Here is a 95,967-nt window from a genome sequence, read left to right as displayed (position 1 = left end):
ACTTCCGCTCAACAGTAAAATCATTGGTGTTTATTGGCATAACAGAATCAATTTAATAATTATGATTCTGTTACCGAATTATATAACATCTACAATCCTGAGGGATAATTTATCTTATAAAAATCAATATGATTGACAGATAAAATTTAATTAGGTAATATCCATCAAGAATCGTCATTCCCAACTTGATCCGATGGCTCGGATGGGAATCTTAAAACGTGCGTTAAGATTAGCTTCGCTGAGCACTCCTATGTTTGTTCTCAAATCAAAAAAGAGATAAATTAGCAATACTTAAGTGAAAAAGAGTGAGAGTGGATCTGAGCCTAAACAGCTTCTATATAGCATGTTCTCACGAAGATAGCACCTCACTCTTTCTTGTCTTTTAGAGTCTGAACAGAATGTAAGGCGTACATATGTTGATGTACAGCCAGGATATCCGATCAGGAGAGAAGATGAAGGGAGACAGTTCACTTTTGCTAATTTAATTAAAAATTTATGGCAGAAATTGTAAAACAGGTTGTAGGCATTGATGTAGCACAAAATGAATTAGTGGTCTCCCTTGGCAGGATGAACCACGACACAGGCGTTGATATATATGCCTATAAAATATTTGCAAATACTGTAGCCGGTTTTGGCAGCCTTACCTCATGGGCTGAGAAAAAGACGGTAAAAGATATTAAGGTACGATATGTAATGGAGGCAACCGGGGTTTATCATGAACATCTGGCTTATTATCTTTCAGATCAGGGAAAACAGATCAGTATTGTACTTCCAAACAAGATCAGCAATTATTTTAGGACATTGGATGTAAGGACAATTACAGACAAGACCGCTTCGCAGGCGATATGTCAGTTTGGACTGGAACGGAAACTGGAAGACTGGTTACAACCCAAAAAAATATTCAGACACCTGAAACAGCTTACCCGTGAAAGAGACCAGCTGATTACAGACAGAACAGCCCTGAAAAATCAATTGCATGCCGAGATGGCGGAGAAATTCCCAAACCAGAGCAGTATAAAAAGGATATCCAAGCGTATCCAGCTCATCAATAAACAGGAACTGGAGATCGAAACCGACCTCTCCAAAACCGTAAAAGAGGATGCAGAACTGGCTAGAAAGATAGACCTTATCACGTCTATACCTGGGGTAGGTAAATTAACAGCCATAATTGCCCTTGCTGAAACAAATGGATTCGAACTGATAAAAAACAAAAAGCAATTGATAAGTTATAGTGGACTTGATGTAAGGGTAAAGGAATCCGGAACCTCTGTAAAAGGGAAACCAAAGATATCCAAAAGAGGTAACAGGCATTTAAGGAAAGCGATGCATATGCCGGCAATAACAGCCATAAGGCACAATGCAAACCATAAAGCAATATTTGTTCGTCTTGTATCCAAACACGGGATCAAAATGAAGGCAGTGGTGGCCGTACAAAAAAAAATTCTCGGACTTATATACACCATATACAAAACGGATAAACGCTTTGATATTGACTATAATAAGATCGCGATAGAGAGGTAACAAATGTTTAGAGCAGCCATTAAAAAATGAACTGCCCTAATGAAGCTAGCTTAGAGCTGCCTTTAAGAAATAAAGTTAAAAATTATTTGGAGATAAACACAGAATCTTCGTGGTTACCACATGCGCTAGAAGACGACCGAACTAGTGGATTCTGTCAATGGTAGCGCAGCGAGGGAACTTTTATATAAGGCGGTATTCAATAACCTGTAGTCTTCGCTTTCAGATGCTTCATTGCATTCAGCATGACAGCTTAGCAATAAAAAAATACCGCTCTTTTAAAACGGGATTTCATATCAATTACAGGATATTTTCAGTTAAGAAATCCCAAAAAAAGTTTTTCCTGGAACTGCCTTAACCATTAATAGAATAGCTACAATAATTAGAACCAGTGCCAATCCGAAGAAAATAGCAATAGTGCGGTGCTTCGCTATAGCATCTGTTACTTTTTTCGACTTTGCGTTACCAACTGTGATTAAAATAATTGCAATAAGCATCATCGAAGTATGCTCAGCTTTAAAATAGCGGCCAATGGCATCGCTCATCGGCAATTTGGTTAGCGGACTTAGAAAGAATAAGACCAAACCAATCAAAAATTGGATATGCGCACTAATCAGCGTGAACACATTCAATTTGCGGTTACCCTCTGTGTATGTTTTTTTTCCAAACCAGCCCGATAGCGCGTTGACTACCGCGATAACCAATAAAATCAATACGATGTAGCGCCATCCCGAGTGCGCAGATTTTAAGATATTATACATTTTTCTAAAATATGATTAATCAAAAGTAGGCATTAATTGTAAAAAAGAGGATATTCTGTAAAATGAACGCTTATTTATATTAGTTTTAAACAAATTAAACCTAAAGCTTATTATGAAGAAAATTTTACTTGCCTTTGGGCTGGTATTTTCTGCTACATTTCTGTTTGCACAGCAAACCTCTTTCCCTGTTAACGGCTCTTTTGATACCCGACCTGGAATGTTTGCCTTCACCAACGCAACGATAGTAGTAAATGCCAACCAAACTTTAACAAATGCAACCCTTTTAATTAAAGGACAAACCATTCAGGCTGTTGGAACCGGCTTAGCCGTGCCAAAAGGTTATGTGGTGATCGATTTAAAAGGAAAATTCATTTATCCATCACTGATTGATGCTTTTAGCAGCTACGGCCTCACCGAAGCGCCTGTGCAACAACGCAATTTTGGTGGTCAGCGTCAATCTATTTTTATCTCGACCAAAAAAGGTGCTTATGGATGGAATGAAGCCATCAGACCTGAAACTGATGTAAAAAGCATTTTTTCTACCGACAGTAAAAAGGCAGACGAATTACGTAAGGTTGGTTTTGGAAGTGTAAATGTAATCAATCGTGATGGCATTGCACGCGGTATTTCTGCCGCGGTAACCTTAAACGAGGGTGCCGACAACAGTGTGTTTTTAAAAGACCAAACCGCAGCAAACTATTCATTCAATAAAGGAAGTTCATCAAACGATTACCCTACTTCCTTAATGGGTTCTATTGCTTTATTGCGCCAAACCTATTACGATGCAGAATGGTATGGCAAACAAAAAGATGAATATAACATTTCGTTGGATGAATTTGGTAAGCAACAAAATATCCCGCAGATTTTTGAAGTTGATGGATGGCAGAACATCCTGCGTGCAGATAAAATCGCGAAAGAGTTTGGCAAGAAATACATCATTAAATCTACTGGTGATGAATACCAACGCATTAATGAAGTTAAAGCTACCGGGGCAAGTTTAATCATTCCGCTAACTTTCCCTAAAGCTTACGATGTGGACGATCCGGCAGAGGCCAGAAATGTAACCCTATCACAAATGAAAGGCTGGGAACTGGCACCAACCAATCCGGCAACATTAGAAAAAGCGGGAATTAAATTTGCTTTAACATCATTTGGTTTAGAAAACAGTCGCGATTTCTGGGCGAACATCCGCACAGCGATAGAAAATGGTCTGACTGAAAAACAGGCCCTACAATCGGTTACAGAAATCCCTGCTTCACTTTTGGGCATCACTGACAAAGTAGGATCGCTTGAAAAAGGAAAAATAGCCAACTTTTTGATCTCATCAGATAGCCTTTTCAAAAAAGAAAACATCATTTTTGAAAACTGGGTACAAGGCAAACGTTTCATTGTAAACAAGATAGATGTAAGCGACCTACGTGGTTCTTACAATTTAAATGTTGATGGCGTGGGTGCTTTAACTTTAAAAATAACCGGCACAGGAGGTGGATCTATAGCAGCAATTGAAAGGGTTGGCGTAGATAGCGCTAAAACCACAGCGACCTTTACCAGAAACGGTGATTGGATAAGCATCAATTTCAATTTAAAGAAAAATCCTAAGGGTGATGTCCGTTTGAGCGGTTACATTACCTCAGCAAACCCGGTTACGATAAAAGGCGAATCGGCACTGGCCGATGGTACCACAGGTAAATTTACAGCTACTTATAAAGAGGCGGTTACAGAAACTCCCAAAAAAGAAGAACCTAAACCAATATTGGCGGTTGGACCGGTTATTTATCCCTTTTCCGCTTTTGGTAGTGCTGAGCTCTCAAAACAAGAAACCGTACTGATTAAAAATGGTACCGTTTGGACGAATGAAAAAGATGGTATCCTTCAAAATGCTGATGTACTCTTAGAAAACGGGAAAATTAAAGCTGTTGGGAAAAACCTTTCAGCCAGCGGTGCAAAAGTAATCGATGCCACCGGAAAACATGTTACAGCAGGCATTATAGACGAACACTCGCACATTGCAGGCGCTGGAGGAATCAATGAAGGTGCGCAATCGGTCTCGGCTGAAGTACGTGTTGCCGACATCATCAACTCTGAAGATGTAAACATTTACCGTCAGCTGGCTGGTGGGGTAACCACTTCTCACATTTTACATGGCTCTGCTAATCCAATCGGTGGTCAGTCGCAATTAATCAAACTACGTTGGGGTAAATCTCCGGAAGAACTGAAATTTGCAGGTGCAGATGGTTTTATCAAATTTGCATTGGGGGAGAATGTGAAGCAAAGTAATTTTGGCACAGGCGCCCGTTTCCCGGTTACGCGGATGGGTGTTGAACAAACCTTTGTCGATGAATTTACCCGTGCAAAAGAATATGCCAAAGCGCGCTCCGTGAAAGGTAACGGCGTACGTAGAGATTTAGAATTGGATGCGATTGTAGAAATTCTAAACAACAAACGTTTTATCACCTGCCACTCTTACGTACAGAGCGAAATTAACATGCTCATCCATGTAGCGGATAGCTTAGGCTTTAAGATTAATACTTTTACACACATTTTAGAGGGGTACAAAGTGGCCGATAAAATGAAAGCGCATGGCATTGCCGGCTCAACCTTCTCCGATTGGTGGGCTTATAAAAATGAAGTGGCTGAAGCTATTCCTTACAACGGAAAAATAATGCATAATGTTGGCGTTACCACAGCTTTTAATTCGGATGATGCAGAAATGGCCCGTCACTTAAACCAGGAAGCAGGTAAATCAGTTTTATACGGTAACGTTCCTGAAGAAGATGCCTTTAAGTTTGTAACCCTAAACTCGGCAAAAATGCTGCACATTGATGATCAAGTGGGCAGTTTAAAAGCAGGCAAAGATGCCGATGTGGTGATCTGGACCGCCAATCCACTTTCTATTTATGCCAGGGCCGAGAAAACTTTTGTAGATGGCATTGCGTATTGGGATATCGAGAAAGATGCACAGGTAATTAAAGCCATGCAGACTGAAAAAGCCCGTTTGATCCAGAAAATGTTGGAGCGTAAAAGTAAAGGTAGCCGTACACAGCGCCCATTAGGCGATGCACCCCGCCTGTACAATTGCGAAACTTTAGAAAACTATTCAGCAGAATTAACCGAGAAAGAACATGCACACTAAACAATACTTATTCAGTCTGGCTTTATCGGCGACAAGCCTGATGTGTTTTGCGCAGGCAAACATTTCGCCAGCTAAAAAACAAAGCAAAACCATCGCCATTACAGGTGCAACTATACATGTTGGCAATGGAACGGTGATTGAAAACGGGACCATTCTTTTTGGTAATGGGAAAATTATTTCAGTTAGCGCCAATGGGCAGATACCTCAAGACGATGTTATGCGCATTGCAGCTATAGGCAAACACATTTACCCGGGCTTTATTGCCGCAACAACCAATTTAGGATTAACCGAAATTGAAGCTGTAAAAGCCACATTAGATTTCCAGGAAATCGGGGATTTTAATTCACACATACGTTCCATCGTTGCCTACAATACCGATTCGAAAGTTCCGGCAACTTTACGCAGCAATGGAATTTTAATGGCACAGCCAACACCGCAAGGCGGAATGGTTTCAGGTAGCTCATCAGTGGTTCAGCTTGATGCCTGGAACTGGGAAGACGCAGCGCTTAAAACTGACGATGCCATGCACATGACCTGGCCAGTTACACCACGTTTTAGAGGTGGTTTTGGTGGTTTCGGCCGCCCACAACAGTCGCCAGAAGCTTTAGCCGAAAGAACACAGGCGGCCATTGCGCAGTTAACGTCGTTTTTTGCTGAAGCAAAAGCCTATTCCGAAATGGGCAAACCAGAAGTAATTAACACCCGTTTCGAGGCGATGAAAAAAGTATTCTCAGGAAACGAGAAATTATTTATCGCGGCTGATAGTCAGAAGGATATTGTTGCAGCCGTTAATTTCGCCAGGAAATTCGGCATCACACCAGTAATCACCGGTGCAGATGAAGCGTATTTGATCATCGATTTCCTGAAAGACAACAACATTACGCTTGTGGTGAAACAACCTCATGCTTTACCCAACAACAATGATGATGATGTAAACATGCCTTATAAAAATGCTGCCGTATTGGCCAATGCAGGTTTAAACGTGGTATTGAGTATTGATGGTTACTGGCAACAACGCAACCTGCCTTTTATGGCCGGAACAGTTACAGCCTGGGGCCTGGATAAAGAAAAGGCGCTATCTACCATCACCTTAAATGCAGCAAAAGCGATGGGGGTTGATAAAACCACGGGTAGCATTGAAACAGGTAAAGATGCTACCTTCTTTATTTCTACCGGTGATGCTTTAGATATGCGAACCAATAAAGTAGAACAGGCTTTTATTCAAGGCAGGGATCTCAATCTTGATAACCTGCACAAACAATTGGATAAAAAGTTTAGCGATAAATATGCTGCTGAGAAGAAGTAGCTTTAATCCATTTTAATTTACCAAACCTCCATCGATTAATTTCGATAGAGGTTTTTTTATTATAGAATCTGTGGCTTAACCGAACTATACTATGGTATCAACTGGTATAAATTTCGGTTAAAGTATATTCAACATTATGACGGTTTTTAGTCGAGTACAATTGTCACAAGTCCGACCTAAGTCCGACTTAACCCCGTCGAAAGTCCGTCGCAACAGTTATGCTGCTATTGCTGTGTCCTATACTGGAATAAGTTTGTTCGATACAATATGTTCATTCATTTTTTGAAATTAAACTTATCTCAAAAACTGTAAACCTATAAATTTTCACACAAGCACAATACATTAAAAGACATTTATAAAATCTAAAAAAACGCACAAACAAACTGTTCAAATGCCGTTGATACTGTTTTCTTAACATCGACCACATTTCTAAACTATTTTATAATATAAAATCATCATCAGCTTAACACTACAATAACACCTTTGCGGTCAGATAACAAATCAAAAAACTGATCATGATTAAAAATTTACTAATTGCAGTGATCCTGTTTTTATGCTATGCCGCTAATTCGGCAATTGCACAAACCACACAGGCATCAATTTCCGGAATTGTGACGGATGAACAAAAGAAACCCATCCCTGGTGTTTCGGTACAGATCCGGAACAATTCTACTGGTTTTAGCACCAGAACATCAACTAACGCCCAGGGTGAGTATACCTTTAAAGAGCTTCCTTTGGGTGGGCCTTACACGGTTAAAGCCATCTACATCGGTTACGCCGAACAAAACAGAACAGGCTACATGCTAAACCAGGGCGATGCGGTAAAGGTTGCCATTAATATGCAGGAAACTGCTCAAAACCTCGGTGGGGTAGAGATCAACGGATCTTCGTTAAGAAATAAAGTGCAGCAGTTTGGTGCATCTACGGAGATTTCATCTAAAACGATGAACTTATTACCAGTAAACGGCCGTAATTTTTCGAGCTTAACAGATTTATCACCACTATCGGGAGCAAGTGGTATTGCGGGTCAGCTGGGCTCTTCTACCAACTTTACTATTGATGGTATGACCGCAAAAAACCCTACTTCAGCAGGAAGCACAAACAGCCGTAGCGGTGCGCCATATTCCATCTCAATCGAAAGTGTTCGGGAATTTAAAGTAGTTACTAATCAATATGATGTAAGTTTAGGCCGTGCTGGTGGCGGTACAATTAGTGCCGTAACCAAATCAGGTACTAATCAGGTTACAGGTAGTGCATTCGCTTATAACAGAGCTGATTTTTTAGCGAGCCAATACGACATCAGGGGCAACAAAAGGGTAAATGATTTCTCTACTTATCAATATGGATTTAGTTTAGGTGGCCCAATTATTAAGGATAAATTACATTATTTTGCAGCCTGGGATCACCAGAGAGATTCGCGTCCTTTAATTATTGCCGATATCAATTCATTAGCAGATGAGGCCCGTTTCAACGTTACTAATACAACATTAAAAGACTTTTTAACTGTTGCCAGAAATAAATATGGCGTGGCCAATACACCTCAATATGGCTCATTCGATAAGAAAAGAGGAACCGATGCTGGTTTCTTGCGTTTAGACTGGCAAATTGATGACAAGAACTTATTAACCGTTCGGGATAATTATACCAATGATAGAAACCCGCTTGGGCTTGCAGATAATACTGCGATCAATTTTTACGAAAGTTACGGGAACGATAAAAATGTTGACAACAGTTTGTTAGCAACACTTCGTTCTACAGTGAGTAGCAAGGTTACAAACGAGTTAAAAGTACAGCATTTATATACTTTCCAGGCCAGTACACAAAACGATGAATTGTCTTACGCCATACCAAGAGCAATTGTAAATAATGTTCCTTCAACTTTATCAAATGGCAGCAATGTAACTACTGCTATCCAGATTGGCGGTCACCGTTTCGGACAAGAAGGTTTTACCAATAATGTTTTTCAGTTGGTTGATAATATTTATTATAATACTGATAAAATTAAATACACCTTTGGTATCGATATTATGTACACCCATGCAAAATCATTGTATGGCAGCGAAGTAAACGGAAGGTTTGAATTTACTAACTCAGGTACAAAAGAAGCTGGAAACGTACAAAGTTCAGTGCAAAATTTTAATAATTTAATCCCTAACCGTTACTACAGGGAAGTGCCATTGGTAGCTGATCCTACTGTAACCGGTAAATTATTAAACTCGGCCATTTATGGCCAGATGCAAACCAAATTAGGTAAAGGTTTAGATTTTACGGGAGGTTTGCGTTTAGATTATAGCAAATACCCAACATCGCCACTTAACCAACAGTTATATGATGCTATTGGTGTGAGAACTGATAATGAATTAAAACAGTTTTTAATTCAGCCACGTATCCAGTTGGACTGGGATGTAAACGAAAAACATACCGATTATGTTCGTTTAGGAGCAGGAATTTTCGGATCAGATGTGAACAACTACGTAACCATTAACAACCTTACTTTTGATGGAAAACATTTTGGAACGGTTGATATAACTTCTGGGATTCCAACACCAGATTTTGCAGGCTACAGAAATGGTACAGTTACCGCACCTGCATTACCGGGTTCACAACTGGCAACTATAAACACTTATGCTGATGATGCAAAATTACCGGTAGTGTATAAAGCCAACTTATCGTACAACAAATTAATCAACGAGAAAATACGTATTGGCATTACCGGTTATGCCACATTGGCCCGCAATAACTACATGTATGTAGACAGAAACATGGCGGCCAATCCATACTTTACTTTAGCGAACGAGGGCAATAGAGGCGTTTTTGTTCCATCAATTCCATCAAATGGAGTAGCAGACTGGAAAACAGGCCGTTTAACAACTAACACCTTTGGCAGAGTGCTAGAATTAAACAGTAAGGGCAAAGTAAACCAATTTGCCATCGTTGTTGATGGTACGTGGAAATATTTTAAAGACGGGGAAATTACTGCAAGTTATACCTGGAATGATGCCAAAGACAATACTTCGTACAATGGTAACGTAGCCAACTCTGCAACTTTATCTTTGCCGGTAGTTGATGACCCAAGAAATTTAAGCAAAATGACCTATTCTAATGGTCAGTTCCGGAATAAGGTGATCATTTATGGTACATTACCATCATTCCATGGCATTAAAGCAGGTGTGCGTTATTCGGCCATTGGCGGTACAAGATATAGCTTGCTTTCGGGCAGCAATACCAACGGCGATTTCGTATCTACAAACGATCTGGCTTTCATTTTCGACAGAAATAACCCAAGTACACCAGCAAATGTTCGCAACGGATTACAAGCATTATTGGATAATCCACTTGCAAGCAAAAGTTTAAAAGATTATATCCTAAAATACGAAGGCACATTTGCAGAACGTAATGGTGGTATTAACGGTTTTTACGGTACGATTGATTTAAGATTGGCTTACCAGATTAAATTCGGACCAGGTAAAAAGCAAAGTGTTGAAATTTCTGGCGACTTGTTTAACGTGGCCAACTTATTTAAGAAAACCTGGGGTACTTCAGAAACCTTAGGCACACAGGCTATTTATGGTTTGGGAATTCCAGCAGTAAAAGACGCTGCAGGCACTGAAATAACTCCTGCAGTAGCCAATTACGATACGACTAAGCGTCAATTCAATTACCGGATCAATAATAGCGGTTTAGTGACACCATCAGGTAATCCTTGGCAGGCACAAATTGGTTTACGTTACGGATTTTAAACAAATGTTAGCTAAGTATCTTAGCTTAAAGTCATAAAAAAAGGGAATGGATTTTTATCCGTTCCCTTTTTTTATGTTTGTATTTAAAACAACAAAACTTTAATGGGATTATTATTAGACTACCTGAAACAACACAAGTGGGTTGTGGTTCTGGCGCTATTGCTTGCAGGTTTCAATATTGGCTTTTCACTTTTAGATCCATATATTACCGGTCGGATTTTAGACCGCTTTATCAATAAAAAAGATACGCTCACTTACACGCAATACCTTTGGGGTTCGCTGGGTTTAATTGGTCTTGCTATTGGTGCCGCCATGGTATCGCGGATTGCCAAAAACTTTCAGGATTACTTCACCAGCGTGATCGTACAAAAAGTCGGCGCAAAAATGTATGCTGATGGTTTGCAGCACTCGCTAAAATTACCTTATCAGGTTTTCGAAGATCAGCGCAGTGGTGAAACTTTGGGTATTTTACAAAAAGTACGCTTAGATTCTGAGAAGTTTATTACTTCCTTTATCAGTATTCTTTTTGTCAGTTTAATCGGAATGATTTTCGTTATCGTGTATTCGGTTTCGGTGAGCTACAAAGTTACGCTGGTTTATTTCTCCGCTATTCCGATCATCAGTTTTGTAAGCTGGTTTTTGAGCCGCAAAATTAAAACTATACAACGCTCTATAGTTGGTGAAACTACAGCTCTGGCAGGCTCTACCACAGAATCTTTAAGAAATATCGAACTGGTTAAAAGTTTAGGCCTGGCCGATCAGGAAATTGAAAGGTTGAACAAAACCACCTATAAAATACTTGGTTTGGAGCTTAAAAAAGTGAAATATGTACGCAGTATGAGTTTTGTTCAGGGCACTACCGTAAATTTGGTGCGTAGTACCATGGTGCTGGTGCTGCTCTTGCTTATTTTCGACAATACCATTTCGGCCGGACAATATTTTTCATTCCTTTTTTACTCCTTCTTCCTTTTTGGTCCGCTACAGGAGCTTGGCAACGTAATTTTAACCTGGCGTGAGGCTGAAGTTTCACTAGGCAACTTTAAAAAGATTTTAAGTACACCAATTGATAAAAAACCTGATAACCCAACTTCGATCGCAAAAATTAAAGATCTAACCTTTAGTAACGTTGGTTTCAAACACCTAACGGCCAATAGAAATGCTTTAGAAAATATTTCTTTTAAAACGCATCACGGCCAAACTATTGCATTTGTTGGTCCTTCAGGCTCTGGAAAAAGCACACTGGTAAAACTATTGGTGGGTTTATACCCGGCAAAAGAGGGTGAGATTTTATATAATGGCATTCCTAGTAATGATATCGATTTGGATGCCTTACGTGAGAAAATTGGTTTCGTAACGCAAGACACACAGTTATTTTCGGGGACGATAAGAGAAAACCTGTTATTTGTAAACCCTACAGCTACTGATGAGGAATGTTATAAGGTATTAAACCAGGCTGCTTGTCAAACTTTATTGGCCAGGGCTGATAAAGGTTTGGATTCGTTAATTGGCGAAGGTGGGGTAAAGGTTTCAGGTGGTGAGAAACAACGTTTATCGATCGCCAGGGCATTATTACGCCAGCCTGATATTCTGGTTTTTGATGAGGCAACTTCTTCGCTGGATTCAATTACAGAAGAGGAGATCACCAAAACCATTCGTTCAGTTTCCAATTTAACCGATCACATTACCATTTTAATTGCGCACCGTTTATCAACCATCAAACATGCTGATAAAATTTACGTGTTAGAAAAAGGGCATATTATTGAGCACGGCAATCACGAAGAGCTAATTGCACAAAACGGATTATACCAGGCCATGTGGCGCCAACAAATTGGCGAGCGGATTGTTGAAGCTTAAGAGTATTAAATCTTTTTAAATGTTATTAGCAGAAATCAATAGCAACCAGATAGCGCTGTTTGTGATTATACCCGCTATTTTATGGCTGGCCTTAATTTTGATAGCCCTTTATCATATCTCCAGAAATAGCTCAATGGGCTTCAGCGTAAAGGTTTTGTGGTTTATTATTATCCTGCTGGCGCCCTTTCTGGGTTCGATTATCTACCTTATATGGGGTAAGAATAAGAAGTTTTAAATTTTAATCCAACCGTTTACTCTGCATCTAGCCTGTCCAACCGTTAATAGTAGCAAAAACCTAATTGCACTAAACCTGACTGTACGGAAATACTTTTTGTTGCACGGAATAACAAGCCATACCACCGTTAACAAAAAGATTGGAGGAAAGGCAGGGCTAACGAAAAACCTTGCACACTATTGCTTTCCTATCTATAAATAAGCATCATTCTGCCTAGATCCAAACTATTAAGTTGATGATTCTTTATATTAAACAGCCTTAGCGGTCTGCTCGTTAATATCCTGTAAGCTTAATTTGGTTAAAGATCTTGTTTTCAACCAGGTAATACCAGCAATGGCAATCGTCATGCTTCCTCCAAAAACAACTGCAGGAACAAGCTTCATCAATTTAGCCGTTAAACCCGATTCAAACTCGCCGATTTCGTTAGATGAACCAATAAACATACTGTTTACTGCCGAAACCCTTCCACGCATCTCATCTGGAGTAAGCAATTGCATGATGGTTTGCCTGATGATTACACTTACACTATCAAACGACCCCTCCAGAAAAAGGAAGAATAATGTTAGATAGAAGTTTTTAGATAAACCATAGCAAATTATGCTGAGGCCGAAACCTGTTACTGCAATTAGCAGGTTACGCCAAGGTTTGCCCATTGGTGAAAAGCGTGTCATGGCCAACATAGTAATTACAGCCCCTGAAGATGCTGCACCGCGCATCATGCCCAATCCAAAAGACCCTAAATGAAAAACATCTTTGGCAAATATAGGCAACAGGGCTACCGCCCCACCAAAAAACACAGAAAACAGATCTAAGCTCATGGCCCAAACCATCATCTTGGTTTTAAAAACAAACTGTATTCCTTCTTTTAAACTATGGAAGATATTCTGCGTAGGCACATAGGTAGCTGGATGCTTTTTAAAGGTAGATATGCAAATTAATGAGATGGTAACAAGAACTACAATTACACTATATGCTGCTGTAATTCCCCATAACCAATTCACTAAACCACCAACTAACGGGCCAATAATAGTAGCCAGTTGCCAGCTGCTGCTGTTCCATGTACTGGAGTTCGGATACAGCTCTTTAGGTACAATTTTGGCCATTAAAGAAAATGTTGCCGGACCAAAAAACCCTCTGGCTAAGCCAATGCAGAAAACCAAACCATACATAATCAGCACAATCAGATTTTCTTGCAAGTTAAGATACTTACTGGTAATAATCAGCATTAAAACTGATGCAAGCCAAACACCTGAAAATATCTTGATTAACAACCCACGTTTTTCACTTTTATCGGCAATGTAACCACCATATAAAGCAATACCAATAGCTGGAATAGCCTCGCATAATCCAACCAAACCGAGTTTTAACGGATCGTGTGTTAAATCATAGATATGATAACCGATAACAACGGCCTGCATTTGATAAGCAAGCGTAAAAAAGAACCGCATGCCTAAGAATGATCGAAATTCTTTGTAACGTAAAGCTGCAAATGGGTCTGGTTTTACAATAACGGGGTTGGGGCCTGAATCTGCCATGTAGAAAAATTATTTGCAAAACTAAGCTTTGAAAATCAAATAAAGGAATAGAAAAATGCTCGACATTGCTTATTTTTCTATTTATAAGTAAAATAACAGGGGAATAACCTACACCTTAAAGCATAAAAAACCCGATGAATAATTATTCATCGGGTTATCAAGTATGGCTAGCTTAGTAACCAGGATTTTGTTCGAGTAAATTATTTTTGTTTACTTCATCGCGGCTAAATGGCCTAAAATAAAGCTTATTGTCCCAGGTTCTGTTTTCTTGTGCATTTTCCTCAACCGGATTATAAGTATAATCATATACGGTTGGGTCATAATGATAAGGAGCAGTCATGGTTTTTCCAGACTTAAATTTACCTGTTACTTTAATATAAGTAGTTTTACGGCCTAGTGTTTCCGCAGCAATTAACCACCTACGCGCATCATGATAACGTTGTTCTTCGTAAGCCATTTCGATACGGCGTTCGTGACGGTAAACTTCCCTAAGTCCAGCCTGGTCTGTAGCGGTTACGGCAGGCATACCTGCCCTGAAACGGATTTTGTTTAACCAGGTTGTAGCATTACTAAGTTCTCCTAACTCAATGCTTGCTTCAATATAATTAAATACCGCTTCTGTATATCTAAAGAAAGGCCATGGCACATTCTGCGACATAGAAGCATCTACAATGGTTGGATCCGGATCAATAAACTTATGGTAATAATAGCCTGTCCAGCTTCCGTTCCAGTTTTCGATAGAACTAGCTCTTGTATCCAATCCTCTAAAATCAAATCTATTGCCTTTATCATCTAACAAATCATAAATACCAGTTTGAATCTGGCTTGCCGGGTCTACATCTCCCGAAGCTTTATCACGTGGTTTCCAACCTGCTCCATCATATAAAATAGTAGCATAAAAACGAGGGTCCCTATCCTGATAAGGATTAGCTTTTTGTGTGGTATTTGTCCAGCTAAATTTACTGCCATCTTTCATCTCATAATCATCAACCAGCAAACCTATTGGGGTATTACCGGCCCAGTTATGATAACCATTAGGGCCATTTTGCTGCGCGTGTTTAATATTATTCTGGATAATAAAATATCGGGCAAAAATGAGTTCCGATGAAGCGGTAGCATCTATACCAGGGGCTTTACTTGCGCCACCCATGGCAATGCTTTTATAATTTAACTGGCCATCTGTAGCGGGAGCAGAAAGATTTAATTTATATCCTGTACCTAAATCCATAACTGCCTTAGCAGCAGTTTGTGCTAAACGATAACGGTCTGCCTGGGCGCCACTTGCATAACTTAAAAAATCTAATTTTTGGGCGGCAATGCCTGTAATTTTCGAAGTAAGTTTTGCCCTATCATGCAGGTCGCTTGCAGCATAAATTAATACCCTTGATTTTAGCGCTAAAGCAGCTAGCGCTGTGGTACGTCCTTTATCAAGTGTTTTACCTGTTAACAATCTATTGGCTTCATCGCAATCTTTAACAATGAAATTTACACACTCTTCGTACGTATTTCTTTTTACTTTATAGTCATCATCCAACACATAAATCTTTGTGATAAGCGGTACTGCGCCATAATAACGCAATAACTGCTGATAGTAGTAAGCTCTTAAAAAATAAGCTTCTCCCAATAGCTGATCTTTTAACGATTGGCTACTCAAACCATTATCGCCACTGGTTATTTTTTCGATGGTAATATTACAGGCCCTGATACGTGTGTACATTTGTTTGTATCCCCAGGTATCATCTACCCATCCCAATGTAGATGGATTAATAGTTGCATTATTAATCAGATCGATACCACGGGTAGGATGTGTAAATAATGCTTCATCAGAAACCGAAGCCAGCATTTGTTCGGAGAAACCACCATTACCCAATCCATTATAGATATCGTTAACGAAGGCCTGCGCAGTTGCAGGATCTTTCCATACTGACTCTGCCGGCACCTGGCTAGGGGAATCTACATCTAAAAAATCTTTCTTACAGGAGGCTGCAAAAAAGGTAGTAAGAATTAATATATAGAACTTGATATTTTTATTTATTGCTTTCATATTCTTGATTGTAACGGTTAAACTTAATTACATTTTAAAAAGCGGCCTTAATACCAAAATTGATTACCCTGGCCTGTGGATAATATTGCCCGCTTGAATTGGTTGATTCGGGATCCCAGATTTTGATTTTATCAAGGGTAGCCAGATTCAATCCATTTGTATAAACCCTTACACTGTTTAAACCGACTTTTTCAACCCATCCAGTCGGTAAAGTATAACCTAACTCCACATTTTTAAGCCTGATGTAATTATTGCTGCGCAACCAATAGGTATTGTTCAATGCATTGTTGCTATCGGTATAATAAGTAGCTCCACGGTTCGATAATCGTGGATCAACCGAACTTGGATTCTCAATGCTCCAACGATTTTTGTACGACCACTCTAAGAAATTACCAATATCCCCAGATTCGGTGATCCCTACAATCTGCATACCTCCAGTTGCGCCCTGAATCAAAACTGACAAGTCGAAACCTTTATATTGTAGGTTTAAGTTAAAGCCGCCAGTAAATGTTGGCGTACCGTTTTTATCCAAACGTATTTTATCATCAGCATTGATTTTACCATCGCCATTAATATCTTTAAACTTCATATCGCCAGGACGTAAATTGCTGGTGAGTGCACTATAATTAATTGTATTGGCATTAATTTCTGCCTGATCTTTAAAAACACCGTCGTAATCATACACCAACCATGAATTGGTAACCCTACCAGTAGAAAGTTGCCATTCTGGAGCGCCTGGGGTTTCATCCCAAAAAACAATATTGTTTTTGGCATAACCACCATTTACGCTTACACCAAAATCTAAATCGCCAACCCTATCGTTGTAACTCAATTTAAACTCGAAACCTTTATTGTTTACTTTCCCTAAATTAACTGGAGGTAAACGATCTGTAATGCCCGAACTTTCTGGTACAGAACTACCTCTGCTAATTAAAATATTAGTGCGTTTGTTATAGAAATAATCCAATTCAAGCGAAAGTTTGTTATTTAGAAATGATGCATCCAAACCTACGTTTGTATTATTGGCTACTTCCCATCCAAAGTTAAAGTTAGGCACTTTACCCTCTGTTAGCGTTTTGGTAACCAAATCATTAAAAGTATAAGTTCCAAAGTTCATCAAGCTTAAGTATTGATATTCCTGAAGCGCATCTCCGAAATAGGCTTCAGCACCCATCTGTCCGTATGATGCCCTTAGTTTTAAATTGTTTATGAACTTAACATTTTCTTTGAAAAAAGACTCTTCAGATAAACGCCAGCCCACTGATACCCCTGGGAAGAAACCAAAACGTCTGTTGGTTGGGAAAATATAAGATCCATCTACCCGCCACAAAAATTCCGCAAGGTATTTTTCTTTGTAATTATATGCAGCCCTTCCAAAATAACTTAAACGCGCCCTGTTAAATAAATTGTTCGGGTCGCCAGGATTATTCCCTAACGATTGTTCACGTTCATCACCAGCTAATAATTCCTGAACAGAGTTTGAAATAAAATATCTTCTAAAAGCAGTAAAACCATCGTTATCAACTTTTTCACGGGTTACACCAGCCATTAAACCAATATTGTGATCACCGATTTTTTTATCGTAATTGATCATACCAGTTAAATTGATGGCCAATTGCCCACCCGCTGTTTCCCTTAGTCTTGGATCGGTGTATTGCGACCTTACTGTACCAGTTAATACCGGTGTTACACCGTCAGCTTCAAAAGTTTTCTTGTCCCAATCGTAAAGTGTCCAGGGCAATTGCCAGTTTTTCTGCCTGCCCGAATATTTATCTATTGCCGCAGTTCCTGTTACTTTTAATCCTTCCAAACCAGGGATTTTAATTTCTACTTTACCTGTAGTCTGAAAGTAATCTCTGATATCTTTATTATAACCAGTCAAATCTGTAGTAGATACCACCGGATTATAACCATATTCAATATCTCTTCCAGGTTTACCATTTGGCCATATTGCAATTTCAGTTGGTCTTCCCCGCATTAAAAACCTGAAAATATCGCCAGCTCCCACCGTAGGAAAATTACGGTTTTCTTCTCTGGCCGTTACCCCCAAGGTTGTGGTAATATATTTATTCAACTTCGCTTCAAGATTAAAACGCATATCATATTGCTTGTATCCCGTTGCAGAATTTTTATAATAGCCATCCTGATCAAGATAGCCCAAAGAAACGAGGTATTTTACATTTTCACTTCCTCCATTGATCTGAACATTATGTCTTTGCTGAGGCGACCAGTTTTGAAAAGTAGTTTTAAACCAATCGGTATTAGGATATCTTAGCGGATCTGATCCGTCGCCGAACTTTCTGATCTCATCTGCCTTATAAGCAGCATTAATTGTTTTTCCTCCTGTAGAAGTATAGCTACCAGTAGATCTGAAACTATTCCATGCGGCTGCCCATTCATTGGGGTTAATGTCGGAACCAAAAATATTCAGCTCATTCAAAATTTCGGCATATTGTACCGAATTAGTCATTTTCGGTATCCTTGTAGGCTGTTGTAAACCGTAACTGAAATCATAAGAAAACTGAGGCTTACCAGATTTACCTAGTTTGGTGGTAATTAAGATTACCCCGTTGGCCGCTTGCGAACCATAGATCGCAGCAGACGCATCCTTCAATACCGATACACTTTCAATATCGTTCGGATTTAACCTTTCAATACCGCCCGCGCGGTTAGGTATCCCGTCAATTACAATCAGTGCGTTGTTGTTTCCAAGGGAGTTTGTACCACGAATCCTGATGGTCGATCCGTCGTAGCCAGGCTCTCCACTGCCCTGCAACGCTGTTACACCCGGCAATCTACCTGCTAATGAATTGGTTAAGTTTACCGAAGAAGATTTGGCAAGTTCGGTACCTTTAACAGAAGCAACTGCACCTGATACAACGGCTTTCTTTTGTGTACCATAACCTACTACAACCACTTCCGAAAGATTTTGGTTATTCTCTAATAACTTTACATTAATATTGGTTTGGTTTTTTACCTGAACTTCCTGATCTGCGTAACCGATATAGGTGAATATCAACGTGGCATCTTCAGGTACTTTGATGCTAAAATTTCCAGATCCATCGGTTACAGTTGTTGCAGTACCTCCTTTCAACTTCACACTTACACCTGGAATTGGGCCTTTGGCATCTGTAACCTTCCCTTTCACAATAATATCCTGGAAGGGAAAATTATAAAAATCAAAAGGTTCCTTTTCATACGATGATGCCCTGGCAGACATGCTTGCAAGTGGAGAAAAAACGAGGCAACCACCGCAAACAAGAAACATGCTACTTTTGGCAAAAGTCCTCAATAGAATTTTTTTCATAGTTTTTAATTTATTTTGGTTAGATATTGATTGTAATACAATTTAATATTCATGAGCTATTCATAAACTTCAGTATTAAGATGATTTAATTGATACCAACTTTCTAAATCAATTTCTTGAAAGAAACGATACCTACTGTCAAATTGATCAATAAATCAGGTAAACTTATGCTCCCCCTTATCTGATGCATAAAACAATTAATAATTGATATGCTACTATAGTATACCTGCTGATGCAGAGTTGTAGAATAAACAGTTTATAATTGGCATACGCAAGATAGGAATATTAGAAATCTAAAAAAGGGGGTAAAATAATAATTGTCAGGGGCTAAATCGTAAAAAAGCCATGACAAAAACAAGCTATGTAGAACAAACAATACAAGGTTAGATATTATTGTAAAAAGGCAAAAATTCCTTCGGCTACTGGTTAACTTATCTTATCAAAAGATATCCCTCTTTCCAATTTTTGTAGGTGTGCTCTTAAACCTGCATGCTCAGGTTTTCCTAACTGTGGATCGTCAGAAAAAAGTTCGATAACGGTATTGCGTGCTTCAGATAAAATAACCTGATCTTTAGCCAGGTCAGCAAGCTTTAAGTCCAGCACACCACTCTGCTGCGTTCCGGTAATATCGCCAGGTCCTCGAAGCTGCAGATCAATTTCTGATATTTCAAACCCATTATTAGTCCGCACCATCGTTTCTAAACGGATTTTGCCCTCTTTACTAAGTTTGTTACCGCTCATTAAGATACAGAAAGATTGTTCCGCCCCACGACCTACCCTACCGCGTAATTGGTGAAGCTGAGACAGACCAAAACGTTCGGCATTTTCAATTACCATTACTGAGGCATTAGGCACATTAACACCTACCTCAATTACGGTTGTAGCTACCATAATCTGAGTTTTACCATCAATAAACTGCTGCATCTCGAACTGTTTATCTGCATTTGGCATTTGCCCGTGCACAATACTCATCTGGTAGTCAGGGCGTGGAAATTGGTAACTCAACTGCTCAATCCCAGCTTCCAGATTTAACAGATCTAATTTTTCACTTTCTTTAATTAAAGGATAAACAATATAAACCTGTCTGCCTTTGGCTATTTCCTGCTTCATAAAACCAAACATCCTAAGCCGTTGGCTTTCAAAAAGGTGTTTTGTTTCTATAGGTTTTCTGCCGGCGGGTAATTCATCAATAATAGAAACATCAAGATCACCATATAAGGTCATTGCCAGCGTACGCGGAATTGGCGTAGCCGTCATGACTAGAATGTGTGGAGGGATGATATTTTTCCTCCATAGCTTAGCACGTTGTTCCACACCAAAACGATGTTGTTCATCAATCACAACCAGCCCCAGGTTTTTAAACTGAACCTTATCTTCAATCAATGCATGCGTTCCAATTAGAATATCGATCTCTCCACTCTCCAATCGCGCATGTAAAAGGGTACGCTCTTTCTTTTTAGTACTCCCGGTAAGAATGGCAACACGCGCCAGTTCATCGGTTACGAGTTCTGTAATAGAGGCATAATGCTGACGGGCCAAAATTTCTGTCGGTGCCATCATACAAGCCTGATAGCCATTATCATTTGCCAAAAGCATACTCATCAATGCAACCGCCGTTTTACCACTTCCTACATCGCCCTGAACAAGCCGGTTCATCTGTATACCCCGTTGTGTATCAATCCTGATTTCTTTAACTACACGTTTTTGAGCATTGGTTAACTCGAAAGGTAAAAAATCCTTATAAAAACGGTTTACCTTTTCACCAACTTTGTCGAAGGTTACACCTTTAAATTTTAACTGGCGTAAATGTTTATTATGTAAAAGCTGTAACTGGATGAAGAATAGCTCCTCAAACTTTAGCCTTCTTTCTGCCGCATTTAAATCCTGTTGATTTTTTGGAAAATGAATATTGAGTAAGGCCAATCTTTTATCCGGCAGCTGGTATTTATCTATAATGTATTGCGGTAAATTTTCTGGCACCTGAGGGATAATCTGATCGAGCAGCCCTGCAATTAAACGCTGTAGCCCCTTTGAATCGAGATTAAATTTTTTAAGCTTTTCTGTAGAGTTATAAACCGGCTGTAAGGTTAAATTTCCTCTGCCTACCTGCTTGCGCTGATACAGCTCCATTTCCGGATGTGAAATGCTGAATGTACCGTTAAAGATACTTGGTTTCCCAAAGGCTACATATGCTGTACCAACAGTAATATTTTCATCAACCCATTTCAGACTCTGAAACCAAACCAGTTCCATAATTCCGGTTTCATCCTTAAAAACAGCGACAATACGCTTTGCTCTTTTATCGCCGATTACCTTTTTACTAATTACCCGGCCGATAATCTGAATATACTGCGAGTCGGGATTGATCTGGTTGATTTTGAAATATTTTGTACGGTCAATATACCTGAAAGGGTAATGTGCAAGCATATCCTGATAGGTGAACAAGCCGAGATCTTTTTTTAAAACATCGGCACGGCTTGGCCCAACGCCTTTCAAAAACTCAACTGGTGTATCTAATACCGAATTAAACAAAATATTCTACCGTTTTTTGTAAATAACACTTTTTCGTATTGCTGCATTAAAAATAACAATCGATAGCACCAAAAGCAACAATTGGATTGATATAGATTAAAAGGAACCAGGGCAGATGAAGGCATTCCCGACTAAAATAATGGAAACGAATATCCTATAATATAAATTTCGTGTGGAAGAAAGCGTTTTTTGTTACGTAAAGGTATAGACATTGTTCCCGGATAATGTAAGGAACAATGCCTGATGTAAAGTATTTACTTTTATTTCTGTCAAAACTAGCCTACAATGGCAATTACAGAGATTTCTACATTAACGTTTTTAGGTAATACAGAAACCTGAACCGTTTCGCGGGCAGGAAAATCAGCTGTGAAGTATTGCCCGTAAACCTCATTTACCTGAGCAAAGGTGCCCATATCACTCAAGAAAATAGTAGACTTTATTACATGATCAAACGTTAAACCGGCCTCTAGCAAAACTGCTTTAAGGTTACGCATAACCTGATGCGTTTCTTCTTCAATATTGCCAATATTTAATTCTCCGCTTTCGGGATTAATAGCTATCTGGCCCGATACGAATAAAAAGTTTCCAGCTTGCACAGCCTGGCTATATGGTCCAATTGGAGCTGGCGCATTTGTTGTTTTAATAATTTGTTTCATAAAAATTTGGGGTTATTTAGCAAGCCACTGAATAAGCTTATAGATTATACCGGCAAGAAAGATTAAGATGGCCAATGCATTGATGAAATGCATAATTCTAAGATTGATATTATTTGGCCTGTTCGGATCTTTTTTTCTAAAGAAGTACATAAATACAAACTTAGCTAAAAAGCTTAACAGAGAAAACTAAAAGGCATAAAAAAAGTCCCGATTTGCATCGGGACTTTCTTAAACTTTATATTGAAATACTAGTTTCTAGCAGTTTCAACACGACGGTTCTGGATACGACCTTCTTCAGTATCGTTAGAAGCAATTGGGTTAGCTTCGCCATTACCTTTAGTAGCAACTTGACTAGCGTTAACGCCAGAGTTTACTAAGTAAGTTTTAACAGAGTTAGCTCTGTCTTTAGATAATTTCATGTTATATGCAGCAGTACCTTCGCTTGAAGCGTAACCGTTTACAGTTACTTTACCACCGTTTTCACGTAACACTGAAGATAATTTATCTAAAGTAGGGTAAGACTCAGTTTTTAAAACTGAAGAGTTGAAATCGAAACCGATTTTCTCGAAGCCTGATACGTTAGTGTTAGTTGAATCAGCAGTCATTTTAGGAAGTGGACATCCTGAACCATCAACAGCAGTACCAGCAGGAGTTCCTGGGCATTTATCGAATTGATCAGCAACACCGTCACCATCAGTATCTTTTTTCAAATCTTCAACAGATTTCTCAACAGCAGAAACACGGTTTTTCAATGCTTCAACTTCTTGACGTAAAGTTGGATCTTTTAACTCATCGTACATAGTAGCTAATGGGTTAGTCCACTCTAAACTTGGTTTAGCAGAAGAACCTAAAGAGAATTCTAAACCAGCGTAACCGTAAGAGAATTTATCTTTAGTTTGACCTTTTGCATAAACTCCGTCTAAGTTATCAGCGTCAACAAAGTTCATAGTGTAACCTAAGTTAAAGTTAACACGCTCAGAAACTTTGAATTTAACACCAGCACCAACTGGGATATAGAAACCTTTTACGTAATCTTTAGCCTCATGTCTGTCATCAGCAGGACCAACAGCATTACCTTTCCAGTCGATAACTTGACCAGCACCAGTAGTAATTTTTGGCGCATAAGCCAACATACCAGCACCAGCTGTTACGAAGAAACCTACAGCATTCTCACGACGTAAGAAATCGATAGAACCTACGTTTACAACACCACGTAAATCTACAGCATATTGTAATTGAGTTTCGAAATCTCTAACAGCAGGGTTAGTAATACCTTCGTTGTTACCTGAAAGTTTACCACGTGTTCCGTTTAATTCTAAACCGAAAGAGTGACCTAACTGTTTGCGGATGTTTAAACCATAACCTAAGTTAGCATCCCATTTGTTGAAGTCATTAGTACCACCGATAGCAGCAACTGGCATTAAAACACCACCGTGTACACCGATAGACCAAGTTCTGTACTGTCCTCTACCGCCAAACACTTTGACAGCAGAAGAGGTTGCAGGAGCATCCTGAGCGACAGCAAGAGAAGCAACTCCTGTTAATGCCACTAAAGAAAGCGCAACACTTTTCTTTAAAGTAGAATAATTCATTTTTTTTCTTTTTTAAGGGTTAAACAATTTAATTGATTAATTTTTCAGTAAAGGCAAAATTAATCAAAATTTTAAATTTTCAAACTTTTATACAAACTCCGTTCCAAACTTCGCTACTCATAAAGCATTTTATTACTTTTGGCCCTTGCCCACATAAAATACCGTTTCATGAAATATCCTACTATTGATCAGTCATTATTCATTTTAAATAGAAAAAAATTCACTAACAACCTAAAAAACAATTCAATAGCTATATTTAATGCTAGTGATGAGTTCCCTAGAAGTGGTGATCAAAACTTCATTTTTAAACAAAATCCCGATTTATTTTATTTATCTGGAATTGACCAGGAACAAACGATTTTACTGTTATATCCTGATTGTCCTAATCCTTTGTACAGAGAAGTCCTGTTTTTAAGACAGACAAACGACTATATCAAAGTTTGGGAAGGATATAAGTACACCAAAGAACAAGCGAAAGCTGCATCAGGTATTGAGGCTGTATACTGGCTCGAAGATTTTGACAACATTTTACATAGCATTGTTAATTATGCTGAACATATTTATTTAAACACCAATGAGAACGACAGGTACGCCCATGAAGTTCCTTATCGTGATATCCGTTTCATTGAGAAAATGAAATCAAAATATCCATTACATCATTATCAACGTTCTGCACCGATCATGCGAAATTTGCGTGCAGTTAAATCAGATGTTGAGATCGAACTGATCAAAAAGGCATCAGCGATAACGCGAGATGCTTTTATCAGGGTATTGAAGTTTACAAAACCTGGTGTTAAAGAATATGAAATTGAAGCGGAGATAATACACGAATTTATCCGCCAGGGCGGAACAGGCCATGCCTATACTCCTATTATTGCTTCCGGCCCTAATGCTAACATCTTACACTACAACGATAATAACCAGGTTTGTAAAGATGGCGACGTCATACTTTTTGATTTTGGAGCAGAGTACGCTAATTATAATGCAGATATGAGTAGGGCCATCCCTGCTAACGGTAGGTTTACACAAAGGCAAAAGGATGTCTATAATGCTGTACTGCAGGTAATGAGAGAGTCGATTAAATTAATTGGCGAAGGAACGATCTGGAATACCTACCACGAACAGGTTGGCGAAATCATGACCGCGCAACTGATCAATCTTGGGCTCATTTCAATGGCAGATGTAAAGAACCAAACCGCAGCATGGCCAGCTTATAAAAAATATTTTATGCATGGCAATTCGCATCATCTGGGCATTGATGTCCATGACTTTGCAGGAAGATACACCCCATTTGCCAACGGGAACATTCTTACAGTTGAGCCAGGCATCTATATACCAGAAGAAGGCTTGGGCATCCGTTTAGAAAACAATATTCTCATCACAGCTAATGGCAACATCGATTTAATGGCCGATATACCTTTAGAAGCAGACGAAATTGAGGAATTTATGAACAGTTGATAGTTAGCGGTTGGCAGTTGGCGGTTGGCAGTTAACAATTGGCATACTGTACTTACAATTAATCAGTTTAAACAGTTAACCGATTAACCATTGCCAAACTTATCCGCAAAACGATAAATATTAAAATTATCTTTTTTTAAGGCTGCCTGAATTTTTTCTCGCAGCCTTTTTTTATCGATATGCTGCATTTTCTGATGCTGTATCAGTTTCCATGCCTTTTCTGTAAATAAAAAAGCTTTTCGGTTATGGTCAAAAAGTTCGGGTTTGATGATCCATTTACACAATTCGTCTATACCTATATTTTTATCGGCAACAGTTTTTAAGATGGGAATAGTTTTTACGCCTTGATGAACGATTTTTTTGAGGTTATTGGCAAAAGTATCTGCTCCTTCCCTATCAGCTTTATTAATTACAAAACAACCGGCAATTTCCATCAAGCCAGATTTAATATGCTGAACTTCATCTCCAGATTCTGGCACCAATACAACAATGGTTTTATCTGCCAATCCCGCAATTTCTACTTCCGATTGCCCTACCCCAACAGTTTCAACAATAATTAAATCAAAATTAGCCGCCCTTAAAACATCAACCATTTCAATGGTCTTTGCCGAAATACCACCCAAAGCACCACGTGTAGCCAATGAACGGATAAAAACATTTGGATTGTTAAACTGACCAGCCATCCGGATACGATCGCCCAACAAAGAGCCAAAATTAAATGGAGAGGTTGGATCAATCGCTAATATGGCAATGCGTTTACCTTCAGCAGCAAAATGATTGGTTATCGCATTTACCAGCGTACTCTTACCAGCTCCCGGCGGCCCTGTGATACCCACAACCGGAACATCAGTTTTACTATCTAAACTTCTTAAAATCGAATCGGCCGGTTCAATACCATTTTCAACAAGCGTTAATGTTCTTGCCAAAACCCTATAATTGCCCGCTTTTACTTCGCTTAAAATGGATAGATGCGTATTCATCAATAAAACTATCTTTGTACAAATTAACAAAAATTATTAGCTATAAGACGCTACCATAATGAAAGTTACCGGTTTTACATTTTTAAGAAATGCTATTGTTAACGATTATCCTGCAAAGGAAGCGATACTTTCCGTGCTGCCATTGTGCGATGATTTTATTGTTGCATTGGGAAACTCTACGGATGAAACTTCCGAACTGGTTAAAAGCATCGATCCTAAAATCAGAACTATTGATACCATTTGGAATGAAAGCATCCGCGAAGGTGGGCGTGTTTTTGCCGATGAAACCAATAAGGCTTTAGCGGAAATAAGTAATGATACCGATTGGATGATTTATATCCAGGGCGATGAAGTCATACACGAAGATTATCTTCCACTGATCAAAAAGGAAATGGAAGCTGAACTTAATAATAGCGATGTTGAGGCCTTACTTTTAAAGTATAAACATTTTTATGCTTCTTATGATTACCTGGCCGAATCGAGGCGCTGGTATAGAAGAGAGGTTAGGATTATCAAAAACCTGCCTGGGGTTCACTCTTACCGGGATGCACAGGGTTTCAGAATTAACGACAGAAAACTTAAAGTTAAGCTGATTGATGCTTATATTTATCATTATGGCTGGGTAAAGCCACCGAAAGGATTACAGGGCAAAGTGCGTAATTTTAATCAATTTTATCAGACAGACGAGTGGATTGAAGAAAATTATCCGGTTCAAGATACTTATGATATGCACAATGCCGATCGACTGGTCCATTTTAAAGGCGCCCATCCAAAAGTAATGCAAGAGAGAATTGCGGCCGCAAACTGGAAATTTGATAAAGATCTGACTAAAGAAACGCCTAAAATGAATTTCCGCAGAAGCGTTTTACAAAAAATTGAAGACCTAAGCGGATGGAGGTTGTTTGAGTACCGGAATTATAAAATTGTAAAGTAGATGCAGAAAAGTGTTTCTATCATAATACCTAATTATAATGGCAAGCATCTGCTAGAAAAATACTTGCCTTCTGTTTTTACAGCCACAGAAAATGCAAATACCGAATTTGAGATCATCGTGATTGATGATGGCTCAAAGGATGATAGTATTTCGTTTATCAAAGAAAATTATCAACAGGTGAAATTATTGATTAATGATAAGAATAGGGGATTTTCTTATACCTGCAATCATGGTATCCGCGAGGCCAAATATGAATTAACTTTGCTCTTAAACTCTGATGTAAAACTTACACCAGATTATTTTGAACACCAGTGGAAATATTTTAATAGGCTAGATACATTTGGGGTAATGGCCCGCATCATGAGCTTTGATGAAAGCCGGATCGAAGATGCCGCCCGTTTTTTATACTATGGTGGCTGCCGCATTAAAGCAAACAAATTTTACTATAGCGAAAATACGCAAGATGAAAATGTATACACAGCGTATCTTTCTGGTGCAAACGCTTTGGTTGATACCAAAAAGTTAAAAGAATTAGGTGGTTTTGATGAGATTTATTCTCCTTTCTCATCAGAAGATTTTGATTTAAGTTTACGGGCATGGCAATTGGGATGGAAATGTTATTACGAACACCGTTCATCTTGTTTTCATCATGTAAGTGGCAGCACTAAAACCCAGATTAAATCTAATTTTATTAAAAAGATTTATTATCGGAACCGCTATATCCTTCAGGGCATCCATTTGCATGGATTAAGAAAGTTTCTTTACCCTCTTCAACAGATTTTCACAGAACTTCTTCCAAAATTACTTACAGGTAAAACCTGGGTACTGAAAAGCTATAAAGATTATTTAGCACATGAAGACCGTATTCGTACTAGTAGAGGACAGCTTAATGCCCTTAAGCAAAAATATAACTCAAGTATAAACATTTCGGATGTGATGGCAATTATCAATCAATCTGTTAGCACTAAGAAAATTAAACGATTGTAATTTATGTGTGCTTCTTCTAAAATCCGTAAGGTTGAATTGAAAACCGTACATTTGTCAAGTTTTAATTTAGATTTTTTTGGGTTGATCTTAATACATTCCCCATTTTATATATTCCATTTCACGTAAAATGAAGACATATTTTCGTTTATTATCTTTTGCAAAACCGATAGAAAAATTTGCAATACCATATGTTATTGCAACATTATTATCCATCCTATTTGGAACATTAAATCTTGCATTGTTATCTCCTTTATTTGAAACACTATTAAGCGACAAGAATGCGCCAAAATCCGATACACTAACCGACAAAGCCATGTCTTCATTTGATATTCTTGGCCAATTCAGGAGTTTTGTAAATGAATCAATCTCACTTCATGGCGAGGCAAAAACATTAGGTTATGTATGTATAGTTATTGTAATATCAGTTCTACTGTCAAATCTTTTTAAATATTTTTCTCAGCGTTATATGGAAGATTTAAGGGTTCATACCTTATTAAATCTACGTAAAACCGTATTCAATAATGTAATGAATATGCATGTTGGTTTTTTCAACAATGAACGCAAAGGAGATATCATTTCTAAAGTTGCTTCAGATGTCCAAGTAGTTCAATTTACAGTTACAAATACCTTACAAGTAGTTTTTAAAGAGCCGGTAACTTTAATTGTCTATATTATATTGCTTTTTAATATTTCTGCGAAACTAACATTCTTTTCCTTACTAGTCATTCCTGTATCTGCCTTTATTATTAGTAAAATAGTTAAACGCTTAAAACAACAGGCTAAAGAAGCTCATGAATCCTTTGCAAAAATGATAGGTTTTTTAGATGAAGCACTTAGCGGTGTCAAAATAATTAAAGCATTTAATTCTACAGAGCGTATAAAGCACAAGTTTGATCAAGAAAATATTTATTACTCCAATCTAAACAGAAAAATGGTTAGGCGTCAGCAACTTGGCTCTCCAGTATCAGAATTTTTGGGCGTACTAATGGTAGCAACAATTGTTTGGTATGGCGGCTCTTTAATTATTAACAAGGAAAGTAACGCGCTATCAGCTTCTGATTTTATTGCTTACATCGCAATCTTTTCACAGGTAATGCGCCCTGCCAAAGCCCTAACAGATTCATTCAGCGGAATCCATTCTGGCATTGCTGCAGGTGAGCGGGTATTAGATTTAATTGATACCAAACCATTATTAGTTAACGAACCAGATGCTACTGAGCTCAGTGGCTTTAAGGGCGCCATCAGCCTTAGCGATGTATCATTCAGTTATGGAGAAAAGCAAATTCTTAATTCAATAACATTCGACATTGAAAAAGGGAAAACTGTAGCCTTAGTTGGTCCTTCAGGTGGTGGAAAAAGCACATTGATGGATCTGCTTCCGCGTTTTCATGATCCAAAATCAGGAACGATTAAAATTGATGGTCACGATTACAGGGAGCTTACTGTTGAAAGCATCAGGGCACAAATGGGAACTGTTAACCAGGAATCTTTTCTGTTTAACGATACCATTTTTAACAATATTGCATTTGCCAAACCAGATGCCACAATGGATGAAGTTGTTGCTGCAGCAAAAATTGCCAATGCGCACGATTTTATAGAGAACACAGAGAACGGCTACCAATCTTTTGTTGGCGATCGGGGGAATAAGCTCTCAGGAGGACAGAAACAGCGCGTGTGTATTGCAAGGGCTGTATTGGCTAACCCACCAATCATGTTATTGGATGAGGCCACTTCTGCATTGGATACTGAATCTGAAAAATTAGTACAGGAAGCATTGAATAACCTGATGAAAAACCGTACATCTATTGTAATTGCCCACCGCCTAAGCACCATACAACATGCTGATAAAATTGTGGTGATTGATAAAGGAGAAGTAGTTGAAACTGGAAGTCATAGTGAGTTATTAAGCCATAATGGTCTCTACAAACGCTTAATTGATATGCAGGCTTTTAACGATTAAATCTCTTCCAGAATAGATTGCAGCTTTAAGGTTTGATTTATCGCATTAAATCGTCGTGCATATTGTTTAATATACTCCTTATCGTATGCCTCGTAGTTCTCTTCTATTTTCTCCATTGCCTTTGCCAAATCAGTAAACGAAAGCTGGTTTACCACTATGCCAATTTTATCATTTACGTATTCTTCAATGCCTCCAGAATTAAAACCAGCTATTGGTTTACCCAGGTGTGCAGCTTCTTGCATTACCAAAGGGAAAGAATCCTGACGTGATAATAATAAAAAAGCCTTACCCAAATTAAAGTAATCGTAATAGTCGGTAGATTTCCGACCGACAAAAAAGAGCCGATCTTTAAATGCAGCCTTTCCTGCTATCCGCGCATAAGCCGTTGTACCCGAATCTTCAATACCGCCAATCCAGATAATTTTATGATTGAGTTTTAATTGCTTTAATAAAGGTATTACAAAATCAACCCCCTTAATAGCATTAACACTACCCGCCATTATCCAGATAAAATCAATAGGAGAAAAATTAAATTGCTCGTTTACTTTAGCATGGCTAAGAGAAATAAATCGGTCATCGACAAAGCTGTTCAGTAATTTCACATTTTTATGCCCCATGTCTTCTAAGTTTTGACATACTATCTTAGAACATCCAATACATACATCTGATTTTAATAAGTTCTCTATGGTTTTTTCTTTAACCATATCATAATATAGTGGCATTTCATGAACATGGGATATAATCTTTACACCCAGCTTTACCGCAATTGCATAAGCGTCTCTGTTTACAATTGTATTTATGTACCAATAATCTACTTTAATCCTCTTCTGTATTTTTCGCAATTGAAACTCTACTGGATTTATATTAACAGCATATAACAATAGCCTAAACAACCTTAGCAAATAATTTCTGCTTTTCTTATAACCAACAAAGTACTTAATATATTTTGGAAGATCTTTAAGTAGGGATCCATCGTTACGGGTAAATAAGTAAGGTTCGAATTTTTCTACATTCAAATTTTCAAGGATGTAGAGTAATTGCATTTCTGAGCCAGTTCTTCCAAAAAACGGTGTTATGAACAATATTTTCTTAGGCACCGGCGCGCTTTCTGTTTTCGAAAAACCTGTAGTCATTTTATCTTTTTTTCAGGCTTTAAAGATGCAAAAATCTATGCTATCTTTTATAAGCTTATTAACGCTTAAATTATCTTATTTTTACCTCACCGAAACCCAGAACATGATTGACGAGCAAAAAAATCTTATCACGGTATTAATGCCTGTTTATAACAGCGAGCTTTTTGTTAGGGATGCTATTCAAAGCATACTTCATCAATCTTATCAAAACTTTGAATTTCTGATTATCAATGATGGAAGTACAGATCAATCACATACTATTATCAGCTCTTTTTCTGACAGCCGGATAAAATATATTAACAATATAGCGAATAAGGGTATAGTTGAAACTTTGAACGAGGGATTAAAGTTGAGTAAAGGCAGGTACATAGCGAGAATGGATGCTGATGATATTGCCTTGCCGGATCGATTAAGTAAACAAGTAAAGTTTCTAACTGCAAACCCAACATATAAATTATGTGGCAGCAGGGCTCTTACTATTGATATAACTGGAAAAGAAATAAATAAACTAAACCGGCCAAAGCATAGTGCTAAAATCAAAGTGTTCAACTTATTTCGCAATGCTTTTTTACATCCAACAATTATGGCGGATGCAGAAACAATAAAAAAATTTGCCTACAGCGAAGATTTTAAATATGCTGAAGACTATTTTTTATTTTCTCAAATTACAATGGCTTATCCTGTTGCTAACTTGAACGAGCGCTTGTTGCACTATCGCATTCATGAAGGAAGCATAACATCGAAAAAAAGGGAAGAAATGGTGCAAAGCGAGCTCAAAACAATTGCCTATTTACTATCTTTTTTATTCGATAAAGTAGATCAGCAAAGCTTGTTAATCCACCATTCAATTCTACGCCCTGAGGATGCCAGTTTTTCTACCCATGAAGTTGAGCACCACCTGATCAACATCTTAAAAGCGAATTATGAAAAGCACATATTTGAGCAAAAAGCATTAAAGAAACAACTTCAAAAAGATTGGTATAACTATCTACAAAAATCCAATAATAAATCTTCCCTGAATAAGTTTCTAAAGTCAGATTTGTTTACGTTTAGCAATTTAAATTTGAAACAGGTTATCAAACTCCTATTAAAGTAATCGATCATGGAGCCACTTATTTCTATAGCACTTTGTACCTATAATGGTGCTAATTTTTTACCGCAACAACTGGATAGTATTCTTAACCAAACTTATAAAAACATAGAATTAGTGATTGTTGATGATGGTTCTTCTGACGGCACAAAAGATATACTGAAGCAGTATGCCGTTAAACATGAACAGATCAAGCTATATTTTAATGAAAAGAATATTGGTTTTAATGCTAACTTTCAAAAAGCAATAGCTTATTGTTTAGGAGATTTTATAGCCATAAGCGATCAGGATGACATATGGCTGAAAAATAAATTAGAGCTGCTATACCAAAGCATAGGAAATAATTGGCTGATTTTTTCAAACTCATCATTTATTAACGAGCAGGGAGAAATTACAAGCGGACAGCTATTAAATGAAACCTTTTCATTGAAGGGCAAAACTTTCAAAAGCTTATTATTTTCAAATTTTGTAACTGGACATACAAGTTTGTTTTCTAAAAAATTTAAGCCGTTTTTATTCCCCATTCCAAAGGAGGGGTTTTACGATTGGTGGATGGGTTTTATAGCTATTTATCACCAGAAAATAACATACTTGGCCGAAAAACTGACCTTACATCGCATTCATAACAACTCTGTTATGTATAAATTGCAAGGTAGGGATGAGCGGTACAAGGAAATAATAGATAATTTAGCCATGACAAAAAACTATAAGAATCTTGATAAAAATGATGAAAGATTAATTTACAAGTTATTTAAAACATACAGCAGTTTAGGTTTTTTTGATAAGATATTTTTGGTCAAAATGTTCTTCACAAATTATCATTTGCTATTCCCTGATTTAAAGCCTAGACATGGCTTAAGCAGACTAAATTATGCTTTAAAACTAGTAAGAAAAACCTACTAATATTTATCGAATGAAAATTTATAAGTGGATTGATAAATTAAACCAAAATAACAACCGTAAAATTATTTCAAAATATAATCATGGGGTTATTTCTGGCAAATCAGCATATTTCTATCTAAATCCAAAGTTTTATCCAAAATATTTATTAAGGCTTTTGCTGGTTTTAGCATCAGCTATCACGTTTCATAAAAAAGCTTATAAGGCATTTTATACGCTTGTATTTAAAAAATATTCTCCCATTTACCCTTCTAAAGGTTTAAATATCGCACATAATAAACTATTTGATATATGCGGTACTCTTTTTGGTTATAGGTATTTCATTCCAGAAACGATATTACCACTTCTTCCCGAAGAAAAAATTCTAAAAAAACAGATTAAGTTTATTGCGAATGATATCCCCCGCATAAGTATTGTAATACCCGTTTTTAACAATTTATCATACACCTATAATTGTTTGCTTTCACTATCAAACAATGCTCCTTCTTCTTTATCTTATGAGGTAATTATTGTTGATGATTGCTCATCTGATGGGACAGAAAAGTTTTTTAAATCGAATTCATCTGGAATAAAATATATTCGTAACAAAGCGAACAGCGGTTTTCTCATATCATCAAACAATGGGGCAAGGCAGGCAAAAGGCGAATATGTATGTTTCCTGAACAATGATACACAGGTAAATATCAATTGGCTTGAAAATTTATTGATACCATTTAATGATGAGCAGATTGGAGTCGTGGGAAGTAAGCTTATCTATGCGAATGGATTCCTTCAAGAGGCTGGAGGGCTTGTTTTTTCGGATGCAAATGCGGCAAATTATGGCAATAATCAAGATCCAACACATCCAAGTTATAATTTCATTAGAGAAGTAGATTACTGCTCGGGTGCAAGCATATTGATTAGAAATGTAGATCTACAAAAATTAGATTATTTTGATCTACGCTACATTCCGGCATATTATGAAGATACTGATCTGTGTTTATCTGTTAAACATATCCTTGATAAAAAAGTAATCTATCAGCCATTATCGCAGCTGATCCATTTTGAAGGAATAAGTTCAGGCAGGGATATCGAGAAACATCCAATAAAAAGGTTTCAGGTAGTAAACAAAGAAAAGTTTGCTCAAAAATGGCATAATCAACTCCCTAATTATCCATATCAAAACAGTATATTATCATCTTTAACAAAGCATAAAAAAAATAAAACAATTCTTATCATTGATGACACCATACCAGAACCTGATAAAGATTCAGGATCGGTTAGACTTGTGCACATCATTAAAATACTCATATCCTTAAAGCATCATATAGTTTTCGTACCAAATGACGGACTTAAAAAAAATATGTACTTTGAACAGTTAACAAATATGGGGGTAGAAATCCTATACCGTTTCCCAAATCGGAAAAGCATGATTAAGCTTTTACTAAATAAGTTAGATACCATAGATGTTGCCTGGATTTGTAAACCACAGAACAACAAAGAATTTGAATTCTTATTTAATCATAATCCCAAAATTAAGTGGATTTATGATACCATTGATTTACATTTTTTGCGGGAAGAACGTGAAGCAGAATTACTTAATAATACTGAACTAAAACAAAGTGCAAATAAAACCAAAGAACAAGAACTGGCATTTGCCAAAGCTGCAGACATCACAATCGCCATTACAAATGATGAAAAAGAGCTATTGGAAAATTATGGAATAGCAAAAACAACAGTAATCCCAAATATCCATATCAGCCAAGAAAATAACAATGCTATTCCATTTGAAGAAAGGTCAGGTATAATTTTTATCGGTGGTTATGCGCATAAACCTAACATTGATGCTGTTAAGTATCTTTCAAGAGAAATCATGCCCTTAGTTTGGGCTAAAAATCCTACCATCAAGTTAACATTGCTCGGAAGCAACCCTAACAATGAAGTAATGGAATTAGCTTCTGAAAAAATTCATGTAACCGGATATTTGGAAGATGTATCTGATTACTTTAACAATAGCCGTGTATTTGCCGCTCCATTAAGGTTTGGAGCTGGCATGAAAGGAAAAATTGGTCAAAGCCTGAGCTACGCTTTGCCGGTAGTTACCTCATCAATAGGCGCTGAGGGTATTGGATTAATTTCCGAACAGGACTACTTGCTTGCTGCAACTGCGAATGAATTTGCAAACCAGATTTTAAAGCTTTACGAAAATAGGGCCCTTTGGGAGCGGATATCTAATAACGCTAAAAAACTTATAAAAAGTTATCACCCAGATCATATTCGACCTATTATAGATTCTATCTTGTCCTAACTAGCTTATATAAAAATTTTAAATACTTAAAAGCTCCTATTTGATTTTGTAGATAATAAGTCTTCAAAATATTTTTGCGTTCTTGCACCGTGAAATTTCTATTCTGTATGATTTCTCGTAAAAAACGTTTAAGGGATAATGATTCGCTTTTAGCCGCTTCCTCTTTTTCATAACCTTGATAATCAATTGGAAGAATTTCGCAGTATTTATGCTGAACTTTAATAAGTTGTTTTAACCATTCATCATTAAAATTTCCATCAGAGGCATGTGAGAGAAGGATATCATAACTAACTAATACCTCATAATGCTGTCCAACGGCCAGTGAGTAATCAATATCATACCCATGAAAACCAGACAATAAATGATTATCAAATTTAATTTCCTGGGCAATTTTCTTTGTTGTACAAAACCAAACGCCATCGATACAAGTTACTTTACTTATATTTTCTTTTCGTGGGTTAAAATATTCGTATTTTTCTGCTTTGATTTTATAACGGGAGCCTTGAATGATATTTAGCCTCCAGCTTGCAGTGCCAAATTCATGTGGAGGAAACCAACCAGAGGGTACAATAGATCTATAAGTGCTACCAGCAACGCCTAATAGTCCTACTTTATTTTCACGAAAAATATTTACAACAGTTTTACCCCAATCATGAGTTTTTAGCTTAATATCCTCGTGTAAAAAGCACAATAACGGGTATTTAGCCAGTTCTACGCCTTCATTATATACTTCGCAAATCCCTTTATTCGAGTTCAGATTATCAATTGCAATAATTTCATGTTCTACCCCAATGGTTGCTGTAATATTTTGACTAACAGCTTTAAGCAACATTTTATCAATAGAACAAATTATTACACTAATCATAAATTAACATTTTTTACACTTATGAAACAAGAAAGATATACAAATAAATATTTCAAATTTCGTAAAATTGCACCAAATGACTACAAAAAACACTGTTAAAAATTACGATTTTATCGATACGATGAGGTTTATAGCTATGATAGGAATTGTAATGGAACATAGTTCTCCTTTCTTAGGCTTAAAATTAAATACACTTCACGAGCAAATTATTCAAACAGTTTCTTTGCAGTTCATAAAATTCGGAACCATTGTATTTTTTATACTTGCAGGATTTCTAATCGGAGATAAATTTAATCAGTATACTACAAAGCAATATTTAGGCAGAAGATTGAACACAACCTTTAAGCCCTGGATATTTTGGGTAACCATTTTTATGGTACTCTTTTATATTGATCAGGGTGTACGTTATTTAAAACATTCTGATGCCTTGGGTTTTACACACCCACTGGAGTATATATTTGATAGAATCCATTTTATTATTGTTCAGACAAGCTTTTGGTTTATTATCAATTTTATGCTATGTATTACCATTTTACTGGTTTTTAGAAAATACATGTATAATTTAATGTTCGGTGCAATTCTAGGGTTGCTATCCCTTTTCTATTCCGTGAATCTGTACTATGATTGGATCCCAACAGGGCATACAACGGCTCTACTGGGGTTTGTATTTTATTTATGGCTGGGTGTTATTTTACATAAATATTTTGATCAATACAACGAATGGATAACTAAACAGCCCTTTTGGTTACTATTTGGCGCTACGCTGATAACCTTTATCATATCATGTGCCGAAACTATTAATCTGATCCATTTAGGATCTAATGATTCTGGAAATACTTTAAGATTTTCAAATATTATTTTTTCTCTAGTATCGTTCCTAGTTCTTTACAAATACTGCAACTTCGAGGCTATCGAAAAACTGAAACCAAGATCAATGACCTTTGGAATCCACTTACTTCACCATATCCTTATCATTATATTTCTTCCGATGATTTTGCGGCCCTTGAAAATTGTGTACGCCAATGAAAGCGTTTGGAACCTGTTCTTCCTACAATTTGCAATCTTTATTTTAATTTATGCTTCAACCTATACAATAGTTTATTACATAGGAAGATCTAAAAAATGGAAATGGACAGTAGGCCAATAATTCTTACATTCAACCCAATACAAAATTATAAACTATCAATTATTCGAAATTTATTATCATTCAGATATAATAAAAAGAGTATCGTAACTAAAATCGGAAAAATCATCATGATACATAATTTGTTTTCCTATTAAAAAAAGATTAAATGAAAAAGGGATAGATGTTCAAATTGAACATCTATCCCTTTTAGTTTAACGTAAAACTTCCTTAAAATTTAATTTCGCAAGTGTTTTGAAAAATAGACTTATGATAAAGTTTCTTCAAACAACTAAAAAGCAATGTTTTATTGTGCGGGAAAGGCATAAAAAGCCACTCCTTCATTTGTCCATTCATTCTGTGGATATGGCCTACCTGGATCTGGCCCTAAAAAATGTGACCTTCTTGACCTGTGATGATAATATCGATAAATTGGAACGGTACCTGGTTGTTGTGTCGCATAAGCATAAAATTTAATTCCACCGAAGTGCCAATATGGGTCACTAGACAAATTGGCATTCCGATCCCAAAGACAATCATTCGTTGTCGGAGCCCAATACTCGTAAACAGGAACTGTACCAGTCGCTTGCACTTTAAATGCAGAAAAATAAGTTTGCTTATATTGCCAGCTTCCGTCACGTAGATATGGAATATTATCAATATTAAATTCATACCTCCAGACATTTAAACCCTGACTATAATAAACCCCAACTGGAGAAGGAGTATATTTTTCAGGTACAAGAATCATCTGTCTATCAATAATATATTTTTCAACGGCAGCTTTTACCTCTTGTTTCTTAACCGGATCACTTACTAAATCTTCTAATGATAGTAAACCATCCTGCCCAATATTAATCAAAGCTGCGTTATCTCTAGTGCACGAACTTTGCCAATTAGCAATATTTATTTTGAGAGTACTATTATCTAATGCTATCTCCCCGATTAGACTTTTACTTCCATCACCTCCAACTGAATTATAATATAGTCTTTGGTTAAAATTAGAATTAGCATCCACACTATTTGTCGTAATATCTGCAGAGACGTTAAAAATTTTACCTACACTAAGACTTGCACCAGCTGTTGCTGCTTCTTCTCTTTTACTATTGTTCGTTTGAGCTTCGTAATTCATATCTAAGCGAGCTCCAAGTTCAATATCAGTTAATACATGTGTTCCATAACGTTCAACCAAAGCTGTAGCAGATAATGATACTAGATCAGATTTAAACTGATCGGTTAAATAATTATTTATAAGATTTTCTTTGGTAAAATATATCTTCATGCTTCTTTGTTTAATCATTTTTCGCACACTAGCGTAAACGTATTTGGCATAAGCACTGTCTTTCTTAGCAAAAGAGGCATTTAACTCCGTTTTAAATAATTTTGCCACTTTAAGAAAATTTAAATCTAAACCTAGGTGATATTTTTGAGTTAATTTTTTAGAATAACTCTCCACATTTTCACCATATGAATATTCAAAATAGTCGTTGACGTCGTCATTTAGACTAAAAAGTGCCGGATTTTCACTAATATATTTATCAATATTCAATACAGATAATTTGGCTGATTGTGCATTCGCTAATCTTCCTGTTACATCGTAACCATATCCCAAAACATGATAGATCGGATGTCCAGTAAAGGCAAAATTGTGGTGATTATTAGCTAACCCCTTTTCTTCTGCAAGTTCATTCTTCTTGCAACTGCTAAATGCAGCGGTAACCACGCACAGCAGGTAAATAATTTTTAATTTGTAATTGTTTTTCATTAGTATTTATTTGTTATTTTTTTACAAAACTACCGACAAGAAAAATTAATTATGACAAGGCAGGGTTATCAATTATGATAATAAATTGTAATAGAATTAAACAGATAAATTGATAATACAGTGCATAAAATATCCTGATTTATAACTAAAAGAATTTACGTTATTTCCCTAAAACGAAAAGCTTGTTAAAACATCCGGGTCTGGACCTTATGAATAAACAATTCACGATTTTTGCTTTGGTTTAAGAAAGAATAAAAGTGATGGGTAAAAAAAGGACCTCAACTAATTATTGAGACCCTTGTAATAATTTGACTGGTCAATAAAAAATCTGTGTTATGCTTTTCTAATGCACCAATTTGTCTTTTTAATAATGACATTTTAAGCTAATCTAGCTTTAGTTTGGAAAAGCATAAAATGCAATACCATCATTCGTCCAATCAGCATTAAAAGGCTTATTATTTGAACTATAATAATGATCGCGACCAACAAGAACGGAACGATTAAATGGTAGTTTTTGAAAGCGAGACTTTATAAATGAATATACAGGTACAGTTCCCGTTACATTTGTTGTATATGCATAAAATAATATCCCATCTTGGTTGTATCCTCCCCATCCTGGGTTCGGATCAGCCCAAAGTATACGGTCATTTAATTGTCCATTATAATGTTGATAAATAGGAACAGCATTATTATAAGGAGTTGAATAGGCTTTAAATGGCTGACCATTTGGGTGCCAAGCATCACTTATATATTGAAGGTGCATATTAGAATTTATGTTATACGCGTGCTTGTCTAAGCTAGGAGTATAAAACTCATAAATCTCCTGAGGAGCTAGCTTTATTTGCTTATCAGCGATATGTTTTTTAATTGCGATTTTAACCTGCTCTTTCTTCACCGGGTCGCTAATAAATTCATCAAGAGGTACAGATTTGTTAATATCAATTAATGATGCATTATTAACATTAATACTTTGCTGCCAACTAATAAGATTGATGTTTGTAGAAGTATTTCCTAATGCATCACCTGAAAAACTGGTTCCAGAATTATTACCACCGTAGAATGTACCTCTAAACAATTTCTCTGTCGTCTCATTTGAAATTGTTGTTTTTTCTTCTTTGTTTACATCTGCACTTAGATCAACACTGAATATTTTCGCTATGCCAATAGAGAATCCTGCTTTTATTGCGCGAACTTTTCGGTCAAATGTAGTTTCCTTAACGATAGCTCCTTTATAGTCATATCTCAAACGACCTCCTATGTCAATACCTAGGAGCACATGTGTTCCGTATCTATCAACCAATTGTTCTGGACTGTAATTAGCCAAATTAGCGAGAAATAATGGTGTTAAATAATTTCTTAATAAATCCACAGTAGCGTCCCCTGTAAAATCAATAGTTTTTATCCTATACCATGACTCATAAGTTGCATAGGAATATTTACCATTGTATGTATAGATATTTTGATTTTCGTTTGTTTTAGAAAAATTTGCCGTACCATAAAGTGAGTCTCCTTTCGAGTCTCCGCCTGTTCCGGTACCACCAAAAGTTCTCTTGTTATTAACATCTTTTATGTAATCATAGGCATTAGCACCATAATACACTTCGTAATCCCCTTTTGAATCTGTAGGTGTAACAATTCTACCTGGATAATCTATGTTAAATCTATCTATATCAATTATAGATACATCAGAAGCGCTCTCTCTTTCGAATAACTCGCCGGTCACATCATAACCATGCCCCAACAAATCCCACTTACCGTCGCCAGCAATTGCTAAATTTTTATGATTCCCTATAAGTCCTTTCTCTTCTGCAAGTCCATTTTTCTTGCAACTGCCAAATGCCGCTGTAATCACACACAGCAAGCAAATAGCCTTTAATTTGTAATTGTTTTTCATGTAAGTATTTGTTATTTTTTTACAAAACTACCGACAAGAAAAATTAATTATGGTAAGGCAGGGTTATCAATATAAATTTTTAAATACTTTTGTGTATTATTAATTCTAATAATATAATAATACTTACAGTTAATAATCAAAACAAGCTCATTTGAAACTAATGTTTCAACTTCAACCTATTTTCGATAATCCCAATAGAATCCATACTGTTAACTAATACAGGGGCTGTATTTGATCTCTGCTTTAAAACACTGCCGCTTTTTTTAGGTTGAACTTGAATCTTTCTATCAATTAAGGCGATTGTAGCCTTTAAACATGGTTCTTCTGGATCACCTAATATCGGATTGTCAGGCATAATAATATTCAAATCAGGTTCCATACCATTAAAGTAATCAGACCATCCTTGCGCATTTTTAATAAGGAAACTGCTCAGGTAAACACTATACTGATCAATATTAACAGCGAAGAAACCAACCGGTTTTCCATAAGTCTTTTCGCCTATTAACTTCACGTTGAAATAAGGTTTTAAACAGCTGATCAATAATTCGCTAGCCGATGCCGTCCGTGTAGATACGATTATATACACATCTTGTATTGATTCAAGATTTCCCTTTTTATTGAATTTATATGTATTCCCACTTTCTGTATAATCAACATCGGCCAGTGTTGCCAGGCGTCCATTATACATAATAGTTTTTCCATTCTCATCCAGGTAGGGCTGGTGACGCAGAATTGTTGCCCTACCATTTTGGAGCGTTGGATTAAATTGCTCTGAATACATTATTTTGCCATTTAATGTCCTGGGAGCGATTAGATTAGCAACATACTCTGCTGTTTCAACATAACCGCCGCCATTAGAACGTAAATCTAAAATCAGATATTTAGGTTTATCTATGGCTATTTCATCAAAAACCTGATTTAAGTTAGATTTAGTATTGCTTAAAGATGGGAATGAACCTAAGGCTACGTAAGCAATCACCTTGTCGTCTAAATGAATAAGGCGTTTAGCCAACACAGCTTCTCCGTTGATTTGCCCGGCCCGATTCCCTCCGTCGGTAGTCCTTCCTATCTGGAGGTAGGAGTACTTTGGTAAGTTATTGTAAGTTGAAAGCTCAAATGGCTTACCCGTTACCTGATTAAGTTTAAATTGGGAGATATCGAAAAGTTCATTTCTAAATGCACTTATTTCGGATTGGGCATTGCTGTATTTTTCTCTTGGTTTAAAAGTGCTGTAACCGGGCAAAACATCGTTCCACAAATAAATCTGTTTCGCATACAAAAAAATAGAATCAAGCGTAAATTCAATTCGTGTACCTGTAGTTGGTGAAACAACTTCTTCCTCATTCATGCCGATCGGCTTGTCTTTTTTACAGCCGGTATAAGCCACTATCAGAAATAAAAAGAGAATACCTTTTATGGATTTATCATACGTACAGCCTTTATTATAGATTTTCAATTTTTAAAGCTAAAGTTTAATTAAAATACACCGATACTTTTAGTTATTATTTGTTTTTGAACAATTTAAAACCTACGCAAATAAACTGATTTTATTTACTACTTTTGACAATTCCTTATTATCATTATTTACATTATTAAATTTACAATAAGTAAATAGTAAAAATACATAGCCGTTAACGTTTCTTGATATGTTAGATATAGGGGTTACCTTAAGAAGGTACAGAGATAAGTATAGCTATACACAGCAATACGCCGCTGATGTAATTGGGATAAGCAGGGTTGCTTATCGAAAATGGGAAAACAATGAGGTGGATTTTTCGCTTTCACAACTTGGTAAAATAGCCGACCTTTACGAAATTTCCATTCAGGATATTATCATGCAATCAGGCTTCAAAAAAGCTAAAGTAGTTTCCCAAAAACATAAAGCACGCCAATATTTTTGAGGCGGTATTTATTAACTTCTCATTACCAAGCTATAATCTAATTTAAGATATAAACTCAAAATTATTCGATAATTCTGAGATTAAAATTCATAGATATAAAAAAAGTGACCCTTTTGAGGTCACTTTAAATCATATTTCTTAAACTAATTAAAGTTTTCTTGCTACTTCAACCTGTTCATAAGCTTCTACAATATCGCCTACTTCGATGTTGTTAAAGTTCTGGATATTTAAACCACACTCGTAACCTTTCGATACTTCTTTCACATCATCCTTATAGCGTTTTAAAGATGCCAACTCACCTGTATATACTACAACACCATCTCTAACGATACGGATTTTGCTGTTACGGGTAATTTTACCATCCAATACCATACAACCTGCAATGGTACCCACTTTAGTGATTTTGAATGTTTCGCGGATCTCCACGTTAGCCACAATTTTTTCTTCAAATTCCGGATCCAACATACCTTCCATTGCTGATTTGATCTCGTTGATCGCATCGTAGATGATAGAATATAAGCGGATATCAATCTGCTCAGCTTCTGCCAGTTTACGTGCACCTGTTGATGGACGAACCTGGAAACCGATAATAATCGCATCTGAAGCCGAAGCCAGCAACACATCAGATTCAGAAATCTGACCAACACCTTTACTGATGATATTGATCTGGATCTGCTCTGTAGATAGTTTCAGTAATGAATCTGACAATGCCTCAATTGAACCATCCACATCACCTTTAACAATGATATTAAGCTCTTTAAAGTTACCGATGGCCAAACGACGACCAATCTCATCCAAAGTAATGTGTTTCTGTGTACGTAAGCCCTGCTCGCGTTGTAACTGCATCCGTTTGTTTGCAATATCACGTGCTTCGGGTTCACTTTCCAGAGCATTAAATCGATCACCTGCTGTAGGCGCACCCTGCATACCCAAAACCTGTACCGGCTGTGATGGACCAGCAGATTCTACTTTGGCACCACGCTCATTGGTTAATGCCTTAACACGTCCGCTGTAACTACCCGCCAAGATCGGATCACCAACTTTTAAGGTACCACCCTGAACCAATACTGTAGTTACAATACCACGTCCTTTATCTAATGCCGATTCGATTACTGTACCTGTAGCACGTTTATTCGGATTGGCTTTCAGTTCTAATAACTCAGCTTCTAATAATACTTTATCTAAAAGCAAATCAACATTTAAGCCGCTTTTGCTTGAGATTTCCTGTGATTGGTATTTACCACCCCAATCTTCAACCAGGATATTCATTACAGACAATTGCTCACGTACTTTATCTGCATTGGCCCCTGGTTTATCTACTTTAGTGAAAGCAAATACCAATGGTACGCCTGCTGCCTGTGCGTGATTAATGGCCTCTTTTGTTTGAGGCATCACTGCATCATCGGCCGCAATAACAATAATGGCAATATCTGCTGCTTTGGCACCACGTGCACGCATCGCCGTAAAGGCTTCGTGACCTGGAGTATCTAAGAAAGTTACTTTTTTACCAGTTGGCGTGGTTACCATGTAAGCACCAATGTGCTGGGTAATACCACCTGCCTCACCAGCTACCACATTTGCCTTACGAATATAATCCAGCAATGAAGTTTTACCGTGATCGACGTGACCCATAATCGTAACAACCGGAGCTCTTTCGATTAAATCTGCCTCGTTATCTTCCTCTTCAATTACGTTTTCCTCATCTTCATCAGGTTTAACGAATTGAATTTCGTAGCCAAACTCATCGGCAACGATGGTTAAGGTTTCAGCATCTAAACGTTGATTGATGGAAACAAACATACCCAGGCTCATACAGGTACCAATAATTTTGGTAACCGGTACGTCCATCATGTTTGCTAACTCATTTGCGGTAACAAATTCTGTTACTTTTAATATTTTCGATTGCGATTCAAGCTCATTTGCGGCTTCTTCTGCATTATAAGCAACATCATCACGTTTCTGACGACGTAATTTAGCACGTTGTGCAAATTTACCCGATTTACCTGCACCACTTAAACGGGCAAGTGTTGCCTTAATCTGATCTTGAATTTCTTTCTCAGTAGGTTCTTCTTTAGGTCCGCTTGGTGTAGCATTTCTGTTTTGGAAACCCGGTCTGTTATTGTTGTTATTTCTATTTCCTTGATAAGGAGTTCCACCTTGTCCGGCAGGCCTGTTACCTTGATATGGCGTGCCGCTAGCTGGCCTGTTACCCTGGTAAGGTTGACGAGGCTGACCTGGTGCACCGCCCTGACCTGCAGGATTGTGCTGACCCTGACCACCTTGCTGGCCTGGTTGACCAGGAGCTCCTGGAGTTTTCTTGCGTTTACGCTTACGTTTAGCAGCTTCGCTATCGCTAGATGACGCTACTGGACCATTTCTTCTGTCCGGTGTTGTTGGTAAAACAATTTTACCAATAATATTCGGACCTGTTAATTTAACGGTACGTGCTTTAATGACCTCAGGTTCGTTGCTTACCGGCTTTGTTTCAGCTGGTTTCTCTTCGGCCTTAGGCTGTTCAACTGGTTTTACAGGCTCTGGTGCTTTCACCACTGGTGTTTCTGCTACTGGCACTGGTGCAACAGGAGTTTCTTCCTTTTTAACCTCAACTGGTTTTTCTTCCGTTTTAGGCTGTTCCACTGCTTTTACAGGCTCTGGTGTTTTAACTACTGTTGGTTCTACAACAGGCGCTGGCGCAGCAGGAGTTTCTTCTTTTTTAGCTGGGCGCGTTTTCGGATTAAGATCATTTAAATCGATCTTGCCCACAACTTTAACCCCAGGTAATCCGGTTTCTTCAGCCTTATTTTCTTTTACTGGTTCTACTGCTGCCGCAGGTGCTGGTGTTGGCGCTTCTTCCTTAGGTGTTTCTACAGCCTTTGGTTTTTCTACCGGAGGGGTAAATGATTGAGTATTTTTAATTAAAATCTCTTCATTCTTCTCAAAATCGGCATTTTTCTTCGGCGCTTCTACTGGCTTTTCAGTTTCAGGCTCGTCGCGACGTATTTTACCAATCACTATTTGTTTGGCTTCTTCTCTTACGATCTTATCTCCCTGATACTCTTTTAATAAGGCATTATACATCTCTCCCGTAAGTTTAAACATAGGGCTTTTCTCGGCAGAGAATCCCTTTTTGTTTAAAAACTCAACGGCCGTACCCATGCCTATATTAAGTTCTTTAATAGCTTTAATTAAAATGATTGGTTTGTCGTCTGACATTTAGCTCCTGTTATTTTTATAATAATACAAAAGTAGTGTTTATTTGGCAATTACACCACTTATTCAAATTCTGACTGTAAAATCTGAACCACTTCTTTAATGGTCTCTTCTTCTAAGTCGGTGCGTTTTACCAAATCTTCCACTGTAAGTGCCAAAACACTCTTAGCAGTATCGCACCCGATAGCCTTTAATTCATCGATAATCCAGCTATCAATCTCATCTGAGAATTCTTCCAAATCCACATCCTCGTCGCTTTCTTCACCTGCTTCACGGTATACATCAATTTCGTAACCGGTTAATTTACCAGCTAGTTTAATGTTATGTCCGCCACGTCCAATGGCCAATGAAACCTGATCTGGTTTTAAGTAAACCGATGCGTGTTTAGTTTCATCATCCAATTTAATAGAAGTGATTTTAGCCGGGCTCAAAGCACGGGTAATATATAATGAGATATTATTAGTGAAGTTAATCACATCAATATTTTCGTTTTTCAACTCCCTAACGATTCCGTGAATACGTGATCCTTTCATACCCACACATGCTCCAACCGGATCTATACGGTCATCGTAAGATTCAACTGCAACTTTAGCACGTTCTCCTGGTTCACGAACAATTTTCTTAATGGTAATTAAACCGTCGAAAATTTCCGGAACTTCCTGTTCGAACAGGCGTTGTAAAAATTCTGGTGCCGTTCTCGAAATAATAATCTTCGGGTTAGCATTGATCATTTCTACTTTAGAGATTACTGCTCTTACAGAATCGCCTTTTTTGAAATAATCAGCAGGAATCTGCTCGGTTTTAGGCATTAAAAGTTCGTTACCTTCATCATCTAAAACCAAAGTTTCTTTCTTCCAAACCTGATAAACCTCGCCGGTTACAATTTCACCAACGCGATCTTTATATTTTTTGAAAATTTCATCCTTTTCTAATTCCAATACTTTAGAAACAAGTGTTTGGCGTGCGGCTAAAATCGCTCTGCGACCGAAGCTTTCCAGCGTGATCTGTTCAATATAGTCATCACCAACTTCTAAAGTTGGGTCAAGTTTGTGTACATCAGCAAGTTCGATCTCTAAATCATCATCCTCAGAAAATCCATCTTCCATCACTTTTCTCGTTCTCCAGATCTCCAAATCCCCATTATCAGGATTCACAATCACATCACAGTTTTCGTCTGTTCCGTATTTTTTACGCAACATGCTACGAAAAACTTCTTCCAGCACACTGATCACTGTTGGGCGATCTATATTTTTGAAATCTTTAAACTCTTGAAAAGAGTCGATCAAATTAATTGTTGTAGTACTCATTCTTACTTAAATGAAATTAACACACTTGTTTCTAATATATCATTAAACGGAACATCTGTTTGTTTTGCTACCGCTTTTTTCCCTTTTTCTTTAACCGATTCTTCAATCAGCAGATTATCCTCTGTAACCGCCAGCAGTTTTCCTTCCTTTTTTAATCCTTCTTTCAACTTAATGCTTACCGTACGACCAACATTTTTATTGTACTGACGGATTAATTTTAAAGGCTCGCCAACACCCGGCGAAGAAACTTCTAAATTATAAGCCTGTTCTATTGTATTTTCCTCTTCGAGATGAAAACCAACATGCCTGCTTATGGCTACACAATCCTGTATGCTAATACCTTCGTCGCCATCAACATGAATAATCAATTTATTGTTTGGCAACATTTTCACTTCAACCAAAAACAGTTCTGGCCGATCTGCAATTTTTTCCTCTACGAGGGCTGCAACTCTCTTTTCTACCTGCATATTTTAACCTGATTTCATAGAAAAAGGGGACATTGTCCCCTTCTCTTTTCTTCGATTACGATGCAAATGTAGTAATTTTTTATAAAAAATCAAACACCGGCACTAATTATTATGCTGATTATTACCGTTTAAGTGTTTGTTGCTGTGCTTTTAAATTCTGATTACCCTTACCCAGAATCAGATCTCCAACGGTTGCAAATTTTACGCCAATGTAACTTTCTACCAGATATTCTTTACCCCTTAGAAAAGGCTGATCGGGACTAAATACAAGTGAATCGCCTTTTATTTCAATCTTTCCAGGCACCTCCTGCTCATCCTGAATACTATCCTTATCACCTGGCTTTATCAAAACAGACATCATGTTAATTGTATCTGCTTTGTTGTGATAAGCATTTTTAACCTGCAAGAGACTTGCTTCATCAATATTTTTAATGATGATTGAAGTACTATCTCTTGAAAACTTAATGACAGGTTTATTGTTTCTATTCGAACATGAAAATGCGGATATGGAAACCCAAACGATAACCGAACATGTAAAATAGCGTTTAAACATTTACAAAAATAACAATTATGAGATTTATTATCGAAATCCTGTTAACAGGACTAGCATTTTTTATAGGCGCAAAACTGGTGCCGGGCGTCAGTATTGACGGCTTCGGAAATGCAATTATTGCTTCTGTGCTTATTGCGCTTGCAAATGCAACAATCGGATTCATCCTAAGGCTACTAACTTTCCCAATCAATTTTCTAACCTTAGGATTAGTATCATTTATCATCACCGTGTTAATGATTTTACTGGTTGATAATATGATGACTTCTTTTAACACTTCAGGCTTTATCGCTGCAGCATTTCTAGCGATAGTTGTTGCTTTGATTAAAGCGATATTTAGTGCGGTTGCCGGAGAGAAAGAATAAGTTGGAAGTTTTGAGTGGGGAGTTTGGACGAGTGACTCCAAACTCCCAAGCTCAAAACTAACGAATAACTTCTCTCGATATCACCATTTTCTGGATCTCAGACGTACCTTCATAAATCTGGGTAATTTTAGCGTCGCGCATTAATCTTTCTACGTGATATTCTTTAACGAAACCATAACCACCGTGAACCTGTACCGCTTCTACTGTTACATCCATAGCTACTTTCGAAGCAAACAGCTTAGCCATGGAGCCCGCCTGGGTATAAGGTAATCCCTGATCTTTTAGCCAGGCAGCCTTGTAAACCAACAGTCTTGCTGCTTCAATCTGCGTCGCCATATCTGCCAGTTTAAAAGCAATAGCCTGATGCTCAACAATCGGTTTCCCGAACGATTTACGTTCTTTAGCATACTGCGTTGCCAGCTCGAAAGCACCTTGTGCAATACCCAAAGCCTGGGCTGCAATACCAATCCTGCCCCCCTCTAACGTCTTCATTGCAAATTTGAACCCGAAACCATCTTCGCCAATCCTATTTTCTTTTGGCACTTTCACATCGTTAAACATTAACGAATGGGTATCGGAGCCACGGATGCCCAGTTTATTTTCTTTTGGCCCAACGGTAAAACCTTCCATTCCTTTTTCTACAATAAAAGCGTTTATGCCTTTGTGTTTTAACTCAGGATGGGTTTGTGCAATAACCAGGTAAGTTGATGCAGTACCTCCGTTGGTAATCCAGTTTTTGGTACCGTTAAGCAGATAGTAATCTCCTTTATCTTCAGCTGTGGTACGTTGCGAGGTAGCATCAGACCCTGCTTCGGGTTCTGACAAACAAAATGCACCTATTTTTTCTCCGGCAGCCAGTGGCTTTAAATATTTTTCCTTTTGGGCTTCACTGCCATAGGCTTCTAATCCGTAACAAACCAATGAGTTATTTACCGAAACCACTACAGATGCAGACGCATCTATTTTAGAAAGCTCTTCCATTACCAGAACGTAAGAAATGGCATCAAGTCCGCTTCCATTATATTTTTCGCTCACCATCATCCCCAGGAAACCAAGTTCTCCGAGTTTTTTTACCTGCTCGGCCGGAAATTTCTGGTGTTCGTCTCTTTCAATTACGCCAGGCTTTAATTCTTGCTGCGCAAAATCGCGGGCAGCTTGCTGAATCATTAATTGTTCTTCACTTAATTCAAAATGCATAACATTTATGTATAAAAGGTTAGTAAATCAAATGTAGCATTTCTGATTGATATTACTATGGCTGCATAGTAATTTATTTTTAAATCCGTTGGCTGTTGTAATGGTATATTTAGTGCAGCCTATTGCTTTAACCAGCTGTTTCGTTTATTTTTTTGGAAAGCAAGATCAGTAACTCTCGGGCTCCGATAGCCGCGCCCTTTGCTTTATCCGGCGAAACTTGTGAAACGAGCATGCACACAAAAAAAACAAAAGAATAGTGCATAAACCGGGATAAAGCTGTCGCTCTGGTTTATTAACAAACCACGAAGTGCTCATGAATGTTACTAAATAAAAAAACACCTATGAATAATCGTAATGCAGTAAGCCTTAAGATTCCCGCCTGCGCGGGAATGACGATCATTCTATGAAATCTGTAAACTGAGGCGGAGCCGAAGGAGAACCAAAAGATACAGCGGACAGCATGTTAAAACGCCAACAAAAAAAGAATTATTTAGTTTCTTTCTTAGTCAGGATCAAGAACAAACTTAAACTCCCTAAAACTAAAATTAATAAAACCTGTGAGGAGTGAATAATGGTTGAATAAGCCAAGCCATCTTTAAAGGAAATGGAATAAAGCAACAATGATTGGGCAACCATCCAGTGGAAAACGCCAATACCGCCCTGGACAGGGGCAGCCATGGCAAAACCAGAAAATACAATTGCTGTAAATGCAGCATTAAAATGTAATTCGGAAGTAGCCTGTATCGAAGAAAAAGCAAAATACATGGAAAGTAAATAGAAAAACCAAATACCCAGAGTATAGGCTAAAAACAATCCTTTTTGTTTCAGCTTACTGTACGAACCAAATCCCTGGCGGAGGTTTACAAAAATGCGCAGGAATTTTTTGCTGAATTTTTGACGGAGAAAATAGACTGCAATGGCAATGAACAGAAATATAACGACACTAAAACCAACTAACCACCAATAGTTAACCGCACTTAATTTTTTAGCGAGATTGAGATATACGGCTTGATAAAGAAAATCGGCTACAATATTATATTGAAAGATCAGCATTGCCAAACTGGTCAAAAAAAGCATTACTACATCAAACAGCCGCTCCGTAATTACGGTTCCAATAGAAGCAAACATGGGCACCTTTGCGGCTTTGTGAACAACTGAACAGCGACCAATTTCCCCAAAACGGGGCAAAGCAAGATTGGCGAGATACCCGATCATTACGGCGTGATACGCATGCCAAAAGCTCACATTGTAATGGATAGACCGATATAACATCTGCCAGCGCAAAGCGCGTAACACATGGGCAATTAAAACAGCAATGACAGAAATAATGACCCAACAGTAATTAGCTGTTTTAATTTCCTGCCAAATCTTTTCTAAATCCTGACCCCGAAAAGCTAAAAACAAGACGCCTATCCCTATTAAAAACAGGATGATAAATTTTAGCGCTGTTTTGAGGTCAAATGTCACAAGCGTTATTTTAGCAAATGATTATTATCGTCAGGAAAAACCAGTATTGGATTATATTTTTTGGCATCTTCTATTGGCAGTGAGCCGTATGACATGATGATCAGCACATCACCTAACTGAGCCAAACGGGCTGTGGCGCCATTTAAGCAAATGGTTCCGGTTCCGCGTTCGCCTTTAATTACATAGGTTTCGAAACGTGCACCATTATTATTATTTACAATCTGCACCTTTTCATTTGCAATAATGTTAGCTGCATCCATCAAATCCTCATCTATCGTAATACTGCCTACATAATTCAATTCGGCTTGTGTTACCCTAACACGGTGTATTTTCGATTTTAATATTGTGATAACCATTTGGCAAAGTTAGCAATCAGTTTGGAGTTTTAAATAATAGATAATGTAATATGGGAAATGGATGATGGTTTATAGCTGGTAAGCTTCGTGAGCTGTTCATTAACCATACAACTCTTCCATCTTACCTCCTCCGTTCTCCCTCACTTTATAATCATATTGTCAATCAATCTCGTTGATCCTACTTTTGCAGCAATCAGGGCAACTAAGTTATTTTCGTCTTTTGATTTAGCCGGCTCGAGTGTATCGCCGTTGGCAATGGTAAAATAATCAAGTTCTACACCATCTATATTCTCATAAAATGCTTTTGCGCGATCCACCAATTCCGCAAGTGAATAATCATCAAAATGATCCATAACGAACTGCAGCGATTTACTCAGCACGAGCGAATGTGCGCGTTCACTTTGTGATAAATGGATATTCCGACTGCTCATGGCTAAACCATCTTCCTCGCGGATAATGGGACAGGTGATAATGGTTATGGGCAATTTAAAATAAGCCAGCATATTTTTGATCATCAGTACCTGCTGAAAATCTTTCTGTCCGAACATAGCCACATCAGGTTCAACAGCATCAAATAGTTTTTTAACAATCTGCGTTACCCCCTGGTAATGGCCTTTTCTAAAGGCGCCTTCCAACAGAAATTCGGCATGACCTAAATCGATGTGCCATGCCTCATCAGCTCCCGTTGGATACATTTCCTCCACATTAGGCATAAACACAGCGTTACAACCGGCATCGGCCAGCATGGCCAGATCATGCTCAATAGGGCGTGGGTATTTTTCTAAATCTTTAGGATCGGTAAACTGAGTAGGGTTTACAAAAATACTGCAGATAATGATATCAGCATTTTGCTGGGCCAGTTTTATCAATGAGATATGGCCATTATGCAGAGCACCCATAGTGGGCACTAATGCTATTTTTTTAGCTGATGCTTTTAATGGCTTTAAAAAAGCCTTAAGCGCTGCTTTGGTTTTAAATATTTCCAATTTGGACAATCTAAATTAAAGCCGTAAAGGTGTAAATTAATCTAAATGAAACCAAACAAATGCTTGCTATATTGATAAATAGTATTATTATGCTTACCTTTGCAGCTCATTATCTTTTATTTAACTTAATATTTTCCTAAAATATGGAGATGGCAAAAACGAAGCTGCTGATTGTTACACACGAGATGTCGCCTTTCCTCGAGCTTACTAAAATTTCTGAAATTACACGCCAATTGCCACAGGCTATGCAAGAAAAAGGATTCGAAATCCGCATCTTGATGCCAAAATTCGGTAATATCAACGAAAGAAGAAATCGTTTACACGAAGTAATACGCTTATCGGGAATGAACATCATTATTGATGACAATGATAATCCCTTAATCATTAAAGTAGCCTCCATCCCAGCTGCACGCATGCAGGTTTATTTCTTAGACAACGAAGAATATTTCCAGCGTAAACAGGTATTTAGAGATGCCAGCGGAAAATTCTTTGATGACAACGATGAACGCACCATTTTCTTCTGCAAAGGTGCATTAGAAACGGTTAAAAAATTAGGTTGGGCACCAGATATCGTTCACTGCCACGGCTGGATGAGTGCTCTGGTTCCGGCTTATATTAAAACTACCTACAAAAACGATCCTACATTTAAAAATTCTAAAGTAGTGTATTCTGTTTATGAGGATGGCTTTACAGAGAAACTGAATGCCAGTTTTGCTGGTAAAGCTGTAATGGCTAACATGACTGAAGATGACACCAAAGCATTTTTGCCATCTGATTGCGACAGTATGCACATTGGCGCCATAACGCACTCAGACGCAGTGGTTTTAGGAGACGAGAACCTGAGCAAAGATGTGTTAAAATTTGTTAAAGATTCCAATAAGCCAACATTAGCTTTTAACTTAACCGAGAATTTTGAAAACTTCTATAGTTTTTATGAAGAAATTTCAAATGATGAATTGGTTTCAGTAGCTTAATCAGGTATTATTATTTTAAATATGAAATTTACAAAACAAGACTTATTAACCCTGTTGATAAGTCTTTTTCTTTTTGCATCGTGTAAAAACCCAGATGGTGTTGGTTTAGATGTGGATCCAAATACTGCTATTACCGGAACTTTGGTGGTATCTCCTGTTACCACGCAATTAGTAAAGGAAACGGCAGCGAATACTTCAGGATTAAACCGTTATCCTTTAGGTTATATGACTGATCCTGTTTTTGGTAAAACAGAGGCGGGTATAGCGATGACAGTTTACCCGGTAAGCAACAGTTATGATTTTGGAACCGCCCCCCAGCTTGATTCAGCCGTTTTAGTATTAAAATTCGATGAATCGAGCACGGTGACCAAATTTTATGGCGATACTACTAATTCTAAATATAGTATAGATGTATTTCAATTGGCTAATAAGGTAACCAGTTATCAAAGTTCTGATGTTCAAGCCATCAACAATACCTTATTAGGAAATTTTACAGGCAAACTGGCGCCGAATACCAAAACAAAGGTATATGATATCGTTACCGGCAAAGCCGATACTTTAAAAACAGTTCCTGCGCAGATTAGAATACCTTTAAACAAGGCATTTATACAAAACGCTATACTTAATCAGGGTACGGCAGGAACTTCAACCGATACTAAGTTTATAGAATCTTTTAAAGGTTTGTATGCACAGATCAGTAAAACTTCTTCTACAGGTGCTGGTGGGATTGCATTTTTTAACTTTTCGGGAACTGATTCTTACCTGCAACTGGTTTGGAAAAAAACGAATACTTCCAATGGCGTAGACACTGCAACTGTAAATTTCCCTATCGGAAAACTGGTTTCAAACGGTAACGGTGGTTCTGCAATTTCTGGAGTAGCGGCCAATATTAAACACGATTACACTGGTACAGAAGTACAAAAGCAAATTGATGTTCCTACTCCAGCTGATCCAACCCAACAATATAGTGTAACTTATTTACAAGGTTTAGCTGGTGTAAAAACAAAATTAAAGTTTCCTGAATTAACAAACTTTACCAGTACTTACGGAAAGGCAGTAATCAATAAAGCAGAGTTAGTTGTAGAGATTGGTGAGAGTGCGCCAGCATATCCTTTTAATGCTGCACAGCGACTTTCTTTATATCGCTGGGATATTGCGCAGCAACCTGCATATATACCTGATTATACAACATTTTCTGGCAATGCTTCTGGCGGTGCGGCACTTTTTGGCGGCTATTTCGATTCGTTAAAAAAACGCTATATCTTTATTGTAACCAGTTATGTGCAAAGTTTAATTGATAAAAACATGGAAGATTACGGCACTTTCCTGGCGCCTACATCTTATACTGATTTTCAGAATGTTCCAAGTGCCACATCTGCCGAACGATCGGTTATAGGTGCTGGCAGCACAACTGCAAATAAGATAAAACTAAATATTTACTACACTAAGATTAATTAATGATTTTAGTGAGGTCAATAAGAAACTCCTGCCCATAAACCGGCAGGAGTTTTTTGTTATAGATCAAAATAAACGCATAAAAAAAAGCCACCTCTCATCAGGCAGCTTTTTCAAAATTACTTTAAACGCTTAATTAAAACGGAAGATCGCCATTTTCATCTGATGGACCGATTGTAAATTCATCATCAATTTTAGTTTCAGTGTTTTGATGAGCCGGTGTTGTTGGACTTTGTTCAAAATCGCTTTTTCTGCCCAACATGGTAAAGTTCTCGGCCACAATTTCAGTTACGTACTTTTTAACCTTTTCTTTATCTTCAAAGGATCTTGTTCTTAGTTTGCCCTCTATGTAAACCAGTTTTCCTTTCTGTAGGTATTTGGAAGCTACCTCGGCCAATCCGCGCCATAATACAATATTGTGCCACTCTGTTTGCTCTACTCTCTTCCCGTCTTTGTTGTATGTTTCCGAAGTGGCTAATGGAAAGCTGGCAACTGTTACGCCACCATCTAAATGCCGCACTTCAGGGTCTTTGCCTAAGTGGCCTACTAAAATAACTTTGTTAATCCCAGACATAAATATTTTTTGGTTAGTTGTTTTCTTTTTGCAATGCACTGAATAAGATGGTTAGTTATTCCATTTTATCCTGGTAAAAATATTCCTGAACAAAATCATGGATTACTTTTGGTTGCGGTAACTCATCTAATTTACTTAAAGAAACCCAATTAAGTTCCTTTTGTTTATTAAAGTTAAATATATAATTTTTTAATGCAAAAAATTGTATATGGATTATTTGGTGAGTTAAAACATGCTTTTTAGCACTTATAAAGCTAAAATCAACCTCATTCCCAAATACAGATTTTACCTGGTCGATGAATGATGAATCGTTCCACTCATATTTCGCAGTTGTTTCTACACTCGGGAAATCATATAAATGCTGCCATATATCTCCTGCCTGCCGCTCCCTCATTAATACTTTCTCCTCTTCAAAACAAATAAAATAATTAATGTATCGATGTTTCTGTTCGGCTTTACGGATTTTAACAGGTAGCACATTCACCAGACTGTTGTTAAAGGCATAACAATGTTGATTGAGCGGACAAATAGCGCAATTCGGCGATTTTGGCTTACACTGCAAGGCCCCAAACTCCATAATGGCCTGATTGTATAGGGCAGGGTCTTCTTTATATAGCAAATCGTTGGCTAATGCATAAAACTCTTTTTTACCGGCAGGGCTATTTATTGGGGTCGCTAAACCATAAAACCTGGAGAGTACCCTAAATACATTTCCATCTACTACGGCCCGTGCTTCACCTGATGAAAATGAAGAGATTGCAGCAGCGGTATACTCACCAATTCCTTTCAGTTTTATGAGTTCATCATGCAGGTTTGGGAAGATTCCATCATAATCTTTCACCACAATCTGGGCAGTTGCATGCATATTCCTTCCTCTTGAATAATAACCCAGGCCCTGCCAAAGCTTCAAAACTTTGACCTCGGTAGCACTTGCAAAATCTGTAACTGTAGGGAAGTTTTCTAAAAACCGATTGAAGTACGGAAGACCCTGCTCTACTCTTGTTTGTTGTAAAATAACCTCTGATAACCAGATGGTATAAGCATCATTGGTGTGTCTCCAGGGTAAATCTCTTTTGTTGGTCAGGTACCAATTGATGAGTTCATTTTGAAATGTCATTACTGCAAATTACGGTCTATTTATCCAATTAAAAAAAAACTTGCAATTGCCTGATAAGTCTGCCGATAAAAAAATCATCTTTTATTTCCCTATCTCATTAAAAAGCAATACTTTTGCAACCCCAAAACAGTAGTAATATTAAAACATAATATATAATAAATAATAAAATATGACTAAGGCAGATATTATTTCAGAAATATCAACAAAAACCGGAATTGAGAAGGTTGATGTACAGGAAACAGTGGAGGCATTTTTCAAGGTTATCAAAACCAGCATGATCGGCGGTGAAAATGTATACGTTAGAGGCTTCGGGAGCTTTGTTGTTAAAAAGAGAGCGCAAAAAACTGCGAGAAATATCTCAAAAAACACTGCTATAATCATCCCAGAACACTTTGTTCCTAGCTTTAAACCAGCAAAAGTATTTGTTGATAAAGTAAAAAGTAACTCAAAAAAAATTAAAGTAGAAGCCTAAGTCTTAATATATGAATAGCAACATCAGATCAAAACAAACCATTGTTATTGGAGCGATTGTATTGCTTGTTGCGTTCTTATTTACAAGAGACATTAAGGGTTTAGTTAAACCAACTGAAGAAAATGGAAAAATGCCTTCGAGTGGCCCAATGGCCGGAGCAGCTTCTCCATCATCAACATCGGTATTAAACCTCGAAACTTCATCCACTGCTGCAAAAAATGTGATCAATAAGAATTTGGCTACAGACATTACAGCTTTGGAAAACAGCTACAAAGGCGCAAATGGCGCAGAAAAGATTCAACTTGCCAAACAACTGGCTCAGAAATGGGACGATGTTGAACAAATTACTCCATCTGCCTTATATTTAGAAGTTGTAGCCGAAGGCGAACCATCAACAAAATCGTGGTTAGCTGCCGGAAATCAATTTATAAAAGCTTTTGAAAGCACACAAGACAGCCTGGCACAGCCTGCTTTATTGCAGAAAGCCAATATGTCTTACAAAAATGCATTAGAGAAAGACTCTACAAACATTGAAGCTAAAACAGGCTTAGGTGTAACAATAGTAAATGGCTTGGGCGCACCAATGCAAGGTATTGCAATGTTGCTGGAAGTTGTGGCTAAAGAACCTAAAAATGTGAAGGCTAATATGAATTTAGGATTATTCTCGATAAAATCAGGTCAGTTTGACAAAGCAATTCCTCGTTTTAACACCGTAATTGCCGCATCACCTACACCTGAAGCCTATTTTTACTTAGGAACAGCTTTAGAAAATTTAGGCAGAAATAAAGAAGCAGTAAATGCTTACCTATCAAGCAAAAAATTAGCGGCTAACCCAACCTTATCTTCATTCATTGATAAGAAGGTGGCTGAACTAAAGAATAAAAATTAATTAACAGATTAATAAAAACATTTAAAACTTAAAACTATGCCAAGCGGTAAAAAAAGAAAGAGACATAAAATGGCTACCCACAAACGTAAAAAACGTTTAAGAAAAAACAGACATAAGAAAAAATAGTTTCTTATTTTGATTAAGCCAGTTAAACCTCATAGTAAACACTATGAGGTTTAAACAATTTATATGATTTTTTTAATTATATAGGTTTTTGGCTACGTCAGTGTTTTATTTACTATCCATTTGTTAATAGGCGAAAGCCTTAAATCTGTAGCTGTTGGTAAAAGAATTAATTATCAATTCGACTCCTGCCGGAGTTACCATAGCGTTGATTGAAGACAAACAACTTGTTGAGCTTCACAAAGAACAAATCAATATTAATTACGCCGTAGGCGATATTTATTTAGGCCGCATTAAAAAAATTATGCCCGGTCTGAATGCTGCTTTCGTGGATGTTGGTTATGAGAAAGATGCATTTTTGCATTACTTTGATTTGGGCCCTCAGGTGCAATCTTTAATTAAGCTAACGAAGATCAAGCGTAATGGCTCGGTTACAGGCACGTTATTAGATAATTTAAAGCTGGAAGCCGATATTAATAAGGCAGGCAAAATTTCTGACGTGCTCAGTAAAAACATGCTCCTACCTGTACAAATTGCCAAAGAACCAATTTCTACAAAAGGTCCGCGTTTAAGTTCCGACATTTCGATTGCCGGCAGGTATGTGGTACTGGTGCCATTCTCCAATACCATATCCGTATCAAAAAAAATTAAAAGTAATACCGAGCGTAATCGTTTAAAAAAGATTATCGAAAGTATTAAACCTCAAAATTTTGGGGTGATTATCAGAACCGTTTCTGAAGGCAGAGGAGTTGCCGAAATGCAAAAAGATCTTTTGGATTTGATTGCTAAATGGGAGAACTTCATTAAAAAAATGCCATCTACCGAACCCTCAAAAAGAGTTTGGGGTGAAATGGACAGATCATCAACGTTAATCCGTGATATTCTGAACCCTGATTTTACAAACGTTTACGTTAGTACGCCTGATCTGTACGATGATATCCGTTCTTATGTTCACGATATTTCTCCTGAAATGGAAAAAATCGTTAAACTTTACAAACAGAAAGAACCGATCTTCGATCATTTCGGTATAGAAAAGCAGATTAAAAATGCTTTCGGAAAAACTGTAAACTTACCAGGTGGTGCTTACCTTGTTGTTGAGCACACTGAAGCACTCCACGTAATAGACGTGAACAGTGGAAACCGTACTGCCAGTAAAGAAAATCAGGAAGAGAATGCTTTACAGGTAAACAAAGAGGCGGCTAAAGAAATTGCCCGTCAACTGCGCTTGCGCGATATGGGCGGTATTGTGGTCATCGATTTTATCGATATGCACAAACCAACAAACCGTAAAATACTATTCGATTATTTGCGTGAGCTGATGTTATTGGATAGAGCTAAACATACCATTTTGCCTCCAAGCAAATTTGGTTTGGTACAAATTACCAGACAACGTGTTCGTCCGGAAATGAATATTGTTACGGTAGAGAAATGCCCGGCCTGCGATGGGACCGGAGAAATTAAAGCGAGTATCGTTTTAATGGATGATATTGAGAACAACCTTAATTATATTTTAAGAGAGCAGAATGAAAAAGGCGTAACACTCTGTGTACATCCTTATATTGAAGCTTATATTACTAAAGGTATTTTCAACCTTCAACGCCGCTGGTTCTTTAAGTATGGCCAGTGGATTAAAGTGAAAGCGCAATCATCGTATCATTTAACTGAGTTTCACTTTATCTCTGCGAAAGACGAAGAGATTAAATTGTAGCTTAAAAAATTAACTGAAAGCCTGGATCCTAATCCGGGCTTTTTTGTTTAAATATTTTCGCTAGTCGGGATTTGTAATCCCGATTTTAGAACAAAAGATTCTAATTTTGGATTGCAAATCCATAAACTATACGTCCGAGATTATAAATCTCGGCCAGCGGTATCCAAACCTCAATGAGAAAGATTAAATTCGTAATCTAAAATTTTAATCAATTGGCAAAATCTAAAACCGCATATTTCTGTCAGAGCTGTGGCTACGAATCGGCAAAATGGCTGGGTAAATGCCCTTCCTGCAATCAATGGAATACCTTTGTAGAAGAAATTGTAGAAAAAAGTCCGGCATCGGTTCCTACCTGGAAAAGTGATACAGCCAGTCGCAAACTTAGCAAGCCTAGCAAGGTTAATGAAATACAATCATCAATTGAGCGTAGGATATTAACCGGTGATAAAGAATTGGATCGGGTATTGGGTGGCGGCCTGGTAGAAGGATCGTTGGTATTAATTGGTGGTGAACCAGGCATTGGCAAATCGACCCTGATGCTACAATTGGCCCTAAATTTAAAAGGCAAAAAACTACTTTATATTTCTGGCGAAGAGAGCGAACAACAGATAAAAATGCGGGCGGAAAGGATTCAGGAAAGTCCATCGTCCAACTGTTACATCTTAACAGAGACGTCAACGCAAAACATCTTTAAACAGATCGAGATTTTAGAACCTGAAATTTTAGTAGTCGATTCTATTCAAACGCTCCATTCGGCCCATATCGATTCTACCCCTGGCAGCGTATCGCAGGTAAGAGAATGTACTGCAGAACTATTACGTTTTGCAAAAGAAACGGGCGTACCAGTATTCCTGATTGGCCACATTACTAAAGATGGCGCTATAGCAGGACCTAAAATACTGGAACACATGGTGGATACTGTTTTGCAGTTTGAAGGCGACAGGCATCATGTTTATCGTATCCTGAGGTCGATTAAAAACCGATTTGGCGCGGCTGCAGAACTGGGCATTTACGAAATGCAGGGCAGTGGTTTAAGGGAAGTTTCCAATCCTTCTGAGATTTTATTATCGCAGCGCGATGAAGAGCTGAGTGGAATAGCCGTAGCAGCCACATTAGAAGGTGCCAGGCCGATGTTGATTGAAACACAGGCTTTGGTAAGTTCGGCAGCATATGGAACCCCACAACGCTCTGCAACCGGTTTTGACACCAAAAGGATGAATATGCTTTTAGCAGTTTTAGAAAAACGCTGTGGTTTTAGGTTAAGCACACAAGATGTTTTCCTGAATATTGCCGGAGGAATCAGGGTAGAAGATCCTGCCATTGACCTGGCGGTATTGATTGCCATTATATCGTCTCATCAGGATATTTCCATTTCGTCGAAAAATTGTTTTGCTGCAGAGGTAGGTCTATCAGGAGAAATTAGAGCGGTAAACAGAATCGAACAACGTATTGCGGAAGCAGACAAACTGGGTTTCGAAACCATTTACATCTCTAAATACAATTTGAAAGGTATTTCGTTAGAAAAATACAGCCTTGAGATTAAAGCTGTAAGTAAAATAGAAGAAGTATTCAGTCTTGTTTTTGGGTAAATATCAAGGTGTGGAAATAACGCAACAATATTCCTCAAAAAGGAGATAATTTTCCACATTCTATAATAATATTAACGACCAAGGGCTACAAATAAAAACAAAATAACAAATTGAATATAAGAATGTTAGCAGCAATTTAAATAAAAACTAAAGTTTTGGTTTTACGTTTGCCTAAAAAAATAAGATAAGTAAATCATAGCATTTGATTTACATAATATTAGGGATGATTTTCCTCGCTAACGGATGTTAGCGGGGCTTTTTTTTATTTTCCATATTTAGAAAAAATTTAGATAAATTTGATCAGACCATAACCAAATCAGTTATAAAATCATGAAAAAGATTATTCTAAGCTTAAGTTTTTGCCTATTTACAGCACTTTCATTTGCTCAAGCGGCATATAGTGGCCAAAAATTTGGAGAAGAAGTTCAACCAGGTGATGTAAAACCCGCTGCTAAGATGGAAGCTGCCATGGGCGACAAAAAAACAGTTGACATGAAAATTGAAGGCAAAGTTGTAGATGTGTGTAAGAAAAAAGGCTGCTGGATGACATTAGAAATGCCAAATGGTGATCCTATGCGGGTAACTTTTAAAGATTACGCTTTCTTTATGCCAATGGATATTGTAGGCAAAAAAGTGGTTTTGGATGGCTTAGCGAAGAAACAGACCATTTCTGTAGAAACTTTACGCCATTATGCTGAAGACGCTAAAAAATCTCCTGACGAAGTTGCTAAAATTACTGACCCTAAAAAGGAACTGGCTTTTGAAGCTAAAGGTGTAGTGATTTTGGATAAGTAAATCCCAGAATAAACATCGTAATATTCGTCATCCTGAACCGAGCCCTAGCGAGCGCACCGAAGATAATTTATGTCAGGGTATTAAAGATGCTGAAATAAATTCAGCATGACGGAACTGGAAAATGAAACAAAAAATAAACCCCGATGCAGATTCAGTATCGGGGTTTATCTTTTATTTCTTTCGGGCTATAAAACCCAGTTCCAGCCAAATTCATCAGGCGCTAAACCGTAACGGATATCGTTTAGTTTTTTAGCTATACCATTAGAAATATGTCTTGTTGATGGATCAGTCAGTTTATAGATCTGACCATTATACCCCATTTCGCCCACGTGTGTTACCGTAGCTGCAGTTCCGGCAGCAAAAGCTTCTGTTAAACTTCCGTTTTCTATCCCTTCAATTACTTCTTGAACAGAAACTCTGCGTTCTTCAACTTCTACTCCAGCCTCTTTAGCCAGTTTTATGATTGTATCACGTGTTACACCGTCTAAAACAGTACTGCGTACTGATGGTGTTACCAGTTTACCACTAATTACAAAAAGCAAGTTAGCTGTTCCAGCTTCTTCAATAAATTCATGGGTTACCGAATCGGTCCAGATCAATTGATCGTAACCTTCTTTTTTAGCTTGCTCGAAAGGGTATAACGAACGCGCATAATTTCCAGCTGTTTTGGCAAAGCCCACACCGCCTTCATCTGCACGTGTAAATTCAGTTTCGATTTTAACTTTTAATGCACTGCTGTAATATGGACCTGTTGGTGTAGTTAACAACACAAATTTATAGGTATCTGATGCTTTAACCCCCAAATAAGGATCCATTGCAAACATTACCGGACGGATATATAAAGCATAATCTTCCTGATCCGGCACCCACTTTTCATCAACATTGATCAGCGCAGCCAAACCCTGCATAAAAATTTCTTCAGGAACACCCGGCATCGACATCCTGGCTGCTGATTTGTTAAAACGTTCAAAGTTTTTATCTGCACGGAATACACTGATCTTTCCGCCAGGTTGACGATAAGCTTTTAATCCTTCAAAAATTGCCTGTCCGTAATGAAGTGCAGAAATTGCAGGACTTATTGGAATAGGGCCATAAGGGAGAATCTGTAAATTTTTCCATTCGCCATCTTCGTAATCAGCAGTAAACATGTGATCGGTAAAAACCTTTCCGAAAGGTAATTGGGAAAAATCAGTAACCGTTAATCGTGTTTGATCTGTTTTGGTGATTTTTATATCTAATGTCTCGGTCATAATATTGAATTTTGAATGAGTGATTTTTGAGTGAGTGAATGATATTGCATCATGCCATTCATTCATGCTGTCAATCTCCAATTCAATCATTAATTATTTTGCGCAAATTACGAAAAAACAGGCTTTTTTAATAGCTTTTTGCAATATTAATCTTTGTTTTTGAGTGTTTTAAGTACACTAAGCACCCACCCTTTACCCCATTCTTCCATCTGCTCATCTGTCCATAAAAATGGATAAAAGATTCGTTTCTGAAAACGCGGAGGCAGGTACTTTTGCCAGTTGGTTCCACCTGTTGCCGCAATATCAACCGGATCTTTCTCCAGATAACGTACAGCCGATTTATAATGCGATAAAGGCCATTCTACGTTAACATACAGATCAAGTTTACGTAATTCATCAGCAAGGGCAGAAACATCAGCTCCATTGGCTTGCAATTTATGGTAAAGCGCTGTAAAATTAGTTGAAGTGCGGTTTTTAGCCAATTGTAAAAACTGCGCTGCATATTTATTGATAAATTGCTTTAATGTTAAAGTTTGCTTACCTGAAGCCAGCTCGGTTGCACCGAATTTCCAATAAATGTTTTCGAATTGTTCATCTATGGTTGCATTCCTTAGCTCCTCACGTTTGGATTTGTCTACCAATCGGATAAAATCTGTAGCACAGATCTCGATCATCCGGTACTGGCCCGATTGAAATCCACTCGCAGGCAGTAACGACATACGGAATTTCAGGAATTGTTCTTTCTCCATACCATCAACCATCACCTCAAAAGAAGAGGTTAAGGCGTTGAAATAAGCATTGATCCGTTTAACCCTGGCAGTAAAGAATTCGACAGTTAAATTTTCATGCTCCGCAATCTGCCTGCATTCGTGCAATGCAAGCTTAAAATAAAGTTCGGTAATCTGGTGGTACATGATGAAAATCTCTTCATCAGGGATTGGTGTTTTAGGGCTCTGCAGGCTTAGCAAAGTATCTAAATGGATGTAATCCCAATAGGTCAGGAAATCAGCATACAAAAGCCCGTCAAGGTATGATGCCATATCCTGCCCCATTGCCGTATACTTTTCCTGCAACTGGTGTAGTTTGTCTTTTATTTCGGGTGTAAAATCCATGGTTTAAAGTTAGTTGCACAAAGGTGATAAAGATTTTGCAACAAATAACTAAATTTTATACATTTGAAACATGGCGATGGGGTACCGCCGAAACCGCCCAAACAGGCTGATGACTCCTACGATTTTTATCTAAAATTGAATTCAAATGCCTGTTAAAAAATTAACAGAAGGATTTCTTCTGTCTATCAAACACTTTATTAAACTCGACTTCGGATTACTCTTAATGAGTACTGGTAAGTGGCTGTTCATTTCTGCAATATTGGGTGGAATTATTGGCTCTGCCTCTGCCCTGTTTTTAGATACCCTAAACTGGGCAACAAATTATCGTGAACAACACCTTTGGATGATTGCCTTTTTGCCCATTGCAGGTATCATTATTGGTTTAGCCTACCATTATTGGGGTGCAAAGGTAGTTAAAGGAAACAACCTTTTGATCGAGGAATTACAATCGCCCAAAAATGTAATTCCGCTGATTATGGCTCCACTCATTTTTGCGGGTACGATTATTACCCATTTATTTGGCGGATCGGCTGGCAGAGAGGGCACAGCTGTACAAATAGGGGGAGCATTTGCTGACCAGTTTACAAAACTGTTCAAACTTAAAGCCAGAGACCGCAAAGTGATCCTCATCTGCGGGATTAGTGCCGGTTTTGCCTCTGTATTTGGCACACCTTTGGCAGGCGCCGTATTTGGATTGGAGGTTTTTGTGATTGGAAGTTTAACTTACAGTTCAATTCTTCCATCATTTATTACGGCAATAATTGCCGATTATGCCTGCAAGGCCTGGGGCGTTGGGCACACCCATTATTCGATAGCTGCCGTACCAGAAATAGATTCGATAAACCTATTGTTATCTGTAGGTGCGGGGATATTGTTTGGCCTTACCGCCAGAAGTTTTTCTACCTTAAATCACGCGTTATCCGGCCTTTTTGCCAAAATTAAATACCCACCACTACGACCGCTTATTGGCGGAGTAATTTTGGTCTCGATTATTTATCTGATGGGAAATACGCGATACATAGGTTTGGGGATTCCGGTTATTTCGGAAGCCTTTATCAAACAAGAAGCCTATTATACATTTGCAATTAAATTAGTTTTAACTGCCTTGACCCTGAGTGCAGGGTTTAAGGGCGGTGAGGTTACGCCGCTTTTTTTTATAGGGGCCACACTAGGTAGTTTTTTGAGTTTTTTTATTCCCTTACCGCTTAGCCTGTTGGCGGGCATGGGTTTCGTGGCAGTTTTTGCTGGGGCAGCGAATACCCCTTTGGCCTGTATTTTTATGGGAATAGAGTTATTTGGTGCGTCATCGGGAATTTATATTGCCCTGGCTTGCGTTACGGCGTACTTATTTTCTGGTCATACGGGGATTTATAAATCGCAGGCTATCGGTGCACCTAAGCATTTGTTGTTGAAGAGGCATCAGTTTTTGACATAGCGAAGAGTGTGGGGCTAGGGTGGCATCTTTGCCATTCTGAACGCAGTGAAGAATCTGTTACTCATATAGTACTAAAGTAAGATGCTTTATGAAGGCTCATAGAAGAAACGCAGAAATTCTTAGTTGCACTACCATGGACAGAATCCACTAGTTCGGTCGTCATTCTCGCGCATGCGGGAATCTTAATGCAACGTTTTAAGATTCCCAATCAAGTTGGGAATGACGATTTCTCGAGGGATATTACCTAATTTATTTTATCTGTCAATCATCTTGATTTTTAAACAATTTAATTATCCCTCAGAATGGCAGCATGCTATATGAAATTCTTTGAGACTAAGGGCAGTCTGAATGTTCATGAGAGAAATCTACAAATCAGATTTCTCGACTTCGTTCCATTCCGCTCGAAATGACGATATTTAGGTATCCCATCATCCCTTTTACATTTTACGTCTAGTACAAAACCCTAAACTTTATCGTTTGCTCGATCTTTTTAAGCGATTTAAACAACTGTTTATCGTACTGTGCATTGATATCCGTAATGGCATAGCCAATTTCTGGGTTGGTCATTAGAAACTGACTTACAATATTGATATCGTGTTTAGCAAAAACTGTATTGATTTTTGCCATAATACCCGGAACGTTTTTATGAATATGAATTAAACGGTGCGATTTATCAATTTTTGGCAATTGCAGATTTGGGAAATTGGCACTTAAATAGGTTGCACCAGTATTCATAAAATCAGCCACCCTTTTCGGGATAAAACTAATATTACGCGGGTTATTTTTGGGGTCATCAAAAACAACAATGCCCTGTGTGGTACATAAATTAAGATCTATTTTATTTTTGGCATTCCCTAAATAGCCAATAGTTTTTAGCTTAGCCGCATTTTTCAGCTGTTCTTTGCTTATTTTTTCACCATCGGCTAATACAATAATCCCTACGTCTTTTATGTATTTATCTTCAAATGAATCTTTATGCCTGATGGATAAGCCATCATTTTTAAGGATAGAAATCGCTAAAGGGTCAACATCCCCAATTACCAGGCAAAGAATTCTATTTTTAGGATAGGAAATGGCTCGTGGCAGATCATTTACATACAGAAACTCGTCGAAACTTGGTGTTACATGGTCTGCTTTGGAAACAATGCTTTCACGGGCAATATTCTCCGTAAATGCAAAAAACTTATTAATGATTCCGCTTTCACGCAGTTGGAAATCGGAATAACCATCACCTATACCAAATAACTCGCCTTCTAATTTTAAATGCTGCAGTAATTTTACTTTACCACCCTCTTCACTCAAAGGATTAGCATGATCATAATCTATAATTTTGCCATCGCCGGTGGTTACAAAAGTATTGGCGTAAATATTTTCCTTTTTAATATGGTACTGGCTTACAACCGGGGTAATAAATTCTTTAAAACCGCCTGAAACAATCAGTACTTCATCTGCATGTTTCTTAAAAAATTCGGCATTACGTGAAAAAGATGTAGATACCTTCTTTTTTAGATGTTTAATGAGCTGTTTTAAATGATCTTCATTCGCTTCGAGCAGTTTAACACGCTGTGCTAAACTTTCGGAGAAGGAAAGTTTTCCTTCCATGGCAAAATTGGTATAATCTTCAATTTTTTGGAAAATCGCTTCTTTATCTGGGTGGTTCTTTAGCGAAATCCGGGCAAGTTCATCAAGGGCTTCTACCTGTGTAAAGGTACTATCAAAATCAATGATGTAATAGGCTTTCTGTTTGGGCATTATTTTAAATGTTGGGTAATTTCTTTTATGCTTTCTGCAACTGGCTTAAAGGTAATGCCTGTTGCTGTTTTTACTTTATCATTATTGTAATAACTTAAGGTTAAACTGCTCTTTGCAGCATCCTTAGTGATGGAAGGCTGTTTACCGGTAAATATAGAAGCAAATTTAAGCGCCCTCCAGGCTATTCCAAGCATCCATGGTTTGGCTTCTTTTGTTGGCGCTTTAACACCAAAACCCTGAGCAATTTCGCTGAACAAATCTTTATAGTGATAATCATCAGCAGAAATGATATACCGCTCTCCTGAAACATCGGCATCCATTAAGAGGATCATCGCTTTGGCTACATCTTCAACATCCACAAAACCTGAAGCGCCATCAGTATAAAATGGAAAACCGCCTTTTACTAATTTAAAAATTGCCCCACTGCCTTCAAAACCCGCATTTTTACCAATAATTACCGATGGATTAACAATAATGGCATTTAATCCTTCAGTAATACCCCGCCAAACCTCCATCTCTCCTTCGTATTTAGATAAACCGTAAGCATGTGCTTTTGCATCATATTCCCAAAAATCTTTTTCGGTAATTTTATGACCCTTTTTTGCATTGCCCAGGGCAGCAACCGAACTAACGTGCAACAGCCTGCAATTATTTTCGGCACAAAGGTTAACAATGTTCGATGTACCTTCAATATTTACATGAAAAAGCTGTTTTTTATCTTTCGGGTTAAAGGATACAAATGCAGCACAATGGTAAACTTTAGTGATCCCGATAAAAGCATCTTCTAAAACAGCAGGTTCATTAATGTCTGCTTCAAACCATTCAATCAATGGAATATTTTCAATCAAAGCAGGAATTTTAGATTTTTCCCGCCTGAGCGCCCGAACAGCTAAACCCTTATCGGTTAACTGCTTAATTAATTCAGATCCTAAAAATCCAGTTCCTCCGGTTACCAGTATCATTTTATTTTTTTCGGGCTATATGTGGAAATACGCATTCAAAAATAGATATTTGAGCCGAGAGTTTTAAATATATGTCATTAACGGATTTCTTTTCCCCAATAAACCCAGATAGTTTTACGCCCAAACAAGGTTTTTTTACAAGTCAGTTAGGGCTAAAAGCGCAGATTTATACCGAATCGTTTCCCGATTTTGAGGAACACACCTACGATCTGGCGATTTTTGGGGTACTTGATGGAAGAGGCGCGGTTAACAACGAAGGTTGTGCCCTGGCCCCTGATTATTTCAGAGAGAAATTTTACAAACTGAATGAAGGTTCTTTTAACAGCAGGATTGTAGATTTAGGCAACATTAAACATGGTGCAACCATTGCAGATACTTACATCGCCATCAAAATGGTGGTTTCGGAACTCATTAAAAAAGACATTATCCCAGTTATTATTGGAGGCGGACAAGATCTAACCTACGGCCAATACCTGGGTTATGAAGATTTGGAGCAAAAAGTAGATCTGGTGATCATTGATAATCAATTTGATATTGGCGACGATGACCATGAAGGAATTGCCACCCGATCGGATTGTTATCTGAATAAGATTTTCTTACATCAACCCAACTACCTGTTCAATTTCAGCAATGTTGGTTATCAAACTTATTTCGTAAATCAAGAAAGTTTGAGCGTAATGGATAAATTATATTTTGATGTGCACCGTTTGGGTGAATTTGCCCAGGATATCACTTTAACAGAGCCGATAATCCGCAATGCCAACATGATCAGCTTTGATATTGGCGCTATCCGCTCTGCTGATGCCGCAGCAAATGCCAATACTACTCCAAACGGTTTTGATGGCGAAGAAGCCTGTCGTATTGCCCGATACGCGGGCATGAATGATAAGTTAACTTCAATAGGCTTTTACGAATTTAACCCGGCTTATGACAATAACGGACAAACGGCTTTCTTACTTGCCCAAATGGTATGGTATTTTGTAGATGGATATTACGCCCGTAAAAAGGATTTCCCGCTTACACCGAAATCGCAGTATATCATCTATAGAACCAGTTTAAAAGACGGTTCGGGAGAAATGACATTTGTTAAAAGTAAAAAATCAGACCGTTGGTGGATGCAGGTTCCTTATCCATCGGGCCAATCCAAAAACGAGCGTTATCATTTAGTACCCTGCCGATATGATGATTACCAGATTGCAGTAAATGGAGAAATGCCCGATTTATGGTGGAGAACCTATCAAAAGCTGAATTAGGCATTGTACAATTTCAAAGTTAAAACCGTGTAATTTCAAAGTGAAAGCTGTGTAATTTCAAAGTGGAATCCGTGTAATTTCAAAGTGGAATCCGTGTAATTTCAAAATTAAAGTCGTGTAATTTCAAAGTATCTGTTGTATGTACTCTCTTTTTTCGTAATTTTGAGCAAAATAACTTGCTATGCAACAATCAGTTAAAAGACATGTAAGAAAACATATTGATCAACAAAAAAGTAAATTTCCTATTATTGCACTTACCGGTCCAAGACAATCAGGAAAGACGACATTATTAAAGAATATATTTAGTAATTATAGGTATGTTTCACTTGAGAACCCGGACGTTAGGGCGTTTGCAACAGAAGACCCTAATGGCTTTTTAAGTGAATATAACGATAAGGTGATTTTTGACGAAGTGCAAAGAGTTCCATTACTTTTTTCTTACTTACAAGGCATAGTCGATGAATCTAAAATTATGGGGCAGTTTATTTTATCGGGCTCACAAAATTTCCATTTAATGCATGGCATCACACAAAGTCTAGCAGGTAGGGTAGCATTATTTAAACTTTTACCTTTTGATCTATCTGAACTTAAAGCAAACGACTTACTTCAATATTCATTTGCAGGGGCCTGTATTAAAGGTTGCTATCCTGCCATTTACGATCGTGACATAGAACCCAATGTATATTTCACCAATTATATACAAACCTATGTAGAAAAAGATGTAACCGAACTTTTAAATATTAAAGATCTACGCGCATTCAGAACTTTTATCGGTTTATGTGCCAACCAGGCCGGTCAGTTGCTTAATATAAGTGCACTAGCTAATGCCTGCAATATTTCACAGCCAACTGCAAAAAACTGGCTTTCTCTTTTAGAAAGCAGTTACATTATATACCTACTACAGCCATATCACGAAAACTTCAATAAACGTTTGATAAAAACACCAAAACTTTATTTTTACGATTCGGGGCTATTGTGCCATTTACTTAAAATTAAAACCAGCGAAGCGTTGTTAAGAAATAGGCTAAAAGGAAACATCTTTGAGAACATGGTAATTGCAGAATTCCAAAAACAAAATTATCATAACTACTTAAATAAAGAATATTACTTTTGGCAAGATAGCCATGCTAATGAAGTAGATCTGCTTCAACCAACAGATGAGGGCTTTAGTGTATTTGAAATTAAGGCTACGCAAACCGTTACTCCTGATCTTTTTAAAAATATAAATAAATTCGAGGTTACTGCAAGCCCTAAAAAAGTGGAAAAAACATTAATTTATGGAGGGTCAGAAAACCAAAAACGCAGCCAGTATAAAGTATTAAGCTGGCAATCGATAAAGTAGACACTTAGCCATTAAACAGTCTATCATAATTTTACACAGCTATTTACGTTTTAGCGATACAGATTTCTATATTTGAATAAGATTAAACTAATTCATGAAAAAAATATTATTATCAGCAATGGCTTTATTGCCACTTGCAGCATTAGCACAGAAGCCATTTACAGTTAGTGGCGACATAAAGGGCCTAAAAACCGGAGATAAAGTTTACCTGATTTATCAAACAGAAGGTAAAAGCATTACCGATTCAGCCATGGTAACAAAGGGTGCTTTTGCGTTTAAGGGAACGCTAGCAAGCCCTGCTCAAGGCGGTCTTTTTTTAAACAAAAATCCTTATGTAACCCGTCCGGCACAAGGTGAAAAATTAGATGGCTTATCACTTTATGTAGAGCCGGGAAATATAAAACTGGCTGCAGCAGATTCTTTAAAGAACGCAACAATTACAGGTTCTCCTGTTAATGATGATGCAAAGAAATTAAAAGCATTAACAAAACCGGTGGCAGATAAACTTGCCGCAATTAATGCGGAATATGCAGGTTATACACCGGAGCAAAAACAAGATAAGGCTGTTATGGAAGCTTTAGGTGCCCGTTATGAAAAAGAAGCTGCAGGAATGTCTCCATTATTGCTGCAATTTGCCAGCAACAACCCAAAATCATTTATAAGCTTAAATTCTATAAGCCAGGTGGCTTCAGATCCAGATCAGGCTAGCGCAGCAGAAAAAGTTTTTGAAACATTATCACCTGAGCTTAAAGTGAGTTACACCGGCAAAAAAATTGCTCAGATATTTGAAGCAGGAAGAAAAACCGCTGTAGGTGTAATGGCTATGGATTTTACACAGAATGATCCGGAAGGCAAACCCGTTAAATTATCTGATTTTAAAGGAAAGTACGTACTGGTAGATTTTTGGGCTTCGTGGTGTGGCCCATGCCGCCAGGAAAACCCAAATGTGGTAGCCGCTTACAACAAATTTAAAGATAAGGGTTTTACTGTTTTAGGCGTTTCTTTAGACCGTCCGGGTAAAAAAGATGCCTGGTTAAAAGCAATTGCTGATGACAAACTAACCTGGACACATGTTTCTGATCTAAAATTCTGGGATAACGAGGTTGCGCAAATGTATGGTATCCACTCCATTCCAGCTAATTTCTTGATTGATCCAACAGGCAAAATTGTCGCTAAAGACCTAAGAGAACAAACTTTACAAGATAAACTTCAAGAATTATTAGGGAGTAAATCAAAATAAAAAATCCGCATTAAAAGAGAAAGTCCCGGCTAAAAACCGGGACTTTCTCTTTAATAGCAAAATATTAACGTCAATTTGATTAAAATTTATCCATATATCTTTCAACTTAAATCAAATCGAACCCGATATCTTCTCTGAAATATTTACCATCGAAATAAATTCTGCCAGCATCAGCAGTTGCCGATTGTAAAGCAGTGAACAAATCTTTTTGTAAACTGGTAATGGCAATTACCCTTCCTCCATTTGTTTTCACCACATCATTTTCTAACAACGTACCAGCATGAAATGCATTAGAATGACGTAGGTTTTCGATTCCGGTAATGGCTTTACCTTTCAGGTAATCGCCCGGGTAACCACCGGCAACAATCATCACAGTAGCAGCTGTTTGTTCAGAAATAACCAGATTAACCTGGTTTAATTGTTTATTAGCAGTAGCTAAAAACAGTTCTACCAAGTCGTTTTCCACTCTAGGTATCACACTTTCTGTTTCAGGATCGCCCATACGTGCATTGTATTCGATTACAAACGGCTCTTCCCCTACTTTAATCAGTCCGAAAAAGATGAATCCAGTATAATCGATCTGATCTTTCTTTAACCCATCAACCGTTGGTTTAATAATGCGCTCTTCTACTTTAGCCAAAAATTCTGGTGTGGCAAACGGAACCGGAGAAACCGACCCCATACCCCCGGTATTCAGACCAGTATCGCCCTGTCCAATCCGTTTATAATCTTTAGCAGAAGGAAGTGTAATATAATTTTCACCATCAGTTAAAATAAACACCGAAAGTTCTATACCGCTTAAAAACTCTTCAATTACTACCGTTGCCCCGGCTGCACCAAATTTACCGCCAAGCATCTGTTTTAATTCTTCCTGGGCTTCGATGGTTTCAGTACAGATTAATACCCCTTTACCTGCTGCCAAACCATCAGCCTTTAAAACAACGGGTAAAGCATGGTTTTGAAGATAAGCCAGGCCGTCTTCCAAAGTTTCTGTTGTGAAAGATTTTGAAGCGGCAGTAGGAATACCATGGCGCTCCATAAACTGTTTAGAAAAATCTTTACTTCCTTCTAAAATAGCACCTTCTTTTTTAGGTCCGATAACGGGAATATGAGCAATGGCCTGATCGGCAAGGAAAAAATCATGAATACCATTTACCAAGGGCTCTTCTGGGCCTACAACAACAAGTCCGATGTTTTCAGTAAGCACTACTTTTTTGATGGCATCAAAATCGTTTACATTGATGTTGATATTTGTACCATAAGCCCCTGTACCACCGTTACCTGGAGCAATAATTAGTTTATCGCAGTGCGAAGACTGGCTCATTTTCCAAGCGAATGCGCTTTCTCTGCCGCCTGAACCTAAAAGTAAGATATTCATATCGGCAAAGATAAATAAAAATGTAAGATGGAAAAGGTACTATGGATGATGTACTGATCAGTCGCTCTATTCCCCGTCCGCATTATCCATTTCATATTTTAACTTACTTCGCGCCTCGCGTCATTTGCTCCAACATATCCCACATTTCATTCGGGATTGCTTCCAAACCATTCATCTGGCCTGCACCCTGCAACCACTCACCACCATCAATAGTAATGACTTCACCATTAATATAACCTGAAAAATCGCTCACCAGAAATGCAGCTAAGTTGGCCAGCTCCTGGTGATCGCCCACTCTTTTTAGCGGCACACGGTTTTTAAAGTCGAATTTTTTGGCTAAATCGCCAGGTAACAGACGCTCCCATGCGCCTTTAGTTGGAAATGGCCCAGGAGCAATTGCATTGGTACGAATACCATATTTACCCCACTCTACAGCCAAAGATCTTGTTAATGCTAACACACCACCTTTTGCACAGGCCGAGGGCACAACATAGGCCGAGCCTGTAAAAGCATAAGTGGTAACTATATTTAAAACTGTGGCAGCTTGTTTTTCCTTAATCCAATGTTTACCAAAGGTAAGTGTACAGTTAACCGTTCCTTTTAGAACGATATCGATAATGGACGAAAAGGCATTGGCTGATAATCGTTCTGTAGGTGAGATAAAATTACCTGCGGCATTGTTCAATAATACATCAACAGTGCCAAAGCGCGCTAACGTTTTCGCCAGTACGTTTTCTACCTGTTCAATTTCCCGTACATCGCAGGCTACCGCTAACACTTTGCCGCCTGTTTTTTCTTCCATTTCATCGGCAGTTTTTTGTAATACATCCTGCTTGCGACTGGTAATGACTAAATTAGCGCCTAACTTCAAAAAATAAACACCCATCGCTTTCCCAAGTCCTGTTCCTCCACCTGTAATTACAATTGTTTTTCCTTTTAAAGCATCTTCTCTGAGCATTGGTGAGTTATAACTGAACATAGTGGCGATTGATTAATTGGTTAAATGTTTAAACGGGTTAACTGGGCTGTAGCATTTGCTAAGTTATTTGAACCGAGTATCGACTCCAAAAGCTCAGCTCCGAACTCTAAACTTATTTTCTCTGCAGGTTAGCTAAAATGGTTTTTAAAATATGGCGCGTTGCAGGCGACCACCATTGTGCCAACATTTTTTCTAAAGTAGCAGATTGGTCGGCAGACACCGCAGCAATTAGCTCTTCGCGAATATTTACTTTACTTTCCGACCAGGTATTGCTTTCGAGTTCCATATATTTTTTAATATTGCGTTCGGCTGCTGTTAATAAACTCTCATTTTTAACCAATTCATCTACCAAGCCAACTTTTAGTGCCTCTTCAGGATTATACAATTTGCCTGAGAGCAAACTGCGGGTGGCTTCGGCTTTACCGATCCAAAAAGCATATAACTGAAAAATACTATTCGGTACGATAATACCTACCGGAACCTCATTTAAGCCAATAATGTACTGCCCTTCTGCCATTACCCGGTAATCACAGGCTAATGCCATTACGCAGCCACCTGCCGGGCTATGTCCGCTAATTGCTGCAACCATTGGTTTTTTAAACGAAACCATATTGGCTGTAAAATCTAAAAACAACTGCCAGAAAGATTTAGCTTCTTCCTCGTTATAGTTATAAAGTTCTACCAGATCCAATCCAGCAGAAAAGAAAGGTGCTGTTCCGGTTAATATTACACCACCAATGTTATCATCGGCAGTAATATTTTTAAGCATATCGTTTAGCTCGGTAATCAACTCCCGGTTTAAGGCATTCGACTTACCTCTATCTAATGTGATGGTTGCCAGGCGATCTTTAACACTTACTTTTATTGTATTCATATTTAAATAGTATCAAGATTTAAGAAATCTAGTATCAAGACAAATATACCGCAGCATAAACTATGCATGCATACTAATTCAAATTTATCTATTTTTCTCTATTTAACCTCATAAGTATAAACTTTTCTGGCCAAATGCCCCGCAGCGTCTATTCCTTCTATTACCATGCGGTAGGTACCAGGCTCATCTGCATTATAAAATTCGAATTGTGCTTTTCCGTCTTTATCTGTAACCACCTGTGGATTCCAATAGATGGTTGTTCTTAAATCGGGCCTGTTGCCAGAGCTTGCTGTATCATATTTCGGTGAATAAAATTCTCTTGAAACCGTAAATCCTTTAGGATTGAATGTTACAATTCCTGGCGCATATCTATCTACACTTCTGCCACCATCGCCACGTTTAGTGGTAATAATGATTAAACCTCCACCCCCTCGCGAACCGTAAATGGCGGTATTGCTAATACTCTTTAGCAACTCGATGGATTCTACATCCATAGGTGTAACGTTATCCAGAAAATCGGCTTCCATTTGCATCCCGTCAACGATAATACCCATCGGCGTATCTTGACTGCGCATCAGATATGGCACATTTCCCCTAAATATTACGCCTGGTAAACGCCCCTGCAAACATTGAGAAAGGGTAACACAAGTGGACAACTGGTCGGCTGTCATGATAAAATCAGCTCTACCAGCTCCATTGAGGTTAGATGAATTTTTAGCGGGATTTTTCTTTTCCGTAATGGTCACCTCCTCAAGTTTAATGGTTCGCTCCAACAAACCCAAACGGGTCATCTCATTGAAATAGTTATCACTTTCTTTAATGTACTTCATTAAAGAATTGTTCACATTGATATCAACATCGGCTCCGTTTTTATTCTTCGTTACAATCTGTCCGGGTACAACATCAAGATTAATGTCTACAAATTTCCGTTCCGTTTTAGTTCTTGCCTGAACGACAAACTTTGTACTGTCGCCAAAACTTAAATTATCGAACACAAATTTCCCTTCGGCATTGGTTACCGTATCCAAAATATACATCGTGCCTTTTGTGGCCATTAGCATTACCTTGCCACCAGGCACAGGCTTATTTCCTTTCATCACTGTTCCACTAATGCTAATAGACTGCTCGGGCTTATAGGTAATATTCGGACCAACATTATTGATAATATTTTTCCAAAGAAATCTTCTCCAACCCTGGGTTAGCATTAAATTATCGAGGTCTTTTTGCGTTTGAAGATCATCTTTTAAGAAATAATGGTTGGGCTGTTCTACATACCCTGTCAGATCAGAAGTAAGCAATAGTGAGGTAAGAATATTCGATTCATTATTTTCATCGGGAGCAACTTTTGTGGCATTGGTAACCGCTACCGAAAAACTACCTAAAACCGGTTTATTATCATTATTTGCATTGAAATTAAAAGCTGCTTTTCCTCTTTTTGAGGCTGATACACCAGAAGAATTAAGCGACACGTCAATTAATTCTGACTTGTTGTTTATAAAAGCTAAACGTTCAGCTAAAGGCTGATTGCTGCTCGAAAATAAAGTAAACTGAACAATTCCTGCTGGCAGGTTCTTTTTTGGAATATTGGCCATCAGTACTTGTTTATCCATTTTGGCTTTGGAGCCATAATATACATTGCCGCCTTGCTGGGCAACAACTTTTAGTTCGGCTCCATTCGCAAGGTCGGCACTGGCCATAATTTTAACCACTACTTTGCCTGTATCTAAAGCATTTACAGAAAGTGCATAACCGCTTTTAACTGCTACCGGAAGTTTAATCGTCTTTTCGGATCCGTCTTTGAACTTAACTTTTGCCGAATATAATCTACCTGCCTGACTATTAAACACGAAATTCCCCATACCCAGGTAATTGGTAGAAAAAGTGGTCACTTCATTTCCAGCTTCATCTATAATGCTACCTTGCACATCCTCACCACGGCCGTTGGAACCTACTGCTTTGATAGCCAACTTTTGTGGAAGCTCTTCAACAAGGGTACCTCCTTCGGGCATAAACTGCACATCTACATCATTGGAGGTTGAGGTAATCGGTATAGATTTGATCACCTTTTGTTTATTATCGAGCGTTATGGTTGCAATAATTTTTCCGGATTTATTTTGAAAAGGCTGGTTATTGGTGAAATTAATCACAGCATCGCCTGTTAAACTGGTTTTAACTTTCCCTTTGCTAACCGAGCGATAATCTAACTGCACATCATAATTTACTTCGTTTTGGCTATAAGCGACACCATTTTTATCTTCAAAGTGAATGGTTGCCGTAACTTTATCTGCATTGTTCTCTTTTGCAAAATGGTAAGCGGTTTTTGTAAAAACTTTGTTAGCCCAGCTATTTCCGATCTTAATGGTCTTATCGTAAAAGAATTCAGTACCGAAATTACGCATGTAGTTGGTATAGGCCCTGATTCTATAATTACCTTCAGGAAGTGAATCGGTTAGCTTAAAATCGCCCCAGGTAATTCCACCCATAATGGGCAATTTAACCTGTTTTTTTAGCGAATCTTTTTCATTGATCAGCTCTACATACAGAATTTTGCTGATGCCAGAGGGAGCCGAAGTTTTGGTATTTACCACATAGCCCTTGAACCAGATATCATCTCCAATGGCATAATAGGGCTTATCTAAATGAAGGTGGACTTTTTCCTGAGGGTATTTAGTAGTGTAGTTATCTAGCTTCTGTAAAAGCTGACTAAATGGATCATCATCCATTTTGAATGCGCCAAAAACTATAAGCAGAGATAGAAAACTAATGGTGAGAGTAATTTTGAGTTTCATGTGGTTTGGGTACAAATAAATATGCTTCAAGGTACAAAACCTAAGGCATACTTTTATGAAGTTAGCATGAAATTTAGTTGACTTCTAAATTTTTAGTTAACCTGAATAAATCTCGTTATTTATTAAATGGCAGGGTCACGAGGCAAATTATAATCTGCACTTCATTTCCCTGAAAAATATATGGCGCTAAGTGATTTGGAAATGAGCATACGGTGGTTCTTGGATGCATCAGTCCTGCTTTCGAATATAGTCCTCAGTGCACTCGGGGCTATTCCGCGTAATCCCTTAGGAACAACGTTCGGTGCACTAGAAACCCTCAAAATGAGATACAGCTTTAGCCAAATAGCCCCGGTAGCAGCGTTTAACCTGCAGCAACGAGGCACGAGGCAACGAAGCGTATAAGCGTATAAGCGGAAAACGGGAAGTTAAGCACCATTACAAACAGACTTCGAATCATAAACCCGACAGCAGCGGCGGCTCCCGATTCTTCTATCGGGACCACAGCGAATGGCGGGGCTACAGACCGCTACAGCGCACCGACTTCCATTTCCAGAAAAAAGAGAAAACGTGTAATCTGTCGGCTACAAATTGTTAAAACTTATTCTTCCACATCATGCTTTCTACGGGCCTGGTGGTTTTATTATTGTACTTTGCGTTACCTTTTGTATTGTACATGGTTTCTATTTTACCCTCAACAGCAAAATAAATCAATTGGCCAATAGGCATTCCGGCGTAAATTTTTACAGGTTGAGCTACCGATATTTCTAATGTCCAGGTATTACAAAAACCAACATCGCCTTTACCAGCAGTGGCATGGATATCGATACCCAGGCGCCCCGTGCTGCTTTTCCCTTCTAAAAAAGGTACATGCCCGTGCGTTTCGGTATATTCTACAGTAACACCAAGGTAAAGTGTGCCAGGGTGAAGCACGAAACCATCTTTTGGAATTTCGAAATGTTCGATTTCGTTATGCGCTTTCGCATCAAGTACGCGGCTTTTATAAGTAGCCAGATATTTACCTAAATGAACATCATACGAGTTGGTCCCTAAACATTCGCGTTTAAAAGGCTCAATGATGATTGTTCCCTTCTCAATTTCTTCCAATATCCTGCTATCAGATAATATCATTTTTTGTACGTATTTTTGGCCTAAATTATCATTTATTTAAGATAATTTTGCATGTAATCTCCAATTTAATCAATGCCAATAATTTACCACAAAAATATTGATCAGCATTCTGTTTTAGCCATTTGGAAAATTGAGGAAACGGAAGAAGAGTTGTTGGCCGGACTGCAGCTTAAGCAGCACGAACATGATATTATTTCGTCATTAAACAGTGGCAAAAGGCTATTGCACTGGTTAAGCACAAGGTTGCTTTTGAGAACCATGCTTAATACAACCGAATATATCGACTGCAAGTTTGATGAACATGGGAAACCTTATCTGGTTAATTTCGATTATCATATTTCGTTAAGCCATTCTTATGATTATGCTGCTGTAATGATTAGTAAAGATCATCCGGTGGGTGTTGATATTGAACTTATAAAGCACAAAATAAAAAGTATTAAACACAAGTTTTTAAGCGACTTAGAACTGGCCCAAAAACAGATTGGCGATAATACCGATGGCTTATATGTAGCCTGGTGTGCTAAAGAAGCTGTTTATAAGTGGCATGGAAAAAAGGGACTGGAATTTAAGCAGCATATCCATATTAAACCTTTTAAGCTAAAAAACGAAGGTTCATTAAATGCATTGGTAGAACTGCCTTCGGGTACACGGGAGCTTACCATTAATTACTTTAAAACAAAAGACGGTTACATGTTGGGTTATGTAGCGGGCAATTCTTAATATACATAGAGATGAACGAGACAGCGGATAAAGCAATTGCCAAGGACTTAAAACCAACCATTTTTGCAGATTGGGGCTTAACAGACTATCAGGAAGCCTGGGATCAACAGGAAGATCTGCTCAATAAAACGGTAGCCATTAAAACCGAAAACCGGGTTAATAACACGAATAAGCCTACGCCAAACCATCTTATATTTTGCGAGCATCCACATGTTTATACACTAGGCAAAAGCGGGCATCCCGAAAACTTATTATTAGATGAGCAGGGATTAAAAGATAAACAAGCCACCTACTATAAAATAAACCGGGGTGGCGATATTACTTATCATGGTCCAGGGCAGCTAGTAGGCTACCCTATCCTTGATCTTGATAACTTTTTTACAGATATCCATTTATATCTACGCACCCTGGAAGAAGCCGTTATCCTTACCTTAAAGGATTATGGAATAGCAGCAGGACGTTATCCGGGGTTTACCGGAGTTTGGCTAGATGCCGATAATGAAAAGGCACGTAAAATATGCGCCATGGGCGTACGCTGCAGTCGCTGGGTTACCATGCACGGCTTTGCCTTTAATGTAAATGTAGATTTAGATTATTTCAAAAATATTGTTCCCTGCGGCATTGATGATAAAGCAGTAACCTCTTTAGCGCACGAATTGGGCTATCAGCCAGATATGGAAGAAGTTAAAGAAAAACTAAAAAACCACATTGCCGAATTATTTCAAATGAAACTGGTTTAGTAAATGATAAAACCAGGCCTGAGGCTACTTCGTAGATCAGACTATGAAGATTTTATTAAGCACCATTTTATTTTCTTTCTTAACTTCGGGCTGTACTAAACAAGCACCTATGATTAGCGAGCCGGGAACCAATCAAGCTACAATCCCCTTAAACACAACGGGAAATTTCACTTATTTAGCCCTCGGCGATTCTTATACCATTGGCGAATCGGTTAAGCAAGCCGAATCTTTCCCTTATCAGCTTCAAGGTTTATTAAAAGCGCAAAATATCACTGTAGCCAATCCCAAAATTATTGCGGTTACAGGCTGGACAACCGACGAGCTCCAGGCGGCTATTAAAAGGGAAAATTTAAACGGCACTTTCAGTTTTGTTACGCTTTTAATTGGCGTGAACAATCAATACAGGGGTTACCCTTTAAGCACCTATAAAAAGGAATTCTCAGAATTGTTACAAACGGCAATTGCTTATGCAGGAGGTAATAAATCCAGGGTCTTTGTAGTTTCCATACCTGATTGGGCCGCTACTCCTTTTGGCAAAAACTCTGGAAAAAATTCTCAAACCATAGCACTCGAAATCGATAGTTTTAACAAGGCAAACCAGGAAATAACGCTGGCAGCAGGCGTGAGCTATACCAATATCACACCTGCATCGAGAAATGCATCAACCAACCTAGCGCTGGTAGCAGACGACGGATTACACCCAAGCGCTAAAATGTATGCCGAATGGGCCAGCGCTTTATCAAAACAAGTAAGCCCTGTGTTGAAATAATTAAATACTCTTTCTTTAGTTTTTAAATTAAAAAATTTACTTTAGTTCAACAATTTAAATTAATCACCTTTTAAAAACAGAAAGAATTATGAATGAGTATGAATCAAGCGGAGTAGCCGCGGGCATTGGAGGGGGTATTGCAATCGTATATCTTGCAATAATCGTAATAATGATTGTAGGCATGTGGAAAGTGTTCGAAAAAGCGGGCAAACCAGGCTGGGCAGCTATTATCCCTATCTACAATTTAATTATTTTATTAGAAATTGTTGGTAAACCAATGATCTGGATTTTATGGTTGATCATTCCTTGTGTTAACATTGTATTCGCAATCTGGCTTTACAATTTAGTAAGCAAAAGCTTTGGCAAATCTGAAGGTTTTACCGTTGGTATGGTTATTTTCCCGTACATCTTCTGGCCAATTTTAGGTTTTGGAGATGCTAAATACTTAGGCCCGTCAGCAGCAGAAGCACAAAATGGTGGTTTTGGAAATAATCCTTTTAATAATCCAAACAACCCATTTAACAGCCCAAACAATCCTTTTAACAAACCAACTGACAATCAAAACAGTCCTAATGATACTCCACCAGTAGTATAATTTAGAATGTTTATTATATTTATATTTTGCAGCTTAATCAACCTGGTTGATTGGCTGCAAAATCATTTAATCCCCTGTCCATTTAAAGCTTTAACGGGAATTGATTGTCCGGGTTGTGGCTTTCAAAGATCTTTTATCGCGCTTATTCAAGGCGAATTATCAAAAAGCTGGTCGCTTTACCCGCCTACCATTCCGCTGCTGTTTTTATTTATTTCAGCTGGCTTATTGTATAAATTTCAGTTCAAACAACGATCTTTTATCCTTAAAATATTGGTTATCCTTGTCGGTAATTTTGTAATGATCTGCTATTTACAAAAAATGTTCTTTAGCTAAACACCCATATTGGCCGTTAGGTGGTTATAATCCTTTAACACCGTTTCTAAAAACTGTAATTCGTTCATTCCTCCCGGAATGTTCACCAAAATATGTGCTTTGGTTTTAGCCGCCATGGCATAAATTAAATCGGCATTACCTGTTTGATAATAACTGGTTAACACTTCATGAATAAGTTCTATATCCCGATCATTTAAATGCAGTACTTCCTTAAACAGCGGCTCATATTCTTCAGGCAGATTAAAACCAAATGCTACATTCGCCAATTCTGTGCGGGGTTTGGTTTTAATTAAGGTTGTTTTAGCCAATAAATCTCCCAAACGCTGATGGTTTTTGGTTATCGCTACCGAAACCAGCGCAACAACACCCCAGCCAAAGGGAAAGCCAAAGTCAATCATTCTGAATAACCATCTAAAAATATATTGCCCAAAGGTTGGCTGGGTACCATCTATACTGATGACCTTGATCTTTAACACTTTTTTCCCAAAAGTTTGCCCATCCATCGTAATTTCGCAAACCAGATCGTAGAAAATAAAAATGGCCAGGAAAATAAATAAAATAACCATCGCAGCACTTCCAGACATTGCCATTTGAGCAGCTCCCATAACCACCATTGTAATTACAGCGAGCATGATAAATCCGGCCAAGTCAATACACCTTGCGGCTATACGTTCTCCCAGGCCGGCGATTTCATAATCAATATCAATATTCTGAGCGGTGCTAATTCTGATGCTATCCATATTATTCAAACATAATTTTTTTAAAGATAATAGCTGTAGTTAAATCTTTATTTATTTGAAACTAAAGTTTTATTATATTTTCAATTTAGCTGCTTCATCTATGTATATTTATTTTGACGAATTAAAACATCTGGGAATAATCTGGGTTTTATTTCCATGAAAATTTAACTATTTTAACCCACGATTTGGTAACGCCTTAAATGAGAGAAGCACTATTTGTTAAACAGAATTCGGAAAAGTGGCAGCATTACGATTCCATGCAACAGGCAAATCCTGATGAAGTGGCCAATCAGTTTATCGAGATCACCAACGATTTGGCCTACTCAAAAACGTTTTATCCAAATTCGAAAACAACAGCATATCTTAACGGCTTAGCTTCCAAATTACACCAAACAGTTTACAAAAACAAAAAGGAAAAATCGAACCGCTTTATTCATTTCTGGCAGACCGAGCTTCCTTTAATATTCTTGCAACACCGGAAACAGGTATTTTATGCGCTGGCATTTTTTTTGGTTTCCTGTGCCATTGGCACCTTATCTGCCAAATACGACGACACCTTTGTTCGTTTGATTATGGGCGATGCCTATGTAAATATGACGAACGAAAATATTGCAAAAGGCGATCCTTTTGGGGTTTATAAGCAAAGCAATGGATTTATGATGTTTTTGCAGATTGGCTCCAACAACATCTTCGTTGCTTTATATACTTTTGTTTCAGGTATCTTATTTTCATTTGGTTCTATTGTTTCGTTATTCAGGAACGGGATTATGCTCGGTTCCTTCCAATATTTCTTTTTCAGCAAAGGCCTGGGCTTTCAATCCGTTCTGGTGATCTGGATTCACGGAACATTGGAAATATCGGCGATTGTTTTAGCGGGTGCAGCAGGTTTAGTTTTGGGCAATAGCCTTTTATTCCCTAAAACTTATACCAGAATGGCCTCTGTATTAAAAGGCGCAAAAGATGGATTAAAAATAGTAATAGGTTTGATCCCAATTTTTATTGTGGCCGCAGTTTTTGAAAGCTTTGTTACCCGACATACGGAAATGCCCTTATGGCTGAGCGCGCTGATTTTATTATCTTCTGCTGCTTTTATCATCTGGTATGTATTTATTTACCCCATTAAAATCTATCATAACAAGCAACACGCACATGCTAGGGAAAATTGAATTTAAGAAAAGACGAGATTTCGGACAGGTAATCAATGATACATTTACTTTTGTGCGCCAAAATCTTAAGCCGCTAATTAAAATATATTTTACATTTTGTGGCTTATTTGTACTGGCCAGTATGTTAACCATGTTAATGCAACAATATAAAATGGTTAATATTATCAATACCATCGGTAATGGTAAAAACAGTAATGGCTTAGGCTTTTCTGCGTTATATGGATTAGAATATTTTCTGTCTATTTTATTCTCTTTGGCCTCTTATACGAGCATGAGTGTTGCCATACTTTCTTATATCGCTATTTACGTAAAAAAAGGCAACCAAACACCAACAACTGATGAGGTATGGGGATACTTTAAACATTACTTCTTCAGGATTTTTGGTAGTTCTATTCTACTGATCATCATGTTGGTTATCGCTTTTATGTTTTGCCTTGTGCCCGGTTTTTGGTTATTCCCCTATGTAACCATGATCTATCCTGTAATGGTGATTGAAAATGGCTCTTTTGGTTATTCCTTTAGTAGAAGTTTCAATATTATAAAAGATAATTTCTGGATTACCTTTGGCACGCTGATCGTGGTATGGATTATTGTTTATGCCTGTATGAGCATGATCATTCTACCTACCAGCCTATTTAATATGATTGGTATGTTTACCCATAAAAGCCCACACATGTCATTAACACTTACCATGATTACAACCGTTTTGCAATCGTTGTGCCAGGTGTTTACCATTATCCCCATCGTTACCATTTCATTAGCTTATTTTAGTTTAGTTGAACAAAAAGAAAGCACTGGCTTAATGGAAAGGATTTCTAATTTTGGCGATACCGAAAAACCTATTGATACCAGACCTGAAGAATATTAACATGCAGCGCGCACTATTCCGATATCTTCTTGCTTCACTTCTGTTTTTTATTCCGGTAATCAGCAAGGCACAGCATGTTAAGCCCAAGCCTATTATTAAGGAAATCAGGATAGACAGTGCTCAAATTGCCCCATTAAAATTCGACAAAGATTCTATTAGCAGTTATAAAGAGCAAAAGGAATTTCAATATGATGAAATTGGAGAGCAACAACTGTCGTGGTGGGATAAATTCTGGATGTGGTTCTGGCGTTTAATCGGCTCATTAATTCAGGGGGCAACCTCTAATTTAATTTCGAGGTATATTTTTATCGGACTAGGAGTAGCACTTATTTTGTTTATCGTAATCAAAACCATTGGAGCGGAGAACATATTCAGGAAAAAATCGAAAGCAACAATCCTTCCATATGATGTGATTACCGAAAACATCCATGAAATCGACTATGAACAGGAACTGCAAAGATTGGTTGCCGAAAGAAAATTCCGCCTGGCAGTTCGGCTTCTATATTTAAGGGCATTAAAAAAACTGAGTGATGCCGAAATCATCCATTGGCAGCCTGATAAAACCAATTACAATTATTTAATGGAAATCGATAAACCGGAACTCAGAGATGATTTTGGTAAGCTTACCCTGCAGTTCGATTACATTTGGTACGGCGATTTCCCCATTGATGAAGGAAAATTTGAGCCTATTAACCAATCGTTTAACCAGTTTAACAGCCAGATTAAATGAAAGGTTATAAAATATATTTGATTATTGGCGCCATCCTGATCCTCCTTTATTTGGTTGCCCAGTATAACAAACCCACCCCAACAAACTGGGCACCCACCTACGCAGTAAAGGATAAAATTCCTTATGGAACCTATATTTTGTACCATCGGATAAAGGATATTTTACCAGGGGCAAAGATAAGACAATCTAAAACGGCTATTTACAATACTTTAAAGGACAAAAAGTTTAACAAAGCAGCATATTTAATCGTTGCCCAACAGGCAGAAATCAGCAAAACAGACTTTGATGAGCTGGTTAAATTCATGCAGACCGGCAATGATGTTTTTATTGCCAGTTACGATCTGGGAAAAATAGAAAAAAGTCTTAAACTGCAAGCGCTTAGTTCCATGTCTGCCGAAGGGCGAACGCTGAATTTCACTAACCCAAATCTGAAAACCGACGCGAACTATGGTTTTGAAAGAGGGATTGGCAGTCAATATTACAACAAACTTGATACCAGTAAGGCTACTGTACTCGGCGTAAACGGAGACGGGAAACCTAACTTTGTGCGTTATAGCTATGGCAAAGGAAATCTATACTTAATTGCCGAGCCAGGTTTCTACACTAATTTTAATCTGCTGGATAAATATGGTGCAGAATATGCCGCTAAAACCTTAAGTTATTTACACGGAACTCAGCAGGTCATTTTTGATGAATATTTTTCCGCACAAAAAACCACTACTACCGATATGCTTAGGGTATTTTTCAAACACCCTGAACTGAAATATGCTTATTATCTGGCCATATTCAGCTTAATCATTTTTGTGTTGTACGATATGAAGCGCAGGCAAAGAATTATCCCTATTGCCGATCCGTTTACCAATTCTTCATTGGCATTTGTCCATGTAGTGGGCAGTGTTTATTACCACGAGCGCAACAACCTCGATATCGCCTTAAAAAAGATCAACTATTTTTTGGAATATTTAAGAACAAGATATTACCTAAAAACCCATGATATTGATGGCAATTTTGCCCAGTTACTGATGGAAAAAACAGGCATTAACGAAGCGCTGGCCAAAACGCTTACCAATCATTTTATGCAAACGCCAATCATGAACACCTTAAGTGATACCCAATTGATTTATTTAAACGCAAGTATAGAACAGTTTTATAAAAACACGCAAAGCAATGGAACAAGAACAGTTTAACCCACGTACCGATTTAAGCGCTTTAAATGAGGCGGTAAATCAGATCAGAAATGTACTTGGAAATATCATTATCGGCCAAAAACAGGTTATTGATTTCTTAATTGTTGGTTTGCTTGCCGATGGACACATCTTAATTGAGGGCGTACCAGGAGTAGCTAAAACGCTTAGTGCGAAACTGTTGGCCAAATCGATAGAAGCGCAATTTTCGAGGGTGCAGTTTACCCCCGATTTAATGCCCTCTGATGTTTTGGGAACCCCAATATTTAATACCAAAACGGGAGATTTTGAATTTAGAAAAGGTCCGATTTTCGGAAATATTATTTTGGTTGATGAGATTAACCGTGCACCGGCCAAAACCCAATCTGCACTTTTCGAGGTGATGGAAGAACGCCAGGTAACTATTGATGGGCAAACCTACATTATGGGTGAGCCTTTTATGGTGTTGGCCACTCAAAACCCGATTGAGCAGGAAGGCACATACCGCTTACCTGAAGCACAATTAGACCGGTTTTTATTTAAAATAGAGGTTAAATATCCTTCATTAGAGGAAGAAACTGCAATTTTAATGGCACAACATGGTCTGGTTAATAAAACATTGTTGAGCGATGTAAAACCCGTATTATCCATTCAACAGATACTAGAAGCCAGGGCTGTTATCCGTAATTTATTTGTGGAACCGAAATTATTGGAATTTATTGCCAAAATTGTAAGCGAAACCCGCAACAACCCTTCCCTATACCTAGGTGCGTCGCCAAGGGCATCACTAGCCATTGTACACAGTGCAAAAGCTTTTGCTGCCATCCAGGGCCGCGATTTTATTACACCGGATGATATCATTGCCGTTGCAAGCCCCGTATTGGCGCATAGGGTTTTGTTATCGCCTGAAAAAGAAATGGAAGGATTAACCACAAGTGATATTATCCATCAGATTATTAAAAAAATAGAAGTACCGAGGTAGGCCAGTTTGCAGTTGCCAGTTTACAGTTAACCGATTTAAACAATTAACCGACTAAACAACATTGAAAAAATTCTTTCAGCAATATTACAGCAACCTATTCCTGACCGACCGTTTGTTTGCGGCCTTAGGATGCTGCATTTTACTTTTTTTGTTGAAGTTCTTTTTTCCATGGCTGGGTGATATCCCCGAAATTGCAACAGGCGCGGTTATCCTGTTATTTTTTATCGATATTTTTATCCTATACCGAAATAGCAGTGGAATTGAAGCCAGAAGATTAACTTCTAAACGTTTAAGCAATGGTGATGAAAATCCCATACAGATCGAAATTAAAAATGATTACGGTTTTGGAGTAAATGCAAGGGTGATTGACGAAATACCTTTTCAGTTCCAGATCCGTGATAAAGACTTTAAGCTCCATGTAAAACCTGGGGAAAGAAAATCAATCTACTACAACCTGCGCCCAACAAAGCGTGGTGAATATGATTTCGGGTTCATTAGAACTTACATTAGCTCGCCTTTGGGCTTAATTAGTCGCATGTACAATTTTGATGGCGCCAGAATTCTACCTGTCTATCCATCGTTTATCAATCTCGGCCAATACGAATTAATGGCTGCTTCGCGCTATTTAACGGAGTTTGGGATTAAAAAGATCAGAAAGATAGGGCAAAGCAGTGAATTTGACCAGATTAAAAATTATGTAGGAGGCGACGATATCCGTACGATTAACTGGAAAGCCACGGCAAGAAAAGGCAGCTTAATGGTAAACACCTATATAGATGAGAAATCACAGCATATTTATTGTATCATCGATAAATCAAGGGTAATGCGCATGCCTTTTGAAGGATTGAGCTTACTTGACTACGCCATAAATGCTACCGTTGCGCTTTCGAAAGTAGCCATGCTGAAAGAAGATAAAGCCGGATTGATTACCTTATCCGAAACGATCGGATCGATAGTACCGGCCGACCGTAAAGCTTCGCAGCTGGGCAACATTATGAACGTGCTCTACAAAGAGAAAACACGCTATCTGGAAAGTAATCTCGAGGCCCTTTATACTACAGTCCGTTCTGTTATAAAACAACGCGGTCTTTTGGTTTTCTTTACCAATTTTGAGAGTTTATCGGCACTACAAAGACAGTTGCCATACTTAAAAAGAATTGCCAAATACCACTTATTATTGGTCGTGTTTTTCGAAAATACCGAATTAAAAGGATTAAGTACAGAACCGGCTAAAGACGTAGAGGGCATTTATCATAAAACCATTGCTGAGAAATTTATCTATGAGAAAAAGCTGATGGTTAAAGAATTGAACAAACATGGCATTTTAGCTATCCTTACCCCACCACAAAAGCTTACCTTAAATGTTATTAATCAGTATTTGGCATTGAAGGCACAGCAGCGGATTTAGTTTGGCGTTGAGAGTGGTGAGTTTGGAGATTATCTTATCCTTATTCTGTGTCATCGCAGACAAATAATTACTTACAATGAAATCTGTTTAAACGAAGATCTGTTTCGGTCTGTGGAGACAAAGACCGAGGAATCGGAACCCCTCGGAATTCTACGGACAGGTTGTGTTTGTTTCGGTAATGGAGTTAACAGTGGTGAATTTAGTGGTATTTTTTTTACACCATGCCCAACAACTCCAAGCTCCAAACACCCAACTCAAAACTCCCTACTCTTCTTCCCTAAAATACACCTTATAAAAATTCATCGATTTATCATCGTCATAACCTTTCTCGATCATGTCTTTATTGCCGTGGATATAAATGTGGAAGTTCTTATCCAGTTTTAATACACTTTTATAAGCTCTGGCCTGTTTTTTAACCGCAGATTCGGCGATCTCAAAATGGTCAGCTATCGGACTTTCGTACTCTTCTTCGTAGTTCTTCTTATAGTTTTTAAATGATTCTATCCCTTCAGCATTCCCGATTACTTCATTTCCAAATTCTTCCATATCAAAGGTTTCTTTTTCTTTGAAATACTTCATTGAACGGTTTAAGAGGTCTATTTTGTCTGCTTTGCTGATTTCGTAATCATCATCAAGCTTCTGCGTGACGAAGTTTTTATAAACCCCTAAAACATTATTGGTCTGGTTATAACTATCATTCCTGATTTTCAGTTTTAAGAATTCATCCTTCCAATAAACGGCAGAATCGTTGCTGCTTTTAGATTGATCCAATACCACCACTTTATAACCATCTTCTCTTTCTACATTAAAAATCAAACAACCTTTATCTAACTTATTAATGCTGATGGCCTCCTGCTCGTAGCTCATGTTAAAACCATCCAGTTCAGGGTAAACCTTTAAGTAAGTATCTTTGGTTTCAGATTTGAAAATCCCCAAAACATCCAGTTGTTCCCCTTCGATCTGCACTTTTTCGAAATAAGCAACATACAATTCACCCGATTTAATTTTTGGGTGGTTGGCTACATCGTATAAATATTTGGCCAGTTGCTGTGAGTCTTCATGAAAAAGCACATTATTCTCAAAAATCTCGTGCGCAAAGTGGAATACTTCATTCAGTTCTAAATTATCGTTTGGGTGATAAAAACGATAGACTTCGTTAACTTTTTCGAAAGGCTTTAAGAAATACTGCATTAGCAGGTTTCCTAATAGTTCATCTTCGATTTTTAAAGGGGCATCAGATAATTTGTAATACTCCTCAACCAGTTTATTACCGGTGTGGTGGATGGAAAGTTGCTTAAGGGAAGCCTCGAAAAATGAAATCATGGCAGCAAAAATAATAAAATGATTGGTTAACCTTCTTCAAAAACACAAAGGCATTCTATTATTCATCATTCTTTACGCCCCCAATTTGTCGTATCAACCTCAGTCTTATGCAGAAAATTTCTCTGTAAAGATTGCTTCAACCAGCTTATTCGTTTATGCTTTTTAATTGATTCAGGAAATCAATAATCTTTTGATCTGCATAGTTGGCCACACCTTCATGTTTGAAAGACAATCGGCCCTGCTTATCGAAAATGACTGTTGTAGGTAGAGCACCTGCAAATAGCTGCTCAGGAATATTACTTTCCACTTTATAAACCGGCAGGGTATATTTACGGTCGGCCATAAATCTGGTTGATTTTGCAAGGTCACCGTCAGCATCCGCAAAAATGAAAACTATATTTTTATCATTTTTAAATTGATTGTATAATTTGTTGATCGAAGGCATTTCTGCCCTACATGGCGGACACCAGGTTGCCCAAAAGTTGAGAAAAATAACTTTGCCTTTCAAATCGCCAAGATCAACCAGATTTCCGCTGACATCTTTAAACCGGATTCCGTTTAGCCCTGCAACTTTTTCTTTTGGTGTTTCAACATTAGGCTTATAAAAACCAATCTCGATTAATCCTTTAATAAGAAATGCTTTTGCATCGGGTACAAAAACAATTACCAATAGGAAAACGACAAATAAAGCATTGAATATATTTTTCCTGATGAACTTCATTAATTATTTTTTTCTATACCGCAAATCATAAAAATAGGTTTGCAATTGATATTGAATAATTTATTATAAGATTTATGTACCGCTTACGTTAAACTATCGATTAAATAAAGGGGTTATAATACAATGTTACTTTGTAAATATATATAATTGCTCAGGAATTACTACTTTTGGCCTGTTGAAAAAGCATAGACAAAACATTCAGAAATATCTATCGGCATTTATGCTGGTCGTATTTGCTATTGCTTTAACTCCATGGAGTGTACTTCACCACCACAATTCTATTCCGGTTGTAGAGAAGGAGGTCAACTGTAAGCATGTTAGCCATGTACAGGCCCGTGGCGATACCTGTTTAATCTGTAATGCGAGTTTTGAAAAAAACTATGTGCAAACGCATCACGTTTACAGGATTTTTTTATCAGCTAAAATTTTTAACCTTACCGAACCTACATTAAAAAATGCCTTTACCGAAATAAAGCGCACTTGTTTACGAGGTCCTCCTTTGGCTTAATTTCTTCTTCTCATAGCGCATCTGTGCTAATCAAATTATTTATCCGATAAATTAAAACCAGCTTTGTTTAAGCTATTGTTTTAGTATTTCGTTCATTTTACTTACACACAACACATGAAAAAATTACAGCTTATTGGCTTGGTAATTCTATATACATTATTAAGCAATACTGCTTTTGCTGCCCTACTAAAGGACATAAAAGGTAAGGTTATTGATGCCAGTACAAAACAAACATTACCTGGCGCTACCATTTTTATTCCCGACTTAAAAGTTTCGGCCATCACCAATAATGATGGAGAATTTACATTAAATAACCTTCCTTCGAGAGGAAGTTACCTGGTTGAAGTACATTACGTAGGCTACAAAACCGCTACACAAGTGGTCAATTTTGCCAGCGCAGCCGGATTAGAATTTTCTTTACAGCCTACTGCAATAGAAACAAAGGAGATCGTAATCACAGGAAGTTTAATCAGCAGTACGAGCAAGCGAAATAGTGCTTCTTCGGCCATAGTGGGCAAAGATCAGCTTTTGCAGCCTTCTACCAATTTAATTGATGCATTGACTAAAATCCCTGGTGTATCGCAGATCACAACCGGACCTTCTATTTCTAAACCTGTTATCAGGGGTTTAGGCTACAACAGGATTGTAACTTTAGATGACGGAATTAAACAACAGGGCCAGCAATGGGGCGACGAACATGGTATCGAAATCGATCAGTTTAAATCAGACCGTATCGAAGTTTTACGAGGTGCAGCATCATTAATGTACGGTTCGGACGCACTTGGGGGTGTAATTAACCTATTAGAGCCTAGTTCAGCACCAGAGGGACAGGTAAAAGGTGAATTTATTAGCAATTACTCTACCAACAATGGACTTACCGCTAACTCATTGATGTTAAACGGCAACGAAAACGGATTTGTTTGGAGAGCTCGCGGAACTTATAAAAATGCCTATTCTTTTAAAACACCTACAGGTTACTTCCCAAATTCAGGCTTTAACGAAACCGATTTAAGCGGTATGGTGGGTTTAAATAAAAGCTGGGGCTATACTCACTTAAATGTTTCAAATTTTCATAATAACATTGGTTTTTACGACCCTCATTTAGATGATAATGGAAATTTCGTGAGAGAAGATGGAAGCTCTTTCGCTAACGACGATAACAAAAACCGCACTTTAGAATATCCACGTCAGGATATCCGACACTTTAAAATTGCGTTGAACAACAATTTCATCATTGGTAATGGCAATTTAAAAGCCGATTTCGGTTATCAACAAAACCAACGTCGTGAATTGGAAGACGGTCCAGATCCATCACTATTCTTCGACCTCAAAACTTATAATGCCGATTTAAAATATTACATCCACGAAACCAACGGTTGGCAACCTGTATTTGGTGTAAGCGCTGATGCAGGTCACAGTGAAAACAAAGCAAATGATGAATTTTTGATACCAAATTATAATACTTATGGTATTGGTGTTTTTGCTTATGCCAAGAAAAACTGGGAGAATAGTACCTTTAGTATTGGTGCCCGTTACGATTATAGAAAGAATAATGGGAAACAATTATTCGTAGATAATGAAGAGCAATTTGCACCTTTTCAGAATAAATTTTCAAATGTGAGTGGTGCACTAGGCTTTACACATCAATTCAATGAAGAGTTTAACTTTAAAGCCAATGCAGGTTCAGCTTTCCGGGCACCAAATCCAGCTGAATTGGCATCAAACGGTGTACATGAAGGAACTTTCCGCTATGAAATAGGCAACTCCAATTTGATGCCCGAACGCAGTTATCAGGTGGATGCCGCTTTAGAATACGAAGGAAAAATTGTAAGTGCCAGTGCGAGCATCTATAATAATTACATTCACAACTTTATTTATGCTTCAACCAATGGAGAAAGAATAGATGCAGAAGGCAATAATTATCCAGTTTACCGCTACGGTCAGGTTAATGCTAATCTATATGGAGCTGAAGCAAGTTTAACCATCCACCCGGTTCCATTTATCCATTTTGAAAATACTTTTGGGTATGTTCATGCACGAAACAATAGCCTGGATAAGCCCCTAGCTTTCATACCGGCAGGAACATTGAGAAATGAGCTGCGTTTCGAGCCTAAACTTAAAGGCACAAATGATGCATACCTTTCTGTAGGCATTAACTCCGCATTTAAACAGACCCGTGTGGATGATGTTTTTGAAACACCAACAAGCGGATATACCTTATTAAATGCCGGAATAGGAGCAACTTTTAATTTGGGCAAACAACCAGTTAAACTTTCTGTTTCAGCAAATAACTTATTAGATCATAAATATTATGATGCATTGAGTAGGTTAAAACCTGGTCGTTTAGATTCAGAAAACCTGAATTTAGGGGTTTATAACCCAGGAAGAAACATCACTTTCGGATTGTATATTCCATTTACAGTGGTTAAATAGCATCATTAATTCCATTATAATAAAAAGCGGAGTGATCTCATCGATCAACTCCGCTTTTTATTTAAGCACTTGCATGATAAACTTAGATTAGTCGTCATCTCCTTTGGTTTATCAAACTGATTTTTCTTCTTTCAAATATCTTACAAGAAGAAAGCTTAGTAAGCGTTTAAATAAAAGGCAGGGTGA

General features: G+C 37.8%; 76 protein-coding genes and 1 riboswitch. Of the genes, 40 read left to right on the top strand and 36 right to left on the bottom strand.

What is annotated here, in order from left to right; genetic code table 11:
* Positions 1-495: 495 nt before the first annotated feature.
* Positions 496-1,521 carry an IS110 family RNA-guided transposase gene (locus BLR60_RS20710; RefSeq protein ID WP_090503405.1) on the top strand — a complete coding sequence of 342 codons (1,026 nt, stop codon included), beginning with the start codon at positions 496-498 and terminating at the stop codon, positions 1,519-1,521.
* 314 nt (positions 1,522-1,835) lie between these two features.
* Here BLR60_RS20710 and BLR60_RS20705 read toward each other — a convergent pair whose 3' ends face one another.
* Positions 1,836-2,279 carry a cytochrome B gene (locus BLR60_RS20705; RefSeq protein ID WP_090503402.1) on the bottom strand — a complete coding sequence of 148 codons (444 nt, stop codon included), beginning with the start codon at positions 2,277-2,279 and terminating at the stop codon, positions 1,836-1,838.
* 112 nt (positions 2,280-2,391) lie between these two features.
* Between BLR60_RS20705 and BLR60_RS20700 the strand changes: the two genes are divergently transcribed.
* The 5 genes from BLR60_RS20700 (at position 2,392) to BLR60_RS20680 (ending at position 12,547) form a co-directional block, all read left to right on the top strand.
* Positions 2,392-5,412 (top strand): amidohydrolase family protein, encoded by a 3,021-nt coding sequence (locus tag BLR60_RS20700; RefSeq protein WP_090503400.1) that lies wholly within the window; start codon positions 2,392-2,394, stop codon positions 5,410-5,412.
* Complete coding sequence (locus BLR60_RS20695; RefSeq protein WP_090503396.1) at positions 5,402-6,718, top strand: amidohydrolase family protein; 1,317 nt, start codon at positions 5,402-5,404, stop codon at positions 6,716-6,718. Before BLR60_RS20700 ends, BLR60_RS20695 begins: the two co-directional genes overlap by 11 nt.
* Before the next feature lie 515 nt (positions 6,719-7,233).
* Positions 7,234-10,458, top strand: coding sequence for a TonB-dependent receptor (locus BLR60_RS20690; RefSeq protein WP_090503393.1), 3,225 nt, complete (start codon positions 7,234-7,236; stop codon positions 10,456-10,458).
* A 102-nt stretch (positions 10,459-10,560) separates the two neighbouring features.
* On the top strand, positions 10,561-12,312 hold the full coding sequence (locus tag BLR60_RS20685) for an ABC transporter ATP-binding protein (RefSeq protein ID WP_090503391.1): 1,752 nt from the start codon (positions 10,561-10,563) through the stop codon (positions 12,310-12,312).
* Between the two features lie 19 nt (positions 12,313-12,331).
* A complete protein-coding gene (locus tag BLR60_RS20680; RefSeq protein WP_090503388.1) occupies positions 12,332-12,547 on the top strand; it encodes a PLDc N-terminal domain-containing protein in 216 nt (71 codons plus the stop codon).
* A 248-nt stretch (positions 12,548-12,795) separates the two neighbouring features.
* On the opposite strand, the gene BLR60_RS20675 is transcribed toward BLR60_RS20680, so the two are convergent.
* From BLR60_RS20675 to BLR60_RS20650, 7 genes are all read right to left on the bottom strand, one after another.
* The gene (locus BLR60_RS20675) at positions 12,796-14,082 is read right to left on the bottom strand and encodes an MFS transporter (RefSeq protein ID WP_090503387.1); all 1,287 of its coding nucleotides are present in this window, start codon (positions 14,080-14,082) and stop codon (positions 12,796-12,798) included.
* A 172-nt stretch (positions 14,083-14,254) separates the two neighbouring features.
* Positions 14,255-16,126, bottom strand: coding sequence for a RagB/SusD family nutrient uptake outer membrane protein (locus tag BLR60_RS20670; protein WP_090503384.1), 1,872 nt, complete (start codon positions 16,124-16,126; stop codon positions 14,255-14,257).
* 34 nt (positions 16,127-16,160) lie between these two features.
* Entirely contained in the window at positions 16,161-19,433 is a 3,273-nt protein-coding gene (locus BLR60_RS20665; RefSeq protein ID WP_208600690.1) for a SusC/RagA family TonB-linked outer membrane protein, read from the bottom strand.
* Between the two features lie 426 nt (positions 19,434-19,859).
* The gene (gene recG, locus BLR60_RS20660; RefSeq protein ID WP_090503379.1) at positions 19,860-21,965 is read right to left on the bottom strand and encodes an ATP-dependent DNA helicase RecG; all 2,106 of its coding nucleotides are present in this window, start codon (positions 21,963-21,965) and stop codon (positions 19,860-19,862) included.
* A gap of 275 nt (positions 21,966-22,240) precedes the next feature.
* Positions 22,241-22,621, bottom strand: coding sequence for a RidA family protein (locus BLR60_RS20655; protein ID WP_090503377.1), 381 nt, complete (start codon positions 22,619-22,621; stop codon positions 22,241-22,243).
* A gap of 12 nt (positions 22,622-22,633) precedes the next feature.
* On the bottom strand, positions 22,634-22,771 hold the full coding sequence (locus tag BLR60_RS25385) for a DUF6728 family protein (protein WP_317039670.1): 138 nt from the start codon (positions 22,769-22,771) through the stop codon (positions 22,634-22,636).
* Between the two features lie 98 nt (positions 22,772-22,869).
* Positions 22,870-24,213 carry an OmpA family protein gene (locus BLR60_RS20650; RefSeq protein WP_090503374.1) on the bottom strand — a complete coding sequence of 448 codons (1,344 nt, stop codon included), beginning with the start codon at positions 24,211-24,213 and terminating at the stop codon, positions 22,870-22,872.
* 168 nt (positions 24,214-24,381) lie between these two features.
* Here BLR60_RS20650 and BLR60_RS20645 point away from each other — a divergent pair, with 168 nt between their 5' ends.
* Entirely contained in the window at positions 24,382-25,671 is a 1,290-nt protein-coding gene (locus BLR60_RS20645) for an aminopeptidase P family protein (protein ID WP_090503371.1), read from the top strand.
* An 83-nt stretch (positions 25,672-25,754) separates the two neighbouring features.
* On the opposite strand, the gene meaB is transcribed toward BLR60_RS20645, so the two are convergent.
* On the bottom strand, positions 25,755-26,651 hold the full coding sequence (gene meaB, locus BLR60_RS20640) for a methylmalonyl Co-A mutase-associated GTPase MeaB (RefSeq protein WP_090503369.1): 897 nt from the start codon (positions 26,649-26,651) through the stop codon (positions 25,755-25,757).
* 58 nt (positions 26,652-26,709) lie between these two features.
* Between meaB and BLR60_RS20635 the strand changes: the two genes are divergently transcribed.
* The 3 genes from BLR60_RS20635 to BLR60_RS20625 all read left to right on the top strand — a co-directional run bounded on the left by BLR60_RS20635 (position 26,710) and on the right by BLR60_RS20625 (position 30,532).
* The gene (locus tag BLR60_RS20635; RefSeq protein WP_090503366.1) at positions 26,710-27,585 is read left to right on the top strand and encodes a glycosyl transferase; all 876 of its coding nucleotides are present in this window, start codon (positions 26,710-26,712) and stop codon (positions 27,583-27,585) included.
* A complete protein-coding gene (locus BLR60_RS20630) occupies positions 27,586-28,572 on the top strand; it encodes a glycosyltransferase family 2 protein (protein WP_090503365.1) in 987 nt (328 codons plus the stop codon).
* A 127-nt stretch (positions 28,573-28,699) separates the two neighbouring features.
* Positions 28,700-30,532 (top strand): ABC transporter ATP-binding protein, encoded by a 1,833-nt coding sequence (locus tag BLR60_RS20625; protein WP_090503361.1) that lies wholly within the window; start codon positions 28,700-28,702, stop codon positions 30,530-30,532.
* Here BLR60_RS20625 and BLR60_RS20620 read toward each other — a convergent pair.
* Positions 30,529-31,665, bottom strand: coding sequence for a glycosyltransferase (locus BLR60_RS20620; RefSeq protein WP_090503358.1), 1,137 nt, complete (start codon positions 31,663-31,665; stop codon positions 30,529-30,531). The two genes, BLR60_RS20625 and BLR60_RS20620, sit on opposite strands and share 4 nt — an antisense overlap.
* A 103-nt stretch (positions 31,666-31,768) precedes the next feature.
* Between BLR60_RS20620 and BLR60_RS20615 the strand changes: the two genes are divergently transcribed.
* The 3 genes from BLR60_RS20615 to BLR60_RS20605 are packed head-to-tail and all read left to right on the top strand — an operon-like array spanning position 31,769 to position 35,942.
* Positions 31,769-32,761 (top strand): glycosyltransferase family 2 protein, encoded by a 993-nt coding sequence (locus BLR60_RS20615; RefSeq protein ID WP_090503413.1) that lies wholly within the window; start codon positions 31,769-31,771, stop codon positions 32,759-32,761.
* Between the two features lie 6 nt (positions 32,762-32,767).
* Positions 32,768-33,658, top strand: a complete 891-nt coding sequence (locus BLR60_RS20610; RefSeq protein WP_090503355.1) for a glycosyltransferase — start codon at positions 32,768-32,770, stop codon at positions 33,656-33,658.
* A 10-nt stretch (positions 33,659-33,668) separates the two neighbouring features.
* A complete protein-coding gene (locus BLR60_RS20605; protein WP_090503353.1) occupies positions 33,669-35,942 on the top strand; it encodes a glycosyltransferase in 2,274 nt (757 codons plus the stop codon).
* Here BLR60_RS20605 and BLR60_RS20600 read toward each other — a convergent pair.
* A complete protein-coding gene (locus BLR60_RS20600) occupies positions 35,929-36,807 on the bottom strand; it encodes a glycosyltransferase (RefSeq protein WP_090503351.1) in 879 nt (292 codons plus the stop codon). The genes BLR60_RS20605 and BLR60_RS20600 overlap by 14 nt on opposite strands.
* A gap of 76 nt (positions 36,808-36,883) precedes the next feature.
* Between BLR60_RS20600 and BLR60_RS20595 the strand changes: the two genes are divergently transcribed.
* A complete protein-coding gene (locus BLR60_RS20595; RefSeq protein WP_090503348.1) occupies positions 36,884-37,954 on the top strand; it encodes an acyltransferase family protein in 1,071 nt (356 codons plus the stop codon).
* A gap of 283 nt (positions 37,955-38,237) precedes the next feature.
* Here BLR60_RS20595 and BLR60_RS20590 read toward each other — a convergent pair whose 3' ends face one another.
* From BLR60_RS20590 to BLR60_RS20580, 3 genes are all read right to left on the bottom strand, one after another.
* Positions 38,238-39,692 (bottom strand): MAC/perforin domain-containing protein, encoded by a 1,455-nt coding sequence (locus BLR60_RS20590; protein ID WP_090503345.1) that lies wholly within the window; start codon positions 39,690-39,692, stop codon positions 38,238-38,240.
* A gap of 394 nt (positions 39,693-40,086) precedes the next feature.
* Complete coding sequence (locus tag BLR60_RS20585; RefSeq protein ID WP_090503343.1) at positions 40,087-41,586, bottom strand: MAC/perforin domain-containing protein; 1,500 nt, start codon at positions 41,584-41,586, stop codon at positions 40,087-40,089.
* 157 nt (positions 41,587-41,743) lie between these two features.
* Positions 41,744-43,042, bottom strand: coding sequence for a S41 family peptidase (locus BLR60_RS20580; protein ID WP_090503341.1), 1,299 nt, complete (start codon positions 43,040-43,042; stop codon positions 41,744-41,746).
* A gap of 190 nt (positions 43,043-43,232) precedes the next feature.
* Between BLR60_RS20580 and BLR60_RS20575 the strand changes: the two genes are divergently transcribed.
* Complete coding sequence (locus BLR60_RS20575) at positions 43,233-43,487, top strand: helix-turn-helix transcriptional regulator (RefSeq protein WP_090503337.1); 255 nt, start codon at positions 43,233-43,235, stop codon at positions 43,485-43,487.
* A gap of 147 nt (positions 43,488-43,634) precedes the next feature.
* On the opposite strand, the gene infB is transcribed toward BLR60_RS20575, so the two are convergent.
* From infB to BLR60_RS20555, 4 genes are all read right to left on the bottom strand, one after another.
* A complete protein-coding gene (infB, locus tag BLR60_RS20570; RefSeq protein ID WP_090503334.1) occupies positions 43,635-46,700 on the bottom strand; it encodes a translation initiation factor IF-2 in 3,066 nt (1,021 codons plus the stop codon).
* Between the two features lie 59 nt (positions 46,701-46,759).
* Entirely contained in the window at positions 46,760-48,004 is a 1,245-nt protein-coding gene (gene nusA, locus BLR60_RS20565; RefSeq protein WP_090503332.1) for a transcription termination factor NusA, read from the bottom strand.
* Between the two features lie 2 nt (positions 48,005-48,006).
* Positions 48,007-48,471, bottom strand: coding sequence for a ribosome assembly cofactor RimP (gene rimP, locus BLR60_RS20560; protein ID WP_090503329.1), 465 nt, complete (start codon positions 48,469-48,471; stop codon positions 48,007-48,009).
* 121 nt (positions 48,472-48,592) lie between these two features.
* Positions 48,593-49,024, bottom strand: a complete 432-nt coding sequence (locus BLR60_RS20555) for a hypothetical protein (RefSeq protein WP_090503326.1) — start codon at positions 49,022-49,024, stop codon at positions 48,593-48,595.
* Positions 49,025-49,041: 17 nt separating this feature from the next.
* Between BLR60_RS20555 and BLR60_RS20550 the strand changes: the two genes are divergently transcribed.
* Positions 49,042-49,386 (top strand): phage holin family protein, encoded by a 345-nt coding sequence (locus tag BLR60_RS20550; RefSeq protein ID WP_090503323.1) that lies wholly within the window; start codon positions 49,042-49,044, stop codon positions 49,384-49,386.
* Positions 49,387-49,443: 57 nt separating this feature from the next.
* Here BLR60_RS20550 and BLR60_RS20545 read toward each other — a convergent pair whose 3' ends face one another.
* The 4 genes from BLR60_RS20545 to panC form a co-directional block, all read right to left on the bottom strand.
* Positions 49,444-50,583 (bottom strand): acyl-CoA dehydrogenase, encoded by a 1,140-nt coding sequence (locus BLR60_RS20545; RefSeq protein WP_090503321.1) that lies wholly within the window; start codon positions 50,581-50,583, stop codon positions 49,444-49,446.
* Between the two features lie 486 nt (positions 50,584-51,069).
* Complete coding sequence (locus BLR60_RS20540) at positions 51,070-52,050, bottom strand: lysylphosphatidylglycerol synthase transmembrane domain-containing protein (protein WP_167354793.1); 981 nt, start codon at positions 52,048-52,050, stop codon at positions 51,070-51,072.
* A gap of 5 nt (positions 52,051-52,055) precedes the next feature.
* Complete coding sequence (gene panD, locus BLR60_RS20535) at positions 52,056-52,406, bottom strand: aspartate 1-decarboxylase (RefSeq protein ID WP_090503313.1); 351 nt, start codon at positions 52,404-52,406, stop codon at positions 52,056-52,058.
* Between the two features lie 140 nt (positions 52,407-52,546).
* The gene (gene panC / locus BLR60_RS20530) at positions 52,547-53,392 is read right to left on the bottom strand and encodes a pantoate--beta-alanine ligase (protein WP_090503311.1); all 846 of its coding nucleotides are present in this window, start codon (positions 53,390-53,392) and stop codon (positions 52,547-52,549) included.
* 149 nt (positions 53,393-53,541) lie between these two features.
* Here panC and BLR60_RS20525 point away from each other — a divergent pair, with 149 nt between their 5' ends.
* On the top strand, positions 53,542-54,366 hold the full coding sequence (locus BLR60_RS20525) for a glycogen/starch synthase (RefSeq protein WP_244155714.1): 825 nt from the start codon (positions 53,542-53,544) through the stop codon (positions 54,364-54,366).
* 21 nt (positions 54,367-54,387) lie between these two features.
* Complete coding sequence (locus tag BLR60_RS20520; RefSeq protein WP_090503306.1) at positions 54,388-55,824, top strand: DUF4270 domain-containing protein; 1,437 nt, start codon at positions 54,388-54,390, stop codon at positions 55,822-55,824.
* A 133-nt stretch (positions 55,825-55,957) separates the two neighbouring features.
* On the opposite strand, the gene BLR60_RS20515 is transcribed toward BLR60_RS20520, so the two are convergent.
* A complete protein-coding gene (locus BLR60_RS20515) occupies positions 55,958-56,395 on the bottom strand; it encodes a single-stranded DNA-binding protein (RefSeq protein ID WP_090503303.1) in 438 nt (145 codons plus the stop codon).
* Between the two features lie 55 nt (positions 56,396-56,450).
* Entirely contained in the window at positions 56,451-57,512 is a 1,062-nt protein-coding gene (gene mutY, locus BLR60_RS20510; RefSeq protein WP_090503301.1) for an A/G-specific adenine glycosylase, read from the bottom strand.
* Positions 57,513-57,681: 169 nt separating this feature from the next.
* Here mutY and BLR60_RS20505 point away from each other — a divergent pair, with 169 nt between their 5' ends.
* The 5 genes from BLR60_RS20505 (at position 57,682) to BLR60_RS20485 (ending at position 63,088) form a co-directional block, all read left to right on the top strand.
* On the top strand, positions 57,682-57,984 hold the full coding sequence (locus tag BLR60_RS20505; protein ID WP_055909222.1) for an HU family DNA-binding protein: 303 nt from the start codon (positions 57,682-57,684) through the stop codon (positions 57,982-57,984).
* Positions 57,985-57,994: 10 nt separating this feature from the next.
* Complete coding sequence (locus BLR60_RS20500; RefSeq protein WP_090503298.1) at positions 57,995-58,873, top strand: tetratricopeptide repeat protein; 879 nt, start codon at positions 57,995-57,997, stop codon at positions 58,871-58,873.
* Between the two features lie 280 nt (positions 58,874-59,153).
* Positions 59,154-60,704 (top strand): Rne/Rng family ribonuclease, encoded by a 1,551-nt coding sequence (locus BLR60_RS20495; protein WP_090503295.1) that lies wholly within the window; start codon positions 59,154-59,156, stop codon positions 60,702-60,704.
* A 212-nt stretch (positions 60,705-60,916) separates the two neighbouring features.
* Complete coding sequence (radA, locus tag BLR60_RS20490) at positions 60,917-62,293, top strand: DNA repair protein RadA (RefSeq protein WP_090503293.1); 1,377 nt, start codon at positions 60,917-60,919, stop codon at positions 62,291-62,293.
* Positions 62,294-62,623: 330 nt separating this feature from the next.
* The gene (locus BLR60_RS20485; RefSeq protein WP_090503291.1) at positions 62,624-63,088 is read left to right on the top strand and encodes a DUF4920 domain-containing protein; all 465 of its coding nucleotides are present in this window, start codon (positions 62,624-62,626) and stop codon (positions 63,086-63,088) included.
* Between the two features lie 185 nt (positions 63,089-63,273).
* Here BLR60_RS20485 and BLR60_RS20480 read toward each other — a convergent pair whose 3' ends face one another.
* Together BLR60_RS20480 and BLR60_RS20475 are read right to left on the bottom strand one after the other, a co-directional pair.
* Positions 63,274-64,338 (bottom strand): branched-chain amino acid aminotransferase, encoded by a 1,065-nt coding sequence (locus BLR60_RS20480; protein ID WP_090503410.1) that lies wholly within the window; start codon positions 64,336-64,338, stop codon positions 63,274-63,276.
* Between the two features lie 146 nt (positions 64,339-64,484).
* The gene (locus BLR60_RS20475; protein WP_090503288.1) at positions 64,485-65,450 is read right to left on the bottom strand and encodes a tryptophan 2,3-dioxygenase family protein; all 966 of its coding nucleotides are present in this window, start codon (positions 65,448-65,450) and stop codon (positions 64,485-64,487) included.
* A gap of 63 nt (positions 65,451-65,513) precedes the next feature.
* Positions 65,514-65,576, top strand: a riboswitch (Fluoride riboswitch).
* 19 nt (positions 65,577-65,595) lie between these two features.
* Here BLR60_RS20475 and BLR60_RS20470 point away from each other — a divergent pair.
* Entirely contained in the window at positions 65,596-66,885 is a 1,290-nt protein-coding gene (locus tag BLR60_RS20470; RefSeq protein ID WP_090503285.1) for a voltage-gated chloride channel family protein, read from the top strand.
* A 450-nt stretch (positions 66,886-67,335) separates the two neighbouring features.
* Here the strand turns inward: BLR60_RS20470 and BLR60_RS20465 are convergent, their stop codons facing one another.
* Positions 67,336-68,637: an HAD-IB family phosphatase gene (locus BLR60_RS20465; protein WP_090503283.1), complete on the bottom strand. Its 1,302-nt coding sequence runs from the start codon at positions 68,635-68,637 to the stop codon at positions 67,336-67,338.
* Positions 68,637-69,599, bottom strand: coding sequence for an NAD-dependent epimerase/dehydratase family protein (locus BLR60_RS20460; protein WP_090503281.1), 963 nt, complete (start codon positions 69,597-69,599; stop codon positions 68,637-68,639). Before BLR60_RS20460 ends, BLR60_RS20465 begins: the two co-directional genes overlap by 1 nt.
* 71 nt (positions 69,600-69,670) lie before the next feature.
* On the opposite strand from BLR60_RS20460, the gene BLR60_RS20455 reads away from it, so the two are divergent.
* The 3 genes from BLR60_RS20455 (at position 69,671) to BLR60_RS20445 (ending at position 73,434) form a co-directional block, all read left to right on the top strand.
* Positions 69,671-70,852, top strand: a complete 1,182-nt coding sequence (locus BLR60_RS20455) for a formimidoylglutamase (RefSeq protein ID WP_090503278.1) — start codon at positions 69,671-69,673, stop codon at positions 70,850-70,852.
* A 181-nt stretch (positions 70,853-71,033) separates the two neighbouring features.
* Entirely contained in the window at positions 71,034-72,194 is a 1,161-nt protein-coding gene (locus BLR60_RS20450) for an ATP-binding protein (protein WP_090503276.1), read from the top strand.
* A 94-nt stretch (positions 72,195-72,288) separates the two neighbouring features.
* Positions 72,289-73,434 (top strand): TlpA disulfide reductase family protein, encoded by a 1,146-nt coding sequence (locus BLR60_RS20445; protein WP_090503273.1) that lies wholly within the window; start codon positions 72,289-72,291, stop codon positions 73,432-73,434.
* A gap of 106 nt (positions 73,435-73,540) precedes the next feature.
* Here the strand turns inward: BLR60_RS20445 and purD are convergent, their stop codons facing one another.
* The 5 genes from purD to dcd form a co-directional block, all read right to left on the bottom strand.
* On the bottom strand, positions 73,541-74,812 hold the full coding sequence (purD, locus tag BLR60_RS20440) for a phosphoribosylamine--glycine ligase (protein WP_090503270.1): 1,272 nt from the start codon (positions 74,810-74,812) through the stop codon (positions 73,541-73,543).
* A gap of 103 nt (positions 74,813-74,915) precedes the next feature.
* On the bottom strand, positions 74,916-75,791 hold the full coding sequence (locus BLR60_RS20435) for an SDR family oxidoreductase (RefSeq protein WP_090503268.1): 876 nt from the start codon (positions 75,789-75,791) through the stop codon (positions 74,916-74,918).
* Positions 75,792-75,903: 112 nt separating this feature from the next.
* Positions 75,904-76,665, bottom strand: a complete 762-nt coding sequence (locus BLR60_RS20430; RefSeq protein WP_090503266.1) for an enoyl-CoA hydratase/isomerase family protein — start codon at positions 76,663-76,665, stop codon at positions 75,904-75,906.
* 98 nt (positions 76,666-76,763) lie between these two features.
* Complete coding sequence (locus tag BLR60_RS20425) at positions 76,764-79,454, bottom strand: carboxypeptidase-like regulatory domain-containing protein (protein ID WP_244155713.1); 2,691 nt, start codon at positions 79,452-79,454, stop codon at positions 76,764-76,766.
* Positions 79,455-80,045: 591 nt separating this feature from the next.
* Positions 80,046-80,582 carry a dCTP deaminase gene (gene dcd / locus BLR60_RS20420; RefSeq protein ID WP_090503264.1) on the bottom strand — a complete coding sequence of 179 codons (537 nt, stop codon included), beginning with the start codon at positions 80,580-80,582 and terminating at the stop codon, positions 80,046-80,048.
* Positions 80,583-80,654: 72 nt separating this feature from the next.
* On the opposite strand from dcd, the gene BLR60_RS20415 reads away from it, so the two are divergent.
* From BLR60_RS20415 to BLR60_RS20395, 5 genes are all read left to right on the top strand, one after another.
* Positions 80,655-81,302 carry a 4'-phosphopantetheinyl transferase family protein gene (locus BLR60_RS20415; RefSeq protein WP_090503261.1) on the top strand — a complete coding sequence of 216 codons (648 nt, stop codon included), beginning with the start codon at positions 80,655-80,657 and terminating at the stop codon, positions 81,300-81,302.
* Positions 81,303-81,313: 11 nt separating this feature from the next.
* A complete protein-coding gene (gene lipB / locus BLR60_RS20410) occupies positions 81,314-82,042 on the top strand; it encodes a lipoyl(octanoyl) transferase LipB (protein WP_090503259.1) in 729 nt (242 codons plus the stop codon).
* 43 nt (positions 82,043-82,085) lie between these two features.
* A complete protein-coding gene (locus tag BLR60_RS20405; RefSeq protein WP_090503257.1) occupies positions 82,086-82,811 on the top strand; it encodes an SGNH/GDSL hydrolase family protein in 726 nt (241 codons plus the stop codon).
* An 88-nt stretch (positions 82,812-82,899) separates the two neighbouring features.
* A complete protein-coding gene (locus BLR60_RS20400) occupies positions 82,900-83,406 on the top strand; it encodes a DUF5684 domain-containing protein (RefSeq protein ID WP_090503254.1) in 507 nt (168 codons plus the stop codon).
* A 6-nt stretch (positions 83,407-83,412) separates the two neighbouring features.
* On the top strand, positions 83,413-83,739 hold the full coding sequence (locus BLR60_RS20395; protein WP_090503252.1) for a DUF2752 domain-containing protein: 327 nt from the start codon (positions 83,413-83,415) through the stop codon (positions 83,737-83,739).
* Here the strand turns inward: BLR60_RS20395 and BLR60_RS20390 are convergent.
* Positions 83,736-84,479: an RDD family protein gene (locus BLR60_RS20390; RefSeq protein WP_090503249.1), complete on the bottom strand. Its 744-nt coding sequence runs from the start codon at positions 84,477-84,479 to the stop codon at positions 83,736-83,738. The genes BLR60_RS20395 and BLR60_RS20390 overlap by 4 nt on opposite strands.
* Before the next feature lie 200 nt (positions 84,480-84,679).
* Here BLR60_RS20390 and BLR60_RS20385 point away from each other — a divergent pair, with 200 nt between their 5' ends.
* From BLR60_RS20385 to BLR60_RS20360, 6 genes are all read left to right on the top strand, one after another.
* On the top strand, positions 84,680-85,645 hold the full coding sequence (locus tag BLR60_RS20385) for a stage II sporulation protein M (protein WP_090503246.1): 966 nt from the start codon (positions 84,680-84,682) through the stop codon (positions 85,643-85,645).
* Positions 85,629-86,513 (top strand): hypothetical protein, encoded by an 885-nt coding sequence (locus BLR60_RS20380; RefSeq protein WP_090503243.1) that lies wholly within the window; start codon positions 85,629-85,631, stop codon positions 86,511-86,513. The genes BLR60_RS20385 and BLR60_RS20380 overlap by 17 nt, the downstream gene beginning before the upstream one ends.
* Position 86,514: 1 nt before the next feature.
* A complete protein-coding gene (locus tag BLR60_RS20375) occupies positions 86,515-87,243 on the top strand; it encodes a DUF4129 domain-containing protein (protein WP_090503242.1) in 729 nt (242 codons plus the stop codon).
* On the top strand, positions 87,240-88,430 hold the full coding sequence (locus BLR60_RS20370) for a DUF4350 domain-containing protein (RefSeq protein WP_090503240.1): 1,191 nt from the start codon (positions 87,240-87,242) through the stop codon (positions 88,428-88,430). The genes BLR60_RS20375 and BLR60_RS20370 overlap by 4 nt, the downstream gene beginning before the upstream one ends.
* Positions 88,411-89,388 carry an AAA family ATPase gene (locus BLR60_RS20365; RefSeq protein ID WP_090503238.1) on the top strand — a complete coding sequence of 326 codons (978 nt, stop codon included), beginning with the start codon at positions 88,411-88,413 and terminating at the stop codon, positions 89,386-89,388. The genes BLR60_RS20370 and BLR60_RS20365 overlap by 20 nt, the downstream gene beginning before the upstream one ends.
* Positions 89,389-89,449: 61 nt before the next feature.
* A complete protein-coding gene (locus tag BLR60_RS20360) occupies positions 89,450-90,796 on the top strand; it encodes a DUF58 domain-containing protein (protein ID WP_090503235.1) in 1,347 nt (448 codons plus the stop codon).
* Between the two features lie 264 nt (positions 90,797-91,060).
* On the opposite strand, the gene BLR60_RS20355 is transcribed toward BLR60_RS20360, so the two are convergent.
* Both BLR60_RS20355 and BLR60_RS20350 read right to left on the bottom strand, forming a co-directional pair.
* Complete coding sequence (locus BLR60_RS20355; protein ID WP_090503232.1) at positions 91,061-92,119, bottom strand: nucleoid-associated protein; 1,059 nt, start codon at positions 92,117-92,119, stop codon at positions 91,061-91,063.
* 145 nt (positions 92,120-92,264) lie between these two features.
* Complete coding sequence (locus tag BLR60_RS20350; protein WP_090503230.1) at positions 92,265-92,840, bottom strand: TlpA family protein disulfide reductase; 576 nt, start codon at positions 92,838-92,840, stop codon at positions 92,265-92,267.
* 175 nt (positions 92,841-93,015) lie between these two features.
* On the opposite strand from BLR60_RS20350, the gene BLR60_RS20345 reads away from it, so the two are divergent.
* On the top strand, positions 93,016-93,348 hold the full coding sequence (locus tag BLR60_RS20345) for a hypothetical protein (RefSeq protein ID WP_090503228.1): 333 nt from the start codon (positions 93,016-93,018) through the stop codon (positions 93,346-93,348).
* 114 nt (positions 93,349-93,462) lie between these two features.
* Positions 93,463-95,781 carry a TonB-dependent receptor gene (locus tag BLR60_RS20340; RefSeq protein WP_090503226.1) on the top strand — a complete coding sequence of 773 codons (2,319 nt, stop codon included), beginning with the start codon at positions 93,463-93,465 and terminating at the stop codon, positions 95,779-95,781.
* Positions 95,782-95,967 lie beyond the last annotated feature (186 nt).

Origin of the sequence: Pedobacter terrae (genome assembly GCF_900100705.1) — a bacterium.
GTDB classification, from domain to species: domain Bacteria; phylum Bacteroidota; class Bacteroidia; order Sphingobacteriales; family Sphingobacteriaceae; genus Pedobacter; species Pedobacter terrae.
Note: the sequence above shows the minus strand (reverse complement) of the source record. Positions and strands in the feature narration are given on the sequence as shown.

Bases quoted from the DNA above. Each gene is read 5' to 3' on its own strand.
- BLR60_RS20680 (WP_090503388.1), top strand. From the start codon at position 12,332: ATGTTATTAGCAGAAATCAATAGCAACCAGATAGCGCTGTTTGTGATT.
- BLR60_RS20400 (WP_090503254.1), top strand. From the start codon at position 82,900: ATGAATGAGTATGAATCAAGCGGAGTAGCCGCGGGCATTGGAGGGGGT.
- BLR60_RS20385 (WP_090503246.1), top strand. From the start codon at position 84,680: ATGAGAGAAGCACTATTTGTTAAACAGAATTCGGAAAAGTGGCAGCAT.
- BLR60_RS20375 (WP_090503242.1), top strand. From the start codon at position 86,515: ATGCAGCGCGCACTATTCCGATATCTTCTTGCTTCACTTCTGTTTTTT.
- BLR60_RS25385 (WP_317039670.1), bottom strand. From the start codon at position 22,771: ATGTACTTCTTTAGAAAAAAAGATCCGAACAGGCCAAATAATATCAAT.
- nusA (WP_090503332.1), bottom strand. From the start codon at position 48,004: ATGAGTACTACAACAATTAATTTGATCGACTCTTTTCAAGAGTTTAAA.
- BLR60_RS20370 (WP_090503240.1), top strand. From the start codon at position 87,240: ATGAAAGGTTATAAAATATATTTGATTATTGGCGCCATCCTGATCCTC.
- dcd (WP_090503264.1), bottom strand. From the start codon at position 80,582: ATGATATTATCTGATAGCAGGATATTGGAAGAAATTGAGAAGGGAACA.
- BLR60_RS20650 (WP_090503374.1), bottom strand. From the start codon at position 24,213: ATGAATTATTCTACTTTAAAGAAAAGTGTTGCGCTTTCTTTAGTGGCA.
- BLR60_RS20520 (WP_090503306.1), top strand. From the start codon at position 54,388: ATGAAATTTACAAAACAAGACTTATTAACCCTGTTGATAAGTCTTTTT.
- BLR60_RS20340 (WP_090503226.1), top strand. From the start codon at position 93,463: ATGAAAAAATTACAGCTTATTGGCTTGGTAATTCTATATACATTATTA.
- BLR60_RS20590 (WP_090503345.1), bottom strand. From the start codon at position 39,692: ATGAAAAACAATTACAAATTAAAAATTATTTACCTGCTGTGCGTGGTT.
- BLR60_RS20425 (WP_244155713.1), bottom strand. From the start codon at position 79,454: ATGAAACTCAAAATTACTCTCACCATTAGTTTTCTATCTCTGCTTATA.
- BLR60_RS20600 (WP_090503351.1), bottom strand. From the start codon at position 36,807: ATGATTAGTGTAATAATTTGTTCTATTGATAAAATGTTGCTTAAAGCT.
- BLR60_RS20645 (WP_090503371.1), top strand. From the start codon at position 24,382: ATGAAATATCCTACTATTGATCAGTCATTATTCATTTTAAATAGAAAA.
- BLR60_RS20595 (WP_090503348.1), top strand. From the start codon at position 36,884: ATGACTACAAAAAACACTGTTAAAAATTACGATTTTATCGATACGATG.
- BLR60_RS20575 (WP_090503337.1), top strand. From the start codon at position 43,233: ATGTTAGATATAGGGGTTACCTTAAGAAGGTACAGAGATAAGTATAGC.
- BLR60_RS20450 (WP_090503276.1), top strand. From the start codon at position 71,034: ATGCAACAATCAGTTAAAAGACATGTAAGAAAACATATTGATCAACAA.
- BLR60_RS20465 (WP_090503283.1), bottom strand. From the start codon at position 68,637: ATGCCCAAACAGAAAGCCTATTACATCATTGATTTTGATAGTACCTTT.
- BLR60_RS20445 (WP_090503273.1), top strand. From the start codon at position 72,289: ATGAAAAAAATATTATTATCAGCAATGGCTTTATTGCCACTTGCAGCA.
- BLR60_RS20690 (WP_090503393.1), top strand. From the start codon at position 7,234: ATGATTAAAAATTTACTAATTGCAGTGATCCTGTTTTTATGCTATGCC.
- mutY (WP_090503301.1), bottom strand. From the start codon at position 57,512: ATGACATTTCAAAATGAACTCATCAATTGGTACCTGACCAACAAAAGA.
- BLR60_RS20470 (WP_090503285.1), top strand. From the start codon at position 65,596: ATGCCTGTTAAAAAATTAACAGAAGGATTTCTTCTGTCTATCAAACAC.
- BLR60_RS20395 (WP_090503252.1), top strand. From the start codon at position 83,413: ATGTTTATTATATTTATATTTTGCAGCTTAATCAACCTGGTTGATTGG.
- BLR60_RS20430 (WP_090503266.1), bottom strand. From the start codon at position 76,665: ATGAATACAATAAAAGTAAGTGTTAAAGATCGCCTGGCAACCATCACA.
- BLR60_RS20475 (WP_090503288.1), bottom strand. From the start codon at position 65,450: ATGGATTTTACACCCGAAATAAAAGACAAACTACACCAGTTGCAGGAA.
- BLR60_RS20350 (WP_090503230.1), bottom strand. From the start codon at position 92,840: ATGAAGTTCATCAGGAAAAATATATTCAATGCTTTATTTGTCGTTTTC.
- infB (WP_090503334.1), bottom strand. From the start codon at position 46,700: ATGTCAGACGACAAACCAATCATTTTAATTAAAGCTATTAAAGAACTT.
- BLR60_RS20615 (WP_090503413.1), top strand. From the start codon at position 31,769: ATGATTGACGAGCAAAAAAATCTTATCACGGTATTAATGCCTGTTTAT.
- BLR60_RS20435 (WP_090503268.1), bottom strand. From the start codon at position 75,791: ATGTTCAGTTATAACTCACCAATGCTCAGAGAAGATGCTTTAAAAGGA.
- BLR60_RS20585 (WP_090503343.1), bottom strand. From the start codon at position 41,586: ATGAAAAACAATTACAAATTAAAGGCTATTTGCTTGCTGTGTGTGATT.
- BLR60_RS20705 (WP_090503402.1), bottom strand. From the start codon at position 2,279: ATGTATAATATCTTAAAATCTGCGCACTCGGGATGGCGCTACATCGTA.
- BLR60_RS20390 (WP_090503249.1), bottom strand. From the start codon at position 84,479: ATGGATAGCATCAGAATTAGCACCGCTCAGAATATTGATATTGATTAT.
- panD (WP_090503313.1), bottom strand. From the start codon at position 52,406: ATGGTTATCACAATATTAAAATCGAAAATACACCGTGTTAGGGTAACA.
- BLR60_RS20460 (WP_090503281.1), bottom strand. From the start codon at position 69,599: ATGATACTGGTAACCGGAGGAACTGGATTTTTAGGATCTGAATTAATT.
- BLR60_RS20710 (WP_090503405.1), top strand. From the start codon at position 496: ATGGCAGAAATTGTAAAACAGGTTGTAGGCATTGATGTAGCACAAAAT.
- BLR60_RS20695 (WP_090503396.1), top strand. From the start codon at position 5,402: ATGCACACTAAACAATACTTATTCAGTCTGGCTTTATCGGCGACAAGC.
- BLR60_RS20670 (WP_090503384.1), bottom strand. From the start codon at position 16,126: ATGAAAGCAATAAATAAAAATATCAAGTTCTATATATTAATTCTTACT.
- meaB (WP_090503369.1), bottom strand. From the start codon at position 26,651: ATGAATACGCATCTATCCATTTTAAGCGAAGTAAAAGCGGGCAATTAT.
- purD (WP_090503270.1), bottom strand. From the start codon at position 74,812: ATGAATATCTTACTTTTAGGTTCAGGCGGCAGAGAAAGCGCATTCGCT.
- BLR60_RS20525 (WP_244155714.1), top strand. From the start codon at position 53,542: ATGGCAAAAACGAAGCTGCTGATTGTTACACACGAGATGTCGCCTTTC.
- BLR60_RS20485 (WP_090503291.1), top strand. From the start codon at position 62,624: ATGAAAAAGATTATTCTAAGCTTAAGTTTTTGCCTATTTACAGCACTT.
- BLR60_RS20685 (WP_090503391.1), top strand. From the start codon at position 10,561: ATGGGATTATTATTAGACTACCTGAAACAACACAAGTGGGTTGTGGTT.
- BLR60_RS20515 (WP_090503303.1), bottom strand. From the start codon at position 56,395: ATGTCTGGGATTAACAAAGTTATTTTAGTAGGCCACTTAGGCAAAGAC.
- BLR60_RS20405 (WP_090503257.1), top strand. From the start codon at position 82,086: ATGAAGATTTTATTAAGCACCATTTTATTTTCTTTCTTAACTTCGGGC.
- BLR60_RS20620 (WP_090503358.1), bottom strand. From the start codon at position 31,665: ATGACTACAGGTTTTTCGAAAACAGAAAGCGCGCCGGTGCCTAAGAAA.
- BLR60_RS20505 (WP_055909222.1), top strand. From the start codon at position 57,682: ATGACTAAGGCAGATATTATTTCAGAAATATCAACAAAAACCGGAATT.
- rimP (WP_090503329.1), bottom strand. From the start codon at position 48,471: ATGCAGGTAGAAAAGAGAGTTGCAGCCCTCGTAGAGGAAAAAATTGCA.
- BLR60_RS20700 (WP_090503400.1), top strand. From the start codon at position 2,392: ATGAAGAAAATTTTACTTGCCTTTGGGCTGGTATTTTCTGCTACATTT.
- BLR60_RS20380 (WP_090503243.1), top strand. From the start codon at position 85,629: ATGCTAGGGAAAATTGAATTTAAGAAAAGACGAGATTTCGGACAGGTA.
- BLR60_RS20635 (WP_090503366.1), top strand. From the start codon at position 26,710: ATGAAAGTTACCGGTTTTACATTTTTAAGAAATGCTATTGTTAACGAT.
- BLR60_RS20365 (WP_090503238.1), top strand. From the start codon at position 88,411: ATGGAACAAGAACAGTTTAACCCACGTACCGATTTAAGCGCTTTAAAT.
- BLR60_RS20500 (WP_090503298.1), top strand. From the start codon at position 57,995: ATGAATAGCAACATCAGATCAAAACAAACCATTGTTATTGGAGCGATT.
- BLR60_RS20610 (WP_090503355.1), top strand. From the start codon at position 32,768: ATGGAGCCACTTATTTCTATAGCACTTTGTACCTATAATGGTGCTAAT.
- BLR60_RS20665 (WP_208600690.1), bottom strand. From the start codon at position 19,433: ATGAAAAAAATTCTATTGAGGACTTTTGCCAAAAGTAGCATGTTTCTT.
- BLR60_RS20555 (WP_090503326.1), bottom strand. From the start codon at position 49,024: ATGTTTAAACGCTATTTTACATGTTCGGTTATCGTTTGGGTTTCCATA.
- BLR60_RS20355 (WP_090503232.1), bottom strand. From the start codon at position 92,119: ATGATTTCATTTTTCGAGGCTTCCCTTAAGCAACTTTCCATCCACCAC.
- BLR60_RS20545 (WP_090503321.1), bottom strand. From the start codon at position 50,583: ATGCATTTTGAATTAAGTGAAGAACAATTAATGATTCAGCAAGCTGCC.
- BLR60_RS20550 (WP_090503323.1), top strand. From the start codon at position 49,042: ATGAGATTTATTATCGAAATCCTGTTAACAGGACTAGCATTTTTTATA.
- BLR60_RS20415 (WP_090503261.1), top strand. From the start codon at position 80,655: ATGCCAATAATTTACCACAAAAATATTGATCAGCATTCTGTTTTAGCC.
- BLR60_RS20455 (WP_090503278.1), top strand. From the start codon at position 69,671: ATGTCATTAACGGATTTCTTTTCCCCAATAAACCCAGATAGTTTTACG.
- lipB (WP_090503259.1), top strand. From the start codon at position 81,314: ATGAACGAGACAGCGGATAAAGCAATTGCCAAGGACTTAAAACCAACC.
- BLR60_RS20655 (WP_090503377.1), bottom strand. From the start codon at position 22,621: ATGAAACAAATTATTAAAACAACAAATGCGCCAGCTCCAATTGGACCA.
- BLR60_RS20625 (WP_090503361.1), top strand. From the start codon at position 28,700: ATGAAGACATATTTTCGTTTATTATCTTTTGCAAAACCGATAGAAAAA.
- BLR60_RS20630 (WP_090503365.1), top strand. From the start codon at position 27,586: ATGCAGAAAAGTGTTTCTATCATAATACCTAATTATAATGGCAAGCAT.
- BLR60_RS20605 (WP_090503353.1), top strand. From the start codon at position 33,669: ATGAAAATTTATAAGTGGATTGATAAATTAAACCAAAATAACAACCGT.
- BLR60_RS20675 (WP_090503387.1), bottom strand. From the start codon at position 14,082: ATGGCAGATTCAGGCCCCAACCCCGTTATTGTAAAACCAGACCCATTT.
- BLR60_RS20480 (WP_090503410.1), bottom strand. From the start codon at position 64,338: ATGACCGAGACATTAGATATAAAAATCACCAAAACAGATCAAACACGA.